99 protein-coding genes, 5 tRNA genes, 3 rRNA genes and 1 other RNA gene (2 of these 108 running past the window's edge) are annotated in these 115,343 nt (G+C 50.3%); 22 read left to right on the top strand and 86 right to left on the bottom strand.

All coding sequences use genetic code 11. The annotated features are described in order from the left end of the window. On the bottom strand, nt 1-505 hold the start of the coding sequence (locus H9Q78_RS09415; RefSeq protein WP_249301246.1) for a B12-binding domain-containing radical SAM protein. It extends 1,196 nt beyond the left edge of the window; the window shows 505 of its 1,701 coding nt (coding positions 1-505); its start codon is at nt 503-505; the stop codon falls past the left edge of the window. Beyond that, nucleotides 502-1,668 carry an aminotransferase class I/II-fold pyridoxal phosphate-dependent enzyme gene (locus tag H9Q78_RS09410; protein WP_249301243.1) on the bottom strand — a complete coding sequence of 389 codons (1,167 nt, stop codon included), beginning with the start codon at nt 1,666-1,668 and terminating at the stop codon, nt 502-504. The genes H9Q78_RS09415 and H9Q78_RS09410 overlap by 4 nt, the downstream gene beginning before the upstream one ends. 687 nt (nt 1,669-2,355) lie before the next feature. On the opposite strand from H9Q78_RS09410, the gene H9Q78_RS09405 reads away from it, so the two are divergent. From H9Q78_RS09405 to H9Q78_RS09385, 5 genes are all read left to right on the top strand, one after another. Then, nucleotides 2,356-2,580 (top strand): hypothetical protein, encoded by a 225-nt coding sequence (locus H9Q78_RS09405; RefSeq protein WP_249301241.1) that lies wholly within the window; start codon nt 2,356-2,358, stop codon nt 2,578-2,580. Nucleotides 2,581-2,765: 185 nt separating this feature from the next. Continuing rightward, the gene (locus H9Q78_RS09400; protein ID WP_249301239.1) at nt 2,766-4,274 is read left to right on the top strand and encodes an amino acid adenylation domain-containing protein; all 1,509 of its coding nucleotides are present in this window, start codon (nt 2,766-2,768) and stop codon (nt 4,272-4,274) included. A gap of 7 nt (nt 4,275-4,281) precedes the next feature. Then, nucleotides 4,282-4,614, top strand: coding sequence for an acyl carrier protein (locus tag H9Q78_RS09395; RefSeq protein WP_249301237.1), 333 nt, complete (start codon nt 4,282-4,284; stop codon nt 4,612-4,614). Between the two features lie 37 nt (nt 4,615-4,651). After that, the gene (locus H9Q78_RS09390) at nt 4,652-6,184 is read left to right on the top strand and encodes an MBOAT family O-acyltransferase (protein ID WP_249301235.1); all 1,533 of its coding nucleotides are present in this window, start codon (nt 4,652-4,654) and stop codon (nt 6,182-6,184) included. Between the two features lie 45 nt (nt 6,185-6,229). Further along, a complete protein-coding gene (locus H9Q78_RS09385; protein WP_249301233.1) occupies nt 6,230-7,186 on the top strand; it encodes a hypothetical protein in 957 nt (318 codons plus the stop codon). A gap of 107 nt (nt 7,187-7,293) precedes the next feature. On the opposite strand, the gene H9Q78_RS09380 is transcribed toward H9Q78_RS09385, so the two are convergent. The 20 genes from H9Q78_RS09380 to H9Q78_RS09285 form a co-directional block, all read right to left on the bottom strand. Next, nucleotides 7,294-7,743 carry an Hsp20/alpha crystallin family protein gene (locus H9Q78_RS09380; RefSeq protein WP_249301231.1) on the bottom strand — a complete coding sequence of 150 codons (450 nt, stop codon included), beginning with the start codon at nt 7,741-7,743 and terminating at the stop codon, nt 7,294-7,296. A 218-nt stretch (nt 7,744-7,961) separates the two neighbouring features. Next, entirely contained in the window at nt 7,962-9,077 is a 1,116-nt protein-coding gene (locus H9Q78_RS09375) for a ComEC/Rec2 family competence protein (protein WP_249301229.1), read from the bottom strand. Between the two features lie 22 nt (nt 9,078-9,099). After that, nucleotides 9,100-10,203 (bottom strand): aldo/keto reductase, encoded by a 1,104-nt coding sequence (locus H9Q78_RS09370; RefSeq protein WP_330595130.1) that lies wholly within the window; start codon nt 10,201-10,203, stop codon nt 9,100-9,102. Nucleotides 10,204-10,284: 81 nt separating this feature from the next. After that, complete coding sequence (gene atpC / locus H9Q78_RS09365; protein ID WP_147595373.1) at nt 10,285-10,692, bottom strand: ATP synthase F1 subunit epsilon; 408 nt, start codon at nt 10,690-10,692, stop codon at nt 10,285-10,287. 12 nt (nt 10,693-10,704) lie between these two features. Continuing rightward, a complete protein-coding gene (atpD, locus tag H9Q78_RS09360; RefSeq protein ID WP_249301226.1) occupies nt 10,705-12,096 on the bottom strand; it encodes a F0F1 ATP synthase subunit beta in 1,392 nt (463 codons plus the stop codon). A 64-nt stretch (nt 12,097-12,160) separates the two neighbouring features. Then, on the bottom strand, nt 12,161-13,030 hold the full coding sequence (gene atpG, locus H9Q78_RS09355) for an ATP synthase F1 subunit gamma (RefSeq protein WP_249301224.1): 870 nt from the start codon (nt 13,028-13,030) through the stop codon (nt 12,161-12,163). Nucleotides 13,031-13,034: 4 nt separating this feature from the next. Further along, nucleotides 13,035-14,546, bottom strand: coding sequence for a F0F1 ATP synthase subunit alpha (gene atpA, locus H9Q78_RS09350; RefSeq protein ID WP_147595376.1), 1,512 nt, complete (start codon nt 14,544-14,546; stop codon nt 13,035-13,037). Nucleotides 14,547-14,589: 43 nt separating this feature from the next. Then, on the bottom strand, nt 14,590-15,138 hold the full coding sequence (gene atpH / locus H9Q78_RS09345; RefSeq protein ID WP_249301223.1) for an ATP synthase F1 subunit delta: 549 nt from the start codon (nt 15,136-15,138) through the stop codon (nt 14,590-14,592). Beyond that, a complete protein-coding gene (gene atpF / locus H9Q78_RS09340; RefSeq protein WP_249301222.1) occupies nt 15,126-15,692 on the bottom strand; it encodes a F0F1 ATP synthase subunit B in 567 nt (188 codons plus the stop codon). The genes atpH and atpF overlap by 13 nt, the downstream gene beginning before the upstream one ends. 52 nt (nt 15,693-15,744) lie before the next feature. Further along, nucleotides 15,745-15,993, bottom strand: coding sequence for an ATP synthase F0 subunit C (gene atpE, locus H9Q78_RS09335; protein ID WP_147595379.1), 249 nt, complete (start codon nt 15,991-15,993; stop codon nt 15,745-15,747). 60 nt (nt 15,994-16,053) lie between these two features. Further along, the gene (atpB, locus tag H9Q78_RS09330) at nt 16,054-16,749 is read right to left on the bottom strand and encodes a F0F1 ATP synthase subunit A (RefSeq protein ID WP_330595129.1); all 696 of its coding nucleotides are present in this window, start codon (nt 16,747-16,749) and stop codon (nt 16,054-16,056) included. Between the two features lie 43 nt (nt 16,750-16,792). Beyond that, on the bottom strand, nt 16,793-17,203 hold the full coding sequence (locus H9Q78_RS09325) for an ATP synthase subunit I (protein WP_249301220.1): 411 nt from the start codon (nt 17,201-17,203) through the stop codon (nt 16,793-16,795). Further along, entirely contained in the window at nt 17,196-17,441 is a 246-nt protein-coding gene (locus H9Q78_RS09320; protein ID WP_249301218.1) for an AtpZ/AtpI family protein, read from the bottom strand. The genes H9Q78_RS09325 and H9Q78_RS09320 overlap by 8 nt, the downstream gene beginning before the upstream one ends. A gap of 131 nt (nt 17,442-17,572) precedes the next feature. Beyond that, complete coding sequence (locus H9Q78_RS09315; RefSeq protein ID WP_249301216.1) at nt 17,573-18,061, bottom strand: deoxycytidylate deaminase; 489 nt, start codon at nt 18,059-18,061, stop codon at nt 17,573-17,575. Nucleotides 18,062-18,102: 41 nt separating this feature from the next. Further along, nucleotides 18,103-18,531 carry a ribose 5-phosphate isomerase B gene (rpiB, locus tag H9Q78_RS09310; protein WP_249301214.1) on the bottom strand — a complete coding sequence of 143 codons (429 nt, stop codon included), beginning with the start codon at nt 18,529-18,531 and terminating at the stop codon, nt 18,103-18,105. Then, entirely contained in the window at nt 18,512-18,988 is a 477-nt protein-coding gene (locus H9Q78_RS09305; RefSeq protein ID WP_249301213.1) for an arsenate reductase/protein-tyrosine-phosphatase family protein, read from the bottom strand. The genes rpiB and H9Q78_RS09305 overlap by 20 nt, the downstream gene beginning before the upstream one ends. A gap of 4 nt (nt 18,989-18,992) precedes the next feature. Then, on the bottom strand, nt 18,993-20,051 hold the full coding sequence (locus H9Q78_RS09300; RefSeq protein WP_249304804.1) for an L-threonylcarbamoyladenylate synthase: 1,059 nt from the start codon (nt 20,049-20,051) through the stop codon (nt 18,993-18,995). A 41-nt stretch (nt 20,052-20,092) separates the two neighbouring features. Then, nucleotides 20,093-20,776, bottom strand: a complete 684-nt coding sequence (locus H9Q78_RS09295) for an N-acetylmuramoyl-L-alanine amidase (RefSeq protein WP_408635204.1) — start codon at nt 20,774-20,776, stop codon at nt 20,093-20,095. 123 nt (nt 20,777-20,899) lie between these two features. Then, nucleotides 20,900-22,768: a glycosyl hydrolase family 18 protein gene (locus H9Q78_RS09290; RefSeq protein ID WP_249301209.1), complete on the bottom strand. Its 1,869-nt coding sequence runs from the start codon at nt 22,766-22,768 to the stop codon at nt 20,900-20,902. Between the two features lie 194 nt (nt 22,769-22,962). Further along, nucleotides 22,963-23,214, bottom strand: coding sequence for a hypothetical protein (locus H9Q78_RS09285; protein WP_249301207.1), 252 nt, complete (start codon nt 23,212-23,214; stop codon nt 22,963-22,965). 249 nt (nt 23,215-23,463) lie between these two features. On the opposite strand from H9Q78_RS09285, the gene H9Q78_RS09280 reads away from it, so the two are divergent. Further along, the gene (locus tag H9Q78_RS09280; protein ID WP_249301206.1) at nt 23,464-24,159 is read left to right on the top strand and encodes an adaptor protein MecA; all 696 of its coding nucleotides are present in this window, start codon (nt 23,464-23,466) and stop codon (nt 24,157-24,159) included. Between the two features lie 81 nt (nt 24,160-24,240). On the opposite strand, the gene H9Q78_RS09275 is transcribed toward H9Q78_RS09280, so the two are convergent. Further along, on the bottom strand, nt 24,241-24,450 hold the full coding sequence (locus H9Q78_RS09275; protein WP_147595388.1) for a DUF1858 domain-containing protein: 210 nt from the start codon (nt 24,448-24,450) through the stop codon (nt 24,241-24,243). A 225-nt stretch (nt 24,451-24,675) separates the two neighbouring features. Here H9Q78_RS09275 and H9Q78_RS09270 point away from each other — a divergent pair, with 225 nt between their 5' ends. Then, nucleotides 24,676-24,846 (top strand): DUF362 domain-containing protein, encoded by a 171-nt coding sequence (locus H9Q78_RS09270; protein WP_147595389.1) that lies wholly within the window; start codon nt 24,676-24,678, stop codon nt 24,844-24,846. A gap of 149 nt (nt 24,847-24,995) precedes the next feature. Continuing rightward, nucleotides 24,996-25,985 carry a 2-hydroxyacid dehydrogenase gene (locus tag H9Q78_RS09265; RefSeq protein WP_249301204.1) on the top strand — a complete coding sequence of 330 codons (990 nt, stop codon included), beginning with the start codon at nt 24,996-24,998 and terminating at the stop codon, nt 25,983-25,985. Between the two features lie 74 nt (nt 25,986-26,059). Here H9Q78_RS09265 and H9Q78_RS14650 read toward each other — a convergent pair whose 3' ends face one another. From H9Q78_RS14650 to H9Q78_RS09160, 21 genes are all read right to left on the bottom strand, one after another. Continuing rightward, nucleotides 26,060-26,854 (bottom strand): MerR family transcriptional regulator, encoded by a 795-nt coding sequence (locus tag H9Q78_RS14650; RefSeq protein WP_249301202.1) that lies wholly within the window; start codon nt 26,852-26,854, stop codon nt 26,060-26,062. Nucleotides 26,855-26,975: 121 nt separating this feature from the next. Continuing rightward, nucleotides 26,976-27,587 carry a flavin reductase family protein gene (locus H9Q78_RS09255; protein WP_249301200.1) on the bottom strand — a complete coding sequence of 204 codons (612 nt, stop codon included), beginning with the start codon at nt 27,585-27,587 and terminating at the stop codon, nt 26,976-26,978. Nucleotides 27,588-27,607: 20 nt separating this feature from the next. Further along, on the bottom strand, nt 27,608-28,939 hold the full coding sequence (gene dnaB, locus H9Q78_RS09250; RefSeq protein ID WP_249301197.1) for a replicative DNA helicase: 1,332 nt from the start codon (nt 28,937-28,939) through the stop codon (nt 27,608-27,610). 31 nt (nt 28,940-28,970) lie between these two features. Beyond that, on the bottom strand, nt 28,971-29,417 hold the full coding sequence (gene rplI / locus H9Q78_RS09245; RefSeq protein WP_249301196.1) for a 50S ribosomal protein L9: 447 nt from the start codon (nt 29,415-29,417) through the stop codon (nt 28,971-28,973). Continuing rightward, complete coding sequence (locus tag H9Q78_RS09240) at nt 29,418-31,454, bottom strand: DHH family phosphoesterase (protein ID WP_330595125.1); 2,037 nt, start codon at nt 31,452-31,454, stop codon at nt 29,418-29,420. It lies immediately after the preceding gene. A 110-nt stretch (nt 31,455-31,564) separates the two neighbouring features. After that, nucleotides 31,565-33,037 (bottom strand): ATP-binding cassette domain-containing protein, encoded by a 1,473-nt coding sequence (locus tag H9Q78_RS09235; RefSeq protein WP_249301194.1) that lies wholly within the window; start codon nt 33,035-33,037, stop codon nt 31,565-31,567. Further along, the gene (locus H9Q78_RS09230; RefSeq protein ID WP_249301192.1) at nt 32,988-34,103 is read right to left on the bottom strand and encodes a sensor histidine kinase; all 1,116 of its coding nucleotides are present in this window, start codon (nt 34,101-34,103) and stop codon (nt 32,988-32,990) included. The genes H9Q78_RS09235 and H9Q78_RS09230 overlap by 50 nt, the downstream gene beginning before the upstream one ends. 9 nt (nt 34,104-34,112) lie before the next feature. Then, nucleotides 34,113-35,711: a response regulator transcription factor gene (locus H9Q78_RS09225; protein ID WP_249301190.1), complete on the bottom strand. Its 1,599-nt coding sequence runs from the start codon at nt 35,709-35,711 to the stop codon at nt 34,113-34,115. Between the two features lie 132 nt (nt 35,712-35,843). Continuing rightward, complete coding sequence (locus tag H9Q78_RS09220; protein ID WP_249301188.1) at nt 35,844-36,920, bottom strand: substrate-binding domain-containing protein; 1,077 nt, start codon at nt 36,918-36,920, stop codon at nt 35,844-35,846. Between the two features lie 19 nt (nt 36,921-36,939). Next, entirely contained in the window at nt 36,940-37,923 is a 984-nt protein-coding gene (locus tag H9Q78_RS09215; protein ID WP_249301186.1) for an ABC transporter permease, read from the bottom strand. Between the two features lie 35 nt (nt 37,924-37,958). After that, nucleotides 37,959-39,458: a sugar ABC transporter ATP-binding protein gene (locus tag H9Q78_RS09210; protein WP_249301183.1), complete on the bottom strand. Its 1,500-nt coding sequence runs from the start codon at nt 39,456-39,458 to the stop codon at nt 37,959-37,961. A 17-nt stretch (nt 39,459-39,475) separates the two neighbouring features. Continuing rightward, nucleotides 39,476-40,726 carry a DegT/DnrJ/EryC1/StrS family aminotransferase gene (locus H9Q78_RS09205; protein ID WP_249301180.1) on the bottom strand — a complete coding sequence of 417 codons (1,251 nt, stop codon included), beginning with the start codon at nt 40,724-40,726 and terminating at the stop codon, nt 39,476-39,478. A 31-nt stretch (nt 40,727-40,757) separates the two neighbouring features. Next, a complete protein-coding gene (locus tag H9Q78_RS09200) occupies nt 40,758-41,990 on the bottom strand; it encodes a DegT/DnrJ/EryC1/StrS family aminotransferase (RefSeq protein ID WP_249301178.1) in 1,233 nt (410 codons plus the stop codon). A gap of 213 nt (nt 41,991-42,203) precedes the next feature. Next, nucleotides 42,204-43,379 carry an NAD(P)-dependent malic enzyme gene (locus H9Q78_RS09195; protein ID WP_249301176.1) on the bottom strand — a complete coding sequence of 392 codons (1,176 nt, stop codon included), beginning with the start codon at nt 43,377-43,379 and terminating at the stop codon, nt 42,204-42,206. A 158-nt stretch (nt 43,380-43,537) separates the two neighbouring features. Continuing rightward, nucleotides 43,538-44,638 carry an endonuclease/exonuclease/phosphatase family protein gene (locus tag H9Q78_RS09190; RefSeq protein WP_249301173.1) on the bottom strand — a complete coding sequence of 367 codons (1,101 nt, stop codon included), beginning with the start codon at nt 44,636-44,638 and terminating at the stop codon, nt 43,538-43,540. A 199-nt stretch (nt 44,639-44,837) separates the two neighbouring features. After that, nucleotides 44,838-46,094, bottom strand: coding sequence for a Glu/Leu/Phe/Val family dehydrogenase (locus H9Q78_RS09185; protein WP_249301171.1), 1,257 nt, complete (start codon nt 46,092-46,094; stop codon nt 44,838-44,840). A 278-nt stretch (nt 46,095-46,372) separates the two neighbouring features. Continuing rightward, the gene (locus tag H9Q78_RS09180) at nt 46,373-47,641 is read right to left on the bottom strand and encodes a dicarboxylate/amino acid:cation symporter (RefSeq protein WP_249301169.1); all 1,269 of its coding nucleotides are present in this window, start codon (nt 47,639-47,641) and stop codon (nt 46,373-46,375) included. Further along, nucleotides 47,642-48,499, bottom strand: coding sequence for a dTDP-4-dehydrorhamnose reductase (gene rfbD / locus H9Q78_RS09175; protein WP_249301167.1), 858 nt, complete (start codon nt 48,497-48,499; stop codon nt 47,642-47,644). It abuts the gene before it with no gap. Between the two features lie 26 nt (nt 48,500-48,525). Further along, the gene (locus H9Q78_RS09170) at nt 48,526-49,191 is read right to left on the bottom strand and encodes a GTP pyrophosphokinase (protein ID WP_249301165.1); all 666 of its coding nucleotides are present in this window, start codon (nt 49,189-49,191) and stop codon (nt 48,526-48,528) included. A 24-nt stretch (nt 49,192-49,215) separates the two neighbouring features. Continuing rightward, on the bottom strand, nt 49,216-50,127 hold the full coding sequence (locus H9Q78_RS09165; protein WP_249301164.1) for a S1 RNA-binding domain-containing protein: 912 nt from the start codon (nt 50,125-50,127) through the stop codon (nt 49,216-49,218). A 153-nt stretch (nt 50,128-50,280) separates the two neighbouring features. After that, nucleotides 50,281-51,138, bottom strand: a complete 858-nt coding sequence (locus tag H9Q78_RS09160; RefSeq protein ID WP_249301162.1) for a nitroreductase family protein — start codon at nt 51,136-51,138, stop codon at nt 50,281-50,283. A 380-nt stretch (nt 51,139-51,518) separates the two neighbouring features. On the opposite strand from H9Q78_RS09160, the gene H9Q78_RS09155 reads away from it, so the two are divergent. From H9Q78_RS09155 to H9Q78_RS09140, 4 genes are read left to right on the top strand one after another with little or no spacing between them, the layout of a single operon-like run. Then, nucleotides 51,519-52,862, top strand: a complete 1,344-nt coding sequence (locus tag H9Q78_RS09155) for an efflux RND transporter periplasmic adaptor subunit (protein WP_249301159.1) — start codon at nt 51,519-51,521, stop codon at nt 52,860-52,862. Next, on the top strand, nt 52,859-53,548 hold the full coding sequence (locus H9Q78_RS09150) for an ABC transporter ATP-binding protein (protein ID WP_283245046.1): 690 nt from the start codon (nt 52,859-52,861) through the stop codon (nt 53,546-53,548). The genes H9Q78_RS09155 and H9Q78_RS09150 overlap by 4 nt, the downstream gene beginning before the upstream one ends. Further along, nucleotides 53,545-55,416: an HlyD family efflux transporter periplasmic adaptor subunit gene (locus tag H9Q78_RS09145; RefSeq protein ID WP_249301157.1), complete on the top strand. Its 1,872-nt coding sequence runs from the start codon at nt 53,545-53,547 to the stop codon at nt 55,414-55,416. The genes H9Q78_RS09150 and H9Q78_RS09145 overlap by 4 nt, the downstream gene beginning before the upstream one ends. An 11-nt stretch (nt 55,417-55,427) precedes the next feature. Further along, on the top strand, nt 55,428-56,684 hold the full coding sequence (locus H9Q78_RS09140) for an ABC transporter permease (RefSeq protein WP_249301155.1): 1,257 nt from the start codon (nt 55,428-55,430) through the stop codon (nt 56,682-56,684). Nucleotides 56,685-56,778: 94 nt separating this feature from the next. Here the strand turns inward: H9Q78_RS09140 and H9Q78_RS09135 are convergent, their stop codons facing one another. The 4 genes from H9Q78_RS09135 to H9Q78_RS09120 are packed head-to-tail and all read right to left on the bottom strand — an operon-like array spanning nt 56,779 to nt 61,428. Continuing rightward, the gene (locus tag H9Q78_RS09135) at nt 56,779-57,840 is read right to left on the bottom strand and encodes a sugar ABC transporter substrate-binding protein (protein WP_249301154.1); all 1,062 of its coding nucleotides are present in this window, start codon (nt 57,838-57,840) and stop codon (nt 56,779-56,781) included. Nucleotides 57,841-57,873: 33 nt separating this feature from the next. Continuing rightward, nucleotides 57,874-58,848 (bottom strand): ABC transporter permease, encoded by a 975-nt coding sequence (locus H9Q78_RS09130; RefSeq protein WP_249301153.1) that lies wholly within the window; start codon nt 58,846-58,848, stop codon nt 57,874-57,876. A 22-nt stretch (nt 58,849-58,870) separates the two neighbouring features. After that, nucleotides 58,871-60,367: a sugar ABC transporter ATP-binding protein gene (locus H9Q78_RS09125; RefSeq protein WP_249301152.1), complete on the bottom strand. Its 1,497-nt coding sequence runs from the start codon at nt 60,365-60,367 to the stop codon at nt 58,871-58,873. Between the two features lie 26 nt (nt 60,368-60,393). After that, the gene (locus tag H9Q78_RS09120; RefSeq protein ID WP_249301151.1) at nt 60,394-61,428 is read right to left on the bottom strand and encodes an NAD(P)-dependent alcohol dehydrogenase; all 1,035 of its coding nucleotides are present in this window, start codon (nt 61,426-61,428) and stop codon (nt 60,394-60,396) included. 258 nt (nt 61,429-61,686) lie between these two features. Between H9Q78_RS09120 and H9Q78_RS09115 the strand changes: the two genes are divergently transcribed. After that, nucleotides 61,687-62,808 carry an ROK family transcriptional regulator gene (locus H9Q78_RS09115; RefSeq protein ID WP_249301150.1) on the top strand — a complete coding sequence of 374 codons (1,122 nt, stop codon included), beginning with the start codon at nt 61,687-61,689 and terminating at the stop codon, nt 62,806-62,808. Between the two features lie 55 nt (nt 62,809-62,863). Here the strand turns inward: H9Q78_RS09115 and H9Q78_RS09110 are convergent, their stop codons facing one another. The 11 genes from H9Q78_RS09110 to H9Q78_RS09060 form a co-directional block, all read right to left on the bottom strand. Further along, a complete protein-coding gene (locus H9Q78_RS09110; protein ID WP_249301149.1) occupies nt 62,864-65,389 on the bottom strand; it encodes a transporter substrate-binding domain-containing diguanylate cyclase in 2,526 nt (841 codons plus the stop codon). Nucleotides 65,390-65,597: 208 nt separating this feature from the next. Continuing rightward, nucleotides 65,598-66,263, bottom strand: a complete 666-nt coding sequence (locus tag H9Q78_RS09105; protein ID WP_249301148.1) for an HD domain-containing protein — start codon at nt 66,261-66,263, stop codon at nt 65,598-65,600. A 25-nt stretch (nt 66,264-66,288) separates the two neighbouring features. Then, entirely contained in the window at nt 66,289-67,944 is a 1,656-nt protein-coding gene (locus H9Q78_RS09100) for a Na/Pi cotransporter family protein (protein ID WP_249301147.1), read from the bottom strand. Nucleotides 67,945-68,048: 104 nt separating this feature from the next. Continuing rightward, the gene (locus H9Q78_RS09095; protein WP_249301146.1) at nt 68,049-71,561 is read right to left on the bottom strand and encodes an ABC transporter permease; all 3,513 of its coding nucleotides are present in this window, start codon (nt 71,559-71,561) and stop codon (nt 68,049-68,051) included. 31 nt (nt 71,562-71,592) lie between these two features. Then, nucleotides 71,593-72,297 (bottom strand): ABC transporter ATP-binding protein, encoded by a 705-nt coding sequence (locus H9Q78_RS09090; RefSeq protein ID WP_249301145.1) that lies wholly within the window; start codon nt 72,295-72,297, stop codon nt 71,593-71,595. A 137-nt stretch (nt 72,298-72,434) separates the two neighbouring features. Then, nucleotides 72,435-73,052 (bottom strand): cytidylate kinase-like family protein, encoded by a 618-nt coding sequence (locus H9Q78_RS09085; protein WP_249301144.1) that lies wholly within the window; start codon nt 73,050-73,052, stop codon nt 72,435-72,437. Nucleotides 73,053-73,065: 13 nt separating this feature from the next. Beyond that, nucleotides 73,066-73,776, bottom strand: a complete 711-nt coding sequence (locus tag H9Q78_RS09080) for an ABC transporter ATP-binding protein (RefSeq protein WP_249301143.1) — start codon at nt 73,774-73,776, stop codon at nt 73,066-73,068. 12 nt (nt 73,777-73,788) lie between these two features. Then, nucleotides 73,789-74,547, bottom strand: coding sequence for an ABC transporter ATP-binding protein (locus tag H9Q78_RS09075; protein WP_249301142.1), 759 nt, complete (start codon nt 74,545-74,547; stop codon nt 73,789-73,791). Nucleotide 74,548: 1 nt separating this feature from the next. Beyond that, on the bottom strand, nt 74,549-75,616 hold the full coding sequence (locus tag H9Q78_RS09070) for a branched-chain amino acid ABC transporter permease (protein ID WP_249301141.1): 1,068 nt from the start codon (nt 75,614-75,616) through the stop codon (nt 74,549-74,551). 11 nt (nt 75,617-75,627) lie between these two features. After that, complete coding sequence (locus H9Q78_RS09065) at nt 75,628-76,509, bottom strand: branched-chain amino acid ABC transporter permease (protein ID WP_147595427.1); 882 nt, start codon at nt 76,507-76,509, stop codon at nt 75,628-75,630. A gap of 83 nt (nt 76,510-76,592) precedes the next feature. Then, entirely contained in the window at nt 76,593-77,777 is a 1,185-nt protein-coding gene (locus H9Q78_RS09060; RefSeq protein WP_249301140.1) for an ABC transporter substrate-binding protein, read from the bottom strand. A 203-nt stretch (nt 77,778-77,980) separates the two neighbouring features. Between H9Q78_RS09060 and H9Q78_RS09055 the strand changes: the two genes are divergently transcribed. Then, nucleotides 77,981-78,796 carry a Cof-type HAD-IIB family hydrolase gene (locus H9Q78_RS09055; protein ID WP_249301139.1) on the top strand — a complete coding sequence of 272 codons (816 nt, stop codon included), beginning with the start codon at nt 77,981-77,983 and terminating at the stop codon, nt 78,794-78,796. An 18-nt stretch (nt 78,797-78,814) separates the two neighbouring features. After that, on the top strand, nt 78,815-79,750 hold the full coding sequence (locus tag H9Q78_RS09050) for an AEC family transporter (protein ID WP_249301137.1): 936 nt from the start codon (nt 78,815-78,817) through the stop codon (nt 79,748-79,750). Nucleotides 79,751-79,788: 38 nt separating this feature from the next. On the opposite strand, the gene H9Q78_RS09045 is transcribed toward H9Q78_RS09050, so the two are convergent. The 3 genes from H9Q78_RS09045 to H9Q78_RS09035 form a co-directional block, all read right to left on the bottom strand. Beyond that, complete coding sequence (locus tag H9Q78_RS09045; protein ID WP_249301135.1) at nt 79,789-81,393, bottom strand: potassium/proton antiporter; 1,605 nt, start codon at nt 81,391-81,393, stop codon at nt 79,789-79,791. Nucleotides 81,394-81,587: 194 nt separating this feature from the next. Continuing rightward, nucleotides 81,588-82,130: an NADH peroxidase gene (locus H9Q78_RS09040; protein ID WP_249301133.1), complete on the bottom strand. Its 543-nt coding sequence runs from the start codon at nt 82,128-82,130 to the stop codon at nt 81,588-81,590. Nucleotides 82,131-82,209: 79 nt separating this feature from the next. Continuing rightward, complete coding sequence (locus H9Q78_RS09035) at nt 82,210-82,629, bottom strand: Fur family transcriptional regulator (protein ID WP_249301131.1); 420 nt, start codon at nt 82,627-82,629, stop codon at nt 82,210-82,212. A 214-nt stretch (nt 82,630-82,843) separates the two neighbouring features. Between H9Q78_RS09035 and H9Q78_RS09030 the strand changes: the two genes are divergently transcribed. Next, nucleotides 82,844-83,275 carry a hypothetical protein gene (locus H9Q78_RS09030; RefSeq protein WP_249301129.1) on the top strand — a complete coding sequence of 144 codons (432 nt, stop codon included), beginning with the start codon at nt 82,844-82,846 and terminating at the stop codon, nt 83,273-83,275. A 24-nt stretch (nt 83,276-83,299) separates the two neighbouring features. Here the strand turns inward: H9Q78_RS09030 and H9Q78_RS09025 are convergent, their stop codons facing one another. Further along, complete coding sequence (locus H9Q78_RS09025) at nt 83,300-85,195, bottom strand: serine hydrolase domain-containing protein (protein ID WP_249301128.1); 1,896 nt, start codon at nt 85,193-85,195, stop codon at nt 83,300-83,302. A gap of 367 nt (nt 85,196-85,562) precedes the next feature. Here H9Q78_RS09025 and H9Q78_RS09020 point away from each other — a divergent pair, with 367 nt between their 5' ends. Further along, complete coding sequence (locus H9Q78_RS09020; RefSeq protein ID WP_249301127.1) at nt 85,563-88,199, top strand: cation-translocating P-type ATPase; 2,637 nt, start codon at nt 85,563-85,565, stop codon at nt 88,197-88,199. A gap of 49 nt (nt 88,200-88,248) precedes the next feature. Here the strand turns inward: H9Q78_RS09020 and H9Q78_RS09015 are convergent, their stop codons facing one another. The 3 genes from H9Q78_RS09015 to H9Q78_RS09005 form a co-directional block, all read right to left on the bottom strand. Further along, complete coding sequence (locus tag H9Q78_RS09015; protein WP_249301126.1) at nt 88,249-90,522, bottom strand: adenosylcobalamin-dependent ribonucleoside-diphosphate reductase; 2,274 nt, start codon at nt 90,520-90,522, stop codon at nt 88,249-88,251. Between the two features lie 89 nt (nt 90,523-90,611). Then, nucleotides 90,612-92,222: a hydroxylamine reductase gene (gene hcp, locus H9Q78_RS09010; protein WP_249304799.1), complete on the bottom strand. Its 1,611-nt coding sequence runs from the start codon at nt 92,220-92,222 to the stop codon at nt 90,612-90,614. A gap of 22 nt (nt 92,223-92,244) precedes the next feature. Beyond that, a complete protein-coding gene (locus H9Q78_RS09005; protein WP_249301125.1) occupies nt 92,245-92,850 on the bottom strand; it encodes an ATP-binding protein in 606 nt (201 codons plus the stop codon). Nucleotides 92,851-92,958: 108 nt separating this feature from the next. Here H9Q78_RS09005 and H9Q78_RS09000 point away from each other — a divergent pair, with 108 nt between their 5' ends. After that, nucleotides 92,959-93,615, top strand: coding sequence for a Crp/Fnr family transcriptional regulator (locus H9Q78_RS09000; protein WP_249301123.1), 657 nt, complete (start codon nt 92,959-92,961; stop codon nt 93,613-93,615). Here the strand turns inward: H9Q78_RS09000 and H9Q78_RS08995 are convergent. Continuing rightward, the gene (locus tag H9Q78_RS08995) at nt 93,607-94,248 is read right to left on the bottom strand and encodes a GTP pyrophosphokinase (RefSeq protein ID WP_249301121.1); all 642 of its coding nucleotides are present in this window, start codon (nt 94,246-94,248) and stop codon (nt 93,607-93,609) included. The genes H9Q78_RS09000 and H9Q78_RS08995 overlap by 9 nt on opposite strands. Before the next feature lie 505 nt (nt 94,249-94,753). On the opposite strand from H9Q78_RS08995, the gene H9Q78_RS08990 reads away from it, so the two are divergent. Then, nucleotides 94,754-94,987, top strand: a complete 234-nt coding sequence (locus H9Q78_RS08990) for a hypothetical protein (protein WP_249301119.1) — start codon at nt 94,754-94,756, stop codon at nt 94,985-94,987. Between the two features lie 166 nt (nt 94,988-95,153). On the opposite strand, the gene H9Q78_RS08985 is transcribed toward H9Q78_RS08990, so the two are convergent. The 11 genes from H9Q78_RS08985 to H9Q78_RS08935 form a co-directional block, all read right to left on the bottom strand. After that, a tRNA-Cys gene (locus tag H9Q78_RS08985) sits at nt 95,154-95,224 on the bottom strand. A gap of 12 nt (nt 95,225-95,236) precedes the next feature. After that, nucleotides 95,237-95,308, bottom strand: a tRNA-Glu gene (locus tag H9Q78_RS08980). A gap of 33 nt (nt 95,309-95,341) precedes the next feature. Next, nucleotides 95,342-95,413: transfer RNA gene (locus H9Q78_RS08975), tRNA-Asn, on the bottom strand. 93 nt (nt 95,414-95,506) lie between these two features. Next, nucleotides 95,507-98,393, bottom strand: a 23S ribosomal RNA gene (locus tag H9Q78_RS08970). Between the two features lie 167 nt (nt 98,394-98,560). Beyond that, nucleotides 98,561-98,633: transfer RNA gene (locus tag H9Q78_RS08965), tRNA-Ala, on the bottom strand. Between the two features lie 130 nt (nt 98,634-98,763). Continuing rightward, nucleotides 98,764-98,837, bottom strand: a tRNA-Ile gene (locus tag H9Q78_RS08960). Nucleotides 98,838-98,841: 4 nt separating this feature from the next. Further along, nucleotides 98,842-98,959: ribosomal RNA gene (gene rrf, locus H9Q78_RS08955) — 5S ribosomal RNA — on the bottom strand. 182 nt (nt 98,960-99,141) lie between these two features. Next, nucleotides 99,142-100,676: ribosomal RNA gene (locus tag H9Q78_RS08950) — 16S ribosomal RNA — on the bottom strand. Together the 16S, 23S and 5S rRNA genes with 5 tRNA genes alongside form the textbook arrangement of a ribosomal RNA operon. A gap of 420 nt (nt 100,677-101,096) precedes the next feature. After that, on the bottom strand, nt 101,097-101,969 hold the full coding sequence (locus tag H9Q78_RS08945; RefSeq protein ID WP_249301118.1) for a CvpA family protein: 873 nt from the start codon (nt 101,967-101,969) through the stop codon (nt 101,097-101,099). A gap of 95 nt (nt 101,970-102,064) precedes the next feature. Continuing rightward, nucleotides 102,065-102,892, bottom strand: a complete 828-nt coding sequence (locus H9Q78_RS08940; RefSeq protein ID WP_249301117.1) for a Cof-type HAD-IIB family hydrolase — start codon at nt 102,890-102,892, stop codon at nt 102,065-102,067. A gap of 8 nt (nt 102,893-102,900) precedes the next feature. Then, nucleotides 102,901-104,979: a tetratricopeptide repeat protein gene (locus H9Q78_RS08935; protein ID WP_249301116.1), complete on the bottom strand. Its 2,079-nt coding sequence runs from the start codon at nt 104,977-104,979 to the stop codon at nt 102,901-102,903. Between the two features lie 1,104 nt (nt 104,980-106,083). On the opposite strand from H9Q78_RS08935, the gene H9Q78_RS08930 reads away from it, so the two are divergent. Both H9Q78_RS08930 and H9Q78_RS08925 read left to right on the top strand, forming a co-directional pair. Further along, the gene (locus H9Q78_RS08930; protein WP_249301115.1) at nt 106,084-106,764 is read left to right on the top strand and encodes an AzlC family ABC transporter permease; all 681 of its coding nucleotides are present in this window, start codon (nt 106,084-106,086) and stop codon (nt 106,762-106,764) included. Then, nucleotides 106,761-107,084, top strand: coding sequence for a branched-chain amino acid transporter permease (locus tag H9Q78_RS08925; RefSeq protein ID WP_249301114.1), 324 nt, complete (start codon nt 106,761-106,763; stop codon nt 107,082-107,084). The genes H9Q78_RS08930 and H9Q78_RS08925 overlap by 4 nt, the downstream gene beginning before the upstream one ends. A 149-nt stretch (nt 107,085-107,233) precedes the next feature. Here the strand turns inward: H9Q78_RS08925 and recR are convergent, their stop codons facing one another. The 4 genes from recR to H9Q78_RS08905 form a co-directional block, all read right to left on the bottom strand. Then, on the bottom strand, nt 107,234-107,830 hold the full coding sequence (recR, locus tag H9Q78_RS08920; protein WP_249301111.1) for a recombination mediator RecR: 597 nt from the start codon (nt 107,828-107,830) through the stop codon (nt 107,234-107,236). Beyond that, complete coding sequence (locus tag H9Q78_RS08915) at nt 107,830-108,174, bottom strand: YbaB/EbfC family nucleoid-associated protein (RefSeq protein ID WP_249301109.1); 345 nt, start codon at nt 108,172-108,174, stop codon at nt 107,830-107,832. The genes recR and H9Q78_RS08915 overlap by 1 nt, the downstream gene beginning before the upstream one ends. Before the next feature lie 39 nt (nt 108,175-108,213). Further along, nucleotides 108,214-109,848 carry a DNA polymerase III subunit gamma/tau gene (dnaX, locus tag H9Q78_RS08910; RefSeq protein ID WP_249301107.1) on the bottom strand — a complete coding sequence of 545 codons (1,635 nt, stop codon included), beginning with the start codon at nt 109,846-109,848 and terminating at the stop codon, nt 108,214-108,216. A 123-nt stretch (nt 109,849-109,971) separates the two neighbouring features. Then, nucleotides 109,972-111,075, bottom strand: a complete 1,104-nt coding sequence (locus tag H9Q78_RS08905) for a 6-phosphofructokinase (protein ID WP_249301105.1) — start codon at nt 111,073-111,075, stop codon at nt 109,972-109,974. Between the two features lie 243 nt (nt 111,076-111,318). On the opposite strand from H9Q78_RS08905, the gene ade reads away from it, so the two are divergent. After that, complete coding sequence (gene ade / locus H9Q78_RS08900) at nt 111,319-113,109, top strand: adenine deaminase (RefSeq protein ID WP_249301102.1); 1,791 nt, start codon at nt 111,319-111,321, stop codon at nt 113,107-113,109. Nucleotides 113,110-113,198: 89 nt separating this feature from the next. Here the strand turns inward: ade and ffs are convergent. From ffs to H9Q78_RS08880, 4 genes are all read right to left on the bottom strand, one after another. Beyond that, nucleotides 113,199-113,461: signal recognition particle sRNA large type (gene ffs, locus H9Q78_RS08895), an RNA gene on the bottom strand. A 53-nt stretch (nt 113,462-113,514) separates the two neighbouring features. Further along, a complete protein-coding gene (gene proC, locus H9Q78_RS08890; protein WP_249301100.1) occupies nt 113,515-114,318 on the bottom strand; it encodes a pyrroline-5-carboxylate reductase in 804 nt (267 codons plus the stop codon). A 16-nt stretch (nt 114,319-114,334) separates the two neighbouring features. Next, nucleotides 114,335-115,246: a DMT family transporter gene (locus H9Q78_RS08885; protein WP_249301098.1), complete on the bottom strand. Its 912-nt coding sequence runs from the start codon at nt 115,244-115,246 to the stop codon at nt 114,335-114,337. Between the two features lies 1 nt (nt 115,247). Next, on the bottom strand, nt 115,248-115,343 hold the 3' portion of the coding sequence (locus H9Q78_RS08880; RefSeq protein ID WP_249301096.1) for a pyridoxal phosphate-dependent aminotransferase. 1,074 nt of this gene lie beyond the right edge of the window; 96 of the gene's 1,170 nt are visible here — the last part of the coding sequence; its start codon lies beyond the right edge, outside the window — the gene reads right to left on this strand; it ends in the stop codon at nt 115,248-115,250.

Below are 115,343 nucleotides of genomic sequence, written 5' to 3'. Positions count from 1 at the left end.
CCTTCATATCCTTATAGACAAAAGGAAGATCGTCCATATCCACAGGTTCCGCCGGTTCTGTGAAGCCTATCCTTCCTCCCGGCCCCCGGAAAGCACATCCGGAAGGCAGAGCGCTTCCCCAGAAGCAGTGCTTCAAAAGTCCCGGAAAGCTTCTTTCCCCTTCTCCGTAGAGGATTCCATCAGCCTCAGGGATCTCCTTAAGCCGTTCTTCCCATTCAAAGGATATTTCCGGCCCTCCCAGCCATATGGGAACATCCGGCCTGAGTTTTTTCAGGTCCTTCATCAGGGACTTTACGTATTGAATATTCCAAATATAGCAGGAAAAGCAGAGCATGTCCGCTTTTTTTATATAAATGTCATCCAGGATCTCAGAAGCCCTGTGGTTGATGGTATACTCCGCAAGCTCTGTCTCCAGTCCTTCCTTCTCCGCACATGCTTTCAGACTATATACTGCCAGATTGGAATGTATGTATTTTGCATTGATCGCGATCAGCAGACATTTCATTCAAGTATTCTACTTTCTTTAATGGCGGCCACAGCCTCATTTATTTTATCTTCATCCTGCACGAGGGCAAACCGGACATGTCCTTCCCCTGAGGGGCCGAACGCGCTGCCCGGCGTGGCGATGACTCCCGCCTTTTCCGCCAGCTCTTTTACAAAGGCCTCTGAGCTGTCATATTTTTCCGGAATATCCGCCCAGACAAACATCGTAGCAGGACACCGCTCCACTTTCCAGCCTATGGAACTCAGCCCGTCGCAGAGAAGGTCACGGCGTCTCTCATAAGCAGCCCTGGTCGTCTCCACACAAGACTGATCACCGGTGAGGGCAGCCACCGCCGCCTTCTGTATAGGAAGGAACATTCCATAATCCATATTGGATTTCAGCATCGCGAGGTTCTTTACCACCTCCCGGTTCCCCAAGCAGAAGCCAATCCTGGCGCCCGCCAGCCCATAGGTTTTAGACAGGGAATTGAATTCCACCCCAACTTCCTTCGCACCGGGATATTGAAGAAAGCTTCCGCAGGAAGCGCCGTCAAACACCAGTTCACTATAGGCGTTGTCGTGAAGCACTATAATGTCATACTTTTTTGCAAAGGCAATGGCCTCTTCATAAAAAGAATCCGGCGCCAGCACTGTCGTGGGATTGTTCGGATAAGAAATCAGCATGAATCTTGCCCGTCTGGCTGTCTCCTCCGGGATCTCGGACAAATCTATGACATAGCCCTTTTCCTTCCGCTGGGGCATGAAATACAGCTCCGCTCCTGCTATTCTGGGGCCGTCGGCAAATACCGGATAGCAGGGATCCGGCACCAGCATAAGGTCGCCCTCGTCCAGAATGGAAAGTGCAATGTGGGCGAGACCATCCTGAGAACCCAATAAGGACACAATCTCCGTATCCGGATCCAGCTCGACCTGATAACGCCTCCGGTACCATAAAGCTACAGCTTCTTTAAGCTCCTCCAGATCCTTGATCGCATAGATATAATTCCGTTTATCCTTTGACGCTTCCACAAGCGCGTCAATTATATGATCAGCAGGCGGAATGTTCGGAGCTCCCACGCTCATGTCGATCACATTCTTCCCTTCCGAAAGACGCCTGTCCTTTAGTTCCATCAGCGCAGAAAAAACTCCTTCGCCGAACTGCTCCATCCTCTTAGCAAATTTCATGTATCTCACCTTTTCGTTTAAAATAACGTATTTCCGTATTTACCGGAATACGGCGTTTCTGTTACCCATTATAGTTATTTGGATTTTATCCGTCAACTCTTCTCTTTACAGCCTCCTTCATTTTCCGTAAAAAACGACATTTATGAATTTTCCATAAAATTTCTAATAAAATCTTATGGTTGCAGACACAATTCCCTCACATTTAAGCAGTAAAACAAAATATACCTTTGAATATTTTTAAAACAAACTTGTCTTATGAAACAGATGAGACAGGAGGAAATCCGATTCCATCCAGGCGGCTCGCTGGCAGCCGTAACCAGAATTGTTACGGCCTCCGGTCGGTCCTTTCCAACTGACATGGATAAATCGATATTTTTCCATGTCAGATTCCAACAAAAATCCGCATGATATGCGATTTTTGCCTCCCTGCGGCCGGGAAAATTCTGCTAACGCCTTTGCGGCGCTCGCCTTACGATGGAATCGAATCCTTCCTCCCGCTCCTCCTGCCGCACCGAGATAAACTTCCGCATGTTTTGAAAACCATTAGGGCGGCCCACCGCAGCCCGCTGCCATAAGGCGCGCGGGCCGTGTGGATATCCGATTCTTTTCTGGAATCTAAGAAATGAAATTTGACCAGTATAGCGCGGCAGGCAGGCACCGGCAGAAAGATTCCGGGCCGGCCTAAAGGTGAGCACCGCAGGGCAGCGGCCGGTGTTCCCCTGGCGGAGGGAGGCAGAAACGGAAATACCGATTCCGTTTCTGAGCGAACGGGAGACGGGAAATCATAAAGATTTCCTGCCGACATGTGAGCGGTACTTCCGGAGCGGAGATAAAGCGGCCTCTGCATCGCCAGCGAACCGAAATCGTGACGGTCCGGAACTTCTTGCCGATGCTAAACTGGAACTTGATTGAAATTATCTGAAAATGTTCCAAAAAGTATTTTATATCATACCCAAGGGCACCCCTTAATTCATGCCCTACGGGCGGGCGCACTTCGTGCGTCAAGGTATACCCAAGGGCATCCCTTAATTCATGCCCTCTGGGCAGGCGCACTCCGTGCGGCAAGGTATGAAAACAAAAACAAGGAGACGAAAACCATGAAGAATGTCCTGGAATTATTGGAACGATCTGCCGAACAGGCTCCCTGCCATCCTGCGTTTTTTGATGATGGGCGTGCTGTTTCTTATCAAACACTTATGCAGGAAGCTCAGGCCATAGGCAGCGCGCTCCTGTCTCTTTCTGCCGAGCGGAAGCCTGTCGCTATTCTCATGGAAAAGAGCGCCCGCTGCATATCGGCCATGTTCGGTATCCTGTACTGCGGCGCGTTCTATGTGGTGATGGATCCGGATATGCCGGCTGACAGAATGGAAAAGATTTTCCGGGTTCTGTCGCCCGCGGCCATCCTGGCGGAGCAATCCTGTAAAGAGCATCTGGAATATCTGGCCTTTGCCGGTCCGGTATATTATTATGAGGACATTGTGGACACTCCTGTAGACCATCAGGGACTGTCCTCTATACGGGCCCGTTCCATCGACACAGACGCTGCGTACGCCCTGTTCACTTCCGGCTCCACAGGCCTTCCCAAGGGCACTGTGGTCTGCCACAGGAGCATCCTTGCCTACAGCCAGTGGGTGACCGGCACCTTCCATATTGATTCCGAAACGATATTCGGGAACCAGGCCCCGCTTTATTTCAGCATGTCGGTATTGGATATCTACGGCGCACTGCGGGCGGGTTCTTCCGTCTGCCTGATCCCGCGGAAGCTTTTCGCTTTTCCCGTCCGTCTGCTGGAATACATCCGTGACTGCCATATCAATACCATATACTGGGTTCCCTCTGCGCTCTGTCTTGTGACCGGCTGGAAAGCGCTGGATTATGTCCAAGTCCCTGAGCTCAGAAAGATACTGTTCGCGGGAGAAGTCATGTCCGTCAAGCATCTGAACCTGTGGCGTTCTCATCTGCCGGATGCGTATTTTGCCAATCTCTACGGCCCTACTGAAGTCACCGATATCTGTTCCTTCTACGAAGTGAATCGTTATTTTAATGAGGGGGAAAGCATTCCCATCGGAAGGGCCTGCGATAACTGCGGCCTTCTGGTCCTGACTGATGAAGGCAGAGAAGCCGGGCCCGATGAGGAAGGAGAACTGTGCGTCCGGGGTTCTTTCCTCGCCATGGGATATTACAATGATCCGGAGAAAACGGCAAAAGTCTTTGTTCAGAACCCTTTAAATCCCCATTATCCGGAATTAATCTATAAAACCGGAGATCTGGTCCGTTATAATGAGCGGGGAGAGCTTTTATATATCGGCCGGAAGGACTCCCAGATCAAGCGGATGGGATACCGGATTGAGCTTGGAGAAATCGAAGCCGCCGCGGATACATTGAAGGATATCAAATGCTGCGCCTGTATCTACGATGAGAAAAACGGGGACCTGTGCCTATTCTATGAAGGCAGGGCGGAGGAAGAGCCGCTGCGGCATGCCCTGTCCCGCAGGCTCCCCCACTACATGCTTCCTTCCAGGTTATTCCGCCTAAAATGCCTTCCCCACAATGCCAACGGAAAAATAGACCGTCTGGCTCTTCGTAAAGCTTATCAGAAAGGATGAAATCATTATGCTATTCCATAAAAAAGAGACTGCTTCCAAAAACGGCGAAACAAAAGTCGATAACAGGAGAGACTGCAGGTCATGCAGCGAGTCTGGAGAACTCCCTGGCATTTCCTGTCTGATCTCTATTTTGGAGAACATGAAGCCGGGAGTGGACTTCGCAAATGAGATCAGTCTCATTGACAGCCATATCCTGGATTCTGTGGATATCATGTCCCTGGCCATGGACATAGAAAAATATTTCCATGTGGAGGTCACCCCCCTGGAGATCGTGCCGGAGAACTTTCAGTCCGCCAACGCGATTTATGAGATGATACTCCGGCTGAACGCCGCCAGATAATGACCCGCGGAAATCATCAAAAAGGAGGACAGACATCATGTCGTATTCCACTGGGCTGTATCTGCTGTGCTTTCTGCCCTGCACCGCTCTCCTCTATTATCTGATCCCCCTGCGCTTCCGCTTCCTGGTGCTTCTGGCCTCCAGCTTTTTATTTTACCTGCTGGGAGACGGTTCCCTGCCTTTTTTCCTTTTGCTGTCCACTCTGATCGTCTACTTCGCCGCCCTCTTAATGGACCGCCTGGGAGATGGAGAGAAAAAAAAGAAAAAGAGGTTTCTCTGGGGAAGTATTCTTCTTTTATTCGGCCTTTTATTTTTCTTTAAATATTATAATTTTTTCAGCCGGAATGTGAATCTGCTGCTGGAACGGCTTTCATCCGGAAGAAAACTGCCCATTTTGTCCCTTCTCCTCCCCATGGGCATTTCTTTTTATACCCTGCAGGCTGCTTCCTATCTCATTGACGTCTCCAGGGGAAAATATCCCGCCGACCATAATTTCGGGCGTTTCCTCCTGTACATGTGTTTCTTTCCCCACATTATGGAAGGGCCGATCGCCCGTTATGATCAGCTGGGAGCTCAGGTTTATGAGGGCCATCGTCTTTCTTACGAAAATATAACCGGCGGCCTCCAGCTCATTCTGTGGGGACTTTTTAAAAAGCTTGTTATCGCGGACCGTGCCAACATGTTCGTAAATACCGTGTTTGACAACTGGCAAAATTATCATGGCTTTTATGTGCTTGCGGCGGCGCTTCTGTATACGCTTCAGCTTTATGCGGAGTTTTCCGGCTGCATGGATATCGCCGCCGGCAGCGCGCAGCTTTTCGGAATCCGGCTGGCTGAAAATTTCCGCCGTCCGTTTTCTTCCCGCTCCATCAATGAATTCTGGCAAAGATGGCACATCTCCCTCGGCTCCTGGCTGCGGGACTATGTTTTTTACGGCGTATCTCTGTCCCGTCCTTTCAAACACCTGATCCAATGGGCAAGGAAACGCCTCCCGGCCCATCTGGCGAAATGGTTCCCCGTCACCTGCGCTCTGTTTCTGGTCTGGTTTGGAAACGGCCTGTGGCATGGCGCCAGCTGGAAATATATTTTTTACGGACTGTACTACTTCTTCCTCCTGAGCCTGGGAACTCTGTTAGAGCCTCTGCTCCGGAATGTTCCCGGCCGCCTCGGCATTGATAAAAACAGCCTGGTATACCGCGGTTTTCAGCGGATACGTACCTTCAGCATCGTCGTGATCGGGATGCTTCTGTTCCGGGCCGCGAGCCTGAAAACAGGTCTTAAAATGATCTTCTCCATATTCCGCGGCTTTTCTCTGTCCGTCTTCGCCGACGGATCGATATTTAAAATGGGCTGTGACGGAGCTGACCTGATTGTTCTCTCCGCTGGCCTGATCATCATGGCTGCCGCGGGACACCTGAAGGAACGCGGGAAAGACCCGCGTAGGGAAATAGCCGCTCTCCCGCTTCCTGTGAGATGGGCCATTTATTATTCCGGAATTTTTTCCGTACTGGTCCTGGGAGCTTACGGCGCCGGTTATGCGGCGGTGGACTTCATCTATGCGCATTTTTGATAAGACAAAGTGAAATAAAAATAAAGAAAGAGGAGGAACCCTAGAATGAAACGACATCCGGCGCTGCGGCATATGGTCCGCGCCATCTCCTTTCTCTGCATCCTTTTTCTTCTTCTGACCGCGGCGGGTAATATCCTGGCCCCCAAGGACAATACTCATCTGGGCACTTATGACTATGGAGGCTTCTACGGGCTCCCAAAAAACACACTGGATACAGCGGTCATAGGGGACAGCAACGCTTCTGAAGGCATCGTAGTGCCGCAGCTGTGGGGAAACTACGGCTATACCTGTTATACCTCCGGCGGCGCCTGGCATGACGCCAGCCAGTCTTATCGGGCATTAAAAGAAATTCTCTCCTGTCAAAAGCCAAAGCTTGTCATTCTGGAAACCGATACGCTTTATCAGGGACGCGGTATTGCAGCCGCTGAGAATTCCCTGAAGACCATGCTGGAATCATGGTTTCCCTCCATTCGGTTTCATAACCGCTTTAAAGATCTGAAAGTCCAAGATTTCTTTTCTCCAAAAGACTATTCTTGGGTCCCCGAAATGCACGGCTACTCCTACCGGACAGAGATCACTCCATATTCCGGCGATTACATGGCCGATACGGGAGCGTCCGCTCCGCTGGACCCCACTCAGCTTTTTTATTTGAACCGTATCGTATCGCTCTGCCGGAAGCATGACATAAAGCTTCTGCTTCTCAGCGTTCCATCTCCCAACGGCTGGAGTATGGCTAAGCACAAGGCCGTCTCTGCATTTGCCGCAAGCCATGAAATACCCTTTCTGGATTACAACGCCGCTCTGGAGAACACGGGCATTGACTGGCAGACAGATACCAGGGATGCAACTCACCTGAACTACAGCGGAGCCCGAAAGGTGACCGCTTCGCTCGGAGAGTACCTCTCTCAGAATTACCGGCTGCCAGACCGCCGTGGTCAGGCCGGATATGAAAAATGGCAGGAGGATTATGAAGCCTGCCGGCGGACCGTCCCGGAAAGCTGAAAAAGGTTCCACGGCTCTGACACAGGGCGCGGCAAAACAGGAGGCCCCATCCGTTTCTTCCGGAAGGGGCCTCCTGTTCTTGTATCTATGTTAAGAGGAATGGAGCATTATCCCTCGATGGCAATATAACCTTTTTTCTCTTCAATGGCCTCATTCTTTTTCGGCACGGAAAGCTTCAAGATCCCGTCTTCAAATCTGGCCTGAATATCTTCCTCTTTTACCCTGTCTCCCACATAAAAGCTTCTGGAGCAGCTGCCCGCATAGCGTTCGCGTCGGATATATTTCCCTTCTTTATCCTTTTCCTCTTTGTCCAAGCCTTTTACCGCCTGAATCGTCAGATAACCATTTTCCAGGGTAGCCGACACATCTTCTTTCTTAAATCCCGGCAGATCGATCGCTACCTCGTAGCTGCCGTCTGTTTCCTTCACATCTGTCTTCATCAGATTTTTTTCGTTCTTCCCATACAGAGGACTGCGCCTTCCAAAGAAATCGTTTCCCCAAGGAAAATCCATCATTTCATCAAATAAATTTTCTCCAAAAATACTAGGCATCAACATAATTCATTCCTCCATTCTTTTCTATGTCATGGTGTTCTTACATCAACGGTATTGGAACATCTGGAAGTTTTTTTCTGTTCCTTATGTTCTATGTGTAATATAACACTTATTATTAGCGCTGTCAACCGTCGAGTGCTGATTTCACAAAAAGTTCACAAAAAAACCTCAGCGACTAAAATAGAGTCATCACTGAGGTTTTCATAATTAAAGAGGAATGTTCATGGCCTGCAGTTCCCGCATGGGCTGTATCCCTCGTCCAGGACCTCCTGCCGGCTTCCCACAAAAGACCTCTTGTTTTTCTCCTTCATGTCCTTCACGCTGCCGCAGTCCGGCAAATGAAACTTCTTCGTGTTAGTATTCAGGATATATTCCCTTGTCTCTTCACCGGCTGCACCCGCCTGATTCGCATCTGTCTCTGCCTTATCCGGCTTCTGATCAAATATGATTTCTCTCCCGTCGCTGCGGGCAATAAGCGTCCCCTGAATATCCGTCCGGTAAACCTCTGCCCCCTGCTCGGAAAGCCTCTCAAGCACCGCTTCTTTGGGATGTCCATAGGAATTCCCGGAACCGCAGCTGATAACTGCTGCCGAAGGGGCCACCGCTTCTAAAAAGGCTTCTGTAGTTGCGGTATCCGAGCCATGATGATTGACCAGATATACATCCGCCTCCACATCGACCCCTTCTTCCAGCACGTCTGTTTCCGAAGCTTCTCCCATATCTCCCCCGAAGAAAAATTTATTGCTCCCGGCAGACACCACGGCGCTGACGGAATTGTCATTCTCATCTTCATAGTCATATTTGACCGGGCCGGTAATCCGGATGAGAGCGGAGCCAAACGTGTAGGTCTCCCCGATCCGGGGGTGCTGCTCCCGAACGGATCTTTCCTCCATGATCTCCGTATAAGAGCGGTAGAGCTTTGTATCGGCCTCGTAATCCGCGGACAACACCTGATTTACAGAAAACTGGTGAAGCACGCCGATGACGCCGGCCAAATGATCCGCGTCATAATGCGTGATCACGACATAGTCCAATGTTTCTACTCCCTGCTTTTTCAGATAGCTGACCACGAACGACGAATATTCATTGACGCCTCCGTCTATCAGCACATAGTGTCCGTCCGATTCCAAAAGAGCAGCGCTTCCCTGTCCCACGTCCAGGTAGTGGACAGCCAGATCTGCCTCTTCCCGGCTGTCCTGCGCCTGAGCATCCGCCAAGGGGCTTCCTGCGTATGTGGATTCCTGTTTTCCGCAGGCGTTTAACGTGCCAATCAGCAGGATTATGGAAAGGGCCGATAATAAGCCTCTCCAAATTGTTATCCTTCGTTTAGTCCTCATATAGTTCTCTCAATTCTTCTGTCTACTTTTCGTCTTTTCCCACTGCCTCCAGCGCCGTATGGGCCTGTTTGAGCATCTCACGGATTGGAAGATGGTAAGGACAGCGTTCTTCACAGGCTCCGCAGTCCATGCAGGCATCAGCCTTTACGGCCTGGCTGTCGTATCTGGATTTTGACCACGCCGCCAGATCATACCGCCTCAGATACCCGGCAAATAAAAACACATTGGGAATGGCGATTCCTGCCGTACAGGGCGCGCAGTAATTGCAGCGCCGGCAGAACTGAGTCCCCAATTCCTTTTCAAGGGCCGCCATCTCCTCTTTCTCCCGTTCGCTGAAAGGCGCATGGTCATCGGCCGCCGCCGCGTTTTCCTCCACCTCGCTGACCGCGGCCATACCCGGTATCGCCACCGTCACCGCCGGATTCTGTAAGATGAATCTCACAGCCAGAGAACCGTTTTCAACATTTCCGCCTGCCATGGGCTTCATGGCAATAAAGCCAATGTTCTTCTCCTGACAAAGGCGGATATATTCCTCTCCCTGGCGCTCGACCACATTGTAGGGAAACATGATAGTCTCCACCCAGGGAAGGGTAAGAGCTTTCTCAAACACCTTGGGAGAATGAGCCGTAACACCGATATGGCCGATCTTTCCCGCCCTTCTGGCCTCCTCCAGGGCTTCTAAAGCGCCGCCTTCTGCCATGACGGCCTCCAGCTGTTCCATGTTGGGATTATGTACCTGGTAAAGATCGATATATCCAGTCCGGAGATTTTTTAAGCTGATATCGATGTCCCTCTCCATCTCTTCTTTGGTCCTGGCCATGCTCTTCGTCGCCAGGACGAATTTTTCCCGCACTCCTTCCAGAGCCTCTCCCAGAAATCCTTCACTGACCGAATAAGCCCTTGCCGTATCAATGAAATTCACACCCGTGTCCAAAAGGCTCTTCACAATCTTCTTCGTCTCCGCGGCATCCACTCTCTGCAGCGGAAGCCCTCCAAACCCTACTCTTGAAACCTTCAGACCTGTCTTTCCAAGCTCTCGGTATTCCATGATCTCCCTCCCTTTCCTGCCCATCCATCCGGGCTGATAAACAACGCCTTCCCTCCATCTATGAGGAAACCCCAGCATCGTGTACCTCCTGCGGGGGCCGCTTTTAATATAAAAAGCTCCGGCCAGCCGGCTCACTGCCGGCGGCCAAAGCCTCGTTACTTATTTTGCTGCGTTTATTCTGGCCAGAGCACGGCGAAGGGCCATTTCTGCCCTTATCACATCCATTTCGCCTCCCTGAGACTGGATACGCTCTTCTGCCCGTTCTTTTGCTTTCTTAGCCCGCTCCAGATCGATTTCCTCCGGCCATTCCGCCGCCTCGGCGAGAACCGTCACCTTATCCTTGAGGATCTCCGCAAAACCTCCGTGGAGCGCCGCCTTTTTCTTTTCTCCTCCAGGCCGGTGGATAATAAGAATACCCGGGGACAGGATACAGGTGGTGGGCACATGCTTCTTATAGACGCCTATGGCCCCCTCTTTGGTATTCATCTCCACCATTTCTACCTTATCCTCATAGAACACCCGGTCGGGCGTGATCACCCGCAGGTCAAATAATTTCTCGTCTGCCACCGGAACACCCCCTTAATTTACACGAGCAAGTACGTCATCGATGTTGCCCGCGTTGAGGAAATGACTCTCAGGAATATCGTCATATTTGCCTTCGATGATCTCCTTGAAGCCCTGAATGGTCTCAGAAAGCGGCACGTAGCGTCCTTCCAGACCGGTAAACTGGCCGGCCACAAAGAACGGCTGAGACAGGAATCTCTGTACTTTCCTCGCCCTGGACACAGTCAGCTTCTCTTCCTCAGACAATTCATCCATACCCAAGATTGCGATGATATCCTGCAGCTCATTGTATTTCTGCAGAATCTCCTGCACCCCTCGGGCTACTGCATAATGCTCTTCTCCCACGATACGGGGATCTAATATCCTGGACGTGGATTCCAGAGGATCCACGGCCGGATATATGCCCAACTCCACGATGGAACGGGAGAGCACGGTGGTAGCGTCCAAATGAGCGAAGGTCGTAGCCGGCGCCGGGTCGGTAAGGTCATCGGCCGGCACATAAACTGCCTGTACGGAAGTAATAGAACCGCTCTTCGTGGAAGTGATACGCTCCTGAAGAGCGCCCATCTCCGTCTGCAGCGTAGGCTGATAGCCCACGGCCGACGGCATACGGCCAAGAAGCGCCGATACCTCGGAGCCTGCCTGTGTGAAACGGAAAATATTATCAATGAACAGCAGGACATCCTTGCCGCCCTTATCTCGGAAATATTCCGCCATGGTAAGGCCGGTCAGCCCCACTCTCATCCTGGCTCCCGGCGGTTCATTCATCTGGCCGAAGACCATGGTGGTCTTATTGATTACGCCTGATTCCTGCATCTCGTAATACAGATCGTTGCCCTCACGGGTACGCTCGCCTACGCCGGTGAAGACAGAATATCCTCCGTGCTCCGTCGCGATATTCCGGATCAGCTCCTGGATCAGTACTGTCTTTCCCACTCCGGCCCCTCCGAAAAGGCCGATCTTCCCGCCTTTTTGATAGGGACATAGAAGGTCCACTACCTTGATGCCTGTCTCCAGAATCTCCGTATCTGTCGCCTGCTCCTCAAAAGAAGGCGCTTTCCTGTGAATGGGAAGGCGTTCCTCTGTTTTAGGAGCTTCTTTATTATCTATGGGCTCTCCCAGGACATTAAAAATCCGTCCGAGAGTATTCTCGCCCACAGGCACCGTGATGGGGCCGCCTGTGGCCGCCGCCTCCATGCCGCGGACAAGTCCGTCCGTAGAACCCATGGCAATGCACCTGACCGTATCATCGCCCAGATGCTGGGATACTTCCACAGTCAGATCCGTCCCGTCACTCCTCCGCACCTTGATCGCCTCATTGATATCGGGGAGTTTTCCTTCACTGAACTTGATATCCAGGACGGCACTGATGATCTGGGTGATTCTGCCGATATTCGTCTCTGGCATTCCTTGTTCACTCCTTTTCCTAAATTTTTACATCCCGCAGCGCATTTTTCTGACCGCCGTTTTCTCAGTTCAGAGCCTCTGCGCCAGCGATGATCTCGGTCAGCTCCTGCGTGATAGAGGACTGTCTCGCCCGGTTATACTGCAATGACAGCTTATCTATCATTTCCTCCGCGTTGCTCGTCGCCGAATCCATGGCCTGCATCCTCGCGCCGTTCTCACTGGCGATGGACTCCAGCATTCCGCCGTAGATCAGATTATATACATAGCCGGGAATCAGGGCATTTAAAACCTCTTCCTCATCCCCGTCATAATTCATCGGGCACTCCCTGTCCCCGGAACCCGCCTGCCCCGCTGCCAGCTCTTCCTCCGAAAGTTCGATGGGAAGCAGCTTGATGAGCCTGGGTTCATGGCTGACCGTATTCTTGAATGACGTATAAGCCAGATAGATCTCGCCGACCTCACCGCTTTGAAAAGCTTCCAGGACCGCCCGGCCTATGGCCGCTGCATCCGCATAAGAAGGCTCCTCGATCACGTCAGAATAATCCCTGGCAATACCATACCCTCTTCTCACAAGGGCGTCCCTGCCCTTGCGGCCGATGGCATACAGCTTCACCCGTCCCGGTTCCAGATTCGCAGTGACTTCCTTCACAATGTTGGAATTATAGCCGCCGGCCAGCCCCCGGTTGGAGGTGATGGCTATGACCGCCTGCTTATCTGAGACTCCCTTCTGGAGATAAGGATGGCGCACATTCTGAGTATGGGCCAGAATCGAGCAGACCGTACTGTAAGTCAGATCAAAATAAGGACGCGTGTTCTCCGCCTTTGCCCTGGATTTCTGCAGCTTAACTGTAGATACCAGCTTCATTGCATTGGTGATCTGCTGAGTGCTCTGGATACTGGATTTCCTTCTCTTGATCTCGCGCATTGTAGCCATAAAATCACCTCAGTTCAAACTGTTCCTTAAATTCAGAAACAGCCTTGGCCAGTTTTTCCTCCAGTTCCGGAGAAAGCGCCTTCTCCCTCCGGATAGCTTCAGGAAGCTCCGGATATTTTGTATCCACAAATTCAAACAATTCTTTTTCAAAACGCAGGATCTCATCCACCGGGATATCCAGCAGATACTTCTTAGTCGCCGCGTAAATGATGATCACCTGATATTCCACGCCCATGGGCTGATACTGCGGCTGCTTGAGAACCTCCCGGATACGCTCGCCCTGGGCCAGCTTTTCCTTGGTGTCTGCATCCAGCTCAGAACCGAACTGTGAGAACGCCGCCAGCTCACGGAACTGGGCCAGCTCCACACGGATGGGCGCTGCGATCTTCTTGATCGCCTTTATCTGCGCCGCGCCGCCCACTCGTGACACAGAAAGACCCGCATTGATGGCGGGGCGGAATCCCGCGTTGAACATCTCCGTTTCCAGATAAATCTGGCCGTCGGTGATGGAAATCACATTTGTGGGAATATACGCCGATACGTCGCCGGCCTGAGTTTCAATAATGGGAAGCGCCGTAAGGGAACCTCCTCCCAGTTCGTCGGACAGCCTGGCCGCCCGCTCCAGAAGCCTGGAGTGCAGATAGAATACATCGCCTGGATAGGCTTCTCGTCCCGGCGGCCTGCGCAGAAGCAGGGAAAGCGTCCGGTATGCCGTCGCATGCTTCGACAAGTCGTCATATACCACCAGCACATCCTTGCCGGCTTCCATCCATTCCTCACCGATGGCACAGCCGGAGTAGGGCGCAATATACTGTAACGGCGCCATTTCACTGGCCGTCGCCGCCACTACCGTGGTATAATCCATAGCCTGATATTCTTCCAGGGTCTTCACGATTCCCGCAACCGTAGACGCCTTCTGCCCGATCGCCACGTAGATGCAGTATACGCCTTTTCCCCTTTGATTGATAATGGTATCAATGGCAAGAGCGGTCTTACCCGTCTGCCTGTCTCCTATGATCAGCTCACGCTGTCCTCTTCCGATGGGCACCATGGCGTCAATGGCCTTGATCCCTGTCTGAAGAGGGGTATCCACCGATTTCCTGGTGATGACGCCGGGCGCCACACGCTCAATCTGGCGGTATCTGTCCGCATGGATAGGGCCCTTCCCATCGATGGGCTGGCCAAGGGCATTCACGACACGCCCCAGCATTCCGTCTCCCACAGGCACTTCAACTACCCTGCCGGTGGTCTTTACTGTATCCCCTTCCGCAATGTTTCTCTGGTCCCCCAGAAGCACGGCGCCCACATTGTCCTCTTCCAGATTGAGGACCATGCCATAAACCTCTCCTGGAAATTCCAGAAGCTCGCCCTGCATTGCTTTTTCAAGGCCGTGGATACGTGCGATTCCGTCTGCGACCTGGATGACCGTGCCCACGTCGGACACCTCCAGGCGGGAGGAATATCTCTCAATCTGCTCTTTGATGACAGAGCTGATTTCTTCCGGTCTTAAATTCATGGAGCTTTCGCACCTTCTTTCTATTGATATGATCGCAGGCCACTCAGCCCAGCTGAATCTTCATGAGCTCTTTCTTCAGCTCATACAGCCTGCTCTTTACACTGCTGTCCACCACGCGGTCTCCAATCCGGATGACAAGACCCCCGATAAGGCTCTCATCGACGCGGAAATTCATCTCAAACGCTTCATACTTGGTGGTTTCCAGCAGTTTCTGTTCAATCTGCTCTTTCTGTTCATCGGAAAGCGGCGCTGCCGAGGTCACGAAAGCGATTCCTATCTTTTTATACTCCTTTACCTCACCGATAAAATAAGAAAGAATCGCGTCCAGCTCATTCTGGCGCCCTTTTTCGATGACGACTTTCAGGAACCCCGTCATCTCCGCCGATACGCGGCCCTTAAATACGGACTCCATCACCTCAAGCTTCTCTTCCTTGATGATATTCGGATGATTGAACAGCTTCAGAAGCTTCGGATTATCCGAAAGGATCTCCCGGACGGCTTCCGCTTCCGCAAACAGTCCGTCCACATTCTTCACATCCAGGGCTGTTTCAAAAAGCGCTTCGCCATATGTCTTTGAAATCAGCTTTGCCATGTGTCATCACCTATTTCCTTTAACGTCCTTTCTATCAGCTCATCCTGGATCTTCACATCCATGGATGCCTCCACGGCCTTTCCGGCCATCATGGACGCAATGGTTATCATTTCCTGCTTCATATCATCCAGGGCCTTTTTCTTTTCCAGCTCCGCCTCGCGGCCGGCCCTTTCAATAATGCGGGCTGATTCTGCTTTGGCGTTTTCCAGAATCTCTTCTTCCCGTTTTAATGCCTTCCTTCTGGCCTCCGCCAGAATCGCTTCTGCTTCCTTGTCGATATCCTTTATCCTTGCTTCATATTCGGTCTTCAGCCCCGCCGCCGTCCTTTTGTCCTCCGCGGCAGTATCCAGATCCGTCCGGATCTTCTCCGAACGCTTCTCCAGCATATTGCGGACCGGATTAAAAAGCAGATATGACAAGGCGAAAAACAGGATGAAAATGTTGACGCCCAAAAGCAGGGCGTCATGGATCAGCTGCAGGTCAAGCCCCAGAATCCTGGTATACTCTTCCCCGCTGGCCGCCAGAAAATTCCCCGCTGCCAATATCGCTCCCAATGTTCCGCCTCCTCTCTTCCACTCCCTGAATGGAGTCTCCTATCCTCTTTATTTAGAAAGGTTTCACGAACATCAGGATGAATGCGACTACGAGGCCGTAAAGACCGGTAGTCTCCGCTACTGCCTGTCCGAGAAGCATGGTGGTCGTAATATCGCCCTTCGCTCCCGGATTGCGTCCAACTGCCGCCGCCGCATGACCGGCCGCGATCCCCTGTCCAACGCCGGGTCCTATGCCGGCGATCATCGCCAGACCTGCGCCAATTGCTGAGCACGCATAGATTAAATCCTGTCCTGTAATCATAGTAAATCCTCCTTCAATGTTTTGATTCTCATAACTTTAGATTTTTCATTCTTTCTGCTCTCACATCTTATCGTCCACATACACCATGGTCAGCATGCAGAACACATAGGTCTGGATACATCCGGAAAACAGATCCAGATACGCGTGCAGAAATGCCGGTATCCCCAGCTTTGCGATTACTATCGGTATGATCCCATACCACAGCGCCATTATGATGGTTCCGGCCAGCATATTGGCAAACAGACGCAATGACAATGATATCGGTGTTGCGATCTCGCCTATCAGGTTGATTGGAAAAAACAAAGGTATCGGCTCAAACAGCGCCTTGAAATGTCCCGCTCTCTGACATTTGATCCCGTTGTACTGGATCAGTACAAATGTTATCAGACCCAGGCAAAGCGTCACTCCGTAATCAGCCGTCGGCCCCCGGAGTCCCAATAGCCCGGAAAGGTTGCATATCAATATGAACAAAAACAAAGTGCCGATATAGTTCAGGAACTTTTTCGGCTTTTTCATATTGGTGCTGACCATTTTTCCCAGCATTTCCACTATCATTTCCACCGCGTTCTGGAAACCGGTCGGGACTTCCTTCGCTTTCTTCATACAGCGGTTGGCTGCAAAGGCAAATATCAATATGACGACTGTCACGATTATCATGGACACATGGGTAGTCGTAAGCCAAAACGTATGTCCAAACAGCTCATAGCTCACCAGCCCATGGATGGCAAAATCCGCTTCACAAAGAATCATTCTCATGCTCTCACCCCTTTCTTATTAAAGTAGGTTTTCTATCTATCCTTCAGCCTTCGGAATCCAAATCTTTTCCGAAACGGCAGAAAGCCTTATGGATGAGCGGTCTCAAATATACCCCCAGCTTAAGTGTGAACAGGCCTGCCAGAATCGCCAGCATATCAAACCAGCCTGAGCTCCAGGCGGCTAAAAGAACGAAAGCCCCTGCAGCGACTCGTATTATATAAGACCGGAACGCATGGTTCTTCGCGGTCTTTTCCTCCATCATATCAATGGAGGTCTCCAGAGTGACGCTCATATGAAGGAAATAACCGGCCGCCATCAGGACTCCCAATAAGAATCCTAAAAGAATTCTAACCTGCGCTCCCCAAAATATCAAAATCACGGCAAGTCCCAGTATTCCCCAGAGAAGTATACCGAGGACCACTTCTTTGACCACCTGGCCGGCGTATTTAATCATCGTCTTCCTCCTCGCCGTCCTCTTCGTCCGGCCTGACCGCTTTCTTGGCCAGAAGATACGCGCTTCTCGCCCCGGCCAGTATTCCGAGGAGCAGAAGCGGCAGGGTAAAATACGTAGAAAACTTTTTATCCAGCCATACGCCCAAAAGCACGCACAGGATGACCGGCGTAAGCATGGTAATGCCGAGCTGGCTCACCAGAGCCAGGCAGCGCACCAGTTCCCGATGCCTTTTTTTCATGCGACCACCCTTCCATTGCCGCAGGAAGCCGGCAGCCCCCGCGTACACCATAACATTATATCATCTAAAAATCCTGGATTCAATGAACAAAAAGCCCCATTTGTCGTACAAAAAGTCCTCTGGACCGTCTCCTAAACGATAACTTCCAGTTTTCTTCCCGTGCGTTTATAGGGCACCAGTTCCACGCCCGCCGACAGCAGCATCCGCTTGGACGCACGCACCGCCGGAGTGTCTCCATATTTATCATCCGCATAAATAATCATTTTAATCCCACATTGTATAATCGCTTTCGCACATTCATTGCACGGAAACAATGTCACATAAAGCTTGCTGCCCTCCAGACTGCCTCCGCGGTAGTTCAGTATGGCGTTAAGCTCACTGTGCGTACTGTAGAAATACTTCGTCTCATAGGGATCTTCACAGCCTTTTCCCCAGGGAAATTCATCATCAGAGCAGCCCTTTGGGAATCCGTTATATCCCATGGACAAAATCTTATTGTCCTGGCTCACGATACAAGCGCCCACCTGGGTGCTGGGATCCTTGGAACGCATAGCAGAAAGCTCCGCCACTCCCATAAAATACTCGTCCCACGAAATGTAGTCCTTCCGCTTCTCAGTCATGCCCGACACCTCGCTTTCTTTCGTATCATCCGCCTGCCGGTTCAGTCTTCGATCTTGCTGATCCGTCTGGCGTGGCGTTCATCACCGGAAAACGGCGTGTTTAAGAAAATGTCCACGATCTTAAGGGCCAGCCCGGCTCCTACTACGCGGCCACCCATCGCCAATATATTCGCATCATTGTGAAGTCTTGTCGCTTCTGCGCTGAAGCAGTCCGAACAAAGGGCCGCGCGGACTCCCTTGATCTTATTGGCAGTAATTGAGATACCGATGCCTGTCCCGCAGATCAGGATTCCTTTTTCACATTCTCCGCCGGCCACCGCATGGCCCACCAGCTTCGCGTACTCCGGATAATCCACTGCTTCTTTGCTAAAACATCCAAAGTCCTTATATTCCAGATGGTTCTTCTCCAAATAGGCGATAATTTCCTGCTTCAGTTCATATCCTCCATGGTCACATCCCAACGCTATCATTCTCGGTCTCCTCCTTGAATATTATTTCTGCTGCAACTTTTGTCAATAGGTCTATATGTTCATAGCATGCCCCATAATCGGCCAAAGTACCGCCCAAAGGTTCAACAATATCTCCTTCCTGGCCGGTAAACTCCCTCAGCGTGAAAATATTGGGCATCTCCGGGAATCGCTCTTTCACCTGATGCTTTTCAGCCGCAGTCATGGTAAGCACCAGGGTGCCCGGAATAAAATCCTTCCGCTCCAGGGGCTTCGCTTCTTCCTCCAGAAGCTCCAGATGGTGGCTTTTTAAGATCGCGACGGTTTTTTGGTTGATGGGTTCCGGAAATAAGACCACCAGGCCCCTGGAGGCCACGCTGATCTCTCTTTCTCCCCGGATGCCCTCAAATACAGCCGCGGCCATATTACTCAGGCAGGTGTTGTCCGTACAGACAAACATAATTTTCTTCACCCTTGCCATTCCATCACTCCTGACATTCCACTATTCTGTGGCCCGCCGCCTTGATCAGACGGTTCATGATCGCTCCGCTTAAAGGATAGTCCTCAAAGCTCTCAGAAAATATACAATCCACCTGTTCTTCGTCAAAAGCGCGGAGCACATCATAGAGATTATGTGCGATCGTCTCTGGATTCCGCCTGGATCCCACACATTTTTTCACAGGCGACTCATAAAGCCCTATGGATTCTTCCGTACAGATGACCCCGGCTTTTTTTCCCTCTGAAGCCGCCTTTTTCAGCGCCGAAGAAATAGCGGCCGCGGAAATCTCCGGCCTGCCCCGAAAAATGGTCAGTTCCGCTTTCGGCGCATAATGCCGGTATTTCATGCCCGGCGCCTTAGGGTGGACTCCCGGCGCCATCTGTCCCATACTGGCCTTATCCAATTCTACTCTTCCGGTAATACGGCGTATCATATCCATGGTGATATACCCAGGACGCAGCACCGTAGGAATTCCTTCAGACATATCTATAATCGTAGATTCCAGTCCGATTCCCACCTCTCCGCCGTCCACGATCATATCAATCCTCCCATCCATATCTTCTATAACATGGGATGCTTTCGTAGGACTCGGCCGGCCGGATTTATTGGCGCTGGGCGCCGCGATGGGCACGCCCGCTGCCGAGATAATGCCGTTTGCTACAGGATGGCTGGGCATACGAACGGCCACCGTATCCAAACCGCCGGTGGTTTCATACGGCACAGCCGCCGTCTTTTTCAATATCATCGTCATGGGACCGGGCCAAAAAGCCGAAGCCAGCGCCCTGGCTTCCTCCGGTATCTCGGCCGCCAAAGGTTCCAGCTCCTCCATACGGGCGATATGGAGGATCAGCGGATTGTCAGAAGGACGTCCTTTCGCCTCATATATCTTCGCCGCGGCTCTGGCATCCAGCCCATTCGCCCCCAGGCCGTACACCGTTTCCGTGGGGAAGGCCACAAGCCCTCCGCCCGCCAGGATGCGGCCCGCTTCCCGGACAGCCTCCCGGCTTATATTGGATTCGTCTATTTTCACCACTTTTGTAATCATCATAACCTTTAGTATAGCATCGTTGCTTCAAAATGGAAAGACTACTCTTTCAAATAGTTCAGAATTCCCTGACACACTGCTTCCGCCACTTGTTCCTGATATTCCTCCGAGGTCAGCTTCTCTGCCTCGTCCCAGTTGCTCAAAAATCCACATTCCGCGATAACGATGGGGCAGGATACATGAAGCAGCATATAATAATCCCCGTTGGCCTTAGCCGAACGTTTTTTATTGCTGCTGATCGTCTGGTTAAAGCTGTTTTGGATGGCTTCCGCCAGCTGTTTCCCTTTCTCGGAGCTTTTATAATAGAAGACCTGCGCTCCCTGAATGGCTCCGTCACTGTAACTGTTCTGATGGATGCTGACCACAAAATCCGCCTTATTCTTTTCAATGATCTCGCATCGCTTGTTAAGATCCGCCACCTTCTTATTGCTGTCTCCGGAATTGTAAAGACCGTTGTCGTCCTCCCTGGTGAGAATGACCTTCTCAGCCACTCCTTCTTTCTCCAAAAGGGCTTTTACCTTCAGAGTGACAGCCAGATTGATTTCTTTTTCCAGAGCGTTGTTGATGCCCACCTTGCCTGGGTCATCGCCCCCATGTCCGGCATCCAGTACAATAACCGGCAGCTTCCCGCTCTCGCCGGACACCTCCGTACCTCCCGCTTTTTTCCAGATTCCCGCCAAAGGGCCTGTCAGCATGAAGACCGCCAGCAGCAGACAGATACCCATCACAAACTCCACACACTTTTTCAAGGTCAAATCCCCCGAGCTAATAGTTCCTTATACTATATGCCCGGGGGATTCCATTATATTAGTCAGTCTGATTATTCTTTCCTTTCAGGATTCAGAGCGTCACTGAAGGTACTGCCCGATCACCGGCCACACGTCTGAGGACTCCAGCCCCAGTTTCCAAAAAGCAGCCCCGGCGATGTCATACTGCTTCACTTTCTCCATTTTAAGCCCTATGGATCTGGCGTCTTCCAGCCAGATGCGCCATGTGGAGCCATCCTCCTCATATTGACCGTAATATTGGCCCAGCTTCTCCTTCCATTCCGGTGTCACGCCATGGGCGGATAACAGCCGCTGTGCCTCGTCCATTCCCACAGCTTTTGAATCCCTGGCATACCGTCCCTCATAGACGGACAGCCCGTCATCATAAAGCTTGGCATCCGCGGGCGCATTCTCTTCCGGTGTCTCCTGCCATACCCGCATAAAAAACGGAAGTCCGTTTATCACCTTATCCGCCGGTACCGACCTAAGGGTATTGACAATCCCCTGCTCCGAAAAGCTGAGAGAAGCATTGGTCCCGGAGCAGCAGCCTTTATAGTGCTCATCATAGCCCATGATGACTACATAATCCGCCACTTGTCCCTGCTCCTTCAGGTTATACCAGCTGCGGCCTCCGGAAGGCACATAGTTATCTATGGAGAGTACTTTACCGGCCTGTCTGCAGGCGATGGAAAGCTCTCGTATGAACTGCAGAAAATGAGGGGCGCTGTCCTGTTTGATGCTCTCAAAATCCACATTGATCCCGTCCAGCCCGTACTGGGAAACTGCGTTCATGAGCTGATCGACCATTGTTCTCCTGGCCGCTGAAGAAGACAGGAGTGTCAGCACATCCACATTGCTGTCAAAATCGTCGACAAGGCCCCAAACCTGCATGCCCCGTTCATGGGCCTGGCTCACATAGGAGGCGTCTGCCAGAGAATTAAGCGCCCCGCTGTTATCTGCCACAGAAAACCAGGTAGGAGACAGCACCGTGATCCCCTCTGTGCCCTCCAGATATTCTGAAAGCTCAGCGTTGTCTCCGGCGCTGAACACCTGATGCCAGGCCATACTGATCTTCTTATCACTCTTGACCGCTGTATATTCCGGCAGTGCTGCGCTGGAGGACAGCTGGTATTCCTGCTGATTTTTCAGATACTTTGTCTTCAGATATCCCACAAATCCGTCTTCCGTCCGAACCCTGGTCCAATCATCCACGGTATCAATGATATACAGGGTACTTCCCTTCTCCGTCTCCGTGAGGATTGGGCTCTTAATCCCGGCCAAAACGCGGACTGCTGTTTTCCCCGACGCTTCCGCTTTTAAATGAGTCCCCCAGTCATTCTCCAGATAAAGCCTCGCGGGCAGCCCGCTTTCTTGATCGGATGGAAAGCTGGAAATCTGAACTCCGGTAAAAGCCGCCATAAAGTCAACGGAAACATATGCCTTTCCATTTTCTGTAAAACAGATTTCATAACCCATGTCGGTGGTCTGTCCTCCCACTGCATAAGTGTGGGACCCCGGCTGGATGCTCACCGTCTCAGTCGCCAGTGAATAAAGAAGCAGTCCCTCATCACTGAAATACCATTTGCTGTCTGTCTCAGCGGCGGCATCTGCCGGAAGGTAAAGCTTCCCATTCCGGGACAAAGCCGCGCTTTGTGTCTGTATCCCGCCGTGAAAGACAGCGGTACCGTCTGCACCCATGCCATAAACAGTCTTATAGTCTGCCCAGGCAGTACCCGGCCCGAATTTTCGAAACAGCACAAACGCGCCGGCAGCCAAAACTGCCAAGGCCAACAAAAGGCATACGTAAAATATCGGAGAGCCTTTCGGCCTCTTCCTCTTTCCTGATGGACCCCCGCCCGTTCCCTGGCACACCGGCCGGCCATTTCTATACTCCCGGCCTCCGTAGCTTTTGCCCGGCTTCCTATTATATGTCCTTCGCAATTCTGTCATATCTATAACCTCTGTCAATCAATTTTTCACTTACATTTTACTTATTTTGAGTATGCGCTGCCGCATCTGCTTTTACAGTATAACATATTTTGAAGGACGAACTGTGAATGTGGGAAAAAAATTAGAGAATCTTAAGATTTGTGTGAGAAGTGACGCAGCGTCTCCGCCGCCATTTTACCATACCTTATGACGGTTTATTTCCTGCTTTCGGCGTCTCCGCCGATCTTATCATAGCGTATTTCCGACAGGACGCCTTTATCATCCCATATGTAGTCTCCCATGTAACAGCCATGCTCTTTCACCGCACAGGCTGCGGCAATATCTTCCAGGGGAAGCTCCTCGCCGGACAAAGTGATTTCCACACCGCGTTTTTCATAACGCTTCATCTGTTTTAAAAGGGAATCGTACCGTTTGCGTTCCTCTTTTGTCAGCTTTTTCTTTTTCATAGAAAATCTCCCTTTATTTAATTGTAATTAAAACGGAAATATATTGCCCGACTGGGCATAATGAATAGAATGAAAGACCGCTTCTTTCATTAATCATAATATATATCAGGGGGAAATACAAGTATAAGATTTTGCATTTGCCCCAATATGTACTTGAAAGAAGCACTTTACATCCGGGCCCGTATTGTTTATACTATAGCCAAACAATATTGACCCCTAATAATCTGATACAGACAGGAAGTGATTCTTTTGAAAATAGAAAAAATCAGTGACAACCAGATACGCTGCACGCTGGACAGCAGCGACCTCACGGACCGGCAGCTGAATCTGGGCGAGCTGGCCTATGGCAGCGACAAAGCCAGACGCCTGTTCCGGGAAATGATGCAGCAGGCCTTCAACGATTTTGGCTTTGAGGCGGAAGACAACCCGCTCATGGTGGAAGCGATTCCCCTTTCCGGAGACAGCATCATGCTGATCATCACCAAGGTAGACGATCCGGAAGAGCTGGATACCAGGTTTGCCAAGTTCGCCCCGTCCTCCGCAGAGGACGAAACGGATTATGATGACAATTTATCGGAGCCCGGACTGGAAGGCGCTGTTAAGCTGGACAGCACAGAGGAGGCCACCAGTTCTCCCGCACCCGAGCCGGCAGACAAGACGCGGGTGTTCCAATTCTCCACTCTGGAGTCCGTCTCCCAGGCCTCTCAGGTCCTCGGGGACAGTTTTGACGGTTATAATTCTCTGTACCGGAATCCTTCTTCCAGAGATTACCTCCTGGTCATCAGCCAGCAGGGTTATGCGGAAGAGGCGTTCGTCCGGGTTCTCAATACACTGTCGGAATTCGGGACCAGGAAGAAAAACACCTATGCGACCGAAGCCTATTTCCAGGAACACTACGATATCATCATTGAGGGAACGGCGCTGCAGATTCTGCAGGCGCTTTAAGAGCCGGCGGAAAGCCTCCTTCTATGATGTAAATGCAAAAAAGCCCGGACCTCCCAAGGGAGCCGGGCTTTTTCAGCGTGATCACTGGGCTTTCGCCGCTAAATATTCATTTACTGCATTTACCAGCTGGTCCGCATCAATGCCATGTACCATTGCAGCCTCCGCCAGAGATTCTCCCTGCGCAGAAGGGCAGCCGATGCAGTGCATGCCCGCGCCCATTAAAACCGGAGCAATCCCCTGGTCCATGCGAAGAGCTTCGCCGATTAACGTATCCTTTGTCACCTGAGCCATTCCGTGTTCCTCCTAATCTTGTATACTTCCGCCACAAGCAGCGGATTCAAGGGCATTATACTCTATTTTCCTGCACTTTTCAAGCCCCGGACTTTCCATGTCCTGCGAGGTTCCGCCAACTTTCGGATTGCACTGAATTTAACACTTGAAATTCCATGTCCCATGTATTACAATACTGTCAGCAGTATTCCTAAATAATACATACTATAGAAGGAGGATTTCATTATGGCACACGTAATTTCAGATGAATGTGTAGCATGCGGCACCTGTGTTGACGAATGTCCCGTATCCGCAATTTCAGAAGGCGACGGCAAATACGAGATCAACGCAGACGAATGTGTAGATTGCGGTTCATGCGCTGCTGTATGTCCTACAGGCGCTATTTCTGCTGAATAATCAATTCACATAAAGCGTATACGTACATGAAAAGAATCCAGCCGGCTATTGCCGGCTGTTTCTTTTTCCTCTTGTATACAGGCGTTCTTTTTGTATAATACTAGTAGTAGCGTAGAATTACAGACACGGCAACAATAGGAGGACAAACCATGAAGATTCTATTTTACGACACGAAAATTTATGACAAAGAGACCTTTGAGCATCAGCTCGTCCATTATCCCAATATTCAGATTGATTACCTGGAAACAGATCTGTCGCCCCAGACGGCCGCTCTCGCCAGGGATTACGACGCGGTCTGCGCCTTTGTGAACTCTGATCTGAGCAAGCCTGCGCTGGATGTACTGAACTCCTGCCACGTCAGACTTCTTCTCATGCGCTGCGCCGGCTTTAACAATGTTGACCTGGAAGCCGCTAAAAGCTATGGCATGACGATACTGAGAGTCCCCGGCTATTCTCCGGAAGCGGTCGCCGAGCACGCGATGGCTCTGGCCCTGGCTGTAAACCGGCATCTTCACAAGGCTTATATCAAAGTACGTGAAAACAACTTCAGCCTGGCCGGACTCATGGGGTCTAACTTTCACCAGAAAACTGCCGGCATCATCGGCACCGGAAAAATCGGCGCGGCCATGGCCAAAATCTGCCGGGGCTTTGGTATGAAGGTGATCGCCTATGACGTTTATCAGAATCCGGACCTGGATTTCGTGACCTATGTGGACCTGGACGAGCTGCTGGCTTCCAGCGACCTGGTTTCCCTCCACTGCCCTTTGATGGATAATACTTATCATCTGATCAATAAGGACACTATCGCCAAAATGAAAGACGGGGTGATCCTGATCAACACCTCCAGGGGCGGACTTATTAAAACAGATGATCTGATCCTCGGCATCCGCGCACGTAAATTTTTCGGTGTCGGGCTGGATGTCTATGAAGAAGAAACACGAAACGTTTTCGAGGACCGTTCGGATGAGATACTCGAACACTCTACCACTGCCCGTCTCCTTTCTTTCCCCAACGTGATCATAACCTCCCATCAGGGATTTTTCACAGAGGAAGCCCTGGAGGCAATCGCCGCGACTACCCTGTCCAATGCGGATTCCTTTGAAAAAGGAAATATCAGCAAAGGAAATGAAGTAAAATAAACAATATCTTGTAAGAAAAATGAGGCCCTCCCGCACCGGCAGTCTTTCGCTGCCTTCGCGTTAAGGGCCTTCTTTTATTTCTCTTTTCTTCTGCCAAATCTTCTTTTTTTCAGCTTCCGGACGGGCACCTTAGTGGCCGCCGCTTCATTCTTCTGCTTCTGGACTCTCTGGCAGGCCCGGATGGTCTCATCCAGCTTTCGGTATCTTTCTTCCTCCCGCTCCTCCCGGTCCCGCATCAAAAAATTCATTTCTTTGACAACTTTTTCCGAAACCTGTCCGCTCACTGCATCTGAAAAGCTGGAACTGTTCCGCCGGAGCGCTTCCGTCAGCACATCTGTCATGATCGCCTGGAACTGCTCCATCTTTTCCGGAGATGCGGTCAGCCCTCTCTGTACGTCACTCTCAGAAACGGACAGCTCTGTGCCGCTTTGCCCATCCTGCTTGTCCGTCTTGACCTCAGCGTCTGTCCCGCCGTTCTCGGAAGCTTTCCCATGGCCTTCCCCATCCAGCACCTTAAAGCGGGCCTCTGCGGGCTTGTCCTTCTGGCGGCTATGTACCTCCTCCGTGCCGGCGCCCTCTTGGTCCATTTCGTCCAGGCTGGCATGCTCCGTCTTTTCTTCCAGGACTCCTGCCGAGGCTTTTACCGGATGCTCCCTGTCTTCTTCCAATAAAAATCCAGCCTCATCCGCCTTCAGTTCAAGTCCTTCCTCTTGGTTCAGACTAGTTCTGATAGCCTTTAGCTGGTATCCAAGTTCTTTTAATTCCTTTATCCTCTGAAACAGCGCAAGCTGCTTCTCCGTATAATAACGATGACCTAACTCGTTCCTCGGTATCTCAAGCTTTAACTCTTCCTCCCAATATCGTAACACATGAGCCTCCACATTTAATCTGCGTGAGGCTTCAGAAATCAAGTAATGGGCCAATTCTCATGAAACTCCTTTCGGTTCGAATAAGCCCATTATATCAAAACTATGCTGATTTGCAACGGCTTTAAACCGTTTTCCCCTTGAATTTTTTCTTATTTTCAGCCGGCCTTGTCGTATTTTTTCGAATACTGTAACCAAACGTACCCAACGCCTCCGACAGCCCATAATATGTGCCGTGAGAATAGGCCAGAGGCTTCGCTTTCCGGAGCCAGAACTTCCCCTTCTCATCCAAATATCCTTCGTCAACCTGAATGGCTTTCACCTCAGCCAAAAACATATGATGAGACCCCAGCTCCTTAACCTCTGTCACCCGGCACTCCACATTCACGGGACATTCCAGGACCAGAGGCGCTTTTACCACGGAAGCGGCGGCCGGCGTAAGTCCGGTCTCTTTCCATTTGTCCACATCCCGTCCGCTCTTTACTCCGCAGTAATCCACTGCTCTTGCCATGGGTTCTGTCGTCAGATTTATCACAAACGCTCCCGTTTCCCGCAGCATGTGATAGGAATAGCGCTCCGGCCTCACAGAAACATAAGCCATGGGAGGATTGGTGCAGACAGTCCCGGTCCACGCGGCCGTGAACAAGTTCCGCCTTCCTTCCCCATCCTGGCAGCTGACCAGAACTGCCGGCACCGGATAAATAAAATTCCCCGGCTTCCATACCGCCTTTGCCATATCTCTCTCCATATTCCACGCTATTTTTCCATATTTACAAACTTCGTGTAATCCGGCAGCCATACCAGGTTCACCGTTCCCGTGGGGCCGTTTCTCTGTTTGGCTATGATGATCTCCGCGATATTGGGATTTTCCGTATCCTTGTTATAGTAGTCATCCCGGTATATGAACATTACCACGTCGGCATCCTGCTCGATCGCTCCCGATTCACGGAGATCCGAAAGCATCGGGCGTTTATCCGTCCTGCTCTCCACCGCGCGGGACAGCTGAGACAGGGCGATGACGGGGGCTCCAACCTCTCTGGCCAGGGCTTTCAGCGAACGGGAGATCTCTGAGATTTCCTGCTGCCGGTTATCCGAGGCCCGTTTTCCGCCTGACATCAGCTGCAGATAGTCAATGATAATCAGATCCAAGCCAAACTCCAGCTTGAATTTCCTGCATTTGGAACGCATCTCCGATACGGTGATACCCGGCGTATCGTCAATGATCAGCTTGGAATTCCCGATCACGCCGACGCTTTCCACCAGCTTGTCCCAATCAGAATCCGAAAGATTTCCTGTCCGGAGAGCCTGGGAATCCACCCTGGATTCCATGGAGAACAGACGATTCATCAGCTGTTCCTTCGACATTTCCAGACTGAAGACCGCAGTCGTATAATTTTTTCTCAGTGCCACATGCTGAGCAATGTTCAGCACAAAGGCAGTCTTTCCCATGGACGGCCGGGCTGCCACCAGGACCAGATCCGACGGCTGGAGGCCGGATAATTTATAATCCAGATCCGTAAAACCAGTAGGGATACCAGTGATGGCGCTTTTATTCTGAGACGCCTTTTCAATCTTCTCCAGCGTGTTCAGAGCAATCTGCTTGATGGGTGTGAAATCTCCGCCTCCCCGGTCCTTCAGCAGGTCAAAGACCTTTTTCTCCGTTTCCTCCAGAATGACGTCCAGCTGTTCTTTTCCGCCGTAACATTCATTGGCAATCTCCTCATTCACCCGTATCAGCCGCCTGAGAACCGACTTTTCGTAAACAATGCGGGCGTACTGGCGGACATTGGCCGAAGTGGGTACAGCCGTGACCAGATCGCGTACGAACTCCAGGCTGCTGATTTCCGGCGGCACATCCTTTTCCCGCAGGCGGTCCTGGAGAGTGACCAGATCGACCGGCTTTCCCTCTGTATATAATTCCACCATGGCTTCAAACATGACGCCATATCGTCTGTCATAGAAATCATCGCTCCGGATAGTCTCCGTCGCCGTGATTATGGCGTCTCTGTCCATGAGCATAGACCCTATTACCGACTGCTCTGCCTCAATGCTATGAGGCAGTATCCGCTTAATCAGCGCCTCGTCCATAGAATCCTCCTTGCCGTAAATCCATCCGCCTTTATTTTTCCGTCACATGTACTTTAAGCTTCGCCGTCACATCTTTGTGAAGCCTGATCAAGATCTCATGGGTCCCTAAAGTTTTAATGGGCTCCTGAATCTGGATCTTTTTCTTATCCAGCTCCATGTCAAGCTGCTCCTTTGCCGCAGCCACGATCTCCTTTGAGGAAACGGAACCGAACACCTTCCCTCCCTCGCCGGACTTCACTGCCAGCTCCACGGTACAGCTTTCCAGCCTGGCCGCGAACGATCTGGCCGCCTCCAGCTGCTCCTGGGCCATTTTTTCATCGTGGGCCTGCTTCAGCTTCAGATCATTCAGATTCTTTGCAGTCGCTTCCACGCCAAGTTTTTTCGGCAGGATATAGTTTCTTGCGTATCCGTCGTTCACCTTTACAATCTGGCCCTTTTTTCCAAGAGCCTTTACATCCTCCATTAATACTACTTCCATTTATAACTCTCCTTCATCCAGCATTTGTTTAATGGTCGCTTTTACTTTTTCCACCGCCTGCTCCATGGTACAGTCAGTAAGCTGCGCTCCCGCCACGCTCATATGACCGCCTCCTCCCAGCTTTTCCATGATGATCTGGACGTTCACCTCGTCAATGGAACGGGCGCTGAGATAGATTTTATCCTGAAATTCTGTGAGCACCACCGACGCCTTGATGCCGACGATGTCCAGAAGCTCGTTGGCCGCCTGAGCCCCAATGATCGTAGGGCTCTCAATATTATCTCCAGGGCAGATGCTTATGGCAAACGCCTCCTCAAATACCTCGGCATGGCGGACGGCCTCTGCCTTTGCCTTGTAGTCCTGCATACTGTCGCGGAACATCTTCCGGACCCTTGTCACGTCGGCGCCGTTCCTGCGCAGGAAAGCGGCGGCCTCAAAGGTCCTGACCCCGGTCTTGTTCATAAAATTATTGGTATCGATCACGATTCCCGCATACATGGCGTCTGCTTCCGCCTGGCGGATTCTCACATTATCTCCGATATACTGAAGGACCTCCGCAACCATCTCGCAAGTGGAGGAAGCATAAGGCTCCACATAGGAAAGGACCGCATTGGTGATGCTCTCCCTCGTCTGCCTGTGATGATCCAATACCACAATGGTCGGTATGATATCCAAAAGAGGAGAGCACTCTGTAAAATTAGTCCTGTTCACATCCACGACGACCAAAAGAGAATTGTCATCGGCCTGTTCAATAGCTTTGTCTCCCTTGATGAACATGTCCTCCGGATAATCCGGATTATTGATAAACCTTTCCAGAATGGGGCGGACCGATGATGTGATGTCATCCAGCACGATATGCGCCTTTTTATTAAGCTCATTGCACGCCCGGTAAATGCCGATGCCGGCGCCCAGGGAATCCACATCGCCTATCTTGTGTCCCATGATAAAAACCTGCTCCCTGGTTTCAATCAGTTCTCTGAGAGCGTGGGCTTTCACGCGGGCCTTCACGCGGGTATTCTTTTCCTGGGATTGGGATTTTCCTCCATAATAGTTTATGGTTTCGCCGTCCTTGACGACCGCCTGGTCGCCTCCCCGGCCAAGGGCCATGTCGATGGCGGTCCTCGCGTACTCATAATTCTGGATATAGCTTCCGCCGCCCATCCCGAGGCCGATGCTCAGCGTTACGGCCATATCGTTGCCAATATTGACGGTCTTCACATCCTCCAGCAGGGAGAATCTGGCGGATTTCAGATTTTCCATATACTGGTTCTTTATGATGACAAAGTATTTATCCTTTTCAATCTTCTTTACAATGCCGCCCATACTGTTGATGTATTTGTTGATCTTCCGGTCTATGAGGGCAATGAGCAGCGAACGGCGGACCTCCTCGATGCTCTCAAGCGCCTCGTCGTAATTGTCGAGATAGATAAGGCCGGCCACCAGCTTTTGATTTTCAATCTCCTGCTGGAACTGGATCTTTTCCGTCTCGTCAAACAGGTATGCCGCGATCAGTCCTACCTTAAACCCATCCTCTTCTTCCGGAGAAGTATCCTCTGTCATATAAATATTCTTCAGATGAAGTCTATAATACCGGTTCTCATAGGAGACGTCATAGATCATCTCCTCTTCAAAGGGAGAATTGGGCTGTATTCCCGCGTCCGGGAAAAGATCTGTGATCTTTTTGTGCCAGCTCTTATCCTTCCGGATGATCTCACCAAAGGCATTGTTGATCCACAGGACCTTACCCTGCTCATCCAGCAGCGCATACGGTACGTCCAGATCCGCCAGAAGCTGCTTTTGGATCTGCGCGTGGTCCACGGCGAAAAGCAAAAGCTCCCGCATGATCATGGGGCGCTTCACAAAATAGAACCACAGGGCGACGCCGCAGTAGACCACAGCCGGGACCGTGCAGATAAGTCCCGCCTTTATGCTGAAAGCATAGGCCGTAACGGTCATGATAATGACCAGAGCTCCCATATATAATGGCCAGTTTAAGAATCCCTGAAGCCGCCCTTTCAGTTTCATATCGTTTTTCATAGAACTCTCCTTCAACTACTCCGGTCATGTCCAGTGCCCGAAATATGCTGGTGTATATTATAACATCATTACCCAAGCTTTACAAGAACGTTATATTCCGGAAAACCGATTCAATGGAAGGATTCTAATACGCTGTCGATGAGGCTGAACTCGTCTCTGGAAAACTCAAGCCAGGAGGATTCCCCGTAAAAGACGACGATCCGGCTGCATATGGTCATCATATAATTCAGATTGGAGGATGCGGTGAGGATTCCGCTCCCGTTCTTCCTCATCCGGTTCATATATTCAAAAATAATGTGATTGCTCACCACATCGCTGGTAATACAAGGATTGATACAGAGAAGAACAGCCGGCCGGTCCAAAGCCCACTTTTCCATCAGAATCCTGTACTGGTCATAAATATCCAGCTCCTCCGTCCTGCTCCTGATGATGTCAGCCTCCAGCAGGCCGGAATGTTCTGATCTGATGAATTTATATATGCCTTTATTTAATACTGCGCCTGTGATTTTTCTGACCGCAGGAATAAGTAGGTTGTCAGCCGCCGTCATGGAAGGGACCAGCCCCGTTTTAAGCGGGTCGTTCCGGATGACTCCGATTCCTCTTTTGACTGCTCTGGGAATATCTCTGGGGACGAACGGTTCTCCTTTCAAATAAATCTTCCCTCTGTATCCCTTTTGTTCTCCCAGCAAAAGCGTGCATAATGCCATATTCCTCTCATTTTGAAGCTCCCACAGGCCTACCGCCTCTCCTTCCTTTATGGCAAGAGAAAATCCCTTCAGCCCGTAAAGTTCTGTGTTCTCAAACCGCAGGACCTCCTTTTGTCCTGATTCTGCTTTCATATTGCCTGCATCAATATGGCGAAATCCCAGCATAACCCGCAGAAGACGCTCCTGGGAAAACTCTTCCCGATAAAAGGTCCTCACATTATGTCCGCCCCGTAGTACGGCGATCCTGTCCGATACCGGAATCAGATATTCTCCGAAACGGCTTGTAATCAGAAATCCAATCCCGGTGTCCCGCAGCATAAAAATGGACTGCTCCAGCTTTATCTGTTCCTCACGGGACATAGCCTCAAAAATGGTATCCATGACAATCAGCTCCGCTTTGGCGACCAAAGCCCTTGCCACCTGTATCATACACTGCTCATATCGGGAAAGATTCTTAGCCGGAATCCGTGGGTTCAAATGCCCCAGGCGCAGGAATTCCAGTATTTTCCGGGATTCCCTGCATATCTTTTTCGTCCGGACGCGTTCATATGGTCTCCCGTCCGGCTGCATCACGAATATATTCTCCGCGATGGAGAGCTCCTGCACCAGTCCGTCTACGGACAAGATACAGAAAATCCCCTTCCTCCATATAAATGACGTGAAATCCTCAACTGGTTCTTCCTGAACGTAAACGTCGCCGGAGAACGAAATATCTTTGCCGGCCAGAATACGGGATACCAGCGTCTTTCCCGAACCCGACAGGCCTAATACCCCTAATATCTCCCCGCTGTAAACGTTCAGCGTCAGGTCATCCAGCATTTTGATATCAAATTGCGTCTTCGTGATGTGCTCCATCCGCAAAAGTTCCCGCCTCATAGCCGTCCCTCCCGAGCGTCTCTTCCATCCGCCGTTTGTCTCCCGCGCCGCCGGCCGCTTTCTTTACCGCCGGCAGTGTAATCGTAATTTCCGTTCCCAATCCTTCTTCACTGTTGATCGAGATACCGTACCGGAATCCAAAATGGAGATGGATCCTTTCGTTTATATTGGATAAAGCGATTCCGCTGTGCATTCCTTCCTCCCCCCGGTCTTTCTTAAGACCGTTCAGAGATTCCTGAATCTCCTTAAGAACCGGTCCGGGAATTCCGATCCCATCGTCCTGGACTGCCAGTATCAGCCTTTTTTCCGTCGCCGTCACACGTATGGTGACCGCTCCCTCTGAAACACTTTTTTCCAGCCCATGAAAAATCGCGTTTTCTACAATGGGCTGCAGGGTCATCTTCGGCATCAGATATTCACCCGCTTCCGATTCCTCCACCAAGAAAATCCGGAGGTGAAAGCGGTTCCCAAACCGGTACTTTTGAATCAAGAAGTAATTCTTCGTATTTTGTAGCTCCTGCTCCAGAGTCACAAGATTCTCCTGGATGCTGATACTGTAGCGGAAAAACGCGGAAAGGGCTTCTGTCATATTGGCGATCTGCTCCGCCCCCTGTACCATGGCTTTCCCTCGTATACACTCCAAGGTATTATACAAAAAATGGGGATTGATCTGATTTTGGAGGGCATTCAGTTCCGCCTGCTTCACCAGCATCTTCTGTGTGTTCTTTTTATTTGTATATCCGTTCAGCCTTACCACGGTCCTGCATATCCTGTCCACGCCGGTCACCCCTTCTATCCCTTCTGAAACTTCAGAGACCTCCCGAAGGGCAGCGTCAATCTGACGGTGTACCTTGTAAATATTCCGGTATCCAAAAAGCAAATACGAGGCATAAACAAATACTTCCAGCAAAATCCCGCCGAAAAGGAGCGCACGGTATCCATAGCCTGTCTCTCCCATCAAATGCACTCCCAGAAGGATGCCTGGCGCCGCAAATACAATCCCATATATAATATACCTGAATAACAGCCGGATGGCCGCTGTCTGCGGCCGGGAATTCTGTTTCATATACCCCTCCTAAGAATGAAGATTCCTGTACTGTGACGGTTTGATTCCGACGACCTTTGTAAAAAGCCTGCTGAAATATGCCGTCTCCGTATAGCCCACCTTTTCTGCTATCACGCTGATCGGCAGATCGCTGCCCCGCAGAAACCGTTTTGCTGCTTCCATCCGCTGGCCTGTGACATAGTCGCTGAACGATTCTCCCGTTTCTTTTTTGAATACCGTGCTGAAGTACGCGGCATTCATATGGACCAGCTCCGCCACCTCCGACAGGCGGACTGGTTTCATAAAATGCTCGCTTATATATTGCTTCGCGGTCCGCACCGACCGATTACCATTGGATTCACTTTCCTGAATCAGATGTCCGAACAATTCTCCGATCTGTTCTTTAACGCTGCGGTTCATTTCTGTTAGGTCTGATACCCCGCCGGAGCATAAAATCCCAGGCGGTATTTTCTCACAAATCTTGCTATTCTCCAAAGACTTTCTTATGGCGTCCTCCAGATATCTGCAAAACTCAAACAGCATTCTGGGGTTTCCGGCTTCCCATTTCCGGAATTCCCGGAAAACAAGGTCCACTCCCCGGCACATCTTATCTATATCCAAAGCCGCGGCGGTGTTTTCGATATCCCGTTTGACCGGAAGAGGACAGATTTCCTCCATATCCATGGAGCTACCGGAAACCTGTTCCATATCGACCGCCCGTCCAGGATCCCATACCAATTGATAATCTACTCCTTCTCCGGCCTCCTTCAGCATGCGTGTAAATTCTTCCGGTTCTTTTCCCCCACGGCTGATGGCACAGGATAGGGCAATGTCCTTCCTGTCTTTTATATAAGCCAGAGCCGTACGGTATGCTGTGCCAAGCGCCATTCGGGCAGCCGCACCTTCTCCGGCATTACAATTGACGATTCCAAACAAGCGGAAGCCGTCGACCGCCAGCACATTCTTAAGCCTCTGCTCCGCCAGCATACGAATCGCGGTATTTTCCGCATATTTAAGAACCGACGCCAGCTCCTCCTCCGTCACTCCCTTTGCTCCGCTGGCCTGCATGCAAACAGCCAGAAACTCCCCTTCCTGAAATGCTGTATGAAAGGTTTCGTTCAGACTCCGGATATCCATGGAACCACATGCGCCAGGCCGGTGAAGAAGCACCGTCACCAAATGTCCCTGCAGCCGCTGCCTGCTTTCCTTGAACAATAACTCTTTTTCCTCGGCGGCACAGGCTTTTTCCTGGTTCGCCCGTATCTTCCGGACAATGTTCTCCAGGCAGTAGGTGAGCTCTGCCTTTCCTATGGGCTTCAGCAGATAGTCTTCTACTTCATAGCGGATGGCCTGCTGCGCATACTGAAAATGCCGGTATCCGCTGATGATGATGAAATATGGCCGGAGCCCGTTCTCGTGAACCTGCCGGATCAAATTCAGGCCGTCCAGGCCGGGCATGCGGATATCTGTAATGACAATGTCCGGCCGGAAGCGTTTAATTTTATCCAGGCAGTCCAGGCCATTTACGGCGATTCCTGCCAGCTCCAGGCCCATCGCCGGCCAATCTATTAAATGTGCGATCAGCTGGCACACGTCCGGCTCATCGTCTGAGATCAATACTGTCAGCATAAGCGGCTCCTTTCAAATAGTTCTTATTAATATAACGACGTCAAGAGCGAGTGCTCCAAAATACTTGGAGCATTCGCCCTTTATTCCTTTCTGCCGATCAGCCATTAACGCATGTCTGATATTTGTAATAGTCTATTTTCTGGGTCCGTAGTAGTCCTCCAGCAGTTCCTGCGCGTACTCCTTTTCCGTGGGAATCATGTCGATCAGCACCTGCTGTTCCTCAATCTTTTCTCCGCGCGCCAGCTTCGCCGCCATTTCCACGGACAATTCCCCTTCCCGGAACACGTCCTGGAAAAAGGTGACGGACATTTCTCCTGCTTTTACCGATTCACACGCCTCCTCTATCCCGTCGGCGCACGCGATCACCTTCACATCTTCCAATTTGCCGGCTGACTGCAGAGCGCGCACAACTCCAAGGCCCATATCATCATCATGGGAAATGATCGCATCCAGTTTATCTCCATAGGTAGTCAGCCAGTTCTCCGTCAGGGAAACAGCGGTATTACGGTTCCAGTCCCCCGGCTTAATAGCCAGAACCTCGACCCCCGGATGTTTATCAAGTATGTTAAAGATGCCTTCATCCCGGAAAATCTGCGCCGAACAGCCGATGGGCCCCTGGATAATGCAGACCTTGGCATCCTCTCCCACATTGTCGATCAGCCACTGGGCCGCCAGCTCGCCGGCCTGGATCTCATTCGGCCCCACATAATAGTAATCCCGGTCCGTGGTGATCGTCATATTTACTGCCGATATGGGAATCCCCGCCGCTTCACATAAATCCAGGGCCGGTTCCGCCGCGTCCGAATTCACGGGCGATATGATGATGCTGTCCACCTGCTGAGAGATCAGATTCTCAATCTGGTTCAGCTGCAGCGAGGCGTCGTTTTTGGCATCCAGTACCACCAGTTCCGCATTCTGCCGTTCCGCTTCCTCCTGCATTCCTTCTACCATGAGCACACAGAATTCAGTCATGAAATAAATGGATGTGCCGATCACGATGTGGTCTTTATCCCCTGCCTTTTCCACGGCTTTCTGTACCGCGGAAGCTCCCTGCGATTCTGCGGCCGTCGTTTCATCCTGTGCTGCCTTTGCAGTTTCTTTTTCGGTGGTCTCCTTTGCGGCGGTCGGCTTGCCCGAACAGCCTGCCAGCGCTCCCGTACATAAGACGAGACACATGATGAGCGCCATTGCCTTTTTCATCTTTTTCATTTAATACCCTCCTTATCTGCTAATTCGTCCGATTTGTAAACCTGTCAAACAATATGGCTCCGATGATAATGGCTCCCTTCACCACCTGCTGAATATAGGAAGAAACAGAGAGCAGGTCCAGTCCGTTGGTGATCACCCCGATCAGCAGGACTCCGACTATGGTACCCCAGAGCCTTCCTTTCCCACCGGAAAGGCTGGTGCCGCCGATGACCACTGCAGCGATCGCGTCAGATTCATAGGCCAGTCCCGCCTGCGGCAGGGCCGCCGATACTCTGGATGTCAGGACCACGGCTGCCAGGCCGCTCATCAGGCCGCAATAACAGTACGCAAACCGCAGGATGCTTTTAGTCCTCACACCGGAATAAAGCGCCGCGTTCAAGTTACCTCCTACGGCGAACACATACCGTCCCATTTTAGTTTTATACAATATAAAACAGGAGATCAAAAAGGTGATCAGTAAAATCCAGACCGGTATGGGAATGCCGAGGAAGCTGCCCTGACCAATTTCCACAAAATTACCCGTGAACTGTGAAATCGGTTTTCCATCTGAATAAATATACGTAAAACCTCTCACCATGGTCTGTACGCCCAGGGTCACGATAAAGGGCGCCAGAGAATGATTTGCCACAAGATAGCCGTTTACCAGCCCTATCAGGCCTCCGCACAGAACAGTCAGCGCGAATACTGCAAGCATCCCCCAGCCCGCCTTATAAACACTGGCACAGATAAAGCCGGACAGGGCCACTGTGGCACCGACGGACAAATCTATCCCGCCGGTGAGGATGACAAAGGTCATGCCGATCGCCAGAATTCCATTGATGGACACCTGCCTGAGAACATTCAGGATATTTCCGATGTTTAAAAAACGTCCCCTGGTGGAAATACTCAGTATCAGGCAGAATATGACAAATGCGATCACAATCCCATACTTTGCCATGAATATCCGGCTTTGCTTATATTTGCCTTTTGCGAGTTCTCTTGAATTATGATTTGTAGGATCCATACTGTTCCTCCCGTCCCTTTATTCTTATGTTCCCGTCAGCTCGTCGCCATTTCCAGGAGCTGTTCCTGCGTGGTGTCTGCCCTCATCACTTCTCCGCTTTTATGTCCTTCGTGAAACACCACCATGCGGTCACATAATCCAAGAATTTCTTCCATTTCCGAGGAAATCATGATGACCGTGATTCCCGCGTCCGCCAGGTCCGCGATCAGCTGATAAATCTCGGATTTTGCTCCGACATCGATTCCTCTTGTAGGCTCATCCAGTATCAGGATCTCCGGCACATTCATCAGCCATTTCCCCAGCACCACTTTCTGCTGGTTTCCGCCGCTAAGGTTCTGTACCAGCTGCCCAAGTCCCATAATTTTAGTCCGGAGTTTCTTTACATATTCTTCCGCCAGTTCCTTCTCTTCCTTTTTCCGTATGAAATATCTGCCGGTACAGAGCTTCTCCAGGTGCGCCAGAGTGACGTTGTCCTTCACGCTCATGGGGAGCACAAGACCGGTCAGCTTCCGGTCCTCTGTCACAAATCCCATGCGGTGCTCCACCGCGTCCTTCGGCGTCCGGATATGCACTTCTCTTCCATCTATCCGAATACGGCCGCTGTCCGGCCTTGTGCATCCGAATACGGCCTGGGCGATTTCTGTCCTTCCCGCTCCCATGAGGCCCACCATGCCCAGGATCTCTCCCTCATAAACTTCAAAATTTATATTATCAAATTCATTTTTCCGGGATAAGCCTTCCACGGACAGCTTTATCTTGCCCGACGGTTTTTTCCTGCGAACCGGAAAAATCTCCGTCAGCTCCCTGTCCACCATTTTCTTTATCAGCTGGTTTTTGTCCAGTTCCCGCGTAAAGAATGTCCCCACATAATGCCCGTCCCTCAGAACTGTGACCTCATCCGACACCTGAAAGACCTCATCCAGCTTATGGCTGATATAAATGATAGTGCGCCCCTGGTTCTTAAGCTCCCTCATGATTTGGAACAGGCCTTCGATTTCCCGTTCCGACAAAGCAGAGGTAGGTTCATCCATGATAATCAGCTCCGCATTCCGGTCGATCGCTTTCGCGATCTCCACCAGCTGATGCTGAGCCACGGACAGTAATCTCATATTCATCCTAGGGTCCACATCCAGGGACACCTTATCCAAAAGTTCCCTCGCATCCCGGTACATTTTTTTATCATTTATGATTGTGTTTCTTTTTTTCATGGGTTCTCTTCCCAGATAAAGATTCTCCGCCACGGTCATATCAAGTATAGGGTTCAGCTCCTGGTAGATCATCGCGATGCCATGGTCAATGGACTGGCCGGGGTTTGAGAAGGATACCTCTTTCCCCTTCAGAATAACTTTTCCTTCATCAGGCCGGTGCACCCCTGCTATCACTTTCACCAAAGTGGATTTCCCGGCTCCATTTTCACCCATCAGAGCGTGTATCGTCCCCTTTTTCACTGCAAAATCCACGTTATCCAGGGCATACACTCCATAATAGCTTTTCCTGATCCCTTCCAGCTTCAAAGCATATTCCTGTTCCTCCACCTATGAAATCACCTCTCTCACTTATTTGACTTGAAGTGTTCTGCCGCTTCCACTACGCTGTTGATGACATAGGCAACCTCAACCTCCGTCATCTTGGGATTGATCGGGATATTGACCTGCTGCTCAAACCATACCTTTTCACACACGGGGGATTCCCCCAGCTTGTGTCCTTTGTAGACCATATAGTCAGAAACCGTCGCCGGGAAGAATCGCAGGATGATCTGAATCCGTTTTTCAAACTGCAGGTAATCGATGAAGCCCTGCAGGTCTACTCCCAGAATCTCCGGATCGATAAAGACCGGATATAAATGATATACGCAGCGGTCCTGGGGATCAATCTTTAAAGTCCGAAGCCCCTCCACCCGATTGAAAGCTTCATTATACTTCTTCGCGATGGCAATTCTCATTTCATTGAACTTATCCAGCTTCGCAAGCTGTACCAGGCCTATAGCCGCCTGCATTTCAGTAATTCTCATATTAGTGCCGATCTCGTCGATGTGAGTCCAGTCATGGGTATAAGAAAAACTGGCGTGATCGTAGATATGCTTTAACGGTTTATAAGGCCCGATACACGGCGTTTCCCTTTCCTTTTTTTCACCGAGTATCCCATACGCCCGTATTTCCAGAGCCGCGGCCGCCAATTCGTCATCATCCGTTGTGACCGCGCCTCCTTCGCCGCCCAGGGACATATTTTTTAAAGACTGGAAGGAAAAGCAGGTCAGATCCGCGATGGAGCCTATTTTCCTCCCCCTGTAGCTGGCGCCCGGAGCATGGGCGGCGTCTTCTATTACCTTCAGATCATGCTTTCTGGCGATCGCCATGATCGCGTCCATGTCATTGGGGTTGCCCGCATAGTCCATAATCATGATAGCCCTTGTCCTGTCTGTGATCTTATCCTCAATGGTCGACGGATCCATATTCAAGGTATCTGGAAAAACATCCGCGAACTTGATGGTGATATTTTTACTTGCCAGCTTTAAATAGGTAGCCCGGAAGCTTTGAGGAGTGGAGATCACCTCGTCCCCTTCTTTTAAGCAGAGGATCATGACCGCCAGATCCAGGGCTGTCGTACCTGAGGATGTGGTGATACAATGTTTTGCGCCCACATATTCCGCAAACTCCGCCTCAAACTGGTCCCGGTTCTCGCCATAAGCCAAGGTTTTCCCGGAACGCATCACCCGTGCGACTGCATTGATCTCATCATCCCCGAAAATAGCACCCACCGGGTTTTCTTTTATCAGAAAATCGATACCGACATTAAAATTCATACCTTTTTCTCCTTTTCTCCGAGAGCTTTTCTCAGAAACTGATTTTTTGTATGACTTCCGCCATTTTGTCCGCCGCTCTGTCTATTTCCGCGTCCGTAGAGTTTATATTGACGCCAAATCCCGCAGCCAGCGCTGCGTCGACCACACCTACGCTGATATTTACGCTTCGCATGAGAATATCATCCGTTTTCGGCAGCATATCAGAGGTATAGCTGACCTCCCTTCCATAAACGGGACATTCGTAGGGACACTTAAACGCGGTGGAAGTGCATTTACCAAGTATCTGCTCCATATGGGCATACACGTGCCATCCGGATTCATATACCACCTTTGTGTTCACTTCCTTGCAGAAACGATCTGCCAGTTCTTTCGTATCAAAGATCAGTGTCAGAATCGTGCCGCACTCCCCTTCATCATTGATGGTACGGAACTTAAATCCCGGAAGGCCCTGCAGCCTGCTTTTCAGCCTTTCCTTATTCCTGCGGAGCGTACTGATGATCAGCGGCAGCTTGCGGACCTGAGCCAATGCCACCGCTCCGCTCACCTCGTTCACCCTCTGGTTCATCCCGATGATAGTCCGCCCGCCAATTTCCGCTCCGGCCCGGTAAGGAAGATGGCCCTGGTCATGAAAGGCAAAGGCTCTGGTAAACAATTCATCGTCATCCGTGGTCAGCATGCCCCCGTCTCCTGCAGTGATGGTCTTGAAGATATTGAGGGAAAACGCTGACATCTTTCCGAATGAGCCGACGGGACGGCCCCTGTAGGTGGCGCCGCAGGCCTGACAGCTGTCCTCCAGGACCGCAATGCCATGTCTGTCGGCGATTTCCATGATTCTGTCCATCCTGCACGGATTTCCAAGCATATGTACCGGGATAACCGCTTTGGTCCTCGGTGTGATCTTTTTCTCAAAATCATCCGGATCCATGGTCAGGGAATCGTCGATTTCCGCCAGAATCGGTATCGCCTTTGCAAACAGAACCGCAGACATGGTCGCCACAAACGTATATCCCGGCACGATCACCTCGTCTCCCGGCCCCACTCCCATGGATACCAGACAGTTGATCAGGGCGCTGGTTCCTCCGGACACAGCCAGACAGTGCCTGGCTCCCGAAAACTTTGCGAATTCCTCCTCAAAAGAAATTACTTTATGCCTGAAATTCGGGTCTTCCAGCTTACCATAGCGTGATAAATGTCCGCTTTTCAAAACATCTACTACTTCGTTGATTTCTTCCTCACCAATCCAAAATGCTCCCGGTCCTGGCATATCCTTATCCCCCTTTCAAATATTTGTTATATTTTGATTGATTCAAGTATAAAGCCTCCACAATCCGACTACAATATGACAATTTTTGGAAAAAATATAGTATTTTTATATCTTTATCTAATATCTGTTCGAAAGTAAAAAAAGAAGCGCCTTTTCAGACGCTTCTTTTATATTTCTATTTATTTTATTTGAATCTGTGCTCCTCCAAAAGAATTACAGCCTCGCTACACCGCTTTCCCTCGCGGCCTGGGCAACTGCCTTCGCCACAGCGGGACCGACTCTCTTGTCAAAGGCCTTGGGAATGATATACTCCGGTGACAGCTCTTCATCGGAGATCAGACTGGAAAGGGCATTGGCCGCCGCAATCTTCATGGCATCATTGATGTCCCTCGCGCGGACGTCAAAGGTTCCGCGGAATACGCCGGGGAATGCCAGCACATTGTTTACCTGGTTGGGGAAATCGCTTCTTCCAGTGGCAATGACCTTAGCTCCGCCGGCCTTCGCATCCTCCGGGAAAATCTCCGGAGTAGGGTTCGCGCAGGCAAAGATGATCGCATCCTTTGCCATGGTCTTCACCATCTCTGTGGTCAGCACGCCGGGAGCTGATACGCCGATGAACACATCTGCGCCGGAAAGTACATCTGCCAGGGAGCCCGCCTTCTTGTCTTTGTTGGTGAGCTGAGCCATCTCTTCCTTAATGGGATTCATTCCTTCCTTGCGACCTTCATAGATCGCGCCCTTCCTGTCGCACAGGATGACGTCCTTATAGCCGTCGGACAGCAGAAGCTTGGTGATGGAAATAGCCGCAGCTCCGGCGCCGTTGACCACGATCTTCACATCCTCTTTTTTCTTTCCGACTACCTTCATGGCATTGTTGAGGCCCGCCAGAGTGATAATCGCAGTTCCATGCTGATCGTCATGGAAAATCGGGATATCGCATTTTTCCTTCAGCTTCTTCTCAATCTCAAAGCATCTGGGAGCGGCAATGTCCTCCAGATTCACTCCTCCGAAGGAGCCGGAGATCAGGTAGATCGTATTTACGATCTCATCCACATCCTTGCTTTTGATGCAGAGGGGGAACGCATCCACATCTCCAAAGGCTTTAAACAGAACACACTTTCCTTCCATGACCGGCATGCCTGCCTCCGGGCCGATATCGCCCAGGCCAAGAACGGCGGTTCCATCCGTCACCACCAGACACATATTGTGACGGCGTGTCAGATCATAGCTCTTTTCAACATCCTTCTGGATCTCCAGGCAGGGCTGTGCGACACCGGGGGTATAGGCCAGGGACAGATCGTCCTTCGTCTCAACCGGCACTGTAGCTACTACTTCAATTTTGCCCTTCCATTCAGCGTGGAGGCGCAGGGATTCTTTTGCGTAATCCATAGTTGTTAGTTCTCCTTTTCTCTCTCATGCTTTCTATAAATAGCAGTGAATAAACAGCTTTGGCATTGTGAATTAATTGACAAAACCAACCTGTTAGATTATAGCATATTCTTTCCGAGGAATCAACAACTTAACAGAGTTTTTATACAGCCTGTCATTTAATCGAGAGTAAATGTCATTTTCACCGGATTATGGTCCGAAAAACTGAACTGTGCATCCAGATTCTCCGCCGCTGCCAAAACCCCGTCGGAAACAATAAACCCGTCCACTATGGCCGTGTAAGTGACTCCCCTCTCATACGGAATATCCGCCCCGCGGCAGCTGGGCACCTCCCCAGCGTTATCAGCCACGACAAAGTGGTATCCCTCCGCCAGCTGCGAGTCATCCAGCTGATATACCCATTCCGGTATTTTCTGTTCTGTGGGGAAGGTATCTATGGAACCGGCGATATCATGATTAAAATCGCCGCCCACGATCACATAATTCCCCTTTTCCCTTTCCTCCTTAAGCACCTGATTCAGGGTTTCCAGCTGCTTCGTCCGAATCTTTCCTCCCTTATCATAAGCGCTGAGATGAACCTGTATCAGCAATAATTCTCTGCCGTCTTCCAAAGGAATCCGGCTGATCATAAAACACCTGTCCAAATCCGTAAACTTGGTAAAAAAGGAATTATCCACCGGAAACTGCTTTCTGGTATTTTCTGCTATCTGGTATTTACTAAAGGTCAGCATGCCCGCTTTGACGGCTCCATGCGGCTCCAACAGAGGATAAAACAGATATGCACTGTGAAAATTACACGCAAAAGCAGAACCATATTCCGGGAATGCGTCCCGGAGCATCTGCACCTGATCGATCTGATAGCTTCTGGTGGCCTTTTCATCCACTTCCTGCACAAACATAAAATCTGTGTTCCCCTGCTTCAGAAGTCCGATGCTGCCCTCCGTATTAGTCATGGCCTCCTCCCTGGATTCTGCCCGGGAGGACTTTCCTGTAGTCTTTGTGCCGTCCAGCATTTCACCGGTGTCCATGAAAAAGGAATAGTCCTGGGAATATGCCCCGAATCCGATGTTATAGGTCATAATGGTATAGGGCACGCCTGTCCGGAGCTTTTCAGCCCGGTTATTCTCTGTGTCAATTTCCTGGTTATCCTCTATCCGATAATACTGAAACTGCATATAGGCCACGTAGCCTCCCGCTGCCACTGCCAAAAGCAGCAGCAATATTCCAAACACCTTCGCAATGATCTTCCATGTCTTCATATATAGTTCCTTTCTTATAAAGAGAATCTTAACACGGATTTATGATCCTTGTCCATCCCGCCGGTCATTTAAAATCAGTAATTCATCGACAATATTTTCCGTTTTCTTCAATATAATAGAGCCGGCCTGACGGCCAGCCCTATTATGAGGTAATATGTTGAATATGTAGATGTCTTATGAAAATTACGGTATCACCGCATTACGGCCAGATGCCTCTCAGCTTCTTAGCTTCAACGGTTCTCTTGATCGCGATGAGATACGCTCCGATCCTGGGTTCTACGCCATTTTCCTTTGCAATATCCCAAACAGCTTCAAAAGCACGGTCCATGATTTCTTTCAGTCTCTTATTCACATCTTCTTCTGTCCAATACATGGACTGGATGTTCTGTACCCATTCAAAGTAGGATACAACTACGCCGCCTGCGTTTGCGAGAATATCGGGAATCAGGAGGATACCCCTATTCTTAAGAATCTCATCAGCTTCTACGGTTGTAGGGCCGTTGGCAGCTTCGATGATGATCTTGCAGTTTAATTTATCTGCATTGCCGCCGTGAATCTGGTTTTCCAGCGCCGCGGGTACCAATACAGTCGTCTCAAGCTCCAGAAGAGCTTCATTGGCGATATGCTCAACTCCAGGAGCATTGTAGCCTTCCAGAAGAGCCTTAGGTGTCTTCAGATATTCCAGGATTCCAGGAATATCCAGACCGTCCTTGCAGTAAAGGCCGCCGGATACGTCGCTGACGCCGATCACTTTCATGCCTTCCGCATGGAGCAGCTTAGCGGAGATGCTTCCTACATTGCCCATGCCCTGTACTACAACTGACGTTCCGGCCATTTCCATGCCCAGCTTAGCCAGAGTATTCTTGGTAGTGATCATGACACCGCGTCCGGTAGCTTCGCTACGTCCAAGAGCGCCGCCGATCTCAATGGGTTTACCTGTCACTACACCGGGAACACAATGTCCCTTTAACATACTATATGTATCCATCATCCAGCCCATAACCTTGGGGTTGGTTCCTACGTCGGGAGCGGGAACGTCCTGATCCGGCCCGATGATGGGAGCGATCATAGCGGTAAATCTTCTGGTGATCCTTCTCATCTCTCCTTCTGACAAAACAGTAGGGTCACAGATAACGCCGCCCTTTGCACCGCCATAAGGAATATTGACTACGGCACATTTGAATGTCATCCATGCCGCAAGTGCCTTTACTTCATCCTGGTTTACATTCGGATGGAAACGAACGCCGCCCTTAGCCGGCCCGCGGCTGGTGGAGTGCTGAACACGGAAGCCTTCAAACACCTTAACACTGCCGTCATCCATCTGTACCGGAATAGAAACCTTTAATTCTCTCTCGGGATACTTAAGTGCTTCATAGTCGCTCTCTTTGTATCCTAAAACCTTTGCTGCGTTTTCTACTACTGCCAGCACGTTGTCGTAAGGATTATACTTACCCATAACGAAATCCTCCTTTTTCTTGAAAAATCTTTGAGTTCGGTATCGCCTACACCCCCATGTAGCGTCGCCATCTATCCTCATTATTTCTCATGAAGCCAAGACTGTCAACACCCTTTTTGTATTCGGAAAAAAACATCAAATTGGGGAACTTTGACAAAAGAATTTTAAAAAACTAAGCCCGGAACTATAGTTTCTAAAGTACATTTCCGTTCTAAAATTTTAGTAGTCAGAAAACAGGGGAGCCAAGCCCGGCTCCCCCTGCATATATGAAATCTTCTTTATGCCATGTCGTTGAATATCTCTTTATTAAACCCTCCCGACTGATGAGCGACAATCGTGGTACATACGGCATCTCCGGTAACATTGACCGCCGTCCTGCTCATATCCAGAATCCTGTCGATTCCCATGATGATCCCTATGGCTTCCACCGGAAGGCCCACGGAGGTAAATACCATGGTGAGCGTCACCAGACCCACGCCGGGGACGCCTGCAGTCCCTACGGACGCAAGCGTGGCTGTCGCGATTACCATCGCATATTCCCGGATCCCCATGGGAATCCCGAAAGCCTGCGCCGCAAATACGACTGCCACGCCCTGCATGATAGCCGTTCCATCCATATTGATCGTCGCTCCGAGTGGAACCGTAAAAGAAGAGATCCGCTTTGTCACCCCCATTTTTTTTGCCAGCGTATCAATGGAGAGCGGGATTGTCGCGTTGGATGTCGCCGTGGAAAAGGCAAAACCCATGACCGGGATAAATTTTTTCAGGAATTTAGCGGGACTCGCCCCGGTGAATACTTTAAGCATCACCATATAGACCACACAGCACTGGATCAGAAGGGCAAGCATGACTCCCGCCATATATTTAAGCAGATGGGCAAATGCTCCGAAGCCAATATTGGTAAAAGTCTTAGCAACCAGAAAGAACACTCCCACCGGCGCTACCTTCATCACCATCATAGTCATTTCCAGCATCACATCATTAAACTGGGAAATAAAATTGGACACCACGTCCGCCCGCTCTCCCAGCTTCGCCAGGATGATGCCCACAATCAGCGCGAACACGATGATCTGAAGCATATTCCCTTCCGCCAGGGCCTGTACCGGGTTCTTGGGTATGATGCCCAGAAGAGTATCTGCCGCCGAGACCGGCTCAACCGGAGCGACTTCCACAGACTGCAGCTCCGATATATCCAGGCCGAGCCCCGGATTTATCAGGTTTCCGATCATCAGCGCCACCGTAATGGCCAGCGCCGTCGTCGCCAGATAAAACAGGAGGGTTTTGACTCCCACCTTTCCGAGGCTCTTAGTATCGCCTATGGCGGAGCTTCCGCAGACCAGGGAACAGAAAACAAGGGGAACTACGAGCATCTGCATCAGGCGCAGAAAGCCGTCTCCCACCACCCGGAATACACCTCCCACAAGCACGGTATCCCTGACGTATCCTTTAGGGACGAGATAATGAAGAAGAACGCCTGCCAGAGCCCCCAGCAAAAGTCCGATAAATATCTTTGTGGTAAGCCCCGTTTGCTTCTTCTTTTCCGTCATTTACTCCTTCTCCCTCCCGGACATGAACTTCTCCAGGGAAACCTTCCAATGGGGCATCTCATAGATGCCGGAGACCCTGAGCATAAAATTATCGAGCAGTGTATATCTGGGCCTGTTCACAACTGACGGATTTTCTCCGGCTGCCAGCGGTTCAATATTGACGGCTTTCCCGGATAATCTCACAATCTCCTTGGCGAATTCATAACGGCTGCACATGCCCTCACAAGAAGCATGATAAATCCCATATTCCGCGGAATCCACCAGCTTTACGATGAAGTCGGCCAGATCCGCAGCGCTTGTCGGGGTGCTTATCTGATCCGTAGGCACAAAAATCGTATCCTCCGTGAGCAGTCCTTCCAGAATATAACTGACAAAGTTATTCTTAGTATTCCCATAAATCCAAGAACTTCTCACCACCATGTGTTTTGGCACCAATTCCCGAATGAACATTTCTCCGGCCAGTTTGGATTTTCCATATACGGTCTTGGGATTCACACGGTCGAACTCCGTCAGAGGATGCTGTGCCGTACCGTCAAACACATCATCCGTAGAGATATGAATCAGCTTCGCGTTGATCTTTCTCGCCGCGATTCCCAGATTCCTCGCCCCAAGAGCGTTTACCCGGTATGCCGCCTCCACATTCCGTTCGCAGGCGGCCAGGTCCGTCATCCCGGCGCAGTTTATCACAACGTCCGGGTGGTTCATGTTGGCAAAAGAAATCACCGTTTCCAGACTGGTGATATCCACATCCATGTCAGAGGTCAGGACTTCCATCTCGGCGTCCTCATGAAGCATCTTGTATATCGCGGAGCCCACCTGTCCTTTGGCCCCTGCGATCCACACCCGCAAATTGCTCATATTGTCTCCTCTCTCCGCGAGTTCCGCTATGGCTGCTCCCGGCTGTCGTCTTCCGGTTCCCCGGCCTCCTGCAGAGACTCGTTGAGAGCCATCATCCGTTCATCCAGAAGCGCCACCATATCGGCACATTCCTTCAGGTTCTCACGCATATGGGACGGAGCCGCCCCTTCAAACTTGTAATGGATCTTATGTTCTAAGCTGGCCCAGAAGTCCATGGCTATGGTCCGTATCTGTATCTCCACCTTCATCTCCACCTGCCCGCTGGACAAATAAATCGGTACGGAAATGACCATGTGGTAGCTGCGGTAGCCGTTGGGCTTCGGATTGGCAATATAATCCTTGACCATCAGCACGTTCACATCATTCTGCCTGGAAATGGCGTCCGCCAAATAATAGATATCAGATGTGAAGGAGCAGATGATCCGCACGCCGGCGATATCATGAAGCTCCCTATACATATTGTCGATGGTAGCCTCGAATCCCAGGCGCTTTAGTTTCTTCACGATGCTCTCCGGCGTCTTGATCCTGGCTTTTACGTGTTCAATGGGATTATAGTGGTTGATATGATGAAATTCATCGCTCAAGATGTTGATCCTGGTCTGGACCTCTTGAAGAGCTGAGCTGTACAAAAACATCAGCGTCTTCCATTGGTCCAGCTGATCATATTCCTTTGGTAATTCGGGTATTGCCATAGCTTCCTCCCCCGGCGTCAGGATTTAATCCAGTTTAAAGCCCTTCAGCAAAGCTCCCAGGCTGGTAGAGGCCTGACCGTCTTCTGTATACTCCGCGCCGGCCGCCGTATCCTCCGGCTCCGTCACATCATGCAGCGCTTTCATGCTCAAGCTCAGCTTCCCGTCCTTGAGGGCAGTGATCTTTACCGTCACACGCTGTCCTACGCTCAATACCGCTGAAGGAGATTTAATCCGTTTATCACTGATCTGCGACACATGAAGAAGTCCTGTCGCCCCGTTGTCAAGCTTAACAAACGCCCCATAATTCTGAATGGATTCAACCACACCTTCTGAAACTGCCCCAACTTCACAGGATGCGATCTTTTTCTGCTTCTCTGCCATTTTTCTGGCGTATGCCAATTCCCTGGCGGAAAGAACCAGCTTCTTCGCCTCTCTGTCCACTGTAATGACCTGTACTTCCAGCTCCCGTCCAAGCCATTCTTCCAGATTCTCCACATACGAGCTGTCCAGCTTGGACGCCGGGATGAAGCCACGGATGCCTTCCACATACGCTACAGCGCCGCCCTTCACAACTCCGTCCACTTTGACCTGCAGCGTGCTTTTATCTTCGAAGCACCGTTCCATCTTCTCCCAGGCCAGAATATCATTCGCTTCCTTTTTAGACAGAAGGATGTGTCCGTGTCCATCATCAGTCTTAAGGACTGTCGCCGTCACTTCTTCCCCCATCTGTACCGTCTCCTTCAATACGCAGTCAGGGTCATTGCTGTAATGATCTTTCGTAATTATCCCCTCTGTATAGGACTGAAGGTCCAGCGTGATCTCATCCTCGCCGATACCGATCACTGTCCCTGTCAGGATATCCCCTTCTTCCACCCTTTTAAAGGAGGCATCCAGCTCCTTTTTGTAATCATCCATTGTTTCCATACGTTCTTCCATTGGTCTCCCTCCCGGTTCATGTTTTTGCTGTTTGATTGTTATATCCATCATAGCATTATTTTTCCATGATGGCAATCTTCCGGCCTGAATTCCACGGAGTTTCTATGTCGGAAATCCCTTCCGGCTTCCATCTAGGTTCCGGCCCTTCTGCCGTCAGATTCTTGCGAATGTGGCGTCCTCCGGTTCCAGGCGAAGAGGAGGGAAGGGGGACTGTTCCGGATACCCTACGTCCACATAAGTCACCACCCGTATCTCCTCCGGAATCTGAAACCGTTCTGTCAGGCGCCTGCGCATCTTGGGATTAAAGGTCAGCCATGTACCGCCCAGCCCGTAAGCATGAGCCGCCAAAACAATGTTCTGACCAGCGGCCCCGCAGTCAAGCAGCTGATTATATTCCGGCATGGCCTGATTCCCGCGGTAATTTCTCATGTCCTGGAGAAGTACGATATGCACAGGTCCTCCCGGTATGTCACTTCCTCTGAAAAGCCCAGGTTCCGACTCCTCCCGGACCACCAGATACCGGATAGACTGAAGATTGCAGGCATGGGCCGCCCATAGTCCCGCTTTCAGTATTTTATCGATGATCTCGTCGGGAACCCTCCGGGAGATATCCCAGTGGCGGACCGAACGGCGTTCGTATAATGTACGTTCAAATACTGGTATCTCTTCTTCCGTCAGCCACTTCGGCTCATACTCAGACAAATCCAGATTTTCGCCCTCCATCAGGATACCGGCGAACTCCAATAGTTTATTCACATAACGATATTCAGGAAATTCATGGGAAAGTCCCCTTTTCTCCCATATCCGCAGATATTTTTTTGCAGTTTCAAGCTGCTTGGCCGGAAACGCTTTATTTCTGTAGGCGCACTCATACAGCTGAATTTCCATCGTGTGGTGGCACCGTTCCCGAAAACGAGCCCGGAATTCCACTTCATCCATGGACAAAAGCTCTTCCTCTGTCCGTTCAAACAAACCTTTGATTTCTTCCTGTGTCATTTTTTCCACATCCATGTCTGACCTTCCCTTCTCTTGAAAAATCGGCCCCGGCGGCCGGCCGGCATATTTTCGGATATTTTTGTCATAAATTCACCGCCATATTTCCATTGTATCATAATCAGTGGAAAAATCTACAGAAAACGATTTCATTCATCACTCAATAAAAAGTATTTATTGAAAATTATTCATATATATAATTATCTTTTCACATTTTCAAAAATACAATCGATTTCATTTTACCTCTTTTAAAAGCAGTCCTACGCCATTTTTCGGAACAAAAAAATACAGATTATACGGACAATCATAATTAATTAAGGAATCTTAATAATTTTTCAATTTATATATTCTTTTTGTTCTGGTAAACTATAGGAAAGTATGGTAAATGGAGGATATATATGAAAAAGAAAGTCATCATAGGCATCGGCGTCGTTTTGCTGGCTGTCATAGCCGGGCTGGTCATCTGGAGAGTCACCGCCTCCAATAAGCCGGGCGGAGACGACGAGGCAGCTTTGTACGCCGATTCTGTCGGTATGCTGACAGGCACCGGCCTCGGTACACAAAACCGATTTGCCGGAGTGATCGAAGCTCAGAACACGCTGAAAATCCGTCTGGAGTCGGAACAGACCGTCAAAGAGATATTTGTGGAAAAAGGCCAGTCCGTAGAAGTCGGCACTCCTCTTTTTCAATATGATACAGAAGATATGGGCATGAAGCTGGAGCAGGCGCAGCTGGAACTGGAAAAAATCTCCAACGGCATCGATACGCTGAACGCCCAGATTGAAACCCTCACAAAAGAAAAGAAAAACGCACCTTCCAGCGAACAGCTGTCTTTTACCACTCAGATCCAGGAACTCCAGACTAATGTGAAGCAGGAAGAGTATAATTACAAGGTCAAGGAGTTAGAAATGGGAAGGCTGCAGAAATCCATCGAGTCTGCTGTCGTGAACTCTACCATCGCGGGTATCGTACAGGAAATCAATGAAAACCCGACGTATGACAGCTACACCGGCGAGCAGCAGGCTTTCATGAGCATCCTGGCCGTCGGAAAGTATCGGGTAAAGGGAAGCATCAGCGAGCAGAACATGCGTAATTTCTATGTGGGCATGCCTGTCATCGTCCACTCCAGAGTAGACGATTCCCTGATCTGGTCCGGCACTGTGGATACCATTGACACAGAAAAGCCCATCACCGGAAGCGGCGACGGCATGGCAGTTTCTTCCGGTTCCGATACCGGCGCACAGGCCACCAAATATCCCTTCTATGTGACGCTGGATTCCAGCGACGGTCTGATGCTTGGCCAGCATGTATACCTGGAGCCGAATTTGGGACAAGGAGAGGAAAAGGACGGCATGTGGCTGATGAGCTCTTATATCGTTCGAGATGACGGAGATCCCTATGTATGGGCCGCGGGCTCAGACGGGAAGCTGGAAAAACGTCCTGTATCCCTTGGGGACCACGACGAGGAGATGGATACCTATCAGATACTGGACGGCCTCAAGGCATCCGATTATATCGTTTGGCCCAGCGAGGACTGCAAAAAAGGCGCGGCTGTGTATAAAAATGACGGTACAATGCCCCAGGGCAATTCCGGCGGTGATATGGAATTCCTGCCCGGCGGTGAAGAAAATGGTGTGATCGGCGGTATGGACGGTGAAGCAGGCGGCGCCATGAACAACGTTCCTGAGGGCGATGATTCCGCCGACGGTTCCCCCTCACAGGAAATGGAGGAAACACCATGATTTTAGAACTTGACCATATTTACAAGGATTATATCCAGGGCAAGCTGGTGGTTCCCGTGCTAAAGGATGTGACTCTTCATGTGGAAGAGGGCGAGTACGTGGCCATCATGGGGCCTTCCGGTTCCGGAAAAACCACCCTCATGAATATCATCGGATGTCTGGACACGCCGACCTCCGGCAGCTGCCGTCTGAATGGCAGCGATTTGCTGCACCACAAAGACAAAGAAATGTCCAGAGTCCGCAACCGCTCGATTGGATTCGTGTTCCAGAGCTTTAATCTTCTTCCCAGACAGAGTGCACTGGACAATGTATCGCTGCCTCTTCTCTATGCGGGAGTATCACGAAAAGAGAGAAAAGAGCGGGCGGCTCTGGCTCTGGCCAAGGTGGGTCTGGAGGACCGTATGGACTTTAAGCCCACCCAGCTATCCGGCGGCCAAAAACAGCGCGTGGCCATCGCCCGCGCCATGGTCACCAAGCCTTCAATCCTGCTGGCCGACGAACCCACCGGCGCACTGGACACCGCCTCCGGCCTCCAGGTCATGGATTTGTTCGAGCAGCTGAATGCCGAAGGCATGACAGTCATCATGATCACTCATGATTCCGAAATTGCGGCTCACGCCAAACGGACGGTACACATCCGGGACGGTATCCTGAGCAGTGAATGCAGAGAGGAGGGATTGGCATGAGATCCTCCAGGAAAAAACTCATTATCATCCTGGTTTCAGTCCTTCTCGTAGTCGTCCTTGCGTGCGGCGGCATCTTCTATGCGGTAAAGCACAGCGGAAAGCCGGTGCAGGTGGCTCCTGCCAGCGCTATGAATCAGGGCTACTGGGACAACAATTCCGATATCTCCCCCTACGGGAATGTCACAACCAACATGAATCAGGAAATCCGGTATGATGAATCTCTGATCATCACTCAAATATATGTGAAAGAAGGGGATACCGTAAAGACCGGCGATCCTCTGATCGCCTATGATACATCTCTTGTTTCTCTGGAGCTGGAGATGAAACAGATGCAGATAGACGGTATCGGCTTGAATATCCAGAATGTCCAGGCGGAGCTGGACCAGCTGCGGAAGACAAAGCCGGTAGCGTTCGCCTCTCCGAACCCGCTTTCGGGCATGGCTCTGGCCTCCTCCGCCACGGACCCCACCGGTCCCACGGAACCCTCTTCCGACCAGGAACCAGAGCCTCTGCAGGGCAATGTATACGGCTCTGTCACACCGGAATCCGTCCCCTATAAGGGAACCGGAACAGCGGAGGATCCCTTCCGGTACTATGTATTTCCCGAAAACGGAAAAACTTCTGTATCCATCAGCAGGGAATACCTGAAAAAGGCGCTGGAAGAAAAGACCGTCTCCATATTTGATACGGTAGATGACGGCAAGCTTCCCACCAAGGTCATAAGCTCCTGGGAAATGAACTTTGAAACTATTATGGAATTGGTCCAGCCCTCCATAGGCACAGAATTCCCCGATGAACTCCGCGGACAGACGATCTATGATGAGATCACGGCAGAATCCATCCCCTATAATGCAGAGACGGCCGACGGCTCTGAAGCTTCCCCTTACCGGTTCCTCTGTGCTCCCGGAGCTTCGGCGGACGCTTCTTTCCTTTCTGCCGCCCTGGAGAACCAGACTGTTTCAGTCTTTGATGTGGTCGATCATGTGGATAATCCGGCCCGTATCCTTTACTCCTGGACCTTAAACGGAAAGAATCTAAATCCGGATGAGCCGGAGGACCCGGACATTCCTGACGATCCCGGATTTGACGGTCCGGACATCGATGTTCCTGATATCAACGTCCCCACCGGCCCCACTAAGGAAGAGCTGCAGAAACAGATCAAGGAAAAAGAAGATTCTCTTAAATCTCTCAGCCTTGATAAACGGACGGCGGAGCTGGAACTTAAACAGCTTCAGAAAAAAATGGACGACGGCGTGATTGCCAGCACGGTGGACGGCACGGTAAAATCTGTACTGGACGAGGAGACCGCCAAGCTGGAAAATTCTCCTCTCATCACTGTCACCGGAGAAGAAGGGTTTTATATCACAGGCTCTGTGGCCGAGACATCTCTGGAGAAAATCGCCAAGGGTATGTCGGTCTCAGTGACCTCCTGGAACTCCGGAATGACATACGACGCTACTATTACAAGTGTGAGCAATTCTCCCGCATCTGGAAACGGCTATGGCAACGGAAATCCCAACATGTCCTATTATCCTTTTACTGCCGTCATCAAGGGAGACGCGGAGCTGCAGAACGGCGAAGGCGTAGATTTATCCGTAGAGGGCATGGGGACTCCCTCCTTTGAGGACGTCCTTTATCTCTCCCAGGCGTTCGTCCGGGAGGAAGGGAATCAATACTATGTCTATAAAAAGGGCGAAGACGGCCTGCTCACCAAGCAGTATATTGAAGCCGGAAAAATCGTCTACGGAAGCATCGAGATCAAATCCGGTCTGAATATGGAGGATGAGATTGCCTTCCCATACGGCAAAGACGTGAAAGAAGGCGCCAAGACGGAATCCGTTGACTCGCTTTATAACTATGGAATGTAGGAGGAGGACCCATGTTAGAAAATATACGATTATCCTTTCAGGGAATCTGGGCCCATAAGCTCCGTTCCTTTTTGACGATGCTGGGCATCATCATCGGCATCGGTTCCATCATCGCCATCGTGTCCACGATCAAAGGCACCAATGAACAGATCAAGCAAAATCTGGTCGGCGCCGGAAACAACGCGGTGAAAATACAGCTATATCAGGGAGACTGGCCAATGGATCTCACTTATACCAGTCCGCCGGACGGAGTACCCGTTATCACCCCTGAGGTCCGTGAAGAGATTCTCGGTTTGTCTGAGGTCATTGAGGCCTCTCTCTACTACACGCGGAACGAGTACAGTGCCGTCTTCAACGGTTCACAGACTCTTACCGGAGGCAATATCGTGGGTATAGACAATCATTACCTGGACGTCTATGGATATCAGATCACCAAAGGCCGCGGCTTCACCGACAAGGATTTTACCGACAGCCGGAAGGTAGTGCTGCTGGACAAAACGGCATCGTCCAATTTGTTTCAGGGAGAAGATCCCATCGGCAAGACTGTCGAGATTAAAGGTGAACCGTTCACGGTGATTGGACTGATTGGACAGAAGGCCGGTTTTGAACCGGTCATAAATTCTTTGGAGGACTATGAGCGCTATGCCTCCAACTACTCCAGCGGCCTGGTCTGTGTCCCCGACGCCATCTGGCCGGTCCTTTATCAGTACGGCGAACCCCAGAACCTGGTGGTCCGCGCCGCCAGTACCGATGACATGACCGCCGCCGGTGAAAAAGCCTCCGACATCCTGAACGGCTATTTATATGTATCGGACGAGACCATAAAATATAAGGGCGAGGATCTGCTCGAGCAGGCCAATAAGCTTCAGGAACTCAGCGCGGCGACCAACAGACAGCTGATTTGGATCGCCAGTATCTCCCTGCTGGTTGGCGGAATCGGCGTCATGAACATCATGCTGGTTTCTGTCACAGAACGTACACGGGAGATCGGCTTGAAAAAGGCTCTGGGCGCCAGAAAGACTCGTATCCTCGGACAGTTCCTGACCGAAGCCGCAGTACTGACCGGCCTGGGCGGTATCCTGGGAATTGGCGCAGGCATCGGCCTGGCCTACATCATCTCGAGCCTGTCCCAGGCTCCGGTGGCTATCAGCATCCCGGCTATTGTAGTGTCCGTGGTATTTTCCACCTTGATCGGCCTTATATTTGGAATTATTCCTTCCTTTAAGGCAGCCAATCTGAACCCCATCGATGCGCTGAGACACGAATGATATTCATCCGCTGCAGGAACTGATTCTATTCCACGGCATCAAAAAAGGGCTGCCGCACCAATCACATGGTGCGGCAGTCCTCTGTTAAAATATTTTAATTCTTCATTGCTTCATCCACTTCTTCCTGAGTCAGCGCTCCTTGTTCAATATAAAAGTCGATGTATTCATCCACGTTGTCTTTTGTGATCAGAATCGTATCAATGGACTCCTCGATCACTTCGTCTTCTCCTTTTAAGAGTCTGGCTGCTGCCGCCAGGTTCTTCTCTGCCAGCTCTTTTGTGTTCTGCATCACAGTCGCCGTATAAGTACCTTTTTTAATGGCCAGAAGTGCCTCGGGCACCGCGTCTACCCCGTATGTCTGGATGTCCTTGTAATCGGGATTGTCCTTTACTACCTCGTAACAGGACATGGCCAGCGCATCGCCGATGGTGAGCACTACATCAATCTTTCCATAGGACTGTACCCAGTCCTCCATAGTCGCCATAAAGGTGCCTTCATCCGCGCGGTCGGTGATTTTCTCCGCCAGGATCTCGCAGTCCGGGCGCTGTTTTACAAAAATGTCCTTATACGCTTTCAGCCTGGATTCTGTGTGAAGGTTCCCGGGATTACAGGAAAGGATGACCACTCTAGCGTTTTCCGGCGCTTTTTCTACGGCCAGTTCAGCGAGGACCCGACCCTGATCATAAGGATCTGCGTCGATCCAGGAACCGCCCTCCACCTCACGGATGCCGGCGTTCGTGGTAATACATTTGATCCCTGCGTCCACAACCTTCTGAGCATAAGGAAGCTGCAGATCTCCGTCGTTTGGCTGGATAATGATACAGTCGTATTCCTTTGTGATACAGGTTTCAATCAGAGTATTTTCCTTTGCACTGTCCGATTCCGCATCCAGGATATCCAGAGTGAACAGGTCTTTGTAATTCGCCTCCCATTCCTCTTCCATAGACTTTGCGATTCTGGCGGCAAAGCTGTCCGCCATGTTTCTTGAAATAAACGCCACCTTATACGTTTCCCCGTCAGATGCTTCCTTTGTACTTCCCGCCTCCGTTTTCGTCTCCCCAGATACCGCTTTTGTTTCCTTCTTGTCACCGCCCCCGCAGGCTGACATAGATAGGACCATACATACTGCCATCAATACTGCCAACAATTTTTTCATTTTTCTTCCTCCTTTTTAAGTGGTTGTATCTGCTTATCCCTTAGAGCCCTTTTTGTAGGTTTTTTTCTCCTTGGAATAAAGATCCCATATGACCGCGCCTGCAATGATCACGCCTTTTACAATCTGCTGGATATAGGAATTGACAGATATCAGGTTCATGATATTGCTTAAAAAGCCCACGATGAACGCGCCGATCATTGTACCGAAAGCCGATCCTACACCGCCGGAAAAGCTGGTCCCGCCTATGATCGTGGCAGTCATCGCGTCGAATTCATATCCCTGAGCTCCGTTCGGCATAGCGCCGTTTACTCTTGATACAAAAACAGCGGCTGCAATACCGACTAAAATGCCATGGATGGCATACGTCTTCATTTTCACAGACTTTACTTTAATTCCGGAAGCATTGGCCGCCTGTTCATTTCCCCCAATCGCGTAAATGGAACGGCCCATCCTTGTGTGGTTTGTCAGATAAAAGATTACGGCAAAGGTGACAAGCATAATGATGACGGGTATCGGGATTCCCAGAAAGCTCCCCTGTCCGACTACCGTAAATTTCCCCAGGTCATAGATGTTCTGACCGTCGGTATAAAAAAGCGCGGCTCCTCTGGCCATCGTCTGGATGGCAAGGGTCGCAATGAATGGGGGCGTCCTGAATTTCGTCACCATAAATCCACTGAGCAGATTACAGACCACAGATACCCCGATCGCTACGGCAAAGGTCGCTGCGATGCTGTGAGTCACATGATAGGCGGATACCGCCAGAACGCCGGCCAAGGCTACTACGGCGCCGGCCGCCAGATCCAGCAGGCCCGCGGTGATGAGCAGCATCTCGCCAAACGCGATAATCAGGATGACTGACTGCTGTCTTGCCACATTCAATAAGTTGTCGGGTTTTAAAAAGTGTTTATTGGCTATGGCACAGACTGCCATAAATACGACTAGTATCAGAACCAGACTGTACCTACTCAAAATTTTATGAAAATCCCTTTTCGGTTTTTGCATCTCCATCGTCCATCCTCCCAATCATTTATCACCCTGCTGTCTTTACTGCGAAATTCATAATAGCTTCCTGAGAAAATTCCTCTTTGTCCAGACATCCCGTGATTACTCCTTCATGCATTACGTAAATCCGGTCGCACATGCCGATCAGTTCCGGAAGCTCCGAGGACACCATGACAATCCCCTTTCCATCCCGGGCAAATTCTTCCATCAGCTGATAGATTTCACTCTTAGCCCCCACGTCGATCCCTCTAGTCGGTTCATCCATAATCAGTACGTCCGGGCTGCAGAGCATCCACTTCGCCAAGATCACCTTTTGCTGGTTTCCGCCGGAAAGGTTCTCGATCTTTGTTTCCAGCGACGGAGTTTTAACATTCATCCGTTCACAGACCTCCCGTACCTTCTCCTTTTCTTTTCGTTTGTGGCAGCGCCCTTTATAAAAGAATTTTTTCAGCGAAGCCAGGGAGGTATTTTCTATAATGTTCCTTACCGGTACAATGCCGTATTGCCGCCGGTCCTCCGACACCATCGCAAGCCCGTGGGCGATTGCCTGCCATACGTGCCTGATCTGCACCGGCTTTCCTTTTATGTACACCTCTCCTTCTGTATGAGGATCCATTCCGAAGACCGCGTTCATCACTTCTGTCCGGCCCGCGCCAACCAGCCCCGCGAATCCTACGATTTCTCCCGCTCTGACATCAAACGAAATATTTTTGAATATTCCAGGCGAGCAGAACCCCTTTACTTCCAGGACCTTTTCTCCCACCGGGACTTTTGTTTTCGGATACTGATTCTCCAGCTTCCTCCCGACCATCATCTCAATCACTTGGTCAATCGTAACCTCCGAGGCATTTCTCGTCCCTACTACCGCCCCGTCCCGAAGAACCGTGATCTCATCAGCTATTTTAAAAATTTCATCCATCTTATGAGAAATATAAATGATGCTGACTCCCCGTTTTTTCAGCTGTTCAATTTTATCAAACAAGAACGTCACTTCCTTATCTGATATGGAAGAGGTCGGCTCGTCCATGATCAATACCTGGGCGTCAAAGGATACCGCTTTCAGTATTTCGATCAGCTGAATGTCCGCCACGCTCAGGCTCCTCAAAAGCGTGTCATGAGAATACGGAAATCCCTCCTGCGTCAGAAGCGCTTCCGTATTCTTCCGTATCGTTTTCCAATCGATTTTTCCCCTCCGCTTCATCGTCCAGCTGCCCAAATAAACGTTTTCCGCCACAGTCAGATCCGGCACATAAGAAAGTTCCTGAAAGATCATGGCAATGCCGTTGGCCCTTGCATCCACCGGACTCTTTATTTGGACCGGCCTGCCGTCGATATAAATCTCCCCTTCGTCCTGCCGGTATATTCCGTCCAGAATTTTCATCAGAGTGGATTTCCCGGCTCCGTTTTCTCCGCAGAGTACATGTGTCGTACCTTTTTTCAGCCGAAAGCTCACTTGATCCAGCGCTTTTACTCCCGGAAAAGATTTTGATATGTTTCTTAGTTCCAGCTTGATCTCTTCACTCATTTCCACACCTGCTTTCTGTCCGGCCGTCAAAACCGGATGACCGCTTTAATAACATCCTTCGCTTCTTTCACCACAGTTCGGAAAGCCGCGTCGCTGTCGTCAAAAGAAAAATAATGGGTGACGATCGGTTTCACATCGATGGAGCCGCTGGCAATCGCCGCAATCGCCACAGGATACAGATTTCGATAGCGAAATACAGATCTGATCGTAACTTCTTTCACCATGATCTGAGAAAAGTTAAAGTTGATCGTGCTCTCCGCCGCCATTCCCACGAGTACCACCGTACCGCCCCTCTTCACAAAAAACGGCGCCTCGCCAATGGTCGCTGCCGATCCTGCCGTTTCAAATACCACATCGGCTCCCCGTTCTCCAAAGATTTCTTTCACCCTGGCCGCCACGTCTTCCTTTCCGGCGTTAATAATGCCGTTTGCTCCCAAACGTTTCGCAGCTTCCAGACGCTTCTCAAACAAATCCGCCACCACAATCTCCGATGCTCCCCGCGCTTTCGCCGCCAATAAGGTCACCAGGCCGATGCAGCCGCCGCCCAAGATCAGCACGCGGTCACCCAATGTGACATTTCCCTGACCCGCGGCGTGAAGTCCCACCGCCAAGGGTTCCACTAAAGCCCCTTCCTCTGTGGACACAGATTTCGGAAGCGGGTAGCACATTCCCGCCGGATGGACCACATATTCCTGAAGGGCCCCCTGTGTAGGCGGGTCAGCAAAAAAGCGGACGGACCGGCAGAGATTGTATTTGCCGCTCCTGCAAAGCTCACATGTACCGCAGGGATAGCCAGGCTCCAGTGCGACCCGTTCCCCCGGCCGGAGCCCACTCACCAGATTTCCCACCTTCATAACCGTACCGGCCACTTCGTGTCCCAAGATAAATGATGGAGGCGCCGTCACATCTCCGATATGCCCATCCTTATAAAAATGAACGTCCGAACCGCACACTCCGCAGTACTCCACTTTCACCAGCGCTTCCTCCGGGCCCGGCACCGGAACATCCGCGTTGTCTCTTATCACGATTTCCATCGGCTTTTCCAAATACGCTGCTTTCATTTTCTTATCCCTTTCTTCCTGTTGACATTTCGCAAATGCTTTTACTATAATAGTTTTATAAAACTATTTTATATAATATATTAGCATATTAGTATAATATTTCCAAATTGTCAACTGAAATATATATTTTTATGGGCAAAATGACCATCCATTATATTAAAGAGCTGAATTTTGATTGCATTTCCCCCGAAATATGTTAAACTAATAACAAGTTATTTTATAAAATAATTTTATAAAAACAAAATAAAAGGAGATATTATGGCACCGATCAATACCGCCAACATTAAGCAGTACAATCGAAATAAAATATTCCGGCTCATTGCTGGCCGGAATAAGATTTCAAAACAGGAGATTGCGTATGAACTTCACATGAGTCTCCCCACCATCAGTCAAAACCTTCAGGATCTGAAAAACGCCGGGCTGATCATGGAAAACGGGGCCCTGGCCTCAAGCGTCGGGCGCAAAGCCACAGGCTTTTCCATCGTGCCGGACGCTAAAGTCGCTCTCGGACTGGATATCACCCTGAACCATATCTCCATGGTCCTTGTGAACCTGAACGGCTGCGTGATCCATAGTATGCCAAGAAAACACTACCAGATCAAAGGGACGGAGGAAAGCTACCGGGAAGTCAGTCTTGAGATATCCGAATTTTTAAAAGCCTCTGGAGTAAGTCCGGACCGGGTGCTCGGAATCGGAATCTCCATACCGGGAATCATCACGGAATACGGGACTTATATTTTCCAGTCTTCCCTTCCTGTACCCGGGAACTTCTATGAATGCATCCGACCGTATATTCCGTTCCCCTATACCCTGTACAACGACGCCAATTGCGGCGGACTGGCCGAATTCTGGGGCCGTTCTGACATTGACACCATCGCTTATCTCTCACTCAGCAATACGGTAGGCGGATCTATCTTAATGGGAGGCGAGACCTACTTAGGCGTATCCAACCGAAGCGCCGAATTCGGCCATGTCACCCTGGACCCCAATGGACTTCCCTGCTACTGCGGGAAAATCGGCTGCTCCGATGCCTATTTAAATGCCAAGCTTCTCTCCACCATGGCGGGGGATAATCTGGCCGCTTTTTTCGAGGGCCTTAAAAACGGAAATGAAGCATTTCGTCAGTGCTTTGACGTCTATCTCCAGAATTTATCCATATTGATCAATAATATCAACATGTCTCTGGACTGTGATCTGATCCTGGGCGGATACGTAGGAATTTATCTGGAACCATACATTGAAAGGCTGAAGGAGCTGGTGAGCGCCCGTTCTACTTTCCCAACCGACGGCTCGTACATCAAGGCCTCCTCCAAAGGGTTTGAGGCAGCCGCTGTTGGCAGCGCTCTGTATTATATTGATGAATTTATTCAGCAGATATAAAAGAGCAGAGAAAAACAAAGCTGCCGCACTGATCACTCAGCGCGGCAGCCTTTTGTCATTTGTCTTCCGTATCTGTCTCCCAAATCTGATACCGGTCACGGCCTTTTTCCTTTGCCTGATACAAAGCTTTATCCGCCCGTGTATACAGCTCATCATAAGTATCGCCGCGGCTGGCCAGGACCGCGCCCAGACTGATCGTCAGCCCTTTTCCGTCCTCTAGCTTCAGTTCGCGCACCTTTTCACACAGGAACTGGCACTTATCCATGAGTATCTGACGGTTTTTGATGGAATTCATATAGACGGTGAATTCATCTCCTCCCGGCCTTCCGACAATATCATTGGAACGGAAGCTTACTTTCAAAAGCTCCGCCACCTGAATTAACGCCCAGTCGCCCTGCATGTGCCCGTATGTATCATTTACATTTTTAAAATTATCCACATCGAACAGCAGGAGCGCCCCTCTTTCTCCCTCATGCAGGGCCGCAAGGGCCTCCTCTATCTGTTTTCGGAGCGTTTCTGAATTATAGATATGCGTCAGGCTGTCCAGCTGCGCTTTCTGAAGCAGAATGTCCTTTTCCTGCTTTTCCTCATCAATTATATTAAGCTTTCCGAGGGTATACGCCGGCGTCTCTCCGTCGAACACCGTCTCAACGGCTATCCGTACCCAGTGACAGCCCCCTTCAAAATACAGCTGAAGCTCATGCACTCCATCGTCACAAGAGCTGAGTATCTTGTAGAAAATCTCTTTCTGCTTTTCTTCGTCCTCATTGCTCTCCGCCTTGTTGTGGTCATATACGATCAGACGGGGACGGCTGCTTTCCTTCGATGGTGCGGAGACGATCGTCTTATTATCCCGAAAACTGTATTCCAGGAAATATTCGTTCACCAGACCGTATACCCGAAAATGCTTTTTCAGCTCCAGCGCCATCTGTTTGCTCATGCGCGCTCTTTGTCGAAGAAAGTACAGCAGGAACAAGATAATGAGCATTAAAATCCCAGCGACCAGCCCTATGGTTTCAAGAGGATTCGCCTTGATAAAGCTTTGGACAGAAAAGGACTGCTTTTGTACCGTATTTCGGATTAGGATCTTCTGCATCTCCTCCTCCGGTATCAGCAAGATGATCTTGTTCAAAACGGAAATCAGCTCCTGGGGGCCGGGCTTTACGATACCAAAGCATATCTCCCTGGATTTATATGCCTGGGGTATCAGCTTCAGGTTCGCATACTGGGGAAGGTTGACAAAATACTGGGCCGTATAGGCGTCAACACATGTATAATCTGCTTTTCCTTTGGCTACCGCCCTGATACATTCATCGGTGCTGTTATAATATGCCACCTCTCCTTCATGCTCTCCCCCATAATACCCCGAGGACGTCAGCGCCAGAGTTCCGCTCCCGATATCATCTTCACTGCATTTTTCATTCATTAGGATCACGTATTGAGAGGATACGTATGCCTGTGACATGGACAGATGCCGTTCTTTAGCCAGATCATAGTCATAGGGCATACCCGCCACAAGATCGATCTCGTTTTTTTCCGATCTCTCATACAATTCTTCTGGCGTATCCACACATACGAACTCAAATTTAAGACCGGTGTTTTCTGTTACATAGTCCAGCAGGTCGATGGAGATTCCTCCCAGGGATCCGTCCTCCTTCTGGTATTGATAAGGAGCCTGCCCACTCAGAACTCCGACCCTCAATGGTCCGGTATGCTCCACATACCGCTCCTCCTCGTCACTCAGTACCAGCTTTTCTTCTGAATAGGAAAAGTATTTTTCATACAGCATATTGGAAAAATACGGATTCACCTGTTCAATATTCATCATCGCGGCATTCAGTTCATCCAACAGTTCTGCGTTTTTTCCCTTTGTCGTCACGAAATAAAAGGGCTTCGGAGAAAATCTCGCCACCGTTTTGACTCCCTCAATATAATTCATGCTGGAATTCACCATCATATCCGCCCGGCCATCTTTCAGCGCCTGAAGCTGTTCCTCAACAGAAACACAGTCCACGTATTCCGGCGTGACCAGATTCATCTCACAAAAATCTTCCAGCTCCGCCCTAGTCTGTTTCGCCGTAATCGGAGCCGCGATCCGGAAACTCTGTTCAACTTGGGAATTGATCAGTTTATTATCAACCGTATCATAGAGTACCTGGAGCACCGTTTCTCTCACACCATAGCTTTGACTGGAATAGTCAAACATCTGACCAGTGGCTTCGTTGTACACCATGCCGCCCATCAGATCGATTTCACCGTTTTCCAGCATCTCCATCAGTGCAGAGAGACTGTCATTGATATCCCCTGGTACCTCTACGAATTCATAATCCCAACCCGTATACTGTGCAACTTCCTGCAGATATTCATAGGTATAGCCAGTATAATTGCCTTGTTCGTCAACATCCGTCAGCCCAGCCTGTATCGGATAAGCAACTCGTACAGTGCGGGTCCCCTGGTTCTGCCCCGTCCCGGCTTCCGTTTCCCGGTCTCCGCCTTGCGCCCTTGCAGCCTGGACAGGATGGACGCTGCTCATAAATATCATGATAACTGCCACAAATAGACAGGTCAGTCTCTTTTTCATATCATCATCCTCATACCAGAATTATTATTTTATGTCCACAAAATAACTTGCACTTCTGTCATTCGTCTGTCAATATCACAAATATATTATACCTCTCCCATCTCTATCCCGCAAGTCCAAGAAAAAAAGCCGCGGGCAGATGGACTGGTATCTTTCAATGATACCGGACCATCTGCCCGCGGATTCTGCCGCTTATCCATGTTTTCCGTTATACGATCTTACTTCCATTCGCAGTCACCTTAAAACGCATGCCCAGCATTTCTGCGGCCCGGCGGCACATCAACATTCTCTGCAGGAAGATTTCAAAGTAGTCCATCATGGAGCACATGCTTTCATCCAGCTCGATGTTCAAGGTGATTACCCTCTTTTCCGCCTGGATCACCAGCTTGGAAGATTTGGCGGCATAATTCACCCGGTCATGCTTGTCAAAGGTTTCTTTGATCTTGTTCCGCACCCGGTTCCGTCTTACATCCGTTTTGTCTGCCAGGATCAAGGCGGCCGACACCGCGTCCACGGCCGTCCCTGTATGTTCGTCGTGCTCCCCGATAGCGCTGACCACCACGGCTATCTCTCCTGCGTTCATTCCCTGCTCTCTTAAAAGCTGGAAAGCCATCAGGGCTCCGCTGTGGGCATGATCGTTCCTGTTCACACAGTTCCCAATATCATGCAGATATCCGGCGATCCGGGCCAGCTCCGCCGTCCGCTTTTCGTATCCCAGCTCTTTCAGGATCTTTCCAGCTGTTTCGGCTGTCTTCACCGCATGCTTTTCAGAGTGCTCTGTAAAGCCTAGGGCTCCCAGTACCGCATCTCCCTGTTCAATATATGCCTTGATCTTCTTTGATTCCTTTAAGCTTTTATATGTGATCTCTTCCATATTTCTCCTTTATTTCCCGTTTGAATCACATTTCATCCTTCACATATCCGGCTATATTGTACGCATGATCGGATACCCGCTCCAGATTTCCCATGATATCCAGGAAAATGACGCCGTGAGAAGCTCGGCACTCATTGTTCGCCAGCCTGGCTATATGTTTGTCCCTCAAATCTTCCTCTGTGCTGTCCACCAGATCTTCAAACTTGATGACCTGGCGGATGCTTTCCGCATCCTCATTCCTTCTGGCCGATACGGCGTTCTCCACAGAACCCACCGCATAGGAGAATATGGTTTCCAGATCCTTCTGGCCCATGGGGGAAAACTGGATATCTCCCTGAATCTTGCTCTCGGCCAGCTCCGCGATATTTTCCGCGTGGTCGCCGATACGCTCCAGATCGTTGACCGTATAGAGAAGGTTTTTAACCTGCTCTGACTGCTCTTCCATCAGCGAGAGGTTGGAAATCTTCACCAGATATTCCGTCAGCGCCTTCTCCATGAAATTTATGGTCTTTTCCTGGGCAAAAATCCTATCTACAGATTCCTGATTGTTTGTAAGGACCGCATTCTCTCCCAGCTTCACATTATCGAGGGACAGCTCTCCCATGCGGACGACCTCACGCTTCGCGGTCTCAATGGCAAAGGAGGGGTTCTCCAAAATTCTGGTATCCAGATGGGACATGATCTTCTGCTCCAGCGTCTCCTCCGGTTCCTGTACCTTTTCCCGCACGATCTTCCCGGACAGGGATACCAGCTTGCCTGCGAAAGGAAACAGAATCAATGTATTCGTCACGTTGAATATGGTATGGAACACGGAAATCTGCGTACTGTTGATGGTGGACGCCGCCCAGTTCCCGTTCAGGCTGAACACGATGAACATCACTATGCCGAACAGCACCGCGCCCATTACGTTGAACATCAGATGGATGACTGCCGCCCGTTTTGCCGTCTTATGGGCGCCGGCGCTGGCGAGCAGCGCTGTCACGCAGGTACCGATATTTTGTCCCAAGGTGATATAAACGGCTGAATTCCAGGTGACCACTCCGTTCATGGCCAAGGTCTGCAGAATACCGACGGAGGCCGAGGAGCTCTGAATAATGCCGGTGACCACTACACCGGCCAGGATGCCGAAGATCGGGTTGCTTCCAAGCACCGTGAATATCTGAGCAAACACAGGCGCGTCTTTATAGGGCTCTATGGAGCCGGACATGAAACTGAGCCCGATAAACAGGACGCCGAAGCCAACCAAAATGCTTCCAATTTCCTTCTGGCGTTCTTTTTTCGCAAACAGAAGCATGAATGCCCCGATACCGATGAGGACAGGGGCAAAGAACTCCGGCTTCATGACCTCTCCCCACTCGCTCATGGATACCAGCCACGCAGTGACTGTAGTACCGATATTGGCGCCCATGATGACGCCCACCGCCTGGGACAGACTCAGAATCCCGGCGTTGACAAAACCGACGACCATGACCGTGGTCGCAGAGCTGCTCTGGATGATGGCAGTGATCAGCGCGCCCAGCAGCACGCCTAAGAGCCGGTTATTCGTAATATATCCCAGCATTCGCTTCATCCGGCCTCCGGCCGCTTTCTGAAGGCCGTCCGCCATGATATTCATACCATAGAGGAACATGCCCAGGCCGCCGACAAATTGAAATAATAGTTTCACATCGCTTAATGACATAAAGATCTCCCTCATTCACGTAATCAGAATCGTTCATCTTCCACTATACAAAATTTATGTCAAATCAAAACCATCTTTATGTAAAATCTTTGTAAAGTCGGTATTTATTCCACACTTTTGAGGGATTCTACCATATCAATCTTTCTGAGCTTATAAAACATGGCGGCGTTGACCAGAAACGCGAACAGCAGCGTCAGGACAATCCCCCAGAGATAACTCAGAGGATGCACCGCACGGCCGAACATGATCAGATCTACTTCTACGGTCTCAATAACAAAGCGGTGAAGTATATTTCCCATGAAAACGCCTGCCGCGATACCGATGAACGTCAGAAGCACATTTTCCCGGTACACATAAGAGGCCAGCTCCAGATCATAAAAGCCAAGCAGCTTAATGGTGGCCAGCTCCCGCTTTCGTTCCGTGATATTGATATTATTCAGGTTATACAGGACGACAAAGGCCAGCAGCCCGGCTGAGATTATCAGGACCCAGACGACCGTATCCAGGCTTCCGAGCATATCCATGATCGTCTTGTTCATATCGGATACCAGTACGACACCGGACACTGCTTCATGCTCCAAAAGGCGTTTTGACAGCTCACGGCCTTTCTCTTCCTGCGCGTCCTTTAGCTTCAGATATTCCGTATTGCATTCTGCTTCCCTGCCATACAGCTGCCGATATAAGGACGGAGACATATAAATATAATTATACACATAATTCTCTGTGATATGCGAGACCTTAACTGAAACCCTGCTGGTGTCACTTTCTTTCAGATAAAAAGAATCTCCTTCCCGGATGTCCAAAAGCTTCGCCAGCTTTTCATTGATGACCGCTCCCTCATCATCCAATGTATATCCTTCTCCGCTCAGCCGGTCCCTCAGCACGAAAAAGTCCGGAAACCGTTCCAGATCTTCCGGTACGACCAGATTGACGGCTTTCGTTACACCGTTTGCTTCCCCATCCATAGACGCCGTGTAGGCTCCCAGATACTCCGATATGTTCTCGTCCCTGTCCATATCCTCATAAAAGGCTTCTTTTTCCTCCTGTTCTCCATCCGTCACGATACTGGCCGACGCATCATAAAGCCAAAGCTCTCCGTATTGACCGTCAGACACTGTGTAGATTGAATCCCTCAATCCGAATCCGACGATCAGCAGAGCCATACAGGCGCCGATACCGAATACGGTCATCAAAAGACGCTTTTTATATCGGAACAAATTCCGAAGTGTGGATTTCTGGCTGAAATTCATGTGACGCCACAGAGGGCGTATCCGTTCCAAAAGGATCTTCTTCCCCTTCATGGGCGCAACCGGGCGCATCAGCTGAGAAGGCATCGCCAGCGTTTCTTTATAGCAGGCCGCCAGAGTCGCTCCTGTGGTGCAGATCACCGCAATAGCAGTCGCTCCAAGAGCGTATCCCCAATTATACGGTATCCGGATAATGCTCAGGTTCCCATAGAGAATCTTATATGTGGTGATGATAACCCATGGAAGCAGCTTTTCTCCTACGAGAAATCCGGCTATGCTCCCCAGAAGGCTGGCAGAAAGCGCATATAAAATATATTTGGAGGCTATGGATAAGGTGCTGTAGCCCAGCGCCTTCATGGTGCCGATCTCCGTCCTCTTTTCCTCCACCATTCTGGTCATGGTGGTCAGACTCACCAAAGCAGCCACCAGAAAGAAAATCACTGGAAATACTTTTCCGATCGCCCCAATCCTTTTTGTATCATTGTCAAACTCCACATAAGACTGAACTGACTTCCGGTCCAGCACATACCATTCCGGTTCTTCCAAATCCTCCAGGGCTGCTTTCGCTTCCTCGATCTCTGATCTGGCATCGGCAATTTTCTCATCGGCCTCGTCTCTCGCGTCTTCATACTCGGCCTTTGCCTCCTGAAGCTCTGTTTCTCCGTCGGACAGCTTCTCCTTCGCTTCCTCCAGCTGCCGCTTCCCGTCTGCTATCTCCTGGCGCCCTTCTTCCAGAGCAGCCTCTCCGTTGGCTATCTCCTGACGTCCGTCTGAAATCCCCTGTTCTCCGGTCTTGATTGCGTTCTGAAGCTCCAAAAGCGCTGCCTCTCCATCCTGTACCTGTGCTTCTCCATTCTGGATTTCCGCCTCTGCAGCAGCCAAAGCGGCCTCTTTTTCAGACAGCTCTGCTTCTTTCCCCTCCAGAGCTGCCATTCCCTGGTCATACTGACTCTGAAGGTCAGTGAGTTCAGCTTTTACCCCGTCCAGATACTTTAAAACTCCGTCCAGCTTCGTCTGGTTCGCATCCAGCGCTTGTTTTCCCAGAAGATATTCCTCGTTCTCTTCCGGATTCAGGCCTGCCGCCTCCAGACCCGCGCGCAGCTCCTCCAATTTTCCTCTCTGGATATCCAAAGCTGCCTGAGAGGACTCTGCGTCCGCCATGCCGCTCTCATATCCTTCCCATCCGGCTTTCAAATCCTCGCCTTTGGCCGTCAGCTCCTCCCTAGCAGCCTCCAGCTGTGCCCGTCCTTCTCCGGCCAGGCTTTTTCCAGCCTCCAGCTCTTCTCTCGCTGCCTCCAGCCTTTCCCTGGAGCTCTGGATTTCCTCCTGTTTTTCAGCCAAAAGCGCTTTTGCGTCCGCTGCTTTCTGCTCGTTTGATTTAAGCTGCGCTTTTCCGTCCACTAGCTTTTGTTCATTTACAGAAAGAACATTCTCCGCATCCCGAAGCTTCTCTTCGTTCTCCGCTATTTTATCCCGTCCGTCCTCGAGTTCATTCTCTCCGTCCTCGATCTTAAGCCACGCATCCCGCAGCTTCTGCTCCGCCTCCTCTTCTTTTTCCTGCAGTTTCTGTTCTGCTTTGCCAATTTCCTCCTGTGCGTCTCCCCGAATCTCCTCCAGGCGGATTCCGCACCGCTCGCCCGCTATATCCTCGATTGCGTCCGCTATCTTTTCTGCCTCATCCTGGTACGTTCCTCCGGCAGTCACAAAACCGTCCAGGCCGTCCGCGGCCGCATATATCTGCGTGTAGACATCAAGGGAAAAATCCTCCTCCGTCACCATCAGGAAACCCTTGATGTCTCCGTTCCCAATGGAAGAATTTCCTCTGTCAAAATTCAGATAATAAGGGCTCGAGCCAATCCCAACGATGGTATAAGTCTCCGTTTTAAGCGTATCTGAAAGAGGATCGTCTGTCCCAGAATACAGTGTGATCTGATCTCCCAGCTCATAATCTGTGCTGACTAAAAGCTGTTCATCCAAAAAACACTCGCCTCTTTTTTCCGGAAGGCGCCCCTCTTTTATGTTCACTCTATTGATATTCTGCGGCATGGAAGAGACATGGAGGACCAGCTCCTTTTCCCCATAATGGCAGAGTGCGTCCAAAGAGTATTCGCCCTCTGCAGCCGTAACTCCCGGTATCCGGCGGATCTGCTCCAGATCCCCTTCCGTCAGGCCCATGGTGGACAAAATTCGAAAGTCCATGAAATTAGACTCGTCGGCTACCGCGTCCACCGACAGCCGCATATCCGGCTCTGTCGCCCGTACCCCGGAAAAAAACGCCACGCCCAAAGCGACAATGAATAAAATCGAAAGGTATCGGTTCAGGCTCCTCCTGATCTCCACAAAAAAATCTTTCCGCTGTGCCTGTTTCATCTATCTGACATCTCCAGTTATCTATTGTTTTTTACCACTCTATGTCTTCGACAGGAGTTGGATTCTCGTTTACCGTAATTCGGGATACACGGCCGTTCTTTATCTTGATCACCCGGTCGGCCATGGGAGTCAGCGCAGAGTTATGCGTTATGACGATCACGGTCATTCCCCTTTCCCGGCAGGTGTCCTGCAAAAGCTTCAGTATGGATTTTCCGGTCTGGTAGTCCAAAGCGCCCGTCGGCTCATCACACAGCAGAAGCTTCGGATTCTTGGCCAGCGCCCTGGCTATGGAAACCCGCTGCTGCTCACCGCCTGAAAGCTGAGACGGAAAATTATCCATACGTTCTCCCAATCCTACTTCCTTCAGAATCTCCTCCGCATCCAGATGATCCTTGCATATCTGGAGCGCCAGCTCTACATTCTCCAGTGCGGTCAGGTTCTGTACCAGGTTATAAAACTGAAATACAAAGCCGATGTCTTCCCGGCGGAATCTGGTCATCTTTTTATTATCAAATGCCGCCACGTCCGTTCCGTCCACCAGCACCCGACCCTCAGACGCCTTATCCATGCCTCCCAGTATATTCAATACGGTGGTCTTCCCCGCGCCGCTGGGCCCCACTACCACCACGAATTCTCCTCTTTCGATGGAAAAGCTCATATCATCCACTGCTTTAATGACCACTTCCCCCATCCGGTAGGTTTTTTTCACATGTACCAGCTCCACAAAAGATGCCATGAAATCCCTCCTCATCCAATCATACCTTGTTCAAAAATATCGAAAAGGGGACTGTTCCTCACAGTCCCCTCTTATCATAACTCATTTTTCCGCCGCCGTCATCCTTTTTTACTGATCTCCTGCCGCAGGACAGTCCTTTATGAAAAACGGACCCTCAAATATGCTTTGATCTCCTCTACACATTTTTCAAATCCCAGTTTTCCACTGTTCAGGCACAGGTCGTAATTTCGCAGATCCTGCCATTCATGGCCGGTATAATGCTTATAAAAATCTCCTCTGTACTTATCGGTGCGCTCAATAAATTTTTTCATTTCCTTAATAGTCATACTGTTCCGCTCCATCGCCTGCTCCAGACAGAACTCCTCCGGCGCATGGACAAACACACTGGCCACATTGGGGAAATCTTTTAATATAAAATCCGCGCAGCGTCCGATGATGACACAGGACTGCTCCTCCGCCAGCTTCTTGATGGTCTTTGCCGTATAGTTGAACAGATTGTCATTGGATATGAAATCTCTGTCCTCCGGCTCGATCAGCTCTCCGCGGTAGACCTTGGCTCCCATGAGCTTTGCAGACGGTCTCAGCCTTTCATCCGCGGCCCCGAAAAGCCGTACATGGATTCCGCTGTCCTCCGAGGCCATTTCCAGCACCTCTCTGTCATAAAAAGGAATCCCCATATCCTTTGCCAGCATCTTTCCGATGGTCTTTCCGCCGCTTCCATACTGCCGCGCAATGGTAATAACCACTTTCTCCATGGCCAAGCCCCCTTTACTCACCTAAATATGCTTTCTTTATGGATTCATCGTTTAAAAGCTCCCGGGCATTGCCGCTTAGTACGATATTTCCAGTCTCCAGAACATATGCCCGGTCTGCTATGGACAGCGCCTTTTTCGCATTCTGCTCCACCAAGAGCACGGTGGTGCCGGCAGCGCTCACTTCTTCAATGATCTTAAATATCTCGTTCACAAAGATAGGAGAAAGTCCCATGGAGGGCTCATCCATCAAAAGAATCTTCGGCTGGGACATCAGCGCCCGCCCCATGGCCAGCATCTGCTGCTCTCCGCCTGACAGAGTCCCTGCCGGCTGATTGCGCCGTTCCTTCAGACGCGGAAATTTCTGATAGACCATCTCCAGGTTGCGGCTGAATTCTTCCTTCTCTCTTCTGATATAGGCTCCCATCTTCAGATTCTGGTACACAGAAAGGTGCGCGAACACCCGCCGGCCTTCCGGCACATGAGCCATGCCCATCTCTACTATTTTATGGGGAGGGATTTTCGTAATATCCCTGCCGCCCAGCGTGACCGTCCCCGCTTTCTTCGGAAGCAGGCCGGTGACAGCGTGAAGAGTGGTGGTCTTCCCCGCTCCGTTGGCGCCAATGAGCGCTATGACCTCCCCCTGGCCTACCTCAAAGGAAATCCCTTTCAGAGCCTGAATCATGCCATAATATACCTGTAAATCTTTAACCTCCAGCAATGCCATGTCCTGCTCCTCCTATTCACCCAGATATGCTGTGATCACCTGCGGATCGTTCAGAACAGCCTTTGTCTCGCCCTGACAGAGGATCTCACCGAAATTTAAGACTGTCACTTCTTCACAGATACCGCTTACCAGCTTCATATCATGTTCTATCAACAGAATCGTCATCTCAAACTCTTTCTGGACAAACTTGATCGTCTGCATCAGTTCTTCCGTCTCATTGGGGTTCATGCCCGCCGCCGGCTCATCCAGAAGAAGCAGCTTGGGATTCGTGGCAAGCGCCCGGGCAATCTCCAGCTTTCTCTGTTTCCCGTAGGGAAGGTTGGATGCTTTATATTCAGCTTCTTTGTCCAGATCAAACACCTTTAAAAGCTCCATGGCTTTTTCATTCATCTCTTTTTCCACTTTGAAATACCGCGGAAGCCGCAGAAGCCCTTCAATGGTAGAATAGGAATAATTATTGTGCAGACCTGCCTTCACGTTATCCAATACGGAAAGGTTCTTAAACAGTCTGATATTCTGAAAGGTTCGGGCAATGCCCGCCTTATTGATCTCGATGGCTTTCTTTCTGGTTATATCCACCCCGTCCAGCTTTATGATCCCTTCCGTAGGCTTATATACGCCCGTTAAAAGGTTAAAGATCGTCGTCTTGCCGGCTCCGTTTGGACCGATCAGCCCGTACAGCTGACCTTTTTCTATTTTTACCTCAAACGCATTTACCGCGCGGAGGCCTCCGAAGGAAATGCCCAGGTTTTTTACCTCTAACAGCGCCATATCACTTAACCTCCTTTGTACGGGGTTTTCTGAGTCCGCGCAGACGTTCCGCCAGCATTTCTTTCAGGCGGCCGCCTCCCTTGCTCCAGTTAAAGATCATCATCAGAATCAGGACAATAGCATAGATCAGCATACGGTAATTGGATAGCCCTCTGAGCATCTCCGGAAGCAGGGTCAGGATAAACGCCGCGATCAAAGAGCCCCGTATATTTCCGATACCGCCCAGCACCACAAATACCAGTATCATGATGGACATATTATAGCCAAAACTCTTGGGCGACGCCACCAGGGACGACAGGTTATGAGCGTACAAAACGCCTGCCACTCCCGCCAGAGCCGCGGATATGGAAAATGCCATGAGCTTGAATTTCGTGATATTGATGCCTATGGATTCCGCCGCGATCCTGTCGTCTCTTATGGACATGATCGCCCGGCCCGCTCTGGAATTGATCAGATTCAATATGATGATCAGCGCGATCAAAAGCAGGAGCATGCCTATCAGAAACGTGGAATCCTTTGGAGTCCCGTTGATTCCCTGGGGGCCGTTCACGATGACCTCGCCGGTGGAGTCCAGATTAAGCGCTACGGAATCCTTCATGGAAAAATGCAGCCCGTTTCTGTCCCTGCCGATGAAAAACACATTGATAACATTTTTAATAATTTCCCCAAAAGCCAGCGTCACAATGGCAAGATAATCCCCGCGCAGACGCAGGACCGGAATGCCGATGAGGATCCCGAATAAGCCTGCCGCCGCCGCGCCGATCAAAAGCGCAAAGAAAAACCTAAGACCGTCGGGCATCGTCCCTACCGTCATTTTAGAAAAGAACGCGCTGGCAAAAGCCCCCACGCACATAAAACCTGCATGCCCCAGGCTCAGATCGCCCAGGATCCCCACTACCAGGTTCAGGGAGATGGCCAGGATCATATAAGCGCAGAGCGGCACCAGAAGTCCCCCAATAAGGCTGGAAATAGCGCCCGCGGAGGAAAGGACCTGAATGATGACCGCAGTCAGGATCACGATGCCATAAGTGATGAAATTACTTTTCGTCGTTTTCTGCAAATGTCTCATCTCGCCCCTCCTTACACCTTTTCCTGAATTTTCTTGCCGAAGATCCCGGTGGGCTTCACCAGCAGGATTATGATCAGCATGGCAAATACGATCGCATCAGCCAGCTGAGATGAAATATAAGCCTTGGCCAAAATCTCTATAATACCCAGCAGGATGCCGCCTACCATGGCCCCAGGTACGGAACCGATTCCACCGAATACCGCCGCCACGAAAGCCTTGATCCCGGGCATCGCTCCGGTATAGGGATTCAGGGACGGATAAGCCGAACAGAGAAGCACGCCTGCTATGGCCGCCAGGGCAGAACCGATGGCAAAGGTGAGCGCTATGGTCTTATTCACATTGATTCCCATGAGCTGCGCCGCTCCCCGGTCTTCAGACACCGCGAGCATAGCCTGGCCGGCCCTCGTCTTGTTGATGAACAGGCTGAGTCCCACCACGATCAGGATACAGGCTGCGATCGTCACGATGGTCACGCCGGAAATTTGCAGAGCGCCGCCCGCCAGGGAAATTCCCTTAAAGGAAATCACACTCTTAAATGTCTTTGTATCTGCTCCAAACAGAAGAAGCGCCAGATTCTGCAGGAAATAGCTGACGCCGATGGCCGTGATCAGCACCGCGAGGGGCGGGGCCATCCGCAAGGGCTTATATGCGATTCTTTCGATCACAACGCCCAGCAGCGTACATACCACAATGGACACCAGTACGCCGATCAGAGGAGACAATCCGGCGTTTACCATAGCCAGAAAAGCCGCATAGCCGCCTACCATGATAATGTCTCCATGCGCGAAATTCAGCATCTTGGCGATACCATAAACCATGGTATATCCCAGTGCGATTATCGCATATACACTTCCCAAACTGACTCCGTTGATTAAATAGGATAAGAAACTCATTCGCCCTCCTCCAGACTTTTCGTAAATGAAAGAAGGGGTGTCCCAAAGTCATACTTTCGAGACACCCTCGCCTTTACTGTATTTTACATGAAAACGTATGCGCCGTTTTCAATCTTCACTGCAATCGGCTCCTTGGTAGGCTCGCCATCTTCGCCCCAGGTAATGCCGGTTCCGGTCAGACCGGTAAATTCAATCTCCGTCATTGCCTTCTTCATTGCGTCTCCGATTTCGGTCACGCTCATATCCGGCTTGATCCCGGCCTTTTCTGCCGCCGCCTTAATGACATATGCAGAATCATAAGCGTCCGCAGCGAACTGGTTCGGGGTCTCGCCATAGGCATCCTTGTATGCTTTTACAAAGTTCTGAGTCTTTTCATCTTCCGCGTCCACTGAGAACGGTGTCAGCAGCATCAGCCCTTCTGCCAGAGAAGTATCGAAGTTCTCCAGAGTGAGAATGCCGTCCATGCCGTCACAGCCAAAGAAGGTCGGCGCATAGCCCATTTCCTTTGCTTTTGCCAGAATTAGGGAAGCTTCCGTATAATACATCGGAAGGAACACCATTTCTGCTCCGGCATCTTTTGCTTTCTGAAGCTGTACGGAGAAATCCTTGTTGCTCTCAGATGTGAACGCTTCTGCTGCCACGATCTCCAGGCCCTGGTTCTTCGCTTCCTTTGCAAAGTTCTCATAAATGCCGTTGGAATAAGTATCTCCGCTGTTGTAAATGACCGCGATCGACTTCGCCAGATTGTTTTTCGCAATATACTGTGCGGAAACCGTACCCTGTGCGGGATCGGAGAAGCACATACGGAACGCGTTGTCATACTTCACGGAATTAATGGATGTTCCGGAAGGGGTGATCTGGAACAGGTTGTCGTTGTGGCTCTCTGCCACAACCGCCTCGCAGGCGCCGGAGGTAGTCGTCCCGATCAGCATCTGCATTTTCCAGTCCTTCAAGGTATTATAAGCGTTTACGCCCTTTTCAGCGTCTGCTTCGTCGTCTTCAAATTTGTATTCGACCTGCGCGCCGTTGATACCGCCGGCCTCATTGATCTCCTTGATTGCCAGCTCCATGCCGTTCTTAACTGCCGTCCCGTAGATAGCCGCGTCACCCGTCAGAGGACCTGTGCCGCCGATCTTGAATACTGCGCTCCCTTCGGAGCTGCCGCCTTCATTTTTCGTAGATTCTTTCTTTCCGCATCCTGCAAAGGCCGTCACTGCCATTGCAGCCGCCAGGATCAAGCTTAAGATTTTTTTCTTTTTCATTTTCATATTCCTCCCTAATTGTCTCTCCCAGAAAGACGAATGTCGTTTCTAATAATACTGCCCTTTCTTTCTACTGTCAAGATATAATTCCTTTTTCATTGGATTTTTTTGAAATCCTGTGGAAACCGCACCTGAGTTGTGATAAGATACAGAATGGAAACGGAACAACTTCAAAATATCAGATATCCACTTGGAAAGGACGTGAATACGTGGCAACCAGACTGATAGCTTTGGATCTGGACGGAACTGCCCTGTCTGATCACCGCTCCATTACCGGCAGGACCCGTTCCGCCGTATCGGATGCCCGGAAAAACGGCATTCTCGTGGTTCCCGCCACAGGGCGTTCCTACAGGGATATACCGGCGGAAGTCCTGGATATAACAGAATTTTCCTATTTTTTGACTTCCAACGGAGCCAATATCCTGGACGGCAGAAGCAGGACCAGTATGTATACCGATCTGATACCCTGGCGGCAGAGCGTGGAAATACTCCGCCTGCTGGAAGAATACGACGTACAGCCCTCCGTTCATTTAAACGGAAGCAGCACCAACCTGAAGACTGCAGATCCGCGCATCGTGGCGCGGTATGGAAGCACCGACTATTTCCTGCGCAGCAGCGTTGATAATCTGGCCGACTATATAGCTGCGGAAAAGACAGATGTAGAAAAGATATTCGCCATCCTGTTCGCTCCGTCTGAAAAAGCCGCTCTGACAGCCAGGCTCACATCCCGCTGTCCCCTGACGGTGTCGGCCTCCGGCCCGGACAACATCGAGCTCAACAGTCCCACGGCCTCCAAGGGCCATGGCCTCGCTGTGCTCTGCCAGGCATTAAATATTTCTCCGGAAGAAACGGCTGTCATCGGCGACAGCATCAATGATATTTCCATGTTCCGCTTTGCCGGACGCCGGATTGCCATGGGCAACGCGGAGCCCTGCATCATGGAGCTTTCTCAGCACGTGACAGACACCTGCGACAAAGACGGTGCCGCCCTTGCCATTGAAAGACTTATCCAACAAGAATGGTAAAGAAAAGAGGTTCGTCTCATGGATTACTTTTTCAGCATTCTGCCCAAAATGGGCAGTTTTTTCCTGCTCATGTGTATTGGCGTGCTAATCGCAAAGATCGGCGTCATAACAAAGGAGAATATCTCCTTATTCCCGCCTTTCATCATAAAGGTGATCATGCCATGCCTGTCATTTTCTCTTATGTATGAAAACGGGACCACCTTCGCTTCCCTGGGGCATTATGTCCCTGTCATCGTCGGTCAGGTATCTTCTTACCTCCTTCTGATGCTGCTCGGCTGGCTCTCCTCCCGAGTATGCCATATGAAATATCCCCTGGCCAATATTCACCGCGGCTGTCATCTGGGCGGCAACTATGGATTCATCGGCATTCCTCTGCTGATGGTGCTGTTCGCCACCGGTGAGGGGCGTCAGTACATACCCATCTGCGCGGCGGTCGATACCATCTTTATGTGGAGCGCGGGCATCGTCTTCTTTACCTATACAAAAGAAAGAGGACTGTCTTCTGGTTTCCGAAACCTCGTCAATCCGGTCATCATCTCCATCCTGCTCGGGCTGATCGTGACTTCCATTAAGCTTCCGGTTCCTTCCTTCATAAGCGATACCCTCGCTTCCATTGGAAACTGCAGCACCCCACTGGCGCTTATCTACCTGGGGGCAAGCCTCTGTTTCATCAGCCTTAAATCAACCGCAATGCTTAAAAATATTTTCAGCCTGATCCTCGTCCGTATGATATTCGCGCCTGTGCTGGTATATGCCGTTGCCAGCCGGTTCCTGCCGGAGACTGAGACCATTCTGCTGACTGTCATCTGCTCCACTCCGGTCATGGCTTCTACCACCAGCGTAGCCCACCAATATCATCTGGATGAGGATTACGCCTCCGCTTCCATCTTTGTGACTACCATCGCCAGCCTTCTCACCATACCGCTGGTATTTTTCCTGACATCCTTTCTATAGAAACTTCAGGCGGGGCCCAATGGCCCCGCCTTTTCGGATCATTCCTCTGTCGGTCCGTTTATGACCAGTACATCCCGTTCCTTCAGTACCGTACCGCCGCTGGGGATAATCACCTTTTCCTGCCTTCTGATCATTACGATCAGTTTCCCCGGTTCCAGTACTACATCCGCCACCTTTTTTCCAGCCCAGCCGCAGTCCTCGCTCACAGGCAGCTCCGTCAGACGGATTCCGTCGGCCGCAGACATAGCTTTTGCGCTCAGGACCAGCACATCTCCCGCGAGGAGCACCGTATCCCCCTTCGGCACGATCTGCTCTTCTTTCCGCGTCAGAAGCGCCAGCAGTGTATCCGGAGGAAGCAGAATATCACAGATTGCCTTTCCTTCCCACGGATGCCCCTCCTTTATGGTGAACTGAATAAACTGGACCGGCACCTCTTCTGTATAGTCATTAAAGGTCTTCAGCACATTGGCATGCTCATCGATCATTCCAAGCTTCCTGGCCGCCAGAGGGATCAGAGAGCCCTGGAATAAAATAGAAAACAGGACGATAAAAAATACAATGTGGAAAATATCCATGCTGATGGCTCCCGGACTCACTACCGCCATGATCGCAAACACAATGGAAGCCGCTCCTCGAAGCCCGGACCACGCCACGAGAAGCTGCTGATTCAGACGGCAGCGAAACGGCGTCATTATGGCAAACACAGCCAGCGGACGGGCAGCAAAAGTCAGGAACAGCGCGATCAGAAGTGCCGGAAGCACGACTCCCGGAAGCTGGGACGGAAACGCCAGAAGGCCGAGCAAGAAAAATATCAGCATCTGCATCAGGCCGGTAATCCCGTCAAAAAAATGTACCAGGGCCTTTTTATTTTTCAAAGGCCCGTTTCCAAGCAGAATTCCCACCACATAAGCGCTCAAATATCCGTTTCCTCCTATGGCCGCCGGAGCCGCATATGCCAGGAGGACCACCGCCACGACAAAAATCGTATCAAACCCTTCTGTGGCAAAATGAAAATTTTTAAGAAACCAAAGGGCCAGGAGCGCAATCACCGCACCTCCCAGAAGCCCATACACAATCTGCGCGAACAGCATATAAGCGATTCCGCCCGTCTCCGCCGTCCCGCTCATAATGGATAGCACCGTCATGGTCAGCATATAAGAAAATGGATCGTTGCTCCCGCTCTCCACCTCCAGCAAAGACGCCGTGTTGTCTTTCAGGTTGAGCCGCTTGGAACGCAGTATGGAAAACACCGACGCTGCGTCTGTGGAACTGATGACCGCGCCGATCAGAAGACTCTCCAGAAGTTTCATCCTCAGCGCAAAATAACAAAACGCCCCCGTTATTCCGGCGGTCATCACGACTCCGGCTGTTGACAAAAGAATCGCTTTGGCCGCCGCCGGCTTTGCTTCGCTCCACTTAGTCCCAAATCCCCCGTAGAACATGATAAATATCAACGCGACTGAGCATATCTGCTCTGCAGATCCATAGTTGTCAAAGGGGATCTTCAGTACGCCGTCCGACCCGAAGAACATCCCCAAAAGGATGAAACCAAGCAGCATCGGTATCCCCAGACGGCTGGACAAATGATTCAATAGTATGCAGGCAATGATTATAACTGTGACTAGAAGTAAAATAACAGGCAATAATTCTTCTCCCTTCCTGTGCTTCCATGGTTTTCTGTCTCTATTGTAACATAAATCCAATTTAACACCTAGATTTTATGAAGCGAAAAAGACAGCAGGTGTGGGACCTGCTGTCTTTTTCCGGAATATCCGCTCATCACGCGGGCTTCCGTTTCTTTTTCAAGATTTATCAAGGTAAGGAGGGAGTAGTCTGATTAACCGAAGTATCTCTTTAAGAGACCTTCAAACGCTCTGCCGTGACGGGCTTCGTCTCTGGCCATTTCATGTACGGTATCATGGATAGCATCCAGGTTAGCGGCCTTTGCTCTCTTGGCAAGGTCAAACTTTCCTGCTGTCGCGCCGTTTTCTGCTGCAACACGCATCTCCAGATTCTTCTTGGTGCTGTCGGTGACCACTTCGCCCAGAAGCTCAGCGAATTTAGCGGCATGCTCTGCCTCTTCATAAGCTGCTTTCTCCCAGTAAAGGCCAATCTCCGGATATCCTTCTCTGTGTGCAACTCTGGCCATCGCCAGATACATACCGACCTCAGAGCATTCTCCGTTGAAGTTCGCCCTCAGATCATCCAGAATATCCTGGCTGACACCCTGTGCAACGCCTACTACATGCTCTGCTGCCCAAGTCATATCACCCTTCTGCTCTGAGAACTTGCTTGCGGGTGCTCCGCACTGAGGACATTTTTCAGGTGCAGTTTCGCCTTCCCATACATAACCGCATACATCACATACAAATTTTTTCATTTTCTTTTCTCCTTTTCTGATTTATTTTTATCTTTTTGCTTTTTCAATATCAGTAATTATTACTGTTATTGATAAGATATCATATCGCTTCTCTTTTGTCAAGAGTTTTTTGTACTTTTTCAGTACAGTTTCTGCAGGTTCCAAAAAACAGCGTCGTATGCCCTTCTATCGTACCTTCGAACCGGTTGGAAGCCATCCTATCCAGGTCATTAAGCGGATCCAGCGGCACATCCTGCACGCAGCCGCATTCCCGGCAGATAAAATGATAATGGGGCTCCGTATTCGAATCGAAATGCTCTACTCCGTCTCCGCAGGATACCTTGCAGATCTCGCCAAGGGAAGCCAGAAGGGATAAATTCCGATATACTGTTCCGAGGCTGATATTGGGGTACAGCTGGCGGATATTCACATAGACCGTATCCGCCGTGGGATGATCTTTGCGCGTAGCAAGAAATTCCTTGATACTCTCACGCTGTCGGCTGTATTTCAAAGTTTTCATGGCAGCTCCTCCAAATCAAAAACAATAATTGCTACTGTTTTTATTATATCCGGCACTATCCATACTGTCAAGGCTTTTCTGACCATGATTTTATCTGCCGCGGATAAATCGGCGGCTCCGACACATACTAAGTACAGTATCAGAGAGCAGATAAATTGGCGGCAGGAAAACATTGTGCCCCAGAAATCTATTTTATGGAAGAGAGGTATCATCTATGAACGAAGATACGAAAAAGCTGTTAAATGAATGTGACGCAGGCACCAAAATGGCGGTAGAGACCATCAACCAGGTCCTTCCTTCCGTCCATAACCAGGAATTCCGGGAGAGCCTGGAAAAATACAGGGACGCCCATGTAAGCTTCGGCGATAAGCTTCATTCTATGCTGAATGAAGGCGGAGAGCCCTCCGGAGACCTGGGTCCCATGGAAAAAACTTCCGCGTGGGTCATGACAAGCGTAAAACTCATGCTGGACGATTCGGACAAAAAGATTGCTTCCATGGTCACAGACGGCTGCAACATGGGGATTAAATCCATAAGCAAATATCTGAACCAATATGCGTCTGCCGACAAGAGCGCAAAAAAAATATCCGAAAATATCATCCGTTTGGAACAAAGTCTGATGGACGAATTAAGGAAGTACCTGTAGGATTTCTACAGGTACTTTTATTTGTCACGTTTCTTCTGATTCTGCCTTCTCCGGCGCGCAGCTCCCGGTCACGATCGGATGAATCGTCCTGTCCACCAGGATCTCGGCCAGGTCCACTCCCAGCTTATCCCGGATTGCTTCCATCAGGCCGTTTTTAAGCGAATCGCTCAGAAGAGAGCCAAGCCCCTCTTTTATCATACGCCCTCCCGGCGTCTCGTCCCAATGTATTTCTATATTTTCACCGTGATTTCTGAAAAAGCACTTCATCTTCCGGCGCACCGCTTCTTCCAGAAACGCGATATCCAGTTTCAGGACAGGATAACCGTCCTCATCTCTTGTGAACTTCCCTTCTGTTCCCAAAAGATAAGGTTCGCCATGGAAAGAGACTTCTGTTACGGCCGCTTTGCCAAATCCAATTTCCAGCCGGTGCAGCAGGCCGCCCTCCTCCATGGAAATATAAAATTTTTTATTTTCGAAATGAAATCCCACAGAATGGATGCCTTCCGTATAATTGTTATGGAATACCTGAAGGACCAAAGGACTGAGGCCTACATGGGTCTGTTCCAGCCGGTATACACGGCCGTCCAGCAACCGCTTCAACTTTTCTTCTTCCAGAAAATGATTTTCTCTGCCGTTTTTCCTCGGCCGGTTCCAGGCGTCCAGACTTCCCTTTTTCAGTGTTCTTCCGCTTCTTCGAATCCCACTTCCTGAAGCGCAGGAGACGGCTCTCCATCCATAGCGGCCGCCGGTCCCCGCCAATCCCGGGACGCCTTTTCTGCCGTCTCTTCTAAGGCCATCTTCCACATCCCGGAGCTTTCTGAGTCCTGCGGGGTCCTCCGGCAGTTCCTCTCCCGGCTTAAAATCCTCTTCAAAATATTTCTTTACAATATTTAACAGCACACAGCTTTGAAACAGCTCGTCGCTTCCTGCGTTGGCCGCTACGACCATATCGATATCCGGATAGACCACGATGTTCTGTCCCAGCATGCCGTTAAAGGTATAGCTTCCGGGACGGCCGCCCATCCAGACCTGATACCCGTATCCATAAGGCCCCATGCTCTCGGGCGTATCCATATGCTTGCTGGTCGCCGTTTCCACCCAGGACTCCGGGATCAGCTGCCTGCCTTTCCAATTTCCCTTCTGCAGATAAAGCTGCCCCAGCTTCGCCGCGTCCTCGGTCCCGATGAAAAGTCCCCATCCTCCTTTTGTGATGCCCTTCGGGCAGGCTTCCCAGAAAACCCGGGTGATTCCCATCGGCTCCCACAGACGCGGGCGGAGATAGTCCATCATACTCTCACCGGTCAGCTTAGTCACGATGGCTGACAGGATATATGTGTTCATGCTGTTATATTCAAATTTCGTACCCGGCGTCCCTTTTACTCCCGCCTGCAGATAGCTGGCCGTCCAGTCGTCGCCTGACACGATCCCGGTTTCATTAAACGTGACTCCCGACGTCATAGTCAGCAGATGCTCCACCTTCAGATTCTTCTGCCGTATCCCCGCAAGCAGTGATTTGCTGTCAAGCAGATGCAGCACCTTGTCCTCCAATGAAAGCTTTCCTTCTTCTATCAGCATCCCTATGGCCATCCCCGTGACCGTCTTGCACATGGAATAGGACGCATGCCACATATCGCGGCCATACGGAGCAACATCAGCTTCTCCTATGACGTTGCCGTGGCGAAGTACCATCACATGGTGAAGGTCCGTCCTGCTGTCTCCCGCCAATTCCTCAAAAAACGCGGCCAGACGCCGGGAAGGCACTCCCTGGGATTCCGGTGTCATCCTTGGAAACGGCTGAGAAAAAGCTTCCTCTTCAAAAGCCGGTTTCTGCGGCGTATATGTCACCTTGCTGATATTCTCCATATTTCCCCGAATCAAATTCTTCAATAAATCCATCACAGCCAATTGTTCCTTCAGCATATAATCCCACCCTTCTGTCACTATTATAAGGTTATTGTTCCCGACTTTCCATTAACTTTTCGTAAACAATCCTAAAATTTAACCTTTTCTTGGAAATTTTATATTTTATCCCTTGTAAACCGGATAAATTTGTGCTATTATGAGCACACTAAAATAAGAAATATCGTTATCCCTCTTGATAAGGGAGTAGTCAGCGCGGCGCGTGATGAAGCCAACATCCCTGGAACCCATTCCTGGCTTCGTACTAAATGACGAGACTTATCTGTTATGGAACAGATAGGTCTTATTTTTATTCCGCAGGATAGTTCTCAGAACGATTTCCCGGAAGAAACTGCGTCCGTCATTTATTATTTCAAAGGAGGTTCTCATGAAACCATACTTAGCAGAATTTTTTCAAGTCGTAAAAGATCTGAACACCTCAGAACAGGGCCTGACCGGCGCCGAGGCAGGACGGCGGTTGTCCGAAACCGGCCCAAATAAGCTTAAAGAGGGCAAAAAAGTTTCACTCATCTCCCGCTTTTTTAAAGAACTGGCCGATCCGATGATCATCATTCTCATAGCCGCCGCTGTCGTATCAGGCATTACGGCAGTCTACTCCGGGGAGTCCTTCACCGATGTCATCATTATCATGGCCGTAGTCATCATCAATGCTGTCCTCGGGGTTGTTCAAGAAAATAAAGCAGAAAAAGCCATCGCCGCTCTCCAAGAGATCGCGGCGGCTACTTCAAAGGTCGTCCGGGACGGGCGCCAGGTAACCATTAAAAGTGAAGAGCTGGTTCCCGGCGACGTGATCATCCTGGAGGCCGGAGACGCCGTTCCCGCCGACGCCAGGATCATAGAAAACGCCAGCCTTAAAGTGGAAGAAGCGGCCCTTACCGGAGAATCTGTACCGGTCAATAAAACCGCGGACGCGCTGAATCTGGGAGCAGAAAAAGACATCCCTCTTGGGGACCGGAAGAACATGGTATATATGGGGAGCACCATCGTATATGGGCGGGGACGCGCCGTGCTGACCGGTACCGGTATGGACACAGAAATGGGAAAAATCGCAGACGCGCTGACCAATTCCAAGGATGATCTCACTCCCCTTCAAAAAAAGCTGAATCAATTGAGCAAGGTTCTGAGCTTCCTCGTCATCGGAATCTGTCTCTTTATCTTCGCACTGGATGTATTCCGCGCTTATCCGGATATCACCGGAGCCAAGATGCTCGATACGTTCATGGTAGCCGTCAGCCTGGCTGTGGCAGCCATCCCGGAGGGCCTGGCCGCAGTGGTCACGATCGTGCTCTCCATGGGAGTCACCAGAATGTCAAAGCGGAATGCCGTCATTCGTAAACTGACCGCCGTGGAAACCCTTGGCTGCACTCAGATCATCTGTTCCGACAAAACAGGCACACTGACTCAGAACAAGATGACAGTAGTGGAGCACTCCTCGGCAGATATCCCGGAGCTTGCCAAAGCCATGACGCTCTGCAGCGACGCTGTTTTAGATGAGCAGAATGAAGCTGTCGGGGAGCCTACAGAATGTGCTCTGGTAAATGACGCTTTCTCCCTTGGGCTGTCCAAAACAGATCTTATGGAACAATATCCCCGTTTAGGCGAGGCTCCCTTTGATTCTATGCGGAAGATGATGTCAACGGTCCATAAGACCCCGGAACACGCCATTCTGCAGTACACCAAAGGCGCTCCCGACGAGGTACTAAAGCGCTGTACGTCCATGTGGGACGGCAGCCGGGAAATCCCCCTCACCGACAGCCTCCGCCAGGAAATTCTTTCGGAAAATAAGCATATGGCGGATCAGGCTCTCCGCGTTCTCTGCGGAGCCATGCGCGTATGGGATTCTTCTCCCGCCTCTTTCGATGCAGAATTTCTGGAACAGGAGCTTTGCTATCTCGGATTATCCGGCATGATCGATCCCATCCGCCCCGAAGTGCGGGACGCAATCTCCGAATGCAAGAGCGCCGGCATCCGGCCCGTCATGATCACCGGCGATCATCGGGACACCGCTGTAGCGATCGCCCGTCAGCTGGGCATCCTCCGGGACGACAGCGAGGCCATAACCGGTTCCCAGCTAAACGACATGAGCGATGAAGAGCTGTTCCGGGATGTGGAGCATTTCTCCGTATATGCGAGGGTCCAGCCGGAGCACAAGGTGCGGATTGTAAAGGCCTGGAAATCCAAAGGACGCATCACCGCCATGACAGGAGACGGCGTAAACGACGCTCCTTCTATTAAAAGCGCAGATATAGGCGTGGGCATGGGAATAACCGGTACAGATGTGACAAAAAACGTAGCGGATATGGTGCTTGCCGACGACAATTTTGCTACCATCGTCTCCGCCGTGGGAGAGGGCAGAAGAATTTACGACAATATCCGCAAGTCCATTCAGTTCCTCCTGTCCTCCAATCTGGCCGAGGTACTCGCCATTTTCTTTTCCACCATCCTCGGCTTTACCATCCTTAAGCCGGTCCACCTGCTTTGGATCAACCTGATCACCGACTGTTTCCCCGCCCTGGCTCTCGGCATGGAACACGAAGAAGAGGATATCATGAAACGTGCTCCCAGAAGCGCGGATGACGGAATCTTCGCAGGCGGCCTTGGCTTTGACGTAGCCTTCCAGGGTGTCCTGATAACCCTGCTGACCATGTCCGCTTATTTCATCGGGCACTATGTCGAATCCGGGCGGCTTGAGATCGCTGCCAGTGCCGACGGCATGACAATGGCATTCCTGACCTTATCCATGGTGGAAATCTTTCATTCCTTTAACATGAGATCCAGAAGAGCTTCTGTGTTCCGGATACATGGACATAATATATTCCTCTGGGGCGCAATGGCGCTGTCTTTCCTCTGTACGACCGCTGTGATCTATGTCCCCTTCCTGCGGAACGCTTTCGGCTTCACCCATATCACTTTGGCCGAATACGGACTTTCCATGGCCCTGGCCGTCGTGATCATCCCGATCATGGAACTGGTAAAATTCATACAGCGGCGCCTGCACAAATAGTGCAGGCACCGCCGTTCTCAACACTCATCTGATTTTGTCACAGCCGGCCTCAGAAGCATCCGCTCCATCCGCAGCCTTTGCAGATGTTGCAGCCGCCCTCAAAAACAAGCGGTTCTCCACATTCCGGGCAGCGGATCTTCTGGTTGGTGCTTTTCACCGCCTGGGGCTTCGGAGCCTTGGGCGGCACATGGCTGGCGCTTTCTCCCTGCTTCGCCAATTCTTCCTGCACCTCATTGTACATATCTAACAGCGCGTTTCCCACAGCCATTGGACAACAGGAGCCCTTGCTGGTATCCTTCTGCGTCGCTCGCCTTACGGTATAGGAAGGACAGGAGCCTGTAGAGTTCAGCTGATCGATAATTGTATAAATATCAATGCCGCCTCGTGCGCTGATGGAGATCATTCTGGACAAGCCGATCATGAAATTATTACAGCCTCCCGTACTTCCTTTGCTGAGATAGGTCTCCAGCAGAGCTCCCGTATAAGGGTCAAAAAGAGCGATACAGTGGAGGCTTCCGCATCCGGTGATCAGCTTCCGCTTCTTTCCGATGACGTCATCATTCACCAGAATAATCTCACCGCGTTCCAGCCCTTCTCCGGCAACGGCTCCCTTGGACTCCTCCGGCACATCTGTGGACAGGATTCCGGCCCGCTGGCAGCCATCACGGAAAATCGTGATTCCTTTAAGGCCCTTGTCATAAGCGTACTGATAAAGCGATTCTGTCTCCTCTACCGTAAATTGCTTCGGTACATTCACCGTAGAGCTGATGGAAGCGTCAATATGCGTCTGCCAGATGGACTGCATGTTGATCCTGGATCGATAATCCAGTGTCATAGCCGTCACAAAATAGGGCGGCAGCATACTGTCATCGGTGATCTTGTGATCCTTCATGTAATTTTCCACGATTTTCGTATACACCTTGTAGTATACGTCTTTGCCATGGAGGGATTCTGTCTTCCTTTCATAATAAATGGCATAGATAGGCTCTATCCCTCCGGAAATCCCCAGCATGGTGGATAAGGTTCCTGTGGGAGCGATCGTCAGAAGCTGTGAATTCCTCAGCCCATATTTTTTCACCATTTCCTTGGTAGGCTCGGACGTATTCTGCTCAAAAAACGCGGTTCCCATAATCTCCTCTGTGACGCATTTCGGAAATGCTCCTGACTCCTTTGCCAGAGCCGCGGAAGAGGCAATGGCCGTATCCGCCATCGCAAAGCCTATTTTGTCACAAAGCTCTATGGCCTCTTCCTCACCGTAGGTCACACCCAGCTTCACAAGCATGTCCGCCAGTCCCATAATGCCCAGACCTATCTGGCGCCAGTCACGGACACTTTCCTGCTGTTCCTCCAGCGGATGCAGGCTCAGCCCCTCGTCCAGCACCTCATTCATCGCTCTGACACAAATGGTCACGCACTGCTTGAACCCGTCAAAGTCAAATGACGCTTCCGGCGTAAAAGGATCCTTTACAAATTCGGCCAGATTCATGCTGCCAAGGAGGCAGCTGCCTCCGGCGGGCAGCGGTTCCTCCGCACAGGGGTTTACACCCGCATAGGAAAAGTCCTTTGTATTGCTGAGCAGGTTCCATCCGCAGATTCTGTCCCAGAACAGAGCCCCCGGCTCCGCATAATCCCAATTGGCCTCCGCGATCTGATGAAACAGTTCTCTGGCGTTGACCATCCGTTCAATCTTCTCTCCAGTGGCCTCTCTCGTGTAATGGAGATAATACGGCTTATTTTCTTTCACAGCTTCCATGAATTCATCATATATTCTGACAGAAATATTCGCCTTCGTCACCTTCGTGAGATCTGTCTTTAACTTAATAAAATCCTCGATATCCGGGTGGAAACAATCCATGGAGATCATCAGCGCCCCCCGGCGGCCATTCTGCCCGATTAGGTCCGTGACCAGAGAATACAGATCCATAAAAGACACCGCTCCGGTAGTCTCCCTGGCCGCGTTGTTGATACGTGCCCCTCTGGGACTCAGCCCGGAGATATCAATGCCGCATCCTCCGCCGTAGCTATACGTACGGGCCAGCTTTTTTGCACAGTCAAAGATACTTTCAATCTCATCCCTAGGGGGCGCGATCACATAGCAGTTGGACAGTGTGATTTTTCTTCCCACGTATTCCAGACCGCGGTTGGACAATATTCTTCCGCCGAACAGAAATTTTTTCTCCTTCATCAGGCGGGCTATGTCCTTGTTTCCGCTGCTTATCCTGTCTATCCAGTGATCAAAATCTTCCCCTTCATAACAATATTTATTCTGCCAGATATCAATACCCAGCTGATTTTCTTTTCCTAACCATTCTTCGATCGTCATTCGGACACTCCTCTCAATCATACTACATTTTGTCGCACTTCAAAATGATAGCACAATATGTAGTATTACGCAAGAGGTGTTTTGACACATTACTGCAAAATCTGTTTAAGGTCCTCTTCCGGAGTGCTGATCGGCCGTATATCATAGTTTTCAACCAGGTAATTCAAAACGTTTTTGGACAAAAAAGCGGGAAGCGTAGGACCCAGATAAATTTTCTTCATTCCCAAGTACAAAAGAGTGAGCAAGATGCAGACGGCTTTCTGCTCGTACCAGGAAAGGACCAGGGTCAGCGGCAGATCGTTCAAGCCGCATTCAAAAGCCTCTGCCAAAGCGGCAGCCACTCGGACCGCACCATATGCGTCGTTGCATTGTCCCATATCCATCAGGCGGGGAAGTCCGTCCTTCTCCCCTCCTATTGTACCCAAATTCAGATCATTAAACCGGAATTTTCCACAGGCCAGAGTCAGTATCACCGAATCTTCCGGCGCCTTCTTTACAAACTCCGTGTAATAATTTCTCCCTGCCCTGGCTCCGTCACATCCGCCTACCAGGAAAAAATGCCGTATGGTCCCCGACTTCACGGCTTCCACCACCTTATCCGCTGCAGACAGGATCGCCCCGTGCCCAAATCCGGTGGTTACCTCACTTCCTCCATTTATACCTGTGAATTTTTTTGTCTCCTTATAACCGCCCAGCTCAAGAGTCTTCTTGATCAAAGGTGTGAAATCCTTTTTTCCGTTTTCTGCTTCTCCTTCTCCAATATGGATCATTCCCGGATAGGATACCACGCCTGTGGTAAAGACTCTGTCAGAATAAGACGCGCGTACCGGCATCAGACAATTGGTCGTAAACAATACCGGCGCGGGAATATCCGCAAATTCTTTCTGCTGATTCTGCCATGCGGTGCCGAAATTCCCTTTTAAATGTCCGTATTTCCTGAGTTCCGGGTAGGCATGGGCCGGAAGCAGCTCTCCGTGGGTGTAAATATTGATGCCTTTCCCTTCTGTCGCCTCCAAAAGTTGTTTTAAGTCATAAAGGTCATGTCCGGATACCACAATAAACGGACCGGCTTCCACGGAAAGTGAGACAGACGCCGGCGCCGGAACTCCAAAGGTATCTGTGTTAGCCTTATCCAGAAGCTCCATACATTTTAGATTTACTTCCCCGGTCTCCATCACCAGAGGCAGAAGCTCTTCCATTGTTTTTTCCTGTCCCACCGCAGATAATCCCTTATAGAAAAACCGGCTGACCGTCTCGTCCTCATAGCCAAGGACCATGGCATGATAAGCATAAGCCGCCATTCCTTTAAGGCCAAATAATATAAGGGATTTCAAAGAACGGATATCCTCCTCTTCCTGCCACAGATCTTTCATGTCATAATCACCGTTTCGTCCGCAGACAGAAGCACATTTCCCACATTCCGGAACCATCTGTTCCTTTTCTTCATGGGCCCGGGCGATCAGCCCTTTCAATGCCTTCTCATCGAAATTGACATTGGTAAGCGTAGCAAACAATCCCTCCGTCATCACTCTGTCTGTACGCTTTGTGGGCTCATTTCCGTTCGCTGCTCTAGCCAATCCGATGAGCGCGCCGGTCAGTTCATCCTGAAGCCCGGCTATATCCGCCGTCTTCCCGCATACTCCTGCGCTTCCGGAACATCCCGCGCATCCTGCCGTCTGTTCACACTGATAACAAAACATCTGATTTTCTTTCATCTTCATCTCACCCATTTTCTTTTCCTTCCTTTATGCTTTTTATTTTTCCATCTACACTGATCGTGACCACCTGCCAGGGAAGCTTTGCACCGCTTTGTATGACCGACTTTTCCACGGCCCGTTCCAGCCCTCCACAGCAGGGCACCTCCATCCGGATAATCTGGATACTCTTTATCTTATTTTCCCGGAGAATCTCGGTCAGCTTATCCGAATAGTCCTCCTTGTCCAATTTGGGACAACCGATCAGGACCCCGCGTCCCTTCACAAAATCCCGGTAGAATCTTTCATATCGAAATGCCGTGCAGTCCGCGGCTATCAAAAGCTCCGCTCCGTCATAGCAGGACGCCTGGACCGGCGCCAGCTTTATCTGCACCGGCCAGGGGTTCTCCGTATTATCGGTTTCCTTACAAAAAGCCGCCGTTTCTTTTTCCACAAAGCGAATCGCCTGAGTCGGACAGGCCGGTAGACAATCACCAAGTCCGTCGCAATAATCTTCCCGCAGGAGCTTCGCTTTTCCGTCTGCCATTCCAATCGCGCCCTCGTGACACGCTTTCGCACAGATTCCGCAGCCATTGCATTTATTTTCGTCTATCTGAATTATTTTTCTTATCATTGTTTCTTCCTCCATCACACTTGTTTATTGGAAGCCTTGACTTTGTACTATGAGTATAATAAAATAAATCCAACATGTCTGTTGGATTTACAACGAAAGAAGGTAAATATGAATTTTCATCTGCCGTCTGATTCTGATCTGTTTCAGGGAATTTCCATGGAGGACTCTGAATCCATGCTCGGATGCCTTTCCCCTGTGCTTAAAAAATTTGAAAAAGAAGAATACGTCTTTTACGCCGGTTCCACGATTCGCACAGCCGGCCTTATCCTTAAAGGGGCGGTCCATATTATAAAAGAGGACTTATGGGGCAATAAAAGAATAATGGAGACTGCCGGCCCCGGCCAGCTGTTCGGCGAAGCGTACGCCTGTATGCAGACCGAAGCTCTGCTGATCAGCGTAGTCACTGCCGAGAAGTCTGAGATCTTGTTCTTGGATATCAACCGGATCCTGACCACCTGTCCCACCGCCTGTGCCTTTCACACGCGGCTGATCCGGAATCTCCTCTCCGTCATGGCAGAAAAAAATCTGACACTGACCAGGAAGCTGGATCACATCACCCAGAAATCCACCCGGGAAAAAGTCATGGCCTATCTGTCATTTCAGGCTTCCTCACAGCATACCCATACCTTTACCATCCCTTTTAACCGCCAGCAGCTGGCAGACTATCTCTCCGTGGAACGAAGCGCTCTGTCTGCAGAGCTCTCTAAAATGCAGGCCGATGGACTGATACTATATCATAAAAACGAATTCACAATATTACTGTGAAGCTTTTTCGCTGTTCCCCGTTCCACTGGCAGACTTCTCAAGCTCCTCACTATTCAGCCGTTCAAATCCCTTTTCCATTTCTCCCAAAAGTTCTGCGTACTGCTTCAGCATAGCCTGTATCTCCTGCTTGTCTCTTCTCTCCTGTTTGTAACAGACCCGGTGTTCCATACTCGCCCAAAAATCCATACTGATCGTCCTAATCTGAACCTCCACCGGATAATACTCTGTACGTTCCATATAATAAACGGGAATTCCCAATATAATATGATAGCTGCGATAGCCGTTGGATTTGGGGTCCTGAATATAATTCCGTTCCTGGATCACGATCAGGTCCCTCTGTCCTCTCAGATTATCCACCAGCTGCTCCACATCCCTTACAAAATAGCAAATGACCCGAATACCGGCTATATCCCGCAAATTTTCTTTGGCGGCAGTGAAGCTTCCGTTCATACCCTTTCTTTCCAGTTTGTTCTCTATGCTCTGCTTCTTTTTTATCCTGAACTGTATATTGTGAATCGGCTTTGGAACATCTGTGCTATATATCGAGTGATTCAGCACATCAAGTCTGGCCATTAATAAATTCAGCGCATCCTGATAAGGAACGATGAGTTCGTAATACTGCTCGTTTGTCATCTGACGCTCTCCCTTCCGCGTACTGTATCTCTTTAAGAATACTTTTAAATACCTTTTAAGCAAACTCTCTTTGTCTGATTTATAAGTCAAGAGGAAATCCGATTCCATCCAGGCGGCTCGCTGGCAGCCGTAACCAGGATCTTTGCGGCCTCCAGTCGGTCCTTTCCAACTGACATGGATAAACCTAAATTTTTCCATGTCAGATTCCAATAAAAACCTGCATGAGATTCGGTTTTTACCTCCCTGCGGCCGGGAAGATCCTGCTAACGCCTTTGCGGCGCTCGCCTTACGATGGAATCGGATCGTTCCTCCTGCTCATTTTTCCGCACCGAAATAAGCGCTAGTTTGCCTCGAAAGCCATTGGGGTGGCTTACCGCGGCCTGCAGCCGTAAGACGCGCAGGCCGTGTGGATATCCGATTCTTTTCTGGAATCGATAGAACGGAAATCATTCGAAATGGTGCGGCAGGCAGGGCACCGGCAGAATGATTCCGGGCCGGCCTAAAGGTGAGCGCCGCAGGGCAGAGGCCGGTGTTCCCCAGGCGGAGGGAGGCAGAAACGGAAATACCGATTCCGTTTTTGAGCGAACCGGAGGCAAGAAATCATAAAGATTTCTTGCTGACATGTGAGCGGTACTCCTGGAGCGGGGACAAAGCGGCCCCTGCATCGCCAGCGAACCGAAATCGTGACGGCCCGGAACTTCTGTCGGCGCTTAACGGAAGCTTGATCGGAATTGACTAAAATGATTCCAAAAAGTATTTTATATCATACTACAAAAATATAAAGGGAGCGTGAACTTTCTGCGAAAGATTTCTTAATTTCTTAGAAAAATGCTGACGTACAAAGAACTACTGTTTCCTGTATAACAAAAGAACCCAGAAAATTTTTATTTCTGGGTTCCTCTTAGAGGCGACAGCCGGATTTGAACCGGCGATAGAGGTGTTGCAGACCTTTGCCTTACCACTTGGCTATGTCGCCATATAAAATCAATGACTCCAAGGGGATTTGAACCCCTGTTACCGCCGTGAAAGGGCGGTGTCTTAACCGCTTGACCATGGAGCCTTATGCTGTTTTAAAACTCCGTGGAGCTTAAAGCTCCCCGAGTAGGGCTCGAACCTACAACAACTCGGTTAACAGCCGAGTGCTCTACCATTGAGCTATCGAGGATCATCTCTGAAGGTTAGTCTGCCCACCTTCCGGCCTTCCCATACCTTCAAAACTGCACATTGTCATCCATCTGTCAAAGCCTTCCTAAACCACCTGGACAAGCCCTCGGCCGATTAGTACTGGTCAGCTCCATACATTGCTGCACTTCCACCTCCAGCCTATCTACCTCGTCGTCTTCAAGGGGCCTTACTAGCTCTCGCTATGAGATATCTCATCTTGAGGGGGGCTTCACGCTTAGATGCCTTCAGCGTTTATCCCTTCCCGACTTGGCTACCCGGCCATGCGCTTGATGCGCAACCGGTGCACCAGAGGTCAGTCCATCCCGGTCCTCTCGTACTAAGGACAGCTCCTCTCAAATATCTTCCGCCCGCGCCGGATAGGGACCGAACTGTCTCACGACGTTCTGAACCCAGCTCGCGTACCGCTTTAATGGGCGAACAGCCCAACCCTTGGGACCTACTTCAGCCCCAGGATGCGATGAGCCGACATCGAGGTGCCAAACCACTCCGTCGATGTGAACTCTTGGGAGTGATAAGCCTGTTATCCCCAGGGTAGCTTTTATCCGTTGAGCGATGGCGTTCCCACTTAACACCACCGGATCACTAAGCCCTACTTTCGTACCTGCTCCACCCGTCGGTGTCGCAGTCAAGCTCCCTTCTGCCTTTGCACTCTTCGGATGGTTTCCGTCCATCCTGAGGGAACCTTTGGGCGCCTCCGATACTCTTTCGGAGGCGACCGCCCCAGTCAAACTCCCCGCCTGGCATTGTCCCACCGCCGGCTAACGGCGGCTGGTTAGAAACCCAATATCGCAAGGGTGGTATCCCAACAACGGCTCCAGAAGGACTGGCGTCCTCCCTTCTTCGCCTCCCACCTATCCTGTACATGCAATACCGGATCCCAGTGCCAAGCTGGAGTAAAGCTCCATGGGGTCTTTCCGTCCTGGCGCAGGTAACCAGCATCTTCACTGGTACTTCAATTTCACCGGGTGCATTGTTGAGACAGTGCCCAAATCATTACGCCTTTCGTGCGGGTCGGAACTTACCCGACAAGGAATTTCGCTACCTTAGGACCGTTATAGTTACGGCCGCCGTTTACTGGGGCTTAAGTTCAATGCTTCGCATTCGCTAACATCTCCCCTTAACCTTCCAGCACCGGGCAGGCGTCAGCCCATATACCTCACCTTTCGGTTTCGCATAGACCTGTGTTTTTGCTAAACAGTTGCTTGGGCCAATTCTCTGCGGCCTCTCTCGAGGCACCCCTTCTCCCGAAGTTACGGGGTCATTTTGCCGAGTTCCTTAACAATGCTTCTCCCGTCGGCCTTAGGATTCTCTCCTCATCCACCTGTGTCGGTTTACGGTACGGGTGCAGTATGAGCCATAGCGGCTTTTCTCGACAGCTGGTATGGAAGCTTCCCTACTTATTTTCGGTCCGCGTTACGGCTTTGGATTGCCGGACGGTTTTTCCTATCCGACTCCTCTTCCGCTTGCACCGGTCTTCTCATTCCCGGCTCTTCCTTCCCCTCTGTGTCCCCACAGTTCTGTCATACTGCAGTACAGGAATCTCAACCTGTTGTCCATCGGCTACGCCGTTAAGCCTCGCCTTAGGTCCCGACTCACCCAGGGCAGATCAGCTTTACCCTGGAAACCTTAGATATTCGGCCGGTAGGATTCTCACCTACCTCTCGCTACTCATTCCGGCATTCTCTCTTCTTGATCGTCCACAGCTCCTTCCGGTACTGCTTCTTCCTATCAAGAATGCTCCTCTACCACCCTCTTAAAGGGTCCTCGGCTTCGGTGGTGTGTTTCAGCCCCGGACATTTTCGGCGCAAGGCCTCTCGACTAGTGAGCTATTACGCACTCTTTCAATGTATGGCTGCTTCTGAGCCAACATCCTAGTTGTCTTTGAAACCTCACATCCTTTTCCACTTAACACACACTTTGGGACCTTAGCCGGAGGTCTGGGCTCTTTCCCTTTTGACTGCCCAACTTATCTCGTGCAGTCTGACTCCCGTGCAGCATCTCTATGGCATTCGGAGTTTGATATCCTTTGGTAAGCTTTGACGCCCCCGCGGGAATTCAGTGCTCTACCTCCATGAGACTAACACGAGGCTAGCCCTAAAGCTATTTCGAGGAGAACCAGCTATCTCCGGGTTCGATTGGAATTTCTCCCCTATCCACACCTCATCCCCACCCTTTTCAACGGATGTGGGTTCGGTCCTCCACGGGATTTTACTCCCGCTTCAACCTGGACATGGATAGATCACCCGGTTTCGGGTCTGCCTGTGCTGACTCAACGCCCTATTAAGACTTGGTCTCCCTTCGGCTCCGCGCTCCCCGCGCTTAACCTCGCCAGCACCGGCAACTCGCCGGACCGTTCTACAAAAAGTACGCGGTCGTGCTCATATGGCACTCCCACAGCTTGTAAACACAGGGTTTCAGGTTCTCTTTCACTCCCCTCCCGGGGTCCTTTTCACCTTTCCTTCACAGTACTATGCGCTATCGGTCACTAAGGAGTATTTAGCCTTGGGGGGTGGTCCCCCCGACTTCCCACAAGGTTTCTCGTGTCTCGTGGTACTTTGGATCCCGCTCGCTGGATTCCTATTTCGCATACGGGGCTTTCACCCTCTCTGGCTGGCTTTCCCAAAACCATTCTGCTATAGATCCTCCTCACTTATCGCGGTCCGTAACCCCCAGGTGCACGCACCCAGGTTTAGGCTCCTCCGGTTTCGCTCGCCGCTACTCCCGGAATCGACTTTTCTTTCTTTTCCTCCGGCTACTTAGATGTTTCAGTTCGCCGGGTTCCCCTCCATACGTTATGGATTGGCGTATGGATACTGGAGGGCTCCTCCAGTGGGTCTCCCCATTCAGACATCCATGGATCAATGGATATTTGCTCCTCCCCATGGCTTTTCGCAGCTTATCGCGTCTTTCTTCGGCTCTTAGTGCCAAGGCATCCACCCTGCGCTCTTTTTCGCTTGACCAGGTTTTCCCTCACAGGTAGCGTCCCGTGAGCCTGGCTTAGGTTTTTGCTTTGTTTTGAAATTGAATTGGTTTAAATCATTTCAATTTTTGATGTCTTTTCCAATGTGCAGTTTTCAAGGTACGGCGTTTCTAAAAGCTCTCTTTTCTGCTTGAAAAAAGGCTTTCCTGGAGATGAAGGGATTCGAACCCTTGACCCCCTGCTTGCAAGGCAGGTGCTCTCCCAACTGAGCTACACCCCCATACGGGCTTCTGGTCATCTCTATCGTTTTTTCTCTTTTGGTCTTTCTTTGATCTTTCCTTGGTTCCTTCTTGCATGGGCTTAAGCGGGCCTTACCTCCTCAAGCTCATCTTTCCTTGGTCTTTCCTACATGGGCTTAAGTGGACTCGAACCACCGACCTCACGCTTATCAGGCGTGCGCTCTAACCAGCTGAGCTATAAGCCCAAAATTCTGGCACCCACCTGCTCTCCCATGCCGTCTCCAGCATAGTACCATCGGCCGTTCAAGTCTTAACCTTCGTGTTCGGGATGGGTACGGGTGTTTCCCCTGAACGTATCGGCACCAGAAATTCCGTTATCCAGTTGTAAGTGCACAGGCAGGATGGCCTGACCAGGAAGCTCGCTTCCTGAGGATGGGCTCCTCACCTGTATACGCGGCTCTGCCGCGAACGAGAGGGCTGCGCCCTCGAGGTGCACTTTCCCCGATAACTCAACAGCATATTCCAACTCCCTTACTTCTTCTTCCTTAGAAAGGAGGTGATCCAGCCGCACCTTCCGATACGGCTACCTTGTTACGACTTCACCCCAGTTATCGGTCCCGCCTTCGGCAGCTCCCTCCTCTCGGTTGGGTCACTGACTTCGGGCGTTACTGACTCCCATGGTGTGACGGGCGGTGTGTACAAGACCCGGGAACGTATTCACCGCGGCATTCTGATCCGCGATTACTAGCGATTCCAGCTTCATGTAGTCGAGTTGCAGACTACAATCCGAACTGAGACGTTATTTTTGGGATTCGCTCCACCTCGCGGCTTCGCTTCCCTCTGTTTACGCCATTGTAGCACGTGTGTAGCCCAAATCATAAGGGGCATGATGATTTGACGTCATCCCCACCTTCCTCCGGGTTATCCCCGGCAGTCTCCCTAGAGTGCCCAGCTTCACCTGCTGGCTACTAAGGACAAGGGTTGCGCTCGTTGCGGGACTTAACCCAACATCTCACGACACGAGCTGACGACAACCATGCACCACCTGTCTCCTCTGTCCCGAAGGAAAGGGAACGTTACTTCCCGGTCAGAGGGATGTCAAGACTTGGTAAGGTTCTTCGCGTTGCTTCGAATTAAACCACATGCTCCACCGCTTGTGCGGGTCCCCGTCAATTCCTTTGAGTTTCATTCTTGCGAACGTACTCCCCAGGTGGAATACTTACTGCGTTTGCTGCGGCACCGAGGGGCTTTGCCCCCCGACACCTAGTATTCATCGTTTACGGCGTGGACTACCAGGGTATCTAATCCTGTTTGCTCCCCACGCTTTCGAGCCTCAGTGTCAGTTACAGTCCAGCAGGCCGCCTTCGCCACCGGTGTTCCTCCTAATATCTACGCATTTCACCGCTACACTAGGAATTCCGCCTGCCTCTCCTGCACTCCAGCCTGGCAGTTCCAAAAGCAATCCGCGGGGTTAAGCCCCGGGTTTTCACTTCTGGCTTGCCATGCCACCTACGCTCCCTTTACACCCAGTAAATCCGGATAACGCTTGCCCCCTACGTATTACCGCGGCTGCTGGCACGTAGTTAGCCGGGGCTTCTTAGTCAGGTACTGTCATCTTCTTCCCTGCTGATAGGGCTTTACGTACCGAAATACTTCTTCACCCACGCGGCGTCGCTGCATCAGGGTTTCCCCCATTGTGCAATATTCCCCACTGCTGCCTCCCGTAGGAGTTTGGGCCGTGTCTCAGTCCCAATGTGGCCGGTCACCCTCTCAGGTCGGCTACCGATCGTCGCCTTGGTGGGCCTTTACCTCACCAACTAGCTAATCGGACGCGGGTCCATCTCATACCACCTCGGTTTTTCACACTCGGCCATGCGGCCATGTGCGCTCATGCGGCATTAGCAGCCATTTCTAGCTGTTATTCCCCTGTATGAGGCAGGTTACCCACGCGTTACTCACCCGTCCGCCGCTCAGTCACAGAATGGGTCCTCCCGAAAGATTCTCCTCTCTGTGCTTCGCTCGACTTGCATGTGTTAAGCACGCCGCCAGCGTTCATCCTGAGCCAGGATCGAACTCTCATGTTCTGATCTCTTGGTCTTAAGATAAGCTCTAGCTTTTTCTTTATCCCATTTACTTACTTTTAAGGTCGATGCTCTCGCATCGGTTCTCTGAAACTTCTTTTTTAAGAATTTTCAGGGGTTGGAATATACTGTTCAGTTATCAAGGTTCTGTGTCTCGCTGCGTTAGCGACAACTTCTATAGGATACCATAGCCGCCGCTTCCTGTCAACTATTTTTTTCTTTTTCTTCCACTGCGTTTTCGAGCATTTGCAGTTCTATCCGCCGTGGAGTTTTAATATATCATACCAAAATATGGTTTGTCAAGGGCAATCTCAGGTTAATTTTACACAGATTTTTCACTGGAAAAATAGGCATTTTTACTCCCCTCAATGGCCGTCCACATATACCTGTGGCACAACTTCTATTCTATACAATCTATTGTGGTCAAAACGTCTTTCCAACGACCATCATCAGGAGCCGAATCAAGATATTCTTATGATACAGCATGCTTAAAAAAGCGTTACTCTCAATTTGTCCCAGTACATTCTGTCCAAAAGCGGTCGCCGTGAACGGAATCAACAGCAAAAATAAAATCTCCAGCAGCAAAAGCCCCTTTACGATTCCCAGAAGCGCCCCGGCAAAATGATTGATTCCATGTATAATAGGAAGTCTGTCTACTACATTAAATACCAGCATCAGGATCTGAAGCGCGAAAAACACAATCAGGAACGTAACAATATATCCGATGATATTCAAACATATGTTGCTTATAAAGCTTCCTATATAATCAGTAAACTGGCTCACGCCCAATTCTTTGTATATCGCGGAATTATTATTTTCTTCCAAAGTATTCCTAAGGCTCTCCGGTATCGGCAGGCTCTCTATAATCTTGCTTTGCTGCGCCGTAGAAAGATTTTCATTCACCTGCTCCAAAAGCTCATCAAATCCAATTCCTTTAGGCAGCGTAGTCCCCGCCGGAAGGATCGTACCTGCCGGAAGGACTGTACCATTGGGCAGCTGAATATCCATAGGAAGTGCAATATCCTTTTCCAGCGTCACACTGTCTCCGTCCGTATTTATCCCCAAGTTTTGTTCCTCGGTGATCATTCCAGCTACTTTTCCTTCAATCCATTCGTCCAGCTTCGTATTGTTACGCAAAAAACCTGTGACAAGCGGATTCAGCGCCATTACAATAATGCCTGATAAGATCAGGGCCACCAAAGACAGACTGCTCTTAAAGAATCCCCGAAGACCTCCCACTATTATACTCATAATCAAAATTAATATTGTTACTATAAAAACCAGATTAATGTCCATCACGCCTTCCTATATCAGATTGTGTCCTGAGCTCTTCCGTGAAGCAAAGAGTTCTGTCATGTAGTATGCTTCGCCTGCAATATAAGCCTTTATCCTTATAAGACAAACTTTTCAATGGCCAGGGCCACCCCATCTTCATCATTGGACAAAGTGACCGTGTCCGCCGAATCCTTTACTATGGAAGAGGCGTTTTCCATAGCCACCCCCATTCCGGCCGCTTTCAACATAGAAATATCATTTTCACCGTCGCCAAAGGCCATCACCTGATCTCTTTCCAGGCACAGGTAATCCGCCAACGCAGACAATCCGCTGCCCTTTGTAGCCTCCATGTGATTAATTTCAAGATTATTGCCAATGGAGGACGTCACCGTCAGATAAGAAAAACGTTTCAGCGCTTCTCTCGCCTCTATGCGGCTGCATTCTCTTTCTTGTTTAAAGAACAGGTTAAATTTTTCAACGCTGTTTCGTGAATCCACCACATAGGAGCGCATTCCCTTTGTAGGGACTCTGGTGGAGCGAATCAAAAAGCTTCTGGATTCATCTGGCATGAAATCCTCTATATGCCGGTAATATTCAGGCTCCATCCTTGCAATGCCGTCTATACAGGCATCCTGCATGGTATGATAGCCGGAGATAAAATCCCATACTTCTTCCGCCTGGTCCCTCGAAAAAACCTTCTTGGAAATCGCTCTCTGTTCCTTTAAATCCCATACCACGGCTCCATTCACAGTTATGGCATAACGAACAAACGGCAGGTCCCGCACCTCCGGTGCGAGACCTGTCACGCTTCGTCCCGTAGCTGGTACAATATGAATCCCCCTGGCCGAGGCCCTGGTGAGCACATCCAAAGTACGCTTTGTCAGCCGCTTGTCCGTGGTCAGCAGTGTCCCGTCCAGATCCAACGCAATCAGCCGAATACTCATAGTCCACCTTATAAATTCTTAAAGTATTGTTCTTTTAAGATCAAATAACCTTTTTTATCATATTTCGAACCAAAAAGCCCCTTCAGCCCTCTATGCTCCGCCTTATCGATTGCTTCATCCACTAAAGCTTTCGCTTCCTGCTCCGACAGCTGAACGCCGTCATTTCTCATCCGTTCCGCCAGCGCATAGACGGCCAGACCCGCCATCTCATCGATAATACATTCTTCCTCTTCCGCGTATGCGCTTACGCAGGTCACAAAATCGTCTACGCTCATCTGTTCTTCGTCTTCCAGATAAACACATAGTTTGTCTAATTCCAGATTTTGAACTAATAATTTATCTATCCGTTCCGGAGAGTCGACCAGCACAAGTACCATGGATACAAACGGCTTCTTTAATTCTCTGACAAGCTCTTTGACCGCGGCCCCCGTCAGGTCCGCCGCGTTATCTACAATCAAATCTCTTCCGGCCAGACGGATAAACGTATTATGAATTCCTTTAGCGCTCAGCTTCGCCCCAGAAATCTTAGCTACTTGAGTGGCAGGCACTCCCAATATTTCATGGGTCTTTTTCAGCTTTTCCACCGCCAGGGGAATCCTGCCCTCTCCTGGCTCCTCCTCCACAACTACGCATGTTATCTGATTTCCGTCTATTTCCTCTTCTTCTAGCTCTTCTTCCGGCGTTTCAAATACCTCTTCCGCTTTCTCATCCGCCTCTGCCGGATACTTGCTTTCTTCCGGTGTCTCATCTTCCGCAGCAGCAGCCGAATCAGCATTGACAGCATTCTCCTCCGGAATCACCTCATCTGACTCGCTCTCAGCCGAGATTTCTTCATCCGGTGCGTTTTCTTCCGATCCGGTCATTTCCGGCTCTGCAAATACTTCAGCTTCATCTTTCTCTTCGGCAGAGTCCTCTGCAGGAATTTCTTCTGCTGTCCCAGGCTCTTCTTCCACAGCGGCCTCTTGGCCGCCGGTTTCTGCTTCTTCTGCGTCTATCTTCTCATCCGCACCCTCTTCCGTGATCTCCGGATCCGTCTCTTCTGCTTCAATCTTTTGATCTGAATCAGCAAAAACAGAAGCGGCAAGTGCTGCGGAAACCTCATTCAAAAACTCAGTAGTCTGTGTGATTTCCGGCTTTGAGTTTTTAAGCTCTTTTGTCTGAGCCAGAATTTCCTTTGTATCCTGTGCAGCTGCTTCCTCAGCCTGAGGCATTTCTTCCGCCGCGGCTCTTACGGACTGCGCCAAATCCGCCTCCATATCCTGGAACTGTGCATTCTGCAAAAGCACATCGGAAGTAATTCCCACTTCCTCATCCACGGAAGCTTCTTCTGTCACCTCAGGTTCCTCCGTCATCGCGGCTTCCTTGAACCCTTCTTCCTTCAAAGTAGGCTCCTCCCCCAGAAGGCCGGAATCCAGCGTTTCCTGTGAGTATTTATCTTCGAATTCCCTTTCCACAGCTTTAATACGTTCTTCAAATTTCTTTTTATTTACAAGCTTCTCCTGCTGGGACGGAGTAAGCGGCTCATACTGCATTTTCAACTCCAGAGCTTTGTCCACATAAGGCCCTACGCTGAACCATAAAATGATTTCATTGCACAGCTGCACACAGTCCTTAGACCTGCCTGCTTTATGATATAGGTAAGCCAGCTCGTAAGCCCACTTTTCTTCAAACTCATTTTTACGGTAAAGCTCCAGAATGGTGATCAGCTTTTCTAAGGGTTCCCCTCTGGAGGACTCAATCTGATAAGCTAAAATCAGCTTGCTGATATCATTGGGCGCTATTTCCTGGAATTCTTCAAAAAAGTCTTCTGCTTCATCCAGATTGCCTGACTTAACACAAAGCTCCGTCAATTTATACAGCATCCGGCGCCCCACCGGAACACGTTCATACGCGATCAGGAGAACATTTTTCGCCTCGGCATAATTTTTGACCTTTTCATAGATCTGAGAAACAAGCGTCAGCATTTTTATGTTTTTAACGCGCCGCCAATCAATCGTGTCCGCAATCTTCGCCGCGGTCACATAATCTTTTTTCTCAGCATGCTTTTTAATCTTATCTTCTTTGATACTTAATTCATATTTATCCACAGTATCACCTCAAAAATAATTGATAACCTATACGTGTGCACTCTAAGTTTAACATACTCGATTTTTCTTGTCAAAAACAACAGTAAAAAAAGGGTACTTTTCGTACCCTTTTTTATATTTTATATATTTAATTGTACTGAACTTCTTTTTCTTTCACCATCCGAGTCCGGCAACATTTCCTGTATTTCTCTTGGATTTTTATTTACAGGTTCTTGTCTGCCAGCTTTTCAAGCTTCAATCGAAGGAAATATGTGATATCCTGTTCGCCTTTTTCAAATTGTATATAGCCTATGTTCTTAACGCCAACTTCCTATCCCTTGACGCTTCATCTCCATTTCCTACATGCATTCTGATTTTTTTAATTTCTTTTACGATGAAAACTCTATGATTCTCATATATGCTATCACATCTGATCCGAAGTTCTTCTTCGACTTGTACATTTTCATATACCTAATTCGGATACTTACGATATTATTTATATATTCTCTATATAATGAAGGCGGTTCCAACAGGATTTATCTTCCATCATATGAGAACCATATTGAGTTTTCAATCGTGAGACTTCAGTGTCCAGCGGAATCTCCTCCTTTCCATTTTCCTGTTCACAATTCCTCTCAACTTCGATTGACGACCTTACACGAATTATGATTCTCTCCATCTCGCTTCTTATGGATTTCTTTTATTCCTGTAATACGTCCCTGTTGTTTCGAAGAAGCTTTTTTTATCATCCATCGGCTGGTTCTGTCTAATTTTGATTGATATTCCTATGCAATCGCCACTGACTCCTTACTTCCTCTGTATTGATTTTACCAAACCAGATTCCTTTACATCTGATCTGTTTTCCCGAATCCTTTCTCGTCAGATTCTTCTATGGGCTTCTTTTGTTGTGAGGATTTGTTATTTGTTTATTTGTTGTAACTGTATAATAGCACACTCGATTTCGATTGTCAAGACATTTTTTTAGTTTTTTTATTTTATTTTTGCTAATTAATTGATATAAATGTCATATTATTCAAAATTAACTGTAATTTCAAAAATGTTGCATACAGAAGATGAAATAGCTATAATAGCAATGAGGAAAATATAGGCAAAGGGGTTTTTCATATGATAAAAAAAGCGTTCCGGGCGGCGTTTCCTTTAACGCTGCCTGTTTTCATGGGTTATTTGTTTCTGGGCATCGCTTTCGGCGTTCTTCTGAGCAGCGAGGGCTTTCATGTAGGATGGGCTATTTTCATGAGCGTGATCATTTATGCCGGCTCTATGCAGTTCGTTGCCATAGAGCTTCTAACGCTTCCTTTTAATTTTTTGTCCACGCTTTTCATTACACTTATGGTCAATGCCCGGCATTTATTCTATGGTCTTTCCATGCTGGATAAATTTAAAGATTCCGGTAAGCTGAAGCCCTACATGATCTTTTCACTTACGGATGAGACATTTTCACTCCTCTGTTCGGCCAATCCGCCGGACGGAGTCAGCAAAAAATGGTTTTTCTTTTTCATTGCAGCCCTGAATCATTTTTATTGGATTCTAGGCGGCGTGATTGGAAATGTGGCCGGAAACCTGATCCCCTTTAATTCCGAAGGAATCGATTTCGCTATGACCGCCCTTTTCATTGTAATATTTGTAGACCAATGGGAAAACAGCAAAAATCATCTGCCGGCCGTCCTGGGAATCGTCATTACCGTTGCCTGCAGGCTGCTTTTCGGCACCAGCTGGTTTATACCCGCAGCTATGGTCTGTCTGCTCTTTTCTTTAACTATGCTCAGAAGGAGGGAATCCGCATGATATCCGTGATCCTTACGATCCTTACCGTCGCCGCAGTCACCTTTTTGACCAGGCTGCTTCCTTTCCTCCTGTTTCCTGCCAATAAGAAGACGCCGGATTTTGTTTCTTATGCAGGCCGCGTTCTGCCCTACGCCATCATCGGCATGCTGATCGTCTACTGCTTCAAGGACATCCAATTTTTCGCATGGCCCTTCGGCATACCGGAGCTATTGGCCAGCGCCTTTGTCGTCTTGATACATAAATGGAAGCATAACCTTCTCTTCAGCATCGGCGGCGGGACTCTTTTATACATGGTTCTTGTACAGGCTATATTTGTCTAGCAGACATTAGCTGTCAAGAAAGTTTCTCTGTACATCGTGTGCATTCTGCCCGGAAGGGGATTTTATTTCTTAGGGCGCACTTTCCGATGAAATAAAAAGAATCCCGCAGCGCGAGATTCTTTTTTATTATTTTCATATATGCCGGACGGTCACAGTTCCGTCCTCCCCTCCAGCGCTCGGAGCAGGGTCACTTCATCGATATACTCCAGGTCGCCGCCCACCGGCACTCCGCTCGCTATCCTGGTCACCTTAATGCCCGTCGGCTTGATCAGCTTACTTAAATACATGGCTGTCGTCTCCCCTTCCAAGCTTGAATTCGTGGCAATGATCACCTCTGATATATCTCCCTGGAGCCTGGTCATCAGCTCTTTCAGCCGGATATCCGCCGGACCGATTCCCAATGCCGGAGATATCGCTCCATGCAGCACATGATATACACCGTCGTAACGCCCGGTCTTTTCATACGCCGCCAGATCCCTGGTGCTCTCTACTACCATTATAGTGCCATGATCCCGTTTATCGCTGGCGCAAATGGGGCACAGCTCATTATCCGTCAGCGTAAAGCACTCACGGCAGTACCGTACTCCCTGTTTCGCTTCTACCAAAACCTCCGCCAGACGCTTCACCCGCTCTTCTGGCATGTTTATAATATGAAACGCGAGACGCTGGGCAGACTTGGCTCCTATGCCGGGCAGCCTGGACAGCTCTTCTATTAACGCTGTGATCTTACTGCTGTAATAATCCATCAGAAGGGGAAGCCTCCGCCGAGTCCGCCTGCCAGGCCGGACATATTCGCCGAAGAAGCCTCTTCCATCTGCCGGAGCGCTTCATTGGTAGCTGCCATAATCAGATCCTGAAGCATCTCAATATCTTCCGGATCCACCACTTCTTCCGCCAGCTTCACGGACGTGATCTCCTTTTTGCCGGATACGGTCACCTCTACCGCTCCGCCTCCAGCAGACGCGGTAAACTCTTTCGTCTCAAATTCCTTCTGCGCATCTTCCATCTGTCTCTGCATTCTCTGTGCCTGCTTCATCAGATTGTTCATATTTCCAGGCATGCCGCCCGGAAATCCTCCACGTTTTGCCATGTGAGAACTCCTCCTTATTTTCTTGAATCTTTTATCATTCTAACTATTTTCCGTTACGATGTCCATATGAATTTTTGATTTCAACTCTTCTTCGCTGACATACTGAGTATCCGCATTTTCACCTTCTGCCAGCAGCTTGGCGCGAAACTCCATTTCTTTCTCATAGTTCGCCCGAACATAATCTGCCAGCTGCTCTAATACTTGTTCCCTTCCGCCGATCATGTAAAACGTTTCATCGCGGAATCCCAGCATGATAGTATTATCGCCAAAGGGTTCCACAACTGCTTCCGAGAGCGCCGGTCTGATAGACGCTCCCAGTTCCTTGAGAATACGGCCCCATTGCTCCCGGATAAGCTGCAGATCTTCATACTGTGCTTTTGGAAGAGCCACCACCTTTTTTTGCCCTTTATCCCCAGCGCCGGCCAGCTCCGGCGGCAAGCCCTCCGTATTTACATTCCCAATGCTGCCCCCCTGCCGTCCGCTTCCCGTTTGGAGCGCGCCCTCCGGAAGCAGAAAATCACCCTTATCCAGACGTTTCTCCAGCTCCTTCACTCTTTGCAGCAGGGAATCCATATTTTCTTCCATCTGGGGCTTTGTTAGCTTTATCACCGCAAGCTCCAAAAGCACCCGTTTGCCGGAAGCATACCGCATCTGGCTGGAAAGCTCTGAAAATATCCGAATATAGCGCATCAGTGTCTCACTGTCTATAAGCTTTGTCTCTTCCTTCAGCCTTTTGATGTCCTCAGCCGTCATATCCAACACGTCTTCTTCGCCATCTGTGGCCTCCAGAAGCAGAAGATTTCTCATATACCAGGTAAAGTCCAGTACAAACTGAGTCAATTCTCTCCCCTGGATCACCAGCTCTTCCACCAAACGAATACTTTCCACCGTATTTCCCGATGCGACCGCCCTCAATAATCCGCTGAACACCTCATTATCCACGGCCCCCAGCACTTCAAGCACTTTTTCATAGGTCAGCTTCTGTCCGTAATAAAACGCCACGCACTGGTCGAACAGGCTGATGGCATCGCGCATGGAGCCGTCTCCTTTTTTCGCAATATAGCGGACAGCCTTTTCTTCCGCCTCTATTTGTTCCGCCGCGGCCATCTCCATCAGGCGCGCAGTGATCGTGTCTCCGGAGATCCTCCGGAAATCATACCGCTGGCACCGTGATAAAACGGTGACCGGTATTTTATGGACTTCCGTGGTCGCCAGTATGAAGATCACATAAGACGGCGGCTCTTCCAATGTCTTAAGCAGCGCGTTAAACGCACCCGTGGACAGCATATGCACCTCATCAATGATATAGACTCTGTATTTTCCTTCCGCCGGGGAATACTGAACCTCATCCCGTATTTCCCGTATATTGTCCACGCCGTTGTTGGAGGCCGCATCAATCTCCACCACATTAACGGAATTTCCGGCTGCTATGGTCCTGCAGGTATCACATTCACAGCACGGATTTCCATCCACCGGATGTTCACAGTTGACCGCCTTTGCCAATATCTTCGCTATGGTAGTCTTTCCTGTTCCTCTGGTGCCGCAGAACAAATACGCATGCCCGATTCTTCCTGTCTTAATCTGATTTTTCAATGTGGTAACAATGTGGTCCTGTCCTTTGACATCATCAAAGGTCCCGGGCCGCCATTTCCGATATAACGCCGTATATGCCATGACTCTTACTGCCTTTCTCTGTCTGTCCTGTTTCTCAAGCCTTTTGTGCGGAACAACCCGCATAGGTGGAAGAGAAAAGGGGACGGGTCACGGACCCGCCCTGCCTGTATCTTATAACATCAATTACTTTCCGGCCGGTTCGTCCGCCGGTTCATCGCCAAAGCTTATGCCCAAAAGCCGCGCCTCTTCAATAATCGACGCCTCAGGATCCACCATTTTCAGGCGGCCTGCCACTTCGTCAAGTGGAGTTTTTGAGATCTCACGGCTTTTTACCGCCACCATATACCCATATTCTTTGTCACGTATCATCTTAGCCGCCGCCGCGCCCAAGCGGGAAGACAGGACCCTGTCATAGGCACAGGGCGCGCCGCCCCGCTGCATATGCCCCGGCACCGTTACCCGGACCTCCAGGCCTGTACGTTCTTCAATCTGGGCCCCTATTTCATATGATACGGACGGATAGACCAGATTCGATTCCTTCTTTTTCTTCAGCTCTTTTTTGCTGAGCCCCGCATCTTCTTTGGAAATAGCTCCTTCCGCCACCGCTATGATGGAAAAATCTTTTCCTGCTTTTTCTCTTTTCTTTAACGCCGCCACGATGGAATTGATATCATATGGAATCTCCGGTATCAGAATAATGTCCGCCCCGCCCGCCATACCGGCGTTCAGAGTCAGCCATCCTACCCGGTGCCCCATGACCTCTACAATAAACACACGGCTGTGGGAGGCTGCCGTAGTGTGGATACAATCGATCGCGTTGGTTGCAATATCGACCGCGCTCTGGAATCCAAAGGTCATGTCGGTTCCCCAAAGGTCATTATCTATGGTTTTCGGAAGGCCGATGACATTAAGTCCTTCTTCACGGAGCAGGTTTGCCGTCTTCTGGCTTCCGTTCCCGCCCAGGACCACCAGACATTCCAAACGGAGCTTCTTATAGGTGTGCTTCATCGCTTCTACTTTATCCAGATCGTTTTCATCATGGACACGCATCAGCTTAAACGGCTGTCTGGAGGTGCCCAGAATCGTGCCGCCCTCCGTCAGGATACCGGAAAAATCCTCCGGCTGCATAATGCGGTAATTCATATAGATCAAACCCTTATAGCCATCCTCAAAGCCGATGATCTCCACATCGTCATACATCTCATACAAGGCTTTTGCCACACCGCGCATGGTCGCATTCAGACTCTGGCAGTCGCCTCCACTGGTCAACATACCGATTCTCATCATAAAACCGCCTCCCTCTGCTCATATTCTCATAACCGCCACATTCTATTACATACCCGAAATCGAAAATAAAATTCAATACTATTATATAATAAACAAAGATAAGGAGCAAGCCCCAAGCCTAAAACTATAAATTCTTTCCGCGTCCTGCCGGCGGTCTTTGAAGATTTTCCATGGATGTTTTTTAGGCCGTTCCATGATATAATAGCTTCAATATCCAAATCACTTTGAACAGGAGGAAATTCTATGATCAATACTTTTTGCAAAAGACCGCTCTGGGAAGTCAGCGGTACCCTGGCCGCTGTGGCCGGGGGCAGCGTACCGGCCGATCTGGTCCTCACCCATACGAGATTAATCAACGTCTGCACCCATGAAATAATGGAGGACGTTTCTGTGGCAGTCTCCTGCGGGCGTATCGCCCTCGTCGGGGACGCCTCACATTGTATCGGCCCGGAGACCACGGTCATAGACGCCGGCGGGCAATACCTCTCGCCGGGCTTCCTGGACGGCCACATACATGTTGAATCCTCCATGATGGGTGTTGGAGAATACGCCCGTTCTGTCATCCCTCACGGTACTGTCGGTATCTACATGGATCCCCATGAAATCTGCAACGTGCTGGGACTCGACGGTGTGAAATGTATGCTGGAGGACGCCTCCAGAACGCCTCTCAAAGCCATGCTGACCACTCCCTCCTGCGTCCCTGCGGTCCCGGGCTTTGAGGACACCGGCTCTTTCATAGGACCGGAGGAGGTCGCAGAGACCATGAACTGGGATGAATGTGTCGGCCTGGGAGAAATGATGAATTTTCCGGGAATTCTCTCTTCCTCTGAACATACCCATGGAATCACAGGCGCTGCTCTGAAAGCGGGCAAGACCGTCACCGGCCATTATTCCATGCCGGAAACCGGAAAAGGGCTGAACGCTTATATCGCGTCCGGCGTCCGCTGCTGCCATGAATCCACCAGAGCGGAGGACGCGCTGGCAAAGATGCGTCTCGGCATGTACGCCATGTTCCGCGAAGGATCCGCGTGGCACGATCTGAAGGAAGTGGCGAAAAGCATTACCGAACACAAGGTCGACACCCGCTTCGCCACACTGATCTCCGACGACACCCACCCCCACACGCTTCTTTCCAAAGGACATCTTGATTACATTGTGCGCCGCGCCGTGGAAGAAGGGATCGACGTCATAACCGCCATCCAGATGGTGACCATCAACTGTGCCCAATGCTTCCAGATGGATCACGAGCTTGGGAGCATAACCCCGGGTAAGTGCGCCGATATGGTCCTGCTGGAGGATCTGGAAGGGTTAAAGATCTCCAAGGTATGGATCGACGGTGAGCTGGCGGCGGAAAATGGAGCCATGCGGAAAGATTTTGCTCCCTATTCCTATCCCGAATGGGCCACTCATTCCATGCATGTCAAGGATACTATTACAGCGGAGACTTTCCGGATACCGGCCAAGTCCGGGCGGACCGAGGTGCGGGCGATCGAGGTCATCCCCGCGAAGGTCGGCTCCTACGAACGCCACATCACTCTGGAATCTAAGAACGGATTTCTGGAATCCGATCCGGCCCAGGATGCGCTTAAGACTGTCGTGTTCGAACGACATCACAATACCGGCATAAAAGGCTTTGGGTTTGTCAAAGGGTTCGGCATCACCTGCGGGGCCATGGCCTCTACCGTAGCCCACGACGCGCATAATCTGCTGGTCATCGGTACGAATGACGAAGATATGGCCCTGGCCGCCAATACCCTGATCCAGTGCGGCGGCGGCATGACTGCCGTTCAAAACGGACAAGTCCTGGGTACCGTTCCCCTCCCCATCGCCGGGCTGATGAACGACAAACCAGTGGAAGAGATGAGCCGTATGGTAGAAAGCCTGGAGGGCGCCTGGGAAAAGATCGGCTGCTCCATGCCTTCTCCGTTCATGACCATGGCCCTGATTCCTCTGGCCTGCCTGCCCGAGCTCAGGCTCACCAACCGTGGCTTAGTGGACTGCGTAAACTTCCAGTCTGTGCCCTTGGAAATATAAAATAACAAAAGATAATAAAAAAAGGAATTTCTTTTCCGGCTGATGCCGGTCTGGAAATTCCTTTTTACATTCTTTTGTTTTATTTTAATCCGCACATCCTGCTTCGAAAAACGCACCACAAACGGTACCTCTACAGCCAGCTCGGTCCAGGCAGCCTCACGGCACACAAGATATCCTGTTTAGTGCTGCTCCATTCCTGGCCTGACACGGTTCACAGGGTCTTGTTGCGTAAGACCCAGACTTCAACGCTACTTATAAAGGGCAGCTTCACAGTTTGTAATCCTCGGCAGGATATCACCCCTGCTATAGCGGATTGCAGGTACAGGACACCGCTAACTCCCCGGCTGTGCGGAAATTTTATGACAAAGTCGTGCCTAAACAGTATACCGTGAGAACGAGTATTTGTCAAATGCTTTCATCCTCTGTACTCGCAGCCGAGGACTTCTCGATCACCGCAAGAGCCGCCTCATGGACGGCATGCTCAAAGCCCAGCTTGTGAAGCATAAGAACTCCCTCCACAGCTGCTCCCCCCGGCGAACATGTCTGATCCGCCAGTGCAAAGGGGTGTACGGCACTTTTCAGCAGCATCTCGGCGCTTCCCAGAACAGACTGGGCAGCTATCTCCAAGGCTTTCTGCTTTGACATTCCTTCCCTCAGGGCCGCCTCAGCCAACGCGTTGATATAGATATAAGTAAACGCGGGAACCGCACTGCCGATACAGCCAAAAATCCCGGCAAATCGTTCTTCTATTTCCATGTATGTTCCGATTCCTTCAAGAATTTTTGACACAAATAGTTTTTGTTCTTCTGTCACTTTATCATTGAAACACATTCCCGTAACAGAAGCGTTCACCTTTGCATTTATATTTGGTATAATCCTCGCTATGGCTGAATTGGGAAACCATTTTTCCATAGAAGCAAGTCTCTTTCCCTCCACCAACGATATGATGAGCTTCCCATCCGCTTCCTTAAGCCTTTCTGCGGCGGAGGCTAGCTCTCCGGGCTTTACGGCCAGGACAAGGACATCACTGTTTTCCGCCGCCTCCTCATCGGATCCGCAGGCCTTAAGACTGCACAGCTCCGCCAGCGCCTCTGCCCTTTCCCTGTGAGGGTCATAGCCAAAAAGCTCCAAATCTGCCGTCTCCCGGCGGTTAATTCCTTTAATAATGGCCAAAGCCACACTTCCCATCCCGATAAATCCGATCTTCATACCTCCAGCCTCCTGTTCACACCGATAACGCCACAATACCCGAGATACAGACAACTGCCCCGATGATCTCTGCCGGCCTGATCTTTTCCCTGAGCACAAGCGCCGTAAAAAGCAGAATCATGACAGGGGACACCGATGTTATAGCCGACGAGATCCCCGCGGGAATATAATTAAGCGAGTGCAGGGTCAGGGTAGTCCCTGCGGCACATCCGCAGACACCTCCGATCATCACCAATCCCAGCTCCTTCGGATATTTCAGTACCCGGCTTGTCACCGCGCCTCTTTTCCCCACCAGGATCACGACAAAAAACCCCACGACACCAGCGATGATCCGCACCTGACTGGCCGCCAGAGAACCATCGGCTGTCTCGATCAGCCGCAGTCCCCGGCTGCTGAGAAGTACGCCTCCTGCCTGCCCAAACATTCCCAGCACCGCGAAAGCGGCGCCGAGAGCTGTCTGTTTTCGCTGGCCCGCACCGTCCGCCTGACGGCTTCTTGCCAGCAACACGATGCACAGCCCCAAGGTTATCAACAAAACTCCGGCCCAGTCCACAGGCTGCAGCATCTGTCCGTATAGCCCCCAGGCTGCCAGAGAGGTCACGATGGGGCTGGAATAAAAAATCATCATTGATATGCGGTATGGCAGGTACCGAAAAGAGGAAAAATAAAAAAAGTCTCCGAATACAAATCCGATCAGCCCGGAAAGACTCAGATAAAACCAAGCCCTCAAACTCACCCCCGCCAGGCTGACCGTCCCGTACATCACCATACGGATCACCGCCACGCATACCAATGCGGTCACTGTTTTCAGGAAATTGACCGTAAAGGTATTTATCTTTTTTCCCGCCGTGTTAAAACAGGTACAGGTCACCGCATCGCAGAGAGCGACTCCGAGCGAACACAATTCTCCAATTATATATCCGCGCATTTTAAATACTCAGCTTGCTCATAAACATATCCAGACGGTTAAGTCCTTCTATAATAGTTTCATCCGATACGGCAAAGGACATACGGACGTATCCCTC

It is taken from the genome of Qiania dongpingensis (assembly GCF_014337195.1).
Lineage (GTDB): Bacteria > Bacillota > Clostridia > Lachnospirales > Lachnospiraceae > Lientehia > Lientehia dongpingensis.
Note: the sequence above shows the minus strand (reverse complement) of the source record. Positions and strands in the feature narration are given on the sequence as shown.

Bases quoted from the DNA above. Each gene is read 5' to 3' on its own strand.
- H9Q78_RS09410 (WP_249301243.1), bottom strand. From the start codon at position 1,668: ATGAAATTTGCTAAGAGGATGGAGCAGTTCGGCGAAGGAGTTTTTTCT.
- H9Q78_RS09400 (WP_249301239.1), top strand. From the start codon at position 2,766: ATGAAGAATGTCCTGGAATTATTGGAACGATCTGCCGAACAGGCTCCC.
- H9Q78_RS09395 (WP_249301237.1), top strand. From the start codon at position 4,282: ATGCTATTCCATAAAAAAGAGACTGCTTCCAAAAACGGCGAAACAAAA.
- H9Q78_RS09390 (WP_249301235.1), top strand. From the start codon at position 4,652: ATGTCGTATTCCACTGGGCTGTATCTGCTGTGCTTTCTGCCCTGCACC.
- H9Q78_RS09385 (WP_249301233.1), top strand. From the start codon at position 6,230: ATGAAACGACATCCGGCGCTGCGGCATATGGTCCGCGCCATCTCCTTT.
- H9Q78_RS09380 (WP_249301231.1), bottom strand. From the start codon at position 7,743: ATGTTGATGCCTAGTATTTTTGGAGAAAATTTATTTGATGAAATGATG.
- H9Q78_RS09375 (WP_249301229.1), bottom strand. From the start codon at position 9,077: ATGAGGACTAAACGAAGGATAACAATTTGGAGAGGCTTATTATCGGCC.
- H9Q78_RS09370 (WP_330595130.1), bottom strand. From the start codon at position 10,203: ATGCTGGGGTTTCCTCATAGATGGAGGGAAGGCGTTGTTTATCAGCCC.
- atpD (WP_249301226.1), bottom strand. From the start codon at position 12,096: ATGCCAGAGACGAATATCGGCAGAATCACCCAGATCATCAGTGCCGTC.
- atpG (WP_249301224.1), bottom strand. From the start codon at position 13,030: ATGGCTACAATGCGCGAGATCAAGAGAAGGAAATCCAGTATCCAGAGC.
- atpA (WP_147595376.1), bottom strand. From the start codon at position 14,546: ATGAATTTAAGACCGGAAGAAATCAGCTCTGTCATCAAAGAGCAGATT.
- atpH (WP_249301223.1), bottom strand. From the start codon at position 15,138: ATGGCAAAGCTGATTTCAAAGACATATGGCGAAGCGCTTTTTGAAACA.
- atpE (WP_147595379.1), bottom strand. From the start codon at position 15,993: ATGATTACAGGACAGGATTTAATCTATGCGTGCTCAGCAATTGGCGCA.
- atpB (WP_330595129.1), bottom strand. From the start codon at position 16,749: ATGAGAATGATTCTTTGTGAAGCGGATTTTGCCATCCATGGGCTGGTG.
- H9Q78_RS09325 (WP_249301220.1), bottom strand. From the start codon at position 17,203: ATGATTAAATACGCCGGCCAGGTGGTCAAAGAAGTGGTCCTCGGTATA.
- H9Q78_RS09320 (WP_249301218.1), bottom strand. From the start codon at position 17,441: ATGAAAAAAAGGCATCGGGAACTGGTGCGCTGCCTGGCTCTGGTGAGC.
- H9Q78_RS09315 (WP_249301216.1), bottom strand. From the start codon at position 18,061: ATGACTGAGAAGCGGAAGGACTACATTTCGTGGGACGAGTATTTTATG.
- rpiB (WP_249301214.1), bottom strand. From the start codon at position 18,531: ATGATAGCGTTGGGATGTGACCATGGAGGATATGAACTGAAGCAGGAA.
- H9Q78_RS09305 (WP_249301213.1), bottom strand. From the start codon at position 18,988: ATGGCAAGGGTGAAGAAAATTATGTTTGTCTGTACGGACAACACCTGC.
- H9Q78_RS09300 (WP_249304804.1), bottom strand. From the start codon at position 20,051: ATGATTACAAAAGTGGTGAAAATAGACGAATCCAATATAAGCCGGGAG.
- H9Q78_RS09295 (WP_408635204.1), bottom strand. From the start codon at position 20,776: ATGGGTATCTGTCTGCTGCTGGCGGTCTTCATGCTGACAGGCCCTTTG.
- H9Q78_RS09290 (WP_249301209.1), bottom strand. From the start codon at position 22,768: ATGACAGAATTGCGAAGGACATATAATAGGAAGCCGGGCAAAAGCTAC.
- H9Q78_RS09285 (WP_249301207.1), bottom strand. From the start codon at position 23,214: ATGAAAAAGAAAAAGCTGACAAAAGAGGAACGCAAACGGTACGATTCC.
- H9Q78_RS09275 (WP_147595388.1), bottom strand. From the start codon at position 24,450: ATGGCTCAGGTGACAAAGGATACGTTAATCGGCGAAGCTCTTCGCATG.
- H9Q78_RS09270 (WP_147595389.1), top strand. From the start codon at position 24,676: ATGGCACACGTAATTTCAGATGAATGTGTAGCATGCGGCACCTGTGTT.
- H9Q78_RS09265 (WP_249301204.1), top strand. From the start codon at position 24,996: ATGAAGATTCTATTTTACGACACGAAAATTTATGACAAAGAGACCTTT.
- H9Q78_RS09255 (WP_249301200.1), bottom strand. From the start codon at position 27,587: ATGGCAAAGGCGGTATGGAAGCCGGGGAATTTTATTTATCCGGTGCCG.
- dnaB (WP_249301197.1), bottom strand. From the start codon at position 28,939: ATGGACGAGGCGCTGATTAAGCGGATACTGCCTCATAGCATTGAGGCA.
- rplI (WP_249301196.1), bottom strand. From the start codon at position 29,417: ATGGAAGTAGTATTAATGGAGGATGTAAAGGCTCTTGGAAAAAAGGGC.
- H9Q78_RS09240 (WP_330595125.1), bottom strand. From the start codon at position 31,454: ATGAAAAACGATATGAAACTGAAAGGGCGGCTTCAGGGATTCTTAAAC.
- H9Q78_RS09235 (WP_249301194.1), bottom strand. From the start codon at position 33,037: ATGAGGCGGGAACTTTTGCGGATGGAGCACATCACGAAGACGCAATTT.
- H9Q78_RS09230 (WP_249301192.1), bottom strand. From the start codon at position 34,103: ATGAAACAGAATTCCCGGCCGCAGACAGCGGCCATCCGGCTGTTATTC.
- H9Q78_RS09225 (WP_249301190.1), bottom strand. From the start codon at position 35,711: ATGCTGACAGTATTGATCTCAGACGATGAGCCGGACGTGTGCCAGCTG.
- H9Q78_RS09220 (WP_249301188.1), bottom strand. From the start codon at position 36,920: ATGAAAAAGATGAAAAAGGCAATGGCGCTCATCATGTGTCTCGTCTTA.
- H9Q78_RS09215 (WP_249301186.1), bottom strand. From the start codon at position 37,923: ATGGATCCTACAAATCATAATTCAAGAGAACTCGCAAAAGGCAAATAT.
- H9Q78_RS09205 (WP_249301180.1), bottom strand. From the start codon at position 40,726: ATGAATTTTAATGTCGGTATCGATTTTCTGATAAAAGAAAACCCGGTG.
- H9Q78_RS09200 (WP_249301178.1), bottom strand. From the start codon at position 41,990: ATGCCAGGACCGGGAGCATTTTGGATTGGTGAGGAAGAAATCAACGAA.
- H9Q78_RS09195 (WP_249301176.1), bottom strand. From the start codon at position 43,379: ATGGATTACGCAAAAGAATCCCTGCGCCTCCACGCTGAATGGAAGGGC.
- H9Q78_RS09190 (WP_249301173.1), bottom strand. From the start codon at position 44,638: ATGAAGACATGGAAGATCATTGCGAAGGTGTTTGGAATATTGCTGCTG.
- H9Q78_RS09185 (WP_249301171.1), bottom strand. From the start codon at position 46,094: ATGGGTAAGTATAATCCTTACGACAACGTGCTGGCAGTAGTAGAAAAC.
- H9Q78_RS09180 (WP_249301169.1), bottom strand. From the start codon at position 47,641: ATGACGGAAAAGAAGAAGCAAACGGGGCTTACCACAAAGATATTTATC.
- rfbD (WP_249301167.1), bottom strand. From the start codon at position 48,499: ATGAGCAATTTGCGGGTGTGGATCGCAGGGGCCAAAGGACAGGTGGGC.
- H9Q78_RS09170 (WP_249301165.1), bottom strand. From the start codon at position 49,191: ATGGCAATACCCGAATTACCAAAGGAATATGATCAGCTGGACCAATGG.
- H9Q78_RS09165 (WP_249301164.1), bottom strand. From the start codon at position 50,127: ATGGAAGAACGTATGGAAACAATGGATGATTACAAAAAGGAGCTGGAT.
- H9Q78_RS09160 (WP_249301162.1), bottom strand. From the start codon at position 51,138: ATGGATGTGGAAAAAATGACACAGGAAGAAATCAAAGGTTTGTTTGAA.
- H9Q78_RS09155 (WP_249301159.1), top strand. From the start codon at position 51,519: ATGAAAAAGAAAGTCATCATAGGCATCGGCGTCGTTTTGCTGGCTGTC.
- H9Q78_RS09150 (WP_283245046.1), top strand. From the start codon at position 52,859: ATGATTTTAGAACTTGACCATATTTACAAGGATTATATCCAGGGCAAG.
- H9Q78_RS09145 (WP_249301157.1), top strand. From the start codon at position 53,545: ATGAGATCCTCCAGGAAAAAACTCATTATCATCCTGGTTTCAGTCCTT.
- H9Q78_RS09140 (WP_249301155.1), top strand. From the start codon at position 55,428: ATGTTAGAAAATATACGATTATCCTTTCAGGGAATCTGGGCCCATAAG.
- H9Q78_RS09135 (WP_249301154.1), bottom strand. From the start codon at position 57,840: ATGAAAAAATTGTTGGCAGTATTGATGGCAGTATGTATGGTCCTATCT.
- H9Q78_RS09130 (WP_249301153.1), bottom strand. From the start codon at position 58,848: ATGGAGATGCAAAAACCGAAAAGGGATTTTCATAAAATTTTGAGTAGG.
- H9Q78_RS09125 (WP_249301152.1), bottom strand. From the start codon at position 60,367: ATGAGTGAAGAGATCAAGCTGGAACTAAGAAACATATCAAAATCTTTT.
- H9Q78_RS09120 (WP_249301151.1), bottom strand. From the start codon at position 61,428: ATGAAAGCAGCGTATTTGGAAAAGCCGATGGAAATCGTGATAAGAGAC.
- H9Q78_RS09115 (WP_249301150.1), top strand. From the start codon at position 61,687: ATGGCACCGATCAATACCGCCAACATTAAGCAGTACAATCGAAATAAA.
- H9Q78_RS09110 (WP_249301149.1), bottom strand. From the start codon at position 65,389: ATGAAAAAGAGACTGACCTGTCTATTTGTGGCAGTTATCATGATATTT.
- H9Q78_RS09105 (WP_249301148.1), bottom strand. From the start codon at position 66,263: ATGGAAGAGATCACATATAAAAGCTTAAAGGAATCAAAGAAGATCAAG.
- H9Q78_RS09100 (WP_249301147.1), bottom strand. From the start codon at position 67,944: ATGTCATTAAGCGATGTGAAACTATTATTTCAATTTGTCGGCGGCCTG.
- H9Q78_RS09095 (WP_249301146.1), bottom strand. From the start codon at position 71,561: ATGAAACAGGCACAGCGGAAAGATTTTTTTGTGGAGATCAGGAGGAGC.
- H9Q78_RS09090 (WP_249301145.1), bottom strand. From the start codon at position 72,297: ATGGCATCTTTTGTGGAGCTGGTACATGTGAAAAAAACCTACCGGATG.
- H9Q78_RS09085 (WP_249301144.1), bottom strand. From the start codon at position 73,052: ATGGAGAAAGTGGTTATTACCATTGCGCGGCAGTATGGAAGCGGCGGA.
- H9Q78_RS09080 (WP_249301143.1), bottom strand. From the start codon at position 73,776: ATGGCATTGCTGGAGGTTAAAGATTTACAGGTATATTATGGCATGATT.
- H9Q78_RS09075 (WP_249301142.1), bottom strand. From the start codon at position 74,547: ATGGCGCTGTTAGAGGTAAAAAACCTGGGCATTTCCTTCGGAGGCCTC.
- H9Q78_RS09070 (WP_249301141.1), bottom strand. From the start codon at position 75,616: ATGAGACATTTGCAGAAAACGACGAAAAGTAATTTCATCACTTATGGC.
- H9Q78_RS09065 (WP_147595427.1), bottom strand. From the start codon at position 76,509: ATGAGTTTCTTATCCTATTTAATCAACGGAGTCAGTTTGGGAAGTGTA.
- H9Q78_RS09060 (WP_249301140.1), bottom strand. From the start codon at position 77,777: ATGAAAATGAAAAAGAAAAAAATCTTAAGCTTGATCCTGGCGGCTGCA.
- H9Q78_RS09050 (WP_249301137.1), top strand. From the start codon at position 78,815: ATGGATTACTTTTTCAGCATTCTGCCCAAAATGGGCAGTTTTTTCCTG.
- H9Q78_RS09040 (WP_249301133.1), bottom strand. From the start codon at position 82,130: ATGAAAAAATTTGTATGTGATGTATGCGGTTATGTATGGGAAGGCGAA.
- H9Q78_RS09035 (WP_249301131.1), bottom strand. From the start codon at position 82,629: ATGAAAACTTTGAAATACAGCCGACAGCGTGAGAGTATCAAGGAATTT.
- H9Q78_RS09030 (WP_249301129.1), top strand. From the start codon at position 82,844: ATGAACGAAGATACGAAAAAGCTGTTAAATGAATGTGACGCAGGCACC.
- H9Q78_RS09025 (WP_249301128.1), bottom strand. From the start codon at position 85,195: ATGCTGAAGGAACAATTGGCTGTGATGGATTTATTGAAGAATTTGATT.
- H9Q78_RS09020 (WP_249301127.1), top strand. From the start codon at position 85,563: ATGAAACCATACTTAGCAGAATTTTTTCAAGTCGTAAAAGATCTGAAC.
- H9Q78_RS09015 (WP_249301126.1), bottom strand. From the start codon at position 90,522: ATGACGATCGAAGAATGGTTAGGAAAAGAAAATCAGCTGGGTATTGAT.
- hcp (WP_249304799.1), bottom strand. From the start codon at position 92,222: ATGTTTTGTTATCAGTGTGAACAGACGGCAGGATGCGCGGGATGTTCC.
- H9Q78_RS09005 (WP_249301125.1), bottom strand. From the start codon at position 92,850: ATGATAAGAAAAATAATTCAGATAGACGAAAATAAATGCAATGGCTGC.
- H9Q78_RS09000 (WP_249301123.1), top strand. From the start codon at position 92,959: ATGAATTTTCATCTGCCGTCTGATTCTGATCTGTTTCAGGGAATTTCC.
- H9Q78_RS08995 (WP_249301121.1), bottom strand. From the start codon at position 94,248: ATGACAAACGAGCAGTATTACGAACTCATCGTTCCTTATCAGGATGCG.
- H9Q78_RS08945 (WP_249301118.1), bottom strand. From the start codon at position 101,969: ATGGACATTAATCTGGTTTTTATAGTAACAATATTAATTTTGATTATG.
- H9Q78_RS08940 (WP_249301117.1), bottom strand. From the start codon at position 102,892: ATGAGTATTCGGCTGATTGCGTTGGATCTGGACGGGACACTGCTGACC.
- H9Q78_RS08930 (WP_249301115.1), top strand. From the start codon at position 106,084: ATGATAAAAAAAGCGTTCCGGGCGGCGTTTCCTTTAACGCTGCCTGTT.
- H9Q78_RS08925 (WP_249301114.1), top strand. From the start codon at position 106,761: ATGATATCCGTGATCCTTACGATCCTTACCGTCGCCGCAGTCACCTTT.
- recR (WP_249301111.1), bottom strand. From the start codon at position 107,830: ATGGATTATTACAGCAGTAAGATCACAGCGTTAATAGAAGAGCTGTCC.
- H9Q78_RS08915 (WP_249301109.1), bottom strand. From the start codon at position 108,174: ATGGCAAAACGTGGAGGATTTCCGGGCGGCATGCCTGGAAATATGAAC.
- dnaX (WP_249301107.1), bottom strand. From the start codon at position 109,848: ATGGCATATACGGCGTTATATCGGAAATGGCGGCCCGGGACCTTTGAT.
- H9Q78_RS08905 (WP_249301105.1), bottom strand. From the start codon at position 111,075: ATGATGAGAATCGGTATGTTGACCAGTGGAGGCGACTGCCAGAGTCTG.
- ade (WP_249301102.1), top strand. From the start codon at position 111,319: ATGATCAATACTTTTTGCAAAAGACCGCTCTGGGAAGTCAGCGGTACC.
- proC (WP_249301100.1), bottom strand. From the start codon at position 114,318: ATGAAGATCGGATTTATCGGGATGGGAAGTGTGGCTTTGGCCATTATT.
- H9Q78_RS08885 (WP_249301098.1), bottom strand. From the start codon at position 115,246: ATGCGCGGATATATAATTGGAGAATTGTGTTCGCTCGGAGTCGCTCTC.